The organism is Xanthomarina sp. F1114, from assembly GCF_026410255.1.
Taxonomy (GTDB): Bacteria; Bacteroidota; Bacteroidia; order Flavobacteriales; family Flavobacteriaceae; genus Xanthomarina.
On the sequence record NZ_JAPMLL010000012.1, the window covers coordinates 1 to 115,343 of the forward strand.

A 115,343-nucleotide genomic window follows, 5' to 3' on the forward strand; every position below is an offset into this window, starting at 1 on the left:
TTTTTTTTTGGTGTTATTAAAATACTCTGTAAGTGCTACTTCTAAAAAAGAAAATTCATATTCCTGACACTTTTATTCCAAATCTTTAAAAAAAATAAAAAATAGGGGTAACAAAAAAGAACCTGAATTTATATAAGGGTGAATAACAATTTAAAAACCTATTTAATTATGAAAACTACGAATCTATTTCATCCTAATTCAAACATTTTGAATACGGTGAGCAAAACCTTAAAAACACTTTTGGGAACTACTCTTATGGCTAGTTTAGTATTGACAAGTTGTAGTCCAAACGAAGAGATTGACTATGTACCAGCTCAAGCTCCAGAAAGACCTACAGCTCAAGATTTTTCAAATATTAGAAATCAGGCTCTAGATAATATTACCCAAAACTTCCAATTTAATGCAGACGATGGGTTTATAACCCTAACCTCTAATCATGGTGTTAGTATCTCTATTGATGGAAACTGCTTAACTAAAAATGGCAATGCTGTAACTGGAATGGTTGACTTAGAATATGTGGAGATTTTTGAAAAAGGTAATATGATTACCACTAATAAACCTACCATGGGGATTATGCCAAACGGCGATAAAGCTTTATTGCTAACCGGTGGAGAATTCTTTTTAGAAGCTACCCAAGACGGAGTTGCACTAGAAACAAATTGTAGCATGCAATTAGATGTTCCTACAGCATTAACCGGAGGTGCAGATAACGCAATGATTCTTTGGTATGGCAATTTAGACGAAGACGGAAATCTTGCCTGGGAAGAAGCTGAAAATGATACTGGTGCTGAAGGACAAAATGGTGTTTTTACACAAAACACTACTTATTATGTCATGTTTGATCAATTTGGCTGGACTAATATTGACAGATTTTACAACGACCCAAGACCAAAAACAACAATTAACGTTAGCGTTCCAACTGGATATAATAACCTTAATAGTGCAATTTACTTATCTTATGACGGTGAAGAATCTGGGCTAGCTCAACTTGACACATACGATCCACTTACAGGAAAATTTAGTGAACACTACGGACAAATTCCTATTGGATTAGAATGTCATCTAGTTTTTGCAACAGAAGAAGATGGAAATTGGAGATTTGCTGTAAAGCCAGTTACCATTGCTGAAGATGGATCTACAATATTTACCTTATCTGAGACTTCTATAGCTACAGAGAACGAGCTGATACTACAAATTAATAATCTGCCTTAATTTAACCTTGAAAAAAGCGATGGTTGTAGAGACCATCGCTTTTTGTATTTTAGCAAGGACCTAATTATTAAAAATCATGAGAAAATCATTTACTTTTATACTTTTTTGCTGTTGTTTTCAATGGCTTTTTGCACAAAATACACCTTCTCAAGATTCAATTTCTCGTGTTGCAACTATTAAAAATCAGGAAGAAGGAACAACTATCCAGTTTTTTCCAGAAACTCCAGCTTTAGAACAAATTGCTGGAGCACCTAAAGCCTTCTACTCCTATTATTGGGAATTTGATGATGGTAGCTTTAGTAAAGAAGAAAACCCAAAACACAGCTATAAAACCCCCGGTAATTACGAAGTAAAACTATGGGCTACCAATAATTATGATACTGGCAAACCTCCAAGTTCCAGGCCAAAAAAAATTACGGTTAGTAAAACAGATGCATCTTTAAAAGATGAAGCTTCAATGACCGAAGATTTCTCACTTCAACGGAATAGAGAACCTATGCCAGAAGAAGATATGGTATTAATTGTAAGCTATAAGAACTATTTAAACTACACCGCAAACGGAAAACTATATCTGTTTTATAATGAACAAAAATATAAAGCAGACAACTTTAATATTGAAGATATTAGAACCTATCACAATGAGAAACATTTGGCTAAAACCGATTTTGTTTATACTAACAATATCGACAACTCTGAATACACATTATTGGCTTCGGCAGAAAATGAGCTTTTAAATCTAAAAACCAAACCCCAAGATTCTACTATAAAAACCAACCTTCCTTTAACCTTAGAAGCTTCAAAAGCCTATTATAGAAATTATGAGCAGTTCGAGTTTAATAATATGGAACCTAATGAGGAACGGAATTTGTTTTTCACCTTAAAAACACCACCAGAAATGCTAAAAGATACTAGCGCCATAATTTCTGTTAGAGGAGTTTACGTGCCCGATGCTAATTTTGACAACCACAAAGTGAAAGACATGGAAATGGAGATTGTAACCTCTCACGATCCTAACAAAATGTCTAGTAACAGTACCTTTATGAATTATAGATTGGTACGCCATAAAACCTTGAAATATAAAATTAAATTTCAAAATAATGGTGAAGGACCTGCACGAACTATTAGGCTAGAAACTGACATTCCAGATATGCTGGACAAATCGACCATTGAGGTTACAGATATGTATCCAAAATGTGAAATATGTCCAAAAGAAGAAGTTCAATATAGCTGTTTGGATACTACCTTTACAGATACTCAAGCTATTTTTACTTTTAAAAACATCTATTTACCTGGCAGTGAACAGAAAAATGTAAAAGTCTACGATTCTACCAAAGGTTTCGTTACCTACAACATAAAATTTGCCAAAGATTTTCACAAGCAAAAAACCAAAAGCCGCACAGCCATCATTTTTGACAAAAACGAACCTATTATTACAAATTATTCAACCACTAGATTTGTTCCAGGAATTTCTATTGGGGCCAAAGTGGGATATAATATGTTTTCAGACTTAATAAATTCTGAAAGTTACTTTCTAGGTGCTACCATTTCACCATATAAATCCTATCGTTGGTATTGGCAAGTTGAATTATTAAACAGTTTTCATTCGTACAACGACAAAACAAAAATTACCGATGAATTTGTTCGAGGCACTCAAGACCTTGAGTTTTTACAACGGACTACCACAAATTCCAGTTATAAAAATGTAGATTGGGAAATTCCGGTGCTTATGCGTTATAACCTTAACAACTATATTGGATTAGGTGCTGGGGTACAAGGTATGTTTACGCTAAGCGAAAAGCAAACACAGGATATTTTAATAGAACAATTTGAAGGCAATACAGACGACTATTTAATAAATAGTGCAGAAGCTAAAAATGAATACAAGGAAGCTTTTAGCAATTTTAGAGCTGGCTTATTGTTTGAGGTAACAGCCGGATTCGCACGTATTGGCCCAAGTATTGGTGCTCGGTATGTGCTTAATTTTAAAGACGATTATAACTATTTGCAATTGTATGCCATTTGGAAGTTCTAATCTGGAAAAAAACTATTTTGTATGAGTCTCTTATGAAAAGAAAACTCCTTCTATTGCTTTTTTGTATTGGAAATTTTGCTTTTTCGCAGAGTTTAGAAGAAACTATTTATTCTACTACCGAAAAATTTATCGCAAATAAAAGTTTACAAACCCTTGACGTTTTAAGTGAAAAGGAAATTGCTTTTAAAAATCAGATTACAACAAAAGACGAACAACTAGCTTTTGTCTTCTTGCTCTGCAACAAAGCTTTTTATTTAAAAGATTTAAATAGGTTTAATCCAGCCATAAAATCTTATGAAACCGCCTGGACATATTATAATGAAAATGAGCTTGCCAAAATTTCTGATTATGATATTATTGAATTTTGCTTAAAACCTCTAGGAAACCTATACACGAAAACCAACAATTATACAGATGCCGAAAATACCATAAAGCAGTATCTATCTATAGCAAAAAAAAGAGAAGACCAGACTCAATATATTGCTGGTATAATCAATCTGGCTGTACTTTATCAAACCCGAGGGATGCATCAATCGGTGGTAGATTTAATAAATAAAAACCTTGATATTTCAAAAATTGACCCTAAGCAACAAGACAAGTTAAACACACTTAAAGCTTCTAGTTTAATTGCTTTAAATAAACCAAAAAATTCCGATTTAGAAAACAACATTGTCTTTCACGACTCCAAAAACCAATACAACAGATACCAATTGGAATACGAGTTGGCTTTAAAAAGTGGCGATTATATGTCGGCTTTAAAGCATTTTAATAAGTCTTTATTGTTTCAGAAAAGTGACTCTCTTTCCAAAAGAGAAATCGCTAAAAATCATCTACAAAAAGGACAATTAGCATATTTACTTCAGGATTTTGAAAAAGCCAATACAAACTTACAACTTGCTTTACAGATTTTACTTCCTAATTTAAAAGGAGAATCTATTCCTGAGAAAACAACATTATACGCAGAAAATACGTTTATAGATATTTTTGATTTACTAGCCAGACTTCAAGTAAACCCTGAAAAAGCACTTAAATATTACAATTTAAGCTTTTATGTATCAGACTTATTAACTGAAAATCTCACATCTCAAGAGTCGAAAATTGCCAATCAAACAAATAATAGAAACAGATCTGAATACTGCATAGAACTACTTTTTAAAAGCTATCAAAAAAACTCAGACACAGCAATATTTACTTCTGCTTTAACTTATGCAGAAACATATAAAGCATCTATTTTAAAAGACGTTTTCAAGAAGAAATCCTTGCTACAACAACATCCAAAAGATAGTTTATTAATTAAAGAACAGAAACTACTTAAGCAACAAGAGCAGATTACAGATATACTAATAAAAACACAACTAGGTTATAAAACTTCAACAAACGACAGTCTTAACAAACAACTTTTAAACCTTAGTATTGACTTAAAAAAGCTTCATTCTTACATTGATGCCAAATATCCTCAAACTAAAAACCATCTGGATATTATAAAAATTCAAAAACAGCTTCAAGCAGACAAAGCAAATCTGGCTGTATATTTTTATGGGAAACACGCTATCTATCTGTTTATCATTTCAGAAAAAAACACAGAGTTCTTAAAAATAGAATTGACAGACAGTTTTAAAAACGACATAACTAGCTTTATTCATTTATTTGATACTCCTTCAGCAATCAACAATAATATTAAAGAGTATACAAGTCAAGCTTATAACTTGTACCAACTGCTGAAAGTAGAAAAAGTATCAAATTCTAAAAACCTTATTATTATTCCTGACGGTTTATTAAATTTTATTCCCTTTGAAGCTTTATTAACTAAAAACATTGAAAGCAGTAATTTTTCGAAAATGCCATTTTTGGTAAAACAACAAACTTTGGCCTACAACTCCAGTATTGAGTTTTATTTACAAGCAAAGACCGCATCAAAAACCACGAACCTTTTAGGTGTTTTTCCTGTGTTTGAAAACAGTAATCAAATGCTTCGCTATTCTGTAGATGAAGCTCAAGCTATAAAGGCTGAAACTCACGGAAATGTTTTAATGCATGCCGAAGCTAGCAAACAGAATTTTATTGATTCTGTTTCAAAATACGATATTTTGCACCTTTCTACACATGCTACAGGAGGCGACTTCGTAAACCCAGCAAGTTTAGCTTTTTATGATGAACCTATGCTGTTAAATGAATTATACAGTTTAAACATAAATCCAGAGCTGGTTGTTTTAAGTGCTTGTGAAACCGGAATTGGCAAACTACAAAAAGGTGAAGGTGCAATGAGTATTGCCCGAGGTTTTCAATATGCTGGCGCAAAAAACCTTTTGTATTCTTTATGGCAAATAAACGATGCCTCTACTGCCCGACTAATGACATTGTTTTATAAAAACTACCTAAAAACTAATTCAGCTTTTATAGCCAACAGACAATCTAAACTTAACTATCTAAATGATAAATCTATAAGTAATATAAAGAAGTCGCCTTACTATTGGAGTGCTTTTGTTTATTATGGAGAAGTAGTTCATGAAACTAGTTCGAAGTTATTTTTATATTATTCCCTTGGAGCATTAGCAGCATTAATTATTGTATTTTTATACTTTAGAAAAAAAAACGCACAATGACTACAATTGAAGATTTAAGTCTAAAGGATTTTCTTTTAGAAAAAGGATACACAAAAATTAAATTGAAACTTACCAAAACGAATCACTTTGAAATAAAAGCCACAATTAACGGTATTAAAGGTCTTTTTATTTTAGATACTGGCGCATCTAGTTCTTGTGTAGGATTTGATGCTGTTGAAACTTTTAAATTAAAAGCAAAAGATTCTGAAATAAAAGCTGCTGGAGCTGGAGCTGTAGATATGCTTACTCAAATTTCTAAAAAAAATAAAATTAAAATAGGGAAATGGAAAAAAGACAAGATAGCTCTTATTTTATTTAACTTAAGTCACGTAAATACAGCTTTACTTACCCATAATGCGCAACCTGTTGACGGTATTATTGGTGCTGACATTTTAAAAAAAGGAAAAGGTATTATTGATTACGACAAGAAGTACTTGTACCTTAAACTATAAGTTTCATTTTTTATTTATTTTAATTTTGTTAAATTCAAGTTCTAATTAATTAATAACTCATGCAAGCTTCCATAATAATAGCAGACGATCATCCCTTAATATTAAAGGGTCTAAACGACTTTTTATTGGAGAAAGAATACAATGTATTGGCAAGTGCTGTTAATGGCAAAGAAGCTTTTGAGCTTATAAAAAATCACAAACCAGAAATTGCTATTTTAGATATACAAATGCCTTTTCTTACAGGCTTAGAGATTGCCGAACAGTGTAAAGAGCTTAACTACGCCACAAAAATTATACTTATTACTTTTGAAAAAGATGAAGCTATCTATAAACAGGCCAAATCTTTAAACATTTATGGCTATGTTTTAAAAGAATTTGCTTTAGCCGAAATTGAACATTGTATTGATGCAGTAACAAAAGACATCCCTTATTTTAGCGAAGAATTGCTTTCCTACTTGGAGGTTGAGGAAGCTCCAGAAGAAATTGACTCTCTTACGCCAACAGAAATAGATGTTTTAAAACATATTTCTGATAATAAGACGGCAAAAGAGATTGGGGAGTTAATGTTTATTTCTTTTAGAACAGTAGAAAAGCATAAAAGTAATATTAACAAAAAACTGAATCTAGCTCCTACAAAATACAGCTTATTGTTTTGGGCAAAAGAGAATAAGAACCATTTAAAGTGAAATATACGTAGTACTACGTATTGTTTGACGTGCTAATAATTGCGATATTTGTTTTGCTATTAATTAGTTCTTAGGGAGAATTATGAAAGCTCTAAATAGTTTTAAATTATTTAGGGCTTTCTTCATTTATACACTTTTCTTATAACTTGGCTATAACCGGAATTTAAATTTAATTATTGACAAGCTATTATTTTCAAACCAATAAATGGCTTAAAAATCTTTATAAACACAGCTAATTAGCACAAAATACATATTTAAAGCACGTAAATAGATTCCTTATAATTAGTAAATAATCTGTCCAAATAGAAAAATACGTATTAATACGTATAGGTTAACTAGCTAATAATTCCGATATTTGACTAGCTATTAATCAATTATCTTTTAAGGGAAAACCTATAATAACTCTGTGTAACATGAAACACAGGGTTATATTTCCTTTAAAAATTTAAAGTGCACCTAAATCTAAAATTTTTAAACCATGGACAACGAATCCGAAACTGTCAATAAAGTTTTTATCATTGGGCTGGTTATTATTGTTGTAACCGTAATTTCAATGAACGTACTTGTTAACTTCATTTAATTTTTTTAATAAAAAAAAGCGTAACTAAAATTATAATTACGCCTTTTCTATACACTAATATATTAAGAACTTATAGTTCTAAAGCCCTTTTAACATCGTTATTCATTAATAATTCTGTTGGATTTTCTAAAGCTTCTTTTACTGCAACTAAAAACCCTACTGATTCTTTACCGTCAATAATTCTATGGTCGTAAGATAAAGCCACAAACATAATTGGTCTAATCTCCACTTTTCCATCTACAGCTACTGGACGCTCTACAATATTATGCATTCCTAAAATACCACTTTGTGGAGGGTTAATAATTGGAGTAGATAACATACTTCCAAAAACTCCCCCATTAGAAATAGTAAAGGTTCCACCTGTCATTTCATCTACAGTAATCTGACCGTCTCTAGCGCGAATAGCTAAACGTTTTACTTCAGATTCAACTCCTCTAAAGCTTAAGTTTTCGGTGTTTCTCATTACTGGTACCATTAATCCTTTTGGTCCAGAAACCGCAATTGAAATATCTACAAAATCGTAAGAAATCATTTCGTTTCCATCTATCATTGAGTTTACTGCAGGATACATTTTTAAAGCTCGAACAACAGCTAAAGTAAAGAAAGACATAAATCCTAAACCTACACCGTGCTTGTTTTTAAAAGTTTCTTTATACTCGTTACGCAAAGCAAAGATTGGTGACATATCAACTTCGTTAAACGTAGTTAACATAGCAGATGTATTTTTAGCTTCTACTAAACGTTCTGCCACTTTACGACGTAACATAGACATTCTACTTCTGGAAGATCCTCTGTTCCCTCCTGTAGGCGTTCCCATAGAAGGTACGGCTTGCACAGCATCTTCTTTAGTAACACGGCCATCTTTTCCAGTTCCAGAGATACTTGAAGCTTCGATACCTTTTTCTGCTAAAATCTTTTTAGCAGCAGGACTTGCTGTTCCAGTTGCATAGGTTTTAGCTTCTGCAGCTGGTTTTTCTTCTTTTTTAGGAGCCTCTTCCTTTTTAGAAGCCTCCTCTTTTGCTTCTTTCTTAGCAGGAGCAGAATCTCCTTCTGGCTTAGAAGCACTTGTATCAATTAAACAAACAACAGCTCCAACCGCAACAGCATCACCTTCTTCAGCTTTAAGTGTAATAATTCCACTAGCTTCAGCTGGTAATTCTAATGTAGCTTTGTCGCTATCTACCTCAGCAATAGCTTGGTCTTTCTCTATATAATCTCCATCTTGCACTAACCAAGTTGCTATTTCTACTTCTGTAATTGACTCTCCTGGTGAAGGAACTTTCATTTCTAAAATCATAATTATAATTTTATTTGTAATCTATTTGCTTACGTTGTTTTTGTTCTATTTCTTTTGTCCTATGGTATCCAATAATTTAAAGCTTAGGACACGTCTTTAAATTGTGTATTGCACTAGTTTTTTTTGTTGAATTAACTGAACATAATATTCTGCTTTTAAATTACAAAAAAATTATTTTCAATTTTTTATAATTGCATCATACAATCAACTTCTATTTTTTACTAAATCTCCTTTAATAGGGAGATAATCTTGTTTTAATTCTTCGTTAACATAAATCCTGTTAAAAAACAGTTTCCCACCTGTAGCAATATTCATATTTCCGGTATTCTGTAAACTCAAATGTAAATGAGGTTCACTAGATTTTCCAGAATTCCCACTTTGAGCTAATAAGGTTCCTTCTCTTACAAACAGCCCTTCTCTAACTACAATAGATTGGTGTTTTAAATGGGCTAATACAATATATTCCTGATTTGCTGTTTCTAAAATAATTGTATTTCCAGTAACCTGTTCTGTATTTAATTCTCCCGGAATATTATCTTCTATTCCTGTTATAACTTCTACTACAGTAGCATCACAAGGCGCTAAAATATCTTTTCCAAAAGCGTAATAATCTTCATTTATTTTTCCGTCTTGAGTATGAGTTACACCTTCTTTCATTATTACGAAATCGTAGGCATACTTATGCTTTTCATTAGTATGATGAGAATTTTCTTTTTTTGAAACTCCTCCCCACAACACAAACCATTCCTCGTTAAAAGGTAATGTCATTTTTGTAATATTCCTTTCTAGAACAGTTAAACCATCTGGCTTATGATACGTTAGTTCAAAACTACTAAATCTATTATATTGATCTAATTGAATCTCTAAATCTCTAAGTTCCGAACCAAATGTTATTTTATAAAGTTCGGATTGATCAATTTGTTTTCTGAATTCAATTTTATCAATAGGTCCTAATTCTCTATGTAAATTATTAAAAAATGTTCTCGTTTTTCCTAAAGATGACGTTCTTTTCACCTTATAATTATACATATAATAAATGGCATCAAAATTAACGTCGTTATAATACGCTTCAAATTGAGCAACCACCTTTTTATACTTATCTTTTTCTTGCGAAAAAGACGTTATGGTAACAAATAGTAATAGAAAAACAAGCAATCTCTTATTCATTTAACGCTGATTGTTTTTAGATTTATCAAAAACATAGTCTATAACTTCCTTATGACGTTTCTTAGAACGTACAGAACTTCCTGCTGCTGGAGCACCATAAGGTCTTCTTGACGCTACTCTAAACGTTTTAACCTCGTCAACATGCATTAACATATGACTGTAAGCCCCCATATTTCTTGGTTCTTCTTGAGCCCAAACAATATCGTCCGCATTTTTATATTTCTTTAAAATAGCTTGAATATCGTCCATAGGTAATGGGAATAACTGCTCTATTCTTACTAAAGCAACATCGTCTCTTTCTAGTTTTCCTCGTTCTTCAAGTAAATCGTAATAGAATTTACCTGTTACAAACACTAGGGTTTTAACTTTATCTGCTTTAGCTTTCTCGTCGTCAATAAGCATTTTAAATTCACCGTTTGCAAATTCATCAACAGTAGAAACAACTAATGGGTGACGCAACAAACTCTTTGGAGTAAAGACAATTAAAGGTTTTCTAAATTTAGTTTTTACTTGTCTTCTTAATAAATGAAACATGTTAGCAGGCGTTGTACAGTCTGCCACAAACATATTGTCCTTAGCACAAAGTTGTAAATAACGCTCCATTCTACCCGATGAATGTTCTGCTCCCTGACCTTCGTAACCATGAGGTAATAATAAGACTAAACCATTTTGGATTTTCCATTTATCTTCGGCAGCCGAAATATATTGGTCAATCATTATTTGCGCTCCATTACTAAAGTCTCCAAATTGTGCTTCCCAGATAGTTAAGGTTTTTGGGCTTGCCATAGCATATCCATAATCAAAACCTACCACACCGTATTCAGAAAGTAAGGAGTTGTAGATATAGAATTTCCCTTGTTTATCGCTAATAGAGTTATGCAGTACAATCTCTTCTTCACTATCTTCAACTTTTACCACCGCATGTCTATGAGAGAATGTTCCTCTTTCTACATCTTGTCCAGACATTCTAACATCGAATCCTTCTTCTAAAATAGATCCATATGCCAAATGTTCTGCCATAGCCCAATCTAACTTATTGTCGTTAAACATTGTCTGTCTAGATTCGACTAAACGAGATATTTTACGAATAAACTTTTTATCTTCAGGTAAAGATGAAAGTGCTTTTGTAATTTTTTCTAAACCTGCTTTTGGATAAGTAGTATCTACAGGTTTTAACATTTTATCTTCGTCTACTGTAATATAGTTCTCCCATTCATTTTGCATAAACGGGGTAATTTCTGTTTTTTCAATTTTTCGAGAATCTTCTAAGTTCTCTTCTAGTTTATCTTTATAATCTTTTTCTAACTTTTCTACATATGCTTTATCAATAATACCTTCTGCTATTAATTTTTCAGCATAAATATCTCTTGGGTTACTATGTTTAGAAATAGCTTTATAAAGTTTTGGTTGTGTAAAACGAGGCTCATCTCCCTCATTATGTCCATATTTTCTATAACCTAATAAGTCTATAAATACATCACGCTTAAATTTCATTCTAAAATGAAGTGCAAATAACATGGCGTGTACTACAGCTTCGGCATCGTCTGCATTAACATGTAAAACAGGCGACAGAGTTACTTTTGCAATATCTGTACAGTAAGTACTTGATCTGGCATCTAGATAATTGGTTGTAAAACCTATTTGGTTGTTAACTACCACGTGAATGGTTCCATTGGTTTTATAGCCATCCAACTGCGCCATTTGAATAATCTCGTAAACCAAGCCTTGTCCAGCAATAGCTGCATCTCCATGCACAATTATTGGCAATACTTGCGACGGATTATCGGCGTATTTATCATCTTGTTTTGCTCTTGCTATTCCTTCCACCAGAGCACCAACAGTCTCTAAGTGCGACGGATTAGGAGCAATATTTAAGTTTATTTTTTTACCAGCATTTGTAATTCTATCGCTGGTCCAACCTAAATGGTATTTAACATCTCCATCAAAAACTTCTTGTTCGTAATCTTTTCCATCAAACTCACTAAAGATATCTTTAGCAGATTTTCCAAAAATATTTGTTAAAGTACTTAAACGCCCTCTATGAGCCATTCCCATAACAAACTCTTTGACATCGTTCTCGGCTGCATTTTCAATTAAAGCGTCTAAAGCTGGAATTAAAGATTCTCCTCCCTCTAAAGAGAAACGCTTCTGACCTACATATTTTGTATGTAAGAAGTTTTCAAAAGAAACGGCCTCGTTTAGTTTTTTAAGGATGTATTTTTTTTGATCAGCACTAAAGTTTGGCTGATTATCGTTGATATTAAGCTTATTCTGAATCCATTGTATTTCTTCAGGCTTTCTTATATACATATACTCCGTACCAATAGAACTGCAATAAATTTTTTCCAGGTGCGTAATAATGTCCTTTAGCGTATTGGAACCAATACCTATAACTTCTCCTGCGCTAAATACAGTGTTTAAATCGTCTTTAGACAAACCAAAATTTTCTATAGCCAATGTAGGCGAGTATTGCCTACGATCTCTTACAGGGTTTGTTCTGGTAAACAAATGTCCTCGAGTTCTATATCCATCTATAAGCTGTATAACTTGAAACTCTTTTGTTAGGCTTTCCGAAACATGTTCGCAAGAAATTGGCTCTACCGATTGATCGATATGGCCAGAAGACTCGCTTCCAAAATCGAAACCTTGGAAAAAAGCTCTCCAACTAGGCTCTATGGAATCTGGGTTTTGTAAATATTGGTCGTATAATTCAGCGAAGTAAGCTGTATGTGCGGCATTTAAAAAGGAATACTTGTCCATATAAAATGAAAAACTAAAACGTTTAAACTAAATTTATACAAAAGTACAACATTTAGTAAAATTAGGGATGCTTTTATTACTTTTATACGCTAGTAAGTATAACAAATTTCACAAAATGAAAAATCTAAAGTCTTTTTACAGAAATTATACCATTTTTATAATTGTGTTTTGCCTATTTTCTGCACAAATGATGGCCCAAGAAAACACGTATAATCAAAAAAGTGATTTTTGGAACCATGTGCGTTTTGGAGGAGGTATTGGTTTAAGTTTTGGAAATGAATTTTTTAGCGGAACTTTAGCTCCAAGTGCTATTTATCAATTTAATGACCAATTTGCATTAGGACTTGCTCTTAGCGGAACTTATAACTCGCAGAAATATTATTATAAATCCACTATTCTTGGAGGAAGTATTATAGTGCTTTTTAATCCCATTAACGAAATTCAAATCTCTGCCGAGTTTGAAGAAAACAACGTGAATATTAATTGGGATAACAGATTAGGATTTGCAAACGAAAACTATTGGTATCCTTCTCTCTTTCTAGGTGCTGGTTACCGTACAAGATATGTAACCATTGGAATTAGGTACGATGTTTTATACGACAATAAAAAAAGTACTTATGCTGATCCATGGATGCCTTTTATACGCATATACTTTTAACAGATATAATTGTTAGATAGAAAAGTTTAACTGTATTGGTTTTTAAACCATACTTTTTGCCATTCTCTTTGAAGTAATAAAAAAGTAACTTGTTCGGATAGCACAAGCATATCGCTACCATCTAACTGTTTTACCTTGTATTCTGGCACATCTATAATATATAGAAGGTTTAAGTAATCCATAAACTTTTCCTGAATTAACTTATAAATTGTTTCATGCAACATAAGTTTTAAACTAGACGGCAAAATATCTTCGTTAAAACTTAGATCTATATTAGCATACAAAAAATCCTTGTTTAGCTGCTGTACTAATTTCTTATACAAATCCTCCTTAATAGAATGATCTAATATTTCTTGAGTTGTTTGAAGTTGCTTCATGTATTAATCAACCTTACTTTAATAAAATTACACTTTTCTACTCATTAACTCTTTTCCAAAAGTTATCAACTCTAATTTCTTTTCGTTAGGAACATGTAATTTTTCTAAAACTAAAAAGGCTTTATTGGTGTAGTTTTCAATTTCTTTTTGTGTAGCTTCAGCCGAACCACTAGAAATAAAAATTTGTCTAGCTGTGTTTATTTTTTCAGCATGTTCTGTTGTATTTAAGCTAAATAAATGAATCAATTCTGTCTTTTTCTCTGGCTTAGCAAATTCCACCGCTTTTAAATACAAAAAGGTTTTTTTGTTTTCTATAATATCTCCCCCAACTTGTTTTCCAAAAGTTTTTGGATCGCCAAACACATCTAAATAGTCGTCTTGTAATTGAAAAGCTATTCCGAGGTTTCTACCAAACTGGTATATTATGTCTTGATCTTCTTCTGAAGCATTTGCTACAATTGCCCCCATTTTCATAGCAGCACCCACTAAAACTGCGGTTTTGTACTCAATCATTTTTAGATATTCCGGAATAGACACATCGTCTCTGGTTTCAAAATCCACATCAAATTGCTGACCTTCACAAACCTCTAGAGCTGTTTTACTAAACAGTTTTGCCAAACTTTGAAATGTATTCGCATCATAGGTTTCAAATAATTGATAAGCTAGAATTAGCATGGCATCACCTGAAAGAATTCCTGTATTTAAGTCCCATTTTTCATGAACCGTTTCCTTACCTCTTCGCAATGGTGCATCGTCCATTATATCGTCGTGTACTAAAGAAAAATTATGAAACATTTCAATACTAAGAGCTGCATTTAAAGCTGTTTTGTAAGAGCCATTAAAAATCTCGGCTGCCATTAAAGTTAAAACAGGTCGCAATCTTTTTCCGCCCAATTTTAGAATATAGTTTATAGGATTATATAAAGATTCTGGCTGTCTTTTTTTTGTAAAATCACCTAAATATGAAGTAAAGGCTTCCTGATAAAATGATACTTGTTGCATCACACAAAAATAGTGCAATTACAGCTACTAATCCAATAAGTTTATATGAATATTAACAAATATGAAAAACCCCGGAAACTATTTTGGTTTTTATAGTTTCCTATTGTACATTTGCCCATTAATTATGAGAGACAAAATACTTATTAATGCGGCAGATATGTTTTTAAACTATGGGTTTAAAAGTGTAACTATGGACGATATAGCCAATAATATTGGTATTTCTAAAAAAACTATCTATCAGCATTTCGACACAAAATCAAAGTTAATTGAAGCTACAACACTATATATGTTTGAGTTTATTGCTCATGGAATAGATTGTATTTGCGCTTTAAACAAAAACCCCATAGACGAGATTTTTGAAATAAAAAAGTTTACTATGGAGCATTTAAAAGACGAAAAATCATCGCCTCAGCATCAGCTTCAAAAGTATTATCCTAAAATTTTCGACAAGTTAAAAACCAATCAGTTTTGTATTATGCAAGACTGTGTTACAAACAATTTAACTCGTGGTGTAAAAGAAGGCTATTACAGAGATTCTATAAATATTAACTTTATTTCAAGGTTATATTTTAACACCATGATGTGTTTAAAAGATCCAGAGTTATTCCCATTAAATGATTTCTCGATGAGAACACTTATGGATAATTTTTTAGAATATCATATTCGTGGAATTAGCACAGAAAAAGGAATTTTAAAATTAAACAGCATAATCAACATCAATCAAAATACGATATAGACATCTTAACTTATATGAAAAACACATCATTCCTCCTCTTAAGTTTCCTTTTCTCCTCCATCCTGTTTTCGCAAGAAGTTCCTGAGAGTTTCACTTTACAGGAAGCTATAGACTATGCTTTAGAAAACAACCGTGCAGCAAAAAATGCTGTTCGTGATATTGAAGCAGCCGAAAAACAAAAATGGGAAACAACAGCCACAGGTTTGCCACAAATTAATGGCGCTGTAGATTATCAAAATTGGTTAAAACAACAAGTTTCCTTACTTCCGGGCGAATTAGCTGGAGGTGCTCCTGGCACATATATGCCTGTTACTTTTAGTCCAAAACAAAACTTGAATGCTACAGCTACATTAAATCAGCTAATTTTTGATGGCTCTTATATAGTAGGCTTGCAGTCTGCAAAAGTGTATTTGGAAATTTCAGAGAATGCTAAAACTAAAACAGATTTAGAGGTGCGCCAGGCTGTTATTAATGCCTATGGAAATGTACTATTGGCAGAAGAAAATTTAGCAATAGTGAACAAAAACATAGAAGTTCTTCAAAAAAACTTAGATGAAACCACCAAGATCTACGAAAACGGTTTGGCCGAAGAAGAAAGCGTAGAGCAATTGCAAATTACTTTAACTAGTTTAGAAAGCTATTTAAACAACGTAGTAAGACTAAAAGATTTAGCCTATAAAATGTTTAATATTACACTTGGGATAGATTTAAATCAAAACACAACATTAACAGAAAATCTAGAGACCCTAACACTTCAAAACATTTCTTTAGAATTACTTGAAACCGATGAAAACATCGAGAACAGTATCGATTACCAAATAGCCAAAAATCAGGAAGAATCTAAAGAGCTTTTATTAAAATTAGAAAAGAGCTCTTTTTTGCCAAGTATTAATGCTTTTATAAATGCAGGATATAGCGGGTATAATGAAACATTCGCTTTTACCCATAAAGACCAAGAATGGTATGGCTCCTCTCTTTTAGGGGTTAGTTTAAACATTCCTATTTTTAGTTCTGGAATGCGTAGTGCAGCTACTCAACGCGCACAGATTGATTTAGATATTGCTAAAGAAGATCTAACAGAAACCGAACAACAATTAAAATTCGAAATAGCTGCTGCTAAAAGCGATTATCAGTTTGCTATAGAAGAATACGAAAACAAGCGTCAAAATTTAAATTTATCCGAACGTATTGAGCAAAAAAACCAAACAAAGTTTTTTGAAGGAATTGCTTCTAGTTTCGATTTAAGACAAGCACAAACACAGCTTTACAGCGCACAGCAAGAATTTCTACAGTCCATGTTTAACGTTATTGCCAAAAAAGCAGAGCTAGAAACCATATTAAACACTATTAACTATTAAGCCAATTAACTATTATATCATACTCATGAAAAACATAAAAATCCTCCTCCTCTTAGCAGTCATTATCACCTCTTGTGGTGATAAAAAGACCAAGTCTTTTGATGATGTGCTGAGCTCTAATAATTTAACAGAACTAAAAGAAAAACGTAGCGAAATTGACACTGAGCAACAAAAACTCAATGATCAAATAGCATTACTTAATGAAAAAATTTCCAAATTAGATACCGTAAAAAGAATCCCTCTAATTACAACCTTTCATGCCAAAGCCGAAGTTTTTAAACACCAGCTTGAAATTCAAGGAAATGTTACTACCAAAAACCTTATAGTAATTACTCCAGAATACAATGGTATTTTAACAGATGTCTATGTCAAAGAAGGTCAAAAAGTAATAAAAGGACAGCTTTTGGCCAAAATTGACGATGGAGGTTTGAGTCAGCAATTAGCTCAATTAGAAATACAAGCCAATTTAGCTAAAACCACTTACGAGCGTCAAAAACGTTTATGGGATCAAAATATTGGAAGTGAGATCCAATTTTTACAAGCTAAATCTACTTTCGAATCTCAAACAGAAGCTGTAAACCAGTTAAAACAACAAATGGCTAAAACCAATATTACAGCACCGTTTTCTGGAACTATAGACGATGTAATTACAGAACAAGGTAGTGTTGTTGTTGCTGGACAATCACAAATTCTAAGAATAGTAAATCTGGAAAACATGTATATAGAGACTGATGTTCCAGAAAGATACATTTCAGATATTACCGTAGGAAAACATGTTATTGTTGAGTTTCCTATTTTAGGAAAAACATTAGAAACTGAAATCCGTCAGGCTGGAGATGTTATCAATCCAGCTAACCGAACTTTTAAAGTAGAGGTTAGTATTCCTAATAAAAATAAAACCATCAAACCTAACTTAACTGCTCGTCTTAAAATTAACGATTATACTAATGAGAGTGCCATATTAATCCCTTTAAGTATTATTTCTGAAAACGCTCAAGGCGAACAATACATTTACACCATAACCAATAAAAACGAGAAAGCAGAAGGGGAAGTTAAACGTGTTATCATAAAAACCGGTAAAACCCAAGGCGATGTTATAGAAGTGCTTGAAGGTGTAGAAGATGGTTCAGAAATTGTAAAAGAAGGCGCAAGAAGTGTTAAAGACGGACAAACCGTAAAAATCATTGAATTGCCAAATGACAATAAGAAGGAGATCAACCAAAATTCTAACGACTAAAAACTAGCCACTAATGACTAAGAAAAAGAAAAAACAAGTCGAAAAAGAATTTGGTTTAGCATCATGGGCTATCAACAACAAAACCACCATGTATGTTCTTATTCTGGTAATGTTTTACTTAGGTGTAGCTGCTTTTTTCCATATGCCTCGCGAAAGCTTCCCAGAAGTAAACGAAACCAAAATATACGTAAGTTCTATCTATCCTGGAAACACAGCCGAGGATGTTGAAAAATTAATTACGGATCCTTTAGAAGACGAGCTTAAAACAGTAAGTAACGTTGTAGAAATAACCTCAACTTCTCAAGAAGATTTCTCCATGATTATTGTGGAATTCGATGAGCACCTTACTGTAGAGCAAGCTAAACAGAAAGTAAAGGATGAAATAGACACCAAAACGGCTGGAGAAGACTGGCCAATGTCTAATGGTGCAAAAGTAAAACCCGATGTATTCGAGTTGAGTTTATCGGAAGAAATGCCCATTTTAAATATTAATATTTCTGGAGATTACCCAGTTGAAAAACTTAAGGAATACGGAGAATATCTTCAAGATGAAATTGAAGATCTATTAGAAATTAAAAAAGTAGATATTCGTGGAGCTCAAGATAAAGAGGTAGAAGTTGCTGTAGACATTTATAAAATGATGGCTGCAGAGGTAACTTTTAACGATATCTTAAACGCCATTAACAACGGAAACGTTACTATGTCTGCCGGAAACTTAATAGCCAGTGGACAACGTAGAAACATTCGTATTTTAGGCGAAATAGAATCGCCTGAAGAACTTAGAAACTTTGTTGTAAAAGCCGAAAAAGGTCATGCTATTTATTTAAAAGACGTGGCCACCGTTACTTTTCATGAAGAGGATAAAACCACTTTTGCTCGCGAATTTGGTGAACCAGTAGTCATGCTGGACGTTAAAAAACGTGCTGGAAAAAACATGGTTGCTGCAGCAGAACAAACACAAAAAATTGTACAAGAAGCCATTGACAATGTATTTCCTCAAGACTTAAAAGTTACAATTGCCAACGACCAATCTTCTGTAACCATTGCACAAGTAGACGATTTAGTAAACAATATTATTTTTGGAGTTATTCTTGTTGTAACTGTTTTAATGTTCTTTCTAGGCTTTAGAAACGCCATATTTGTTGGGTTTGCAATCCCAATGTCTATGTTTATGTCGCTAATGATATTAGATGCCTTAGGCCAAAGTTTAAATACCATGGTTCTTTTTGGTTTAATTATGGGACTTGGAATGCTGGTAGACAACGGAATTGTGGTTGTAGAAAACGTCTATCGTCTTATGGACGAGGAAGGCATGAGTCGTCTAGCAGCTGCCAAAATGGGAATTGGCGAAATTGCATTTCCTATTATAATTTCAACGGCTACAACGGTTGCCGCCTTTATTCCTTTAGGTCTATGGCCAGGTATTATGGGAGAGTTTATGATGGTTCTACCCATTACCCTTTCCATAGTTTTAGGCTCCTCCTTATTTGTTGCTGTTTTCTTTAATTCTGTATTGGTATCTCAATTTATGGAAACAGAAGACAAAGACATGCCTTTAAATAAAATTATTAGAAACTCTTCTATAATAGCCGTAATAGGTATTCTTATATTTATTTTTGGCGGCGATTACCGTGGACTTGGTTCCTTAATGGTTTTTACTGCTATCATGCTGTGGGTTTACAGATTGTTTTTACGTAAATGGGCCAATAGCTTTCAAACAAAAACACTTGTTAAATTAGAACGCTGGTACGAAGGTCAGTTACGCTGGGCTCTATCTTCTTGGCGACCTTATGTTTTAACTATTGGAACTTTTCTTTTACTAATAGCTGCATTTGTTGCTTTTGGAATTTCACTTAGTACACAACGTACTAAAGTGGAGTTTTTTCCAGATAACAAACCCAACCAGATTATTGTTTATATTGAATATCCGCAAGGTACTGCCATTGAGAAAACAAATGCCATTACAAAAGAAATTGAAAAAATTGTTTATAGTGTTATAAACGATAATCAGTATAAAGATGGCGATTATAATTTTATGGTAGAAAGCGCTGTATCGCAAGTTGGTGAAGGTGCAGGAAACCCACGAGCAGATAGTGGATCCTCGGCTGAGATGCCACATAAAGCAAAAATTACCGCCTCCATGCGCGAGTATAAATATCGTCGTGGGGAAGACAGTGAATTATTGCGTCAAAAAGTACAGCAATCTTTAGTAGGTGTTTTTCCCGGAATTCTAATTTCTGTTGAAAAAGATGAAAATGGCCCCCCAGCAGGTTCTCCTATTAATATTGAAATTGAAGGAGACGATTACGACGAGCTAATTAGAACAGCCGAAAATATGCGTGAATTCATTAATAACAAGAATATTCCTGGTATTGATGAACTTAAAATTGATGTTAACAAAGATAAACCATCCATGAGAGTGGTTGTTGACAGAGAAAAAGCTGGAGAATTAGGAATTAGCGCTGCGCAAGTAGGACAACAATTAAGAAATTCTATTTTCGGATCTAAAGCTGGAATTTATAAAGAAGATGGAGACGACTTTGATATTTATGTGCGTTTTAACGAAGAGAACCGTTATAATACCAGTGCCCTTTTTAATCAAAACATCACTTTTAGAGACAATACTGGACAGATAAAAAGCGTTCCAGTTTCGGCAGTAACCAGGCATGAAAACACCTCTGGTTTTAGTGCTATTAAACACAAAAACACGAGCCGTATTGTTACTGTTTATTCGGCATTATCTCCTGGATTTATTGATGCAGGTGCCATTATAGCGCAAATTCAAAATGAAATGAAAAGCTATAAAGGTATTTCTAAAAACATAAAAGTAGATTATACGGGACAAATTGAAGAACAACAAAAGCAACAAGACTTTTTAAACGGCGCTTTATTAACTGGTTTAGGGTTAATATTCTTCATCTTAATATTTCAATTTAACTCCATTTCAAAACCGGCCATTATTATGCTGGCTATCTTTTTAAGTTTTATTGGGGTTTTTGGTGGAATTGTAATCACCGGAAGTTCTTTTGTAATTATGATGACTATGGTTGGTATTATTTCGTTGGCAGGAATTGTAGTAAATAATGGGGTGGTTCTCCTCGATTATGGTGAATTACTTATCGGCCGAAAAAAGCAAGAATTAGGTGTAGATAGCGATACATATTTAGAAGAAAAAGATTTATATGAAACCATTGTACGCGCCGGAAAAGCGCGTTTACGACCGGTTTTATTAACAGCTATAACAACCATTCTTGGTTTAGTTCCGTTAGCTATTGGGTTAAACATTAATTTCTTTTCGTTTTTTAAAGAATTTGATGCCGATATTTATATGGGTGGAGATAACGTTGTTTTTTGGGGTCCATTAGCCTGGACAGTAATTTACGGGTTAATTGTAGCTACATTTTTAACTTTAATTATTGTACCCGTGTTATTTTTCTTAATAACTAAATTTAAAATGTGGTTGCGTAGCAAAACCAGAAAAGAACCACAACTTGAAACCCTAGAAGAACAAAACTAAAAATTGTTATCATTTAAATTATTGCTTTCCCTAAGCAGTAATTAATAGCGGGAAAAGCCTCGACAAATGTTGAGGCTTTTTTTTATTTAATAATCAGTTAACTTCCTTAAATTTGCAACCTATTTAATAAATTGAAATATGTATAGAAGTCATACTTGTGGTGAATTAAGAGCATCACACATCGATACGGAAGTCACTCTTTCTGGTTGGGTACAAAAATCTCGTGATAAAGGTTTTATTGTTTGGGTAGATTTACGCGATCGATACGGTATTACACAATTGGTTTTTGATGAAGAACGCACACCAAAAGCCATGATGGAGAAAGCGCAAAATCTTGGTCGTGAATTTGTAATTCAAGTGACCGGAACTGTTATTGAACGTGCTTCTAAAAACCCAAATATTCCTACTGGTGATGTAGAGATATTGGTTTCTAAAATGGATATTTTAAACGAATCTGTATTACCGCCTTTTACCATTGAAGATAAAACGGATGGTGGCGAAGATATTAGAATGAAATATCGCTATTTAGATATTCGAAGAAATCCGGTAAAAAACAGCTTAATTTTTAGACATAAAGTCACTCAAGAAGTTAGAAATTATTTATCTAATGATGGTTTTATTGAAGTTGAAACACCGTACTTAATTAAATCCACTCCAGAAGGTGCTAGAGATTTTGTAGTACCTTCTAGAATGAACGAAGGCGAGTTTTATGCCCTGCCTCAAAGTCCTCAAACCTTCAAACAACTATTGATGGTTGGTGGCATGGATAAATATTTTCAAATTGTAAAATGTTTTAGAGACGAAGATTTACGCGCAGACAGGCAGCCGGAATTTACACAAATTGACTGCGAAATGGCTTTTGTGGAGCAGGAAGATATCTTAAATGCTTTTGAGGGTTTAACCAGACATCTTTTAAAAGAAGTTAATGGGGTTGAAATAAACGAATTCCCAAGAATGCTTTACGACGATGCTATGCGTTTATATGGAAACGATAAACCAGACATCCGTTTTGGGATGGAATTTGGCGAATTAAACGATGTGGCACAACACAAAGATTTTGGTGTATTTAATTCTGCCGAATTAGTTGTTGGAATTGCTGTTCCAGGAGGAAATAGCTACACAAGAAAAGAAATCGACAAATTAATTGACTGGGTAAAACGCCCTCAAGTTGGTGCTTTAGGTATGGTTTATTCTCGTTGTAATGACGATGGAAGCTATAAATCTTCTGTAGATAAGTTTTACAATCAGGACGATTTAGCCAAATGGGCTGAAAAAACGGGTGCAAAACCTGGCGATTTAGTTTGTGTACTTTCAGGAGATAAAAATAAAGTACGTGCCCAATTAAGTGCCTTACGTATGGAATTAGCAGAACGTTTAGGCTTACGTAAACCTAACGAGTTTGCACCACTTTGGGTACTAGACTTCCCATTATTAGAATGGGATGAAGAAACCGAACGTTATCATGCCATGCACCACCCTTTTACTTCACCAAAGCCAGGGCAGTTAGAATTATTGGCTACAAATCCGGGAGAAGTAAAAGCCAATGCCTACGATTTAGTATTAAACGGAAATGAAATTGGTGGAGGTTCTATTAGAATTCACGATAAAAAAACACAAGCTTTAATGTTCGATTATCTAGGTTTTACGGAAGAGGAAGCTAAAGAACAATTTGGCTTCTTAATGAATGCCTTCGAATATGGTGCACCTCCACATGGTGGTTTAGCTTTTGGTCTGGATAGATTGGTTGCTATTCTAGGTGGTCAGGAAACTATTAGAGACTTTATTGCTTTTCCAAAAAACAATTCTGGACGCGATGTTATGATTGATGCACCAGCACCACTCGATAATAAACAGCTTGAGGAACTAAGTTTAAAGCTTAACTTAAAATCATAAAAATTAAAAATATGTCCCGATAGTCATCGGGACACATTTTTTAGTAGCTTTAGTTCATGAGAAAGAAGATTGTTAAAGTAATTTTATACATAGTGTTAATTCTAACAGCTATCTTGTTTGGATTATATACTTATGCTTATTTTGCTATGAACAATTAGTTTAAATTAAACTCACTCTGTAAATGAATTTAAAGTCTATAATAAAACCATTTATAATTTGGAGGTATAAACATATCTCTCAAAAGAACTTTGTTTTATTATTGAGCATTTTTGTTGGTTTATCTACTGGTATAGCTGCTTTAACACTAAAAAATATTACCTATTCCATTCAGGTATTCTTAAAAAAGGGAATTGTTTTTTCTGAAAATCAACTCTATTTTATTTTACCTTTTATAGGTTTACTTTTAGTGTTTATAATTAAAAAGTATTTGTTTAGCAAAGAAATGACCCCTTCGGTTCCTCCTTTTATTAAAAGAGCCGTTCCTTCACTTTTATACTCGCTTCTAAGACAAAAAGGATTACTTTCTTATAAACTTATTTATCATCCAATTATTTTAGCACCTTTAACCGTTGGTTTTGGTGGTTCTGTTGGATTATTAGGACCTGCTATTACTTCTGGTTCTGCTATAAGTTCCAATTTAAGTAGGTTATTACGAATTGATAAAAAAACAAGAACTTTACTTATTGCCTGCGCTACGGCTGGAGCTATTGCATCTATGTTTAAATCGCCCATTGCTGCTATTGTTTTTGCTGTAGAAGTATTCAGTTTAGACCTTACCTTTGCATCTTTATTGCCTTTATTAATAGCATCTATTTCATCTGTACTAACTTCTTACTTCTTTTTGGGAGACGAAGTGCTTTTCGATTTTACCCTTACAGATAAGTTCTCAATTAGTGATACTGCATTTTATATTATTTTAGGTTTAGGCACTGGAATAGCCTCCATATATTTCACTAAAATTTACTTTGCGGTTTATGCTTTTTTTGACCGGTTTAAAACCAAATTTATCAAACTATTAGTTGGTGGTATTACAATTGGTGTCATGCTGTATTTTATTCCTCCACTATATGGAGAGGGTTTAAGCTTTACAAAAGATCTGTTCGAAGGCAATTATCTACACGCTTTAGGCAGTTCGATATTCGATAAATACCTCGATAATATTTGGATAGTTATTGTTCTATTAATTGGATTTACCATTTTTAAAGCTATAGCAATGACCATCACCTTTGCAGCTGGCGGTGTAGGAGGAGTTATTGTACCAACCATGGTAATGGGTAGTGCTTTAGGAAATGTGGTTGCCAAAGTACTAAATAGTATAGGCTTTGGACATCAAGTTTCTGAGTCTAATTTCACTTTAGTGGGAATGGCAGGATTAATTGCAGGAGTTATCCATGCGCCTTTAACGGCCATCTTTTTAATTGCTGAAATTACCGGAGGTTACGAACTGTTTTTACCACTTATGATTACTGTTGCAATTTCATATTTAATTACTAAAAATTATATGGAACATACTATATATACAAAAGAATTAGCTGAAAGAGGAGATTTACTAACTCACGACAGAGACCAAAATGTTCTCACTACTATGAATTTGGAAAGTGTTATTGAAAAAAACTTTATTACATTACATCCAGAAATGTCTCTTGGCGATATGCTTTATAAAGGTGTTTCAAAGTCCAACAGAAATCTATTTCCTGTAGTTAATGAAGATCATGCTTTGGTAGGTATTATTCTTTTAGACGACATTAGAAGTATCATGTTCGATCAAGCTTTATACAATTCTACTTCTGTTGAAACTTTTATGCAAACTCCACCGGGTTATATTGATTATAACAAAGACAGTATGCGCCAAGTAATGAAAAAATTTCAAGATACAAATGCTTGGAATCTACCCGTAATTAAAGACGAAAAATACTATGGCTTTGTATCAAAATCTAAATTATTAACGGCATACAGACGTGAACTACTTAATTTTACTTAGATGAAAATTTCTTTAATTAAATATATAACCTTTTTCTTTTTTATCCTTTCTATTGGCAGCATTGCATCTGGATATTTTTTAGATGAGACTTACTCACAAAAACTTATTGGTTTTGGGGTTATTGGTCTATTTCTTATTGTGTTTCCGTTATTTTCTTATTATAGATGGAAAGACAGAAACCTAAAAGATTATATGATTACAAAAGAAAGTTTAGACAAAATGCGAGAGTATAAAGAGGGAAAAGATGTTTAGTTTAGGTTTCTTTTTTCAATAAAAAAACGCTTCATAAGCTCTGTTGCTTCTTCGGCTAAAACACCTCCAAGCATTGTAGTTTTTGGATGTAGTTGTGTATTTAATGTTAAGCAGCCACGTTTTTCGTCTCTAGCACCATAAACTATTTTAGATATTTGGCTCCAATACAACGCACCAGCACACATTTGACAAGGTTCTAGAGTTACATAAAGTGTACAGTTTTGAAGATATTTTCCTCCTAAAAAATTGGCAGCAGCAGTAATAGCTTGCATCTCGGCATGCGCTGTTACATCATTTAAAAGTTCGGTTAAATTATGCGCTCTAGCTATTATTCTATTATCTATAACTATTACAGCTCCAACAGGTATTTCGCCTTTGCGGAAAGCTTCTTCTGCTTCCTGTAAAGCTTTTTTCATAAAATAGGTGTCATCCAACAAATTTTCCATAGATGTAAAAATAAAAAAAGACAGCTATAAACCTATAGCTGTCTTTTATTTTCAATTTAAAAAAATCAATTACTTTTTAATAACCTTATGGTTTGCACTAAAAGTCTCTCCGTTTATATTTAATATATAAATACCAGACTGTAAGTTATTAATATCAATTTCTACTTGGTTAAACAGCTCTACCTCTTTAGATAGTACTTGTCTTCCATTAATATCAGTAATAGAAAGTGTTACTTGACCATAGTTTTTAGCAGTTTTAATAAACAAACGACCGTTAGTTGGGTTTGGATATACTTGGTAGCTACTAGTATTAAATTCTTCAACACCTATAGTTGTACAAGCTGCAAATTCAGGACCATCAAAATCTGGTCTAGTAAAATCTTCTACTTGATCTGTTCTACTAAAACCATAACCTTCATCTGCATCTAAACCAACTCCTCTGTTAGCAAAAACTTCCCAAATTAGACATTGATCTTCACCTCCAGTTAGCGCCATATCTGCTGATAAGATAGCATCTCTACCAGTTACAAATCCTGGCGTACACCCTTGAAGTTTTAACCCGTCCAATACTATTTGCATAACTTTATTGTTTCCACCTGTTCCTTCATATAAATCTGGATCAAAACCATATTTATCTACATAAGCCCAAGTTAAGTCCCACAAAACAGTAGCCCAAATAAAGCCTATTCCGTGTGGTACAGCAACGTTTAAATCGTTAGTATCAATATATGTATAATCGTTTATTGCAAAATCTGTGCTATAAGGAGCTTCTCTAATTCCTATTCCATCAATTGGTTGCGATGTTGCATATGTTCCTATCGGTCTTGCATCTTCAGGCTGATCACCTGCTTTCATAGTTAGCATTAATGCAAACCAGTCAGACCATCCTTCTCCCATTTGCTCTTTATTAGTCAAACAGTTAGTATCAGGACCACCTGTTAATCTAGTAGAAATACCATGCCCATACTCATGTGCAACAATACCATTATCGAAACTACCATCTTTCATATAATTCCCAGTTCCTTGTAAAGTAACATTAACGGTTTGCGTCTCCATAACATTAAGTATGGCCTGGATATCACCGTTACTCATAAATACAGAAGGGATTGTAAATAGTGGATCTGCTTCTCCCGCCATGTTTACATAAGGCACATATTCCGGGTCGTTACCTGGATCTGGATAGTTATATACAATAACTGCAATAGCTCCGGCATCTTCTGCATTTCTAATTTTGTCTACAAAAGGACAAGTACCTCTTTGTATAACTGCAATCTTTCCAGCTACATCACCAAATGTGTTACAACCTTCTGTTGGGGCATCCGAACCATCGTCCACTAACACTAATTCTCCCGTAACAGGGTCATCTCCAATTCCAGTAATATTGTTTGGAGGCGTAGTTGCAGGGTTTACAGCTGGATATGTTCCTGCAACAGATGTATTATTAACAGTTACTAAGTTTTGCACACCTCCTGGTGGAGACCATAAATACATTTGCATTCTAGGAGCATAACCATCTATAGGAGTTGCAAAATTGGCGTTATTTGTTGCTTCTCCATCTTGTCCTTGAGCTTGAACGGCATCGTTGCCTATGCCACCATTACCATAATTATTTTGTTGAAAGTTACCTGAAACTTCATCAAAACCATAACGGTACCATACATCATGCATAATATTACTTACGTAAAACATATTTGTTATGGACGCGTCTTGATATCCATTTGGTTCTTGTTCTAAATTTAATGGAAAATCAAAATTTAAAGAAGCTGTTCCGTCTGGAGAATATCCTGGAGTATTTGTAGCTGCAGTATCTTCGTATGCATATACATTATTTCCTCTGGTAATTGTATATTCTGCACCAGCCGCTCCGTTGGTATCATGCCATCCATAAGGAGAAGCTACATCGTCTGAAGGTGAACTCAACAAAGTTCTTCCTCCAAAGCTAGGAGCTTCTACTGGGAATGCGAAAACATTATATGAAGATCCATCTGCACCAAAAGAGTTTGTTTTAAATAAAGTAAAGTCTTCTTTTGAATTAGCATGGTAGGCATGGTTTGAATGATCACCATCACCAAAATCACAAGATAAAACCCAGTCATTTTTATCAATTATTTGACCGCTTACAGCATCTACACGTACACTCCACCAGTTTTTTCCGTTTAAAGCGTTAATGTTTAAGTCCCAAGCTAGTTTTAATTCACCTAACTCTTCTGAATACGAGTAAACTAATTTTACAGGAATATTAGTTTGAGATACATTTGCTCCATTATAAACAAACTCATTTCCTTTACCTGAAATTAGTTCTAAGCCTTGAACATTTCCTAAGTTTAATTGAGAAGCTGCATTTTCTAAAGCTGCTTGTGCATTAATTTGTGGAGTAATAGTATTTACCTTTTGCCCAATTTGACTTATTAAATTATTGGAATAGTAAAAAACAGCATGGTCTTTTATAGCAACACTAGAAACAGCATTAAAAATCCCTATCCCATGGTAACGTTGGTTTACGTACACATGGTTAATTTCTGTACTTTTTGAAAAGTACTCGTTAGTTACATATAAATCCTGAATATCATTATCAGTAAGATTATACGCTGCTTTGTTTCTAAGCAAATAAGTTTCGATAACATTGCCATACTTGGAATCAGCTAAGTTATGCTGTGCAAAACCTGCCAAACCAAAAAACAACATACCGACAACTAATAGTCTTTGGAGGTAATTCTTTTTCATTTCTATTTGATATTTTTAAATTTGAATTTGTCAAATATAAGCCCCATCTTCTTATTATTATAATATAATCATAATAAATCTTTAAAATACTTTATAAAGCAATTAAATTAACAGTTATTTTAATAATTTTACCACATAAATTACACCTATGGCCACAGGCTTTTTAAACTCTATTGAATCTTCAGAAGATTTACGCAAACTTTCAAAAGAACAACTTCCAAAATTGGCTGAAGAATTAAGACGTTTTATTATTGATATTATTGCAACCAAGGAAGGCCACTTAGGGGCTAGTTTAGGAGTTATTGAGCTTACCATTGCTTTGCATTATGTAATTAATACACCAGAAGATCTTTTGGTATGGGATGTTGGACATCAAGCCTATGGACATAAAATATTAACTGGCAGAAAGGATATCTTTCATACTAATAGACAACTACATGGAATAAGTGGGTTTCCAAAAAGAGATGAAAGTAAGTTTGACACTTTTGGAGTTGGACATTCTTCCACTTCTATTTCTGCTGCTTTAGGAATGGCGCTTGCCTCGAAACTTAAAGGTAATTTAACCAGGCAACATGTGGCTGTTATAGGAGATGCATCTATAGCTAGTGGTATGGCTTTTGAAGGTTTAAATCATTCCGGTGTTACAGATGCCAATTTACTAGTTATTTTAAACGATAATGCCATAGGAATTGATCCTTCTGTCGGTGCTTTAAAACAGTATTTAACCAACGTCAAGAAAGGAACTGAAAAGCAGGATAATATTTTTGAAGCTCTTAATTTCAATTACTCTGGTCCTATTGATGGACATGATATCTATAAACTTATTTCTGAATTAGAACGACTTAAAACTGTAAAAGGTCCTAAGTTTCTACATATAATTACCAAAAAAGGGAAAGGCCTAAAACAGGCTGAAGACAATCAAGTTACATACCATGCGCCAGGAAAATTTGATGCTATAACAGGAGACTTAATTACGAAACCAAATCTAAAACAGGCTCCAAAATATCAAGATGTCTTTGGTTTTACCTTAGTGGAATTAGCTAGAAATAATCCGAAAATTATTGGAATTACACCAGCTATGCCTACAGGAAGTTCTTTAAAATATATGATGGCAGAAATTCCTGAACGTGCTTTTGATGTAGGAATAGCAGAGCAGCATGCTGTGACGCTTTCGGCTGGAATGGCAACTCAAGGACTTATTCCCTTTTGTAATATTTACTCTACTTTTTTACAACGGGCCTACGACCAAATTATCCACGATGTAGCTTTACAGAGCTTGCCAGTTATTTTTTGCTTAGATCGTGCTGGCTTGGTTGGACAAGATGGTGCAACACATCATGGGGTTTTTGATTTGGCCTATTTACGCTGTATACCAAATCTGATTATTTTTGCGCCCAGAAACGAAGTGGAACTTCGAAATATACTTTATACAGCTCAATTAGGTAAATTAAAGCACCCTCTTGCTATTAGATATCCTAGAGGAAGAGGTAGTACTTTAGACTGGCAACAAGATTTTTTAGAGATTAAAACAGGAACAGGAGCTGTTTTAAAAGAAAACGGAACAATAGCCGTTTTGAGTATTGGTACTATTTCAAGAAACTGTACGGAAGCCATTAATTTATTACCAGATATACATACTGTTTCTCATTACGATATGCGTTTTGTTAAACCTTTGGATGAAAAATTACTTCACGACATTTGTAAAAAATATCAATCCATAATTACTGTTGAAGATGGTTGCATTACGGGAGGATTTGGAACAGCCATATTAGAGTTTGCTGCACAGAATAATTATAAAAACACCTTCAAAACCTTAGGTGTACCAGACCAGTTTATTGAACACGGCACAACAGAAGAGTTGCAACAATTATGTGGCATAGATAGCTTATCTATTTCTAAAGCCCTTATTGAACTTCTATAAGCTCTTTTCCTAAAAATAAAAAGGCGACTTTTTTCAAGTCGCCTTTATTTTTTTGATTTAAAGCATTATTTAATAATAAACTTTTTTGTTTCGGTGAATTGCCCTTGAGTAAATTTAGCCAAATATAAACCAGGTCTTAAATTTAATGACATTTGCTTCTTACCATTAGCACTTAAATTTAGTCGCTCTTTAGAAATTAGCTGGCCACTTAAATTATAAATTACTAAATCTAATTCTCCTAGATTAGACTTAGAAGAAATGGTAATTTCTCCATTAGAAACGGTAGGATATAAAGATAAATCTGAAGCTAATGTAACTTCCTCTACACTTAAAGCATCTGGAGTAAACATACCAGAAAACACACCTCTACCGTGTGTTGCCGCATACACCATATTATCATTTCTTAGATCTAAATCTAATACTTTTACATTACTCATTCCATTAAAAGCAGAGTGCCAGTTTGGAGATGCATCGGAAAAATTATTAGTATACCAAACTCCTAATTCTGTTCCAATTAACACTTCTTCAAGATTTAAAGGGTTCTGTAAAATTGTTTTCACTGGAAGATCTGGTAAATCACCATCTTTTGCTTCCCAGGTTGCACCACCATCACTAGTATACCATACATTATTTACTCCATAATTATGCATAGTTACAAAAATATCGTTTTCAGATTGTCCAAACTCAATATCAGACACACTTCCTACCAATAAATTTCCATCAATTCCTTCCCAAGAAGGACTTGCATTATTAGCGTTTGAAACTATTAAAATATCGCCAAGTCGGGTTCCAACAATTAATTTAGTCGTTCCTGTAGTATATGGAGATACCGTTAATGCTGTTACAGGAGCAGCTAATAATTCATCTGTTAGATTTGTACTAGATAAAGTACCTGAAGATTTTATTCCTGAATACCTCTTAACAACATAATTAGCGCCAGAAGAATAATTAGAATACAAAATATCCAAATTAGAATCTAAAGCTTGAGGGTTTATAAAAGACCCATTACTGGCATTTTCATTATTAATAGTAACGTTTGCCCCCAATGATCCATCTGCAGCTAAATAACGCAAATTAATTCCTGCATTGTACACATAGTTTCTAATAAAATATCTATCTGTACCATCTTGATCGAAGAAAGTGTAACCTCCATCTCCCCCATAAGGTTCAATAGCATCATCTACTCCATTAGGATTTGCATTTTGCATTAGCTGTGTTCCGTTATCCTGTAAACCTCCAGCAAAATAATCTCCAGAAAATGCAGTTGTTGGAGCTACACCTAATGAATAGAACTGAGATGTATTATAACCTGTATTTCTAGATTCTGTGGTTGTTCCTCCGTTTGGAGAATAATAAACTCCTCCATCATTTCCAATAACAATTTTGTTAGGATTAGAATGTCCAAAGGCCAAAATATGTTGATCTGCATGTACTAATGGCACATCTAGGTTGGCTAAGTTATTATTATTAGACCATTTAGATATTTGGTTCCACGCATTTGCACCGTTTGTTGACTTAAACATATCGATACCTCCGGCATAAACAATTTCATCGTCAGTAGGATCTACTTCTAATAACAAATCGTAGAAGGCTTGCCCTCTAGTAAAGTCTCCAGCTGGTATTGCATTGTCTGCATCGTTTGGTAGCGGTTTATTTTGTACCAAATACACAGGCTGAAAACCTGTTGTTGTTTTTTTAATATTTACCCCACCAGGTACTTCTGACAACACATAAACTTTATCTGGAACCGTAGCAGAAACAGCAATCTGTGTTCTTAAAGCTCCATTAACAGCATAAGCTTGTGTAAACGTATTTCCATCTGTCGACGAGAAAATAACACCACCACCGTCTCCGTATAATTTACTAGGAGTGGTTGACATCCATATTTTGCCATCAGCTCCAATTTCTAAATCGTTAGGGCAGTATCTATGTCCTCCTTCGGTTAATGGTAAGTTAATATCAACCCAATTAGCACCACCATCCACAGATTTATATAACCCATAAGACAAACCTCCGATAGTTGTTGCAGCGTTTGAAGAAGAATATAGAGCATCTGCAGCAGCCACATAAATCTCTGAAACTCCTCCATTATTTCTAACTTTCACATCGTTAATATGCTGAACTCCTGGAACAACCAAGGCTGTAAAATCTCCAGAGGAAGGATTTAAACTACCATTGACTACTCCTGAAGCCATAGCAGCTTCTAGAGTGTCACCATCTGCCATACTAATCATAACAGAAGGGATTGTTATTGTAGCATCTGTACCTCCCATTGGCACTGGTTCTCCTGGCACATTATTCATTACAATTGCGGCAATAGCTCCCGCATTTTGTGCGTTTTTAACTTTATCAACAAACGCACACTGTCCTCTTCTTATTAATGCAATTTTTCCAGCTGCACTAGGCCCAAAAGAATTACATCCTTCAGTAGGAACCCCAGATGAATCATTTGCTAAAATAAAATCGGCAGTAATAGTAGTTGTAATTTCGGATCCAAAATTTGTAGTTGGATAAGACTGATAGTTTCCAGCAATTCCAGCTGGTGAGTTTACAGTAATATTAGAGGCTGAAACAAAATAACTTACTCCCGTATTACCTCCAAAAACATTTACCCAGGTATCTCCACCATCAGTAGATTTCCATAATCCGTCTCCATTAATAGAGCCATCGGTATGACCTACATAAGATTCTCCCGTTCCTACATAGAATGTATTTGTATCATTAGGGTCGTAAGCTATACTTGAAACTGCAAAATTTTCAGGAAGATCTAATCTTGTCCACACACTATTTGGGCTAGAAATATTCGTGTTTTTCCACAAACCTCCACTTACTCCACCAGCAATAACTGTATTGTCTGTTGGATCGTTAGGATCGAACATTAATGCTCTTGTTCTACCTCCAACATTATTTGGTCCACGCTCCATCCATCCATTATCTAACGCATCTCCCGGGACTCTTCCTGCAGACATAGTCTCTTCTCTTTGCTCAAGAAGCTCTTTTTGTAATTCTGCTACTTTAATTGGTGTAGGTCTTCCTAAATCTGGATTCATAGTTAGAATCCATTGCTCTTCATTATACTTGTTTGGCGTTAATCTATGTTCCTTTCTTTCTTTTTTAGACAGTAGTAATTCTGCTTGAAATGGACTATTAGCCAAGTGTTCTTTGTGTTTTTGCTTCAGTTCTTCTACTGAGACTACAACATCATCATTCTTTTCAACATCTTTCTTAGGTGAATCACAATTAAAAACTGCTAAAAGGAGGGTCGCACTAAATAAAACATTAAAATTTTTTATGTAAAATTTTTTCATGAGTATATATATTTAGTTAAAAATAATTTAATTAATTCGATACCACAAAAAAAAGCAGGTATTTTTTTTTGAACTAATACACTGTGTACCATAGCTCTGTATATAAAAACGTTTCATTATTTTTTTAAAAAGCTGAAAAATAGATATTTCAAACCATAAAAAACGTTTAGAAAATACTAGATTTAAAATGCTACAAAATTAAAATTGCTTATAATGAAGTAAAAATTAATTATATTAAATAGTTAATAATCTTACTCAGAGTCGGCGTAGTATTGCTGCGTATTAACCTCAGAAGCTGTTGTTTGATTTATTTCTTTAAGTGCTAAAACAGAAGCAAATACAACAAATATAATAACAATAGCTCCTAGTATATTTTTTTTCATCTTGAGGTCAGATTTGGGATCTTAGATAAGTAAAAGTAATTTATTATACTTTTTTAAACAAGAAATATTGAAAAAAAAACGACTAACGTACGTAAGATTATACTTATAAAGCAATCGCTTTTATCTTCTTATATTTTAAAATAGCCTGACTATCGGACAATAAAGACACATAATGACATACACTTAAAAGCTTGGTGTAAGTTGAGCTTTCTTCTTCAAAATAAAGATCTGGAATACTCTTAAGAATCAACAAATCGTAATGAGAGGCTTTTTCTTGAGTCTTATTTATTAGAGCTTTTGTATAGACACCTAAAAGTGTTTGTATAACTTCAAAACCAACAATTTCTTTATCGATTACTTCTTCAGACTGATAGACCTTTTTTACACTTATTTTAATAATGTCGTTAATTTGAGCTTCATACTGACTTTTATCTAACAAACCAGTTGAAAAATTATCGTTTAAAATAGCTTCTTCGTTAATTAAAAACACATCAACCGCTTCATTAATTAAAGTATTAATAGCTAAGGCTCGCAAATAGCTTATGCGATCCTGGGTATTAGAAAGCTGGTGATACTTTTCTGAATTAATTGTATTCTTTACCAGATTAATAAGATATTCTAAGGCATACTCCTCTTGGATAAGCCCTAAGTTAATTCCATCTTCAAAATCTATAATAGTATAGCAAATATCGTCTGCAGCTTCTACCAAATAGGTTAAAGGATGTCTAGAAAAACTGAAATCTTCATCTGCACCTCTTTTTATCAAGCCTAACTCGTTTGCAACATCAACAAACAGTTCTTTTTCACTTTGAAAAAACCCGTATTTTTTATCAGCAATATGATTAGTCGGTTTTTTAGGCAATGATTCTTTGGGGTATTTTGTAAAAGCGCCAAGCGTAGCATAACTTAGACGCAGACCACCTTCTCTACCAATTCGATTTTGGGTAGCAATTTTAAAACCGTTGGCATTCCCTTCAAAATCGCATAAATCTTGATATTCTTTTAAGGTTAATTCCTTTTTATACTCTTTTCCTGCTCCAGATATAAAGAATTGGCCAATAGCTTTTTCTCCAGAATGTCCAAAAGGCGGATTTCCAATATCGTGAGCCAATGCTGCTGCTGCTACAATAGCCCCGAAATCGTTAGCTTGATATCCGTGAATAGTTTGTAAATGCGGGTATTTTTCTAGCAACTTAGCACCTACTTTTCTTCCTAAAGTCCTTCCAACAACACTTACTTCCAAGCTATGGGTTAGTCTGGTATGTACAAAATCTGTTTGAGACAAAGGAATTACTTGAGTTTTATCTTGAAGACTTCTAAACTCTGATGAGAATATAATTCTATCGTAATCTACTTCAAAGCCCAAACGTGTTTCGTCTTGTTCTTTTCTTAAACGCTTATTTGTATCTCCATAACGTTTTAAGGAGAGTAATTGTTCCCAATTCATAGTTCCTATTTATCTGCTGCAAGATACATTTTTTAACGTTTTAATACATCTTCATATATAAACAATTCAAATGAACTTGGTGTTAAGATATCATTTCTAAAATCAGCGTCTTATGTAAACTCAATAACATTAAGCTAACCGTTTTATTACAAAGGCATAATCTAGGATTAACAGCCACTTTACATTGTTGGGGTTTCTTTGCATCAACAAAAATACTAAAGAACTAAAATTAATAATGAAACATATTTTTCTCTTTTTTTTACTATTTATTTCATTAACTACTTATGCCCAAAACACGGGTTCCTTAACCGGAAAATTAATCGACTTAGATTATAACAACGAACCATTAGTTTTTGCCAACATATTACTAAAAGGAACCATAAAAGGAACCACATCAGATTTCGATGGTTTATATAAAATGAATGATCTTGAACCAGGAACTCACACTGTTATCTATAGTTTTATTGGTTATGAAACGCAAGAAATTGAAGTTGAGATTATAGCAAATAAAGAAACAGAAATGCATGTTTCTATGAAAGCCAGCGCGGCTTCTTTAGATGAAATTATCATTCAAACAACAACTAGTAGAGAAAGTGAAGCTGTTTTACTATTAGATCAAAAAAAAGCTATTGAAATAAAGCAACATATTGGGGCGGACGAATTATCTAGAAAAGGAATTAGTGATGCTGCAGGAGCTGTTACAAAAATCTCTGGCGTTTCCAAACAAGAGGGTTCCAGTAATGTTTATGTTCGTGGTTTAGGAGACAGATATTTAAATACAACTCTGAACGGGCTTTCAATCCCTTCTACAGATGTTAATAAAAAGAACATCGACCTGGACATCTTCTCTTCAGATATTATTCAAAACGTATCAATAAGCAAAGCTTATACCTCAAAATTTTATGGTGACTTTTCTGCAGGGAATATAGATATTTCTTCAAAAGATTATAATGGAAATGGTTTTTTAGATGTTTTTACTTCTACTGGCTTTAATACCAATGCCATTGACAAGAATTTTGTTAGAAGTGAAGGAACAGGTTATTTTGGATATTATGGAAGATACGACCAAAATCCATTTGCAGTTATTTTATCTCATGGAGTGGATCCAGTAAATGCAGGCTCTCCTATTAATGTGGGTTATGGCGCTTCGGCAGGAAAATCATTCGACTTTAAAAATGGATCTCGTATCAGTGTATTCGCTACAGCTTCGTTTAAAAATAATTACGAATACAGAAAAGGGTCTGCCGTAGATTATACGCTTACCGAAAAAAAGGCCTTTATAGATAATGCTGAAGAATATGAATACGATACCACAACAACTGCCATGGCGAATGTGAATTATCGTCTGGATGATAACAATGCTATTAAATACAATTTCTTATTTATAAATAATTCTTCAGATGTTGTAGGCTATTTTGGAATAGATGGAAAAGGAAGAAACAGAGATGCTCAAGCAAATTCTGACGAAGGTTTTTATCAAATGAATGTGCAATTCGACCAAACTCAAATGTTTGTCAATCAATTATTAGGAACTCATACTTCAGGGAAATTTGATATAGATTGGGCTTTTGGTTATAACTCTGTATTCTCTAAACAACCAGACAGAAAACGTATTAGCGTTGAAAACTACCAATATGCCTTAGATAACGACATCAATACAAATCCTATTTTTTATAGCAATGTGGTATTTGACAACCAACGTTACTTTCAAGATATTCAAGATGAAGAATTCAGTGGAAGAATAAATCTGGCCTATAATATTAACGAAAAACTAAAATTGAACTTTGGACTTAACGGAAGAAGTAAACAGAGAAATTTTGAAAACATCCGTTATGGCTATGACATTGTAGAAAATGGCTACCAGATATTTGATGTAAACAATTTTAATAGCGTTTTTACTTTAGAAAACTTAAATCTCATCCCTGAGGATAACGGTGTTTATGAAATAAAAGTCATCAATAATATTCCAAGCCTTTCAAATACCAATAGACCTGGATTACCAGAAAACACTTATATAGGTACATTAGATATTTATTCAAGTTATGTAGATGCTGAAATTACAGCTGGAGAAAAATGGCTATTTGTTCCTGGCATAAGAATGGAATCTATTAAACAAGATATTGCATTCGATGTTATTAACTTAGGAAATCAAGGTAAAAATAAAATCACTTCTAATGAGAACTTCTTCCTCCCAAGTTTAAATGTAAAATATGCCTTAACTAGTAATCAGAACCTTCGTTTTTCTGCAAGTCAGACGGTTTCTATCCCAGAATTCAAAGAAGTGGCACCTTTTGTTTACGAAGATATTTCTACAAAAATTGGTGGAAACCCAGATTTACTAGACAAAGGATATTCAAAAATTATTAACCTCGATTTAAAATACGAGTGGTTTTATACTAAAAGCGAAATTATATCACTAGGGGTATTTACCAAAGAAATTAACGATCCTGTAAACCTAGTTGTTGGTGCAGATGCTACAGGAACACAGCGTTATTTTAGAACAGGAGATAAGGCAAATGTATACGGAATTGAAGTAGAATTAAGAAAAAACTTAATAAGCGATGAAAATAAAAACCCAAAGTTATCTCTAGGTTTTAACGCTACCTATATGAAAACTAAACAGGATTTATATAGTACTATAGATGGAAATTATTACGATGTGAGTTTTAATAAATCTGAAGACCAACTTCAAGGTGCTTCTCCATTAATATTAAATGCTGATATCAACTACTCTCCAACTTTTGGAAACTACAAACCCATAGCCAATTTAGTTTTCTCTTATTTCTCTGACAGAATAGACGCCTTAGGCTCTGGCCAATTAGGAAATGTTGTAGAAAAAGGTGTTCCAACTCTAGATTTTATATGGAGAAATAACTTTAATAATAAGTTAGAAATAAACCTTAGCATTAAAAACCTGTTAAATCCAACCATAGAATATTTTAGAGAAACAACCTTAGGAGATATTGCCGTAAACTCGGCCAATGGTAAAGGAATTACAGATTATAAAAAAGGTATGGACTTAGGAGTACAACTTAAATATAAATTTTAAACACAATTAATAAACAATCAAAATCAAACTAGAAAAAAATGAAAAACAACTTAATTTTTGGATTAGCAATAGTAAGCATGCTTTTCTCTTGCTCCACAGACGACACATCAGACATTAACTTACCTGATAATAATTCAGGCAATGAAACCCCTGATTCAGAAACTATTTTTCTCTCGGGCACTTATAACGAAGATCTTATTCTAGACGCCAACAATACATATAAAGTAAATGGCTCTTTAATCATGGCTAGCGGAACTACACTAGAAATTCCAGCTGGAATGACTATTAAAGCTTTAGCTTCTGGTGCTAATGTTTATGTAGCTATTTCTCAAGGTGCAAAAATAATTGCTAACGGAACAGCAAGTAATCCAATTGTATTTACATCGGATGCTTCTTCGCCTTCTGCTGGAGATTGGGGAGGCTTAATTCTCTTAGGAAAAGCGCCAATTAACTCTGTTACAGGAACGGCTACCTCAACTTCAGAAATTGCCAGCTTACCATTTGGTGGAACTAATCCTACTGACAATTCCGGAAGTCTACGTTATGTACGTGTAGAATATTCTGGAGGTTCGGCAGATGGACAATCAGAAAACAACGGTTTCTCCTTCTATGGGGTTGGAAACGGAACTACCGTTGAATATATCCAGGCTTTTGAAGGAAAAGATGATGGTGTTGAATTTTTTGGAGGAACAGTAAATGCAAGCTACGTTTCGGTTATCAATGCGCAAGACGATTCTATTGACTGGACAGAAGGTTACACCGGAACCATTACTAATGCTTATGTAAAACATGGAGACATTCATGATAAAGGTATTGAAGCAGATGGTTATAACACCGATTTTAGCAATGCAGGAGGATACTATTCTAAACCAACAGTTACTAACTTAACTATTATAGGTCAGGGTTCTTCAACAGCAAACGAAGCCATAAGGTTAAGAGCTGGAACCCAAGGGATCTTTAATAATGTTTTAATTGAAGGTTTTGAAGAAGCTTTCGATATTGATGGAGATGCAGGAGATAATCCAACTGGCGCAGGAGTACTTAATGGTAACCTATCTGTTACCGATATCACATTTATAGATGTGACTTTAAAAATGAAAAATGATACTGCCGAAACTTTTACGGAAGCAGATTTTATTTCTGGAGAAGAAAATGGAACAGGAACAGATTATGCTTCTTGGGGAGCATCCTGGACTGTTGAATAAACAATAATGAATTAGTCTAAAAAGTAAAAAGCATCTCCAATTTGGTATGCTTTTACTTTTTAAGTATCATACAATTTAATTGAGATGCATGCTCGCGGACTTCTTAGTCCATTCGCTAACACTTGCGATTGCATTGTTATTATAATCTACTTCTTTTAAAGTTTTATCATTCCAATAAAACCATTTGCCGACTTTCTTCCCATTATCATAATTTGCAGAAATTGCTTTTTCACCTGCTGTGTTAAAACTCAACCACTCACCTTGAAGTTTCCCATCTAGAGAATAAGTCCCAGTTTGGCTTATTACTCCATTGTCGTGATAATAAATCACTTCAATTAAGTTGGTGTTCTTGTTGAATTTTAATTCTCTCCCTTGTGCAAAAGAGCCCACAGAAATTAAGAAGGTGAAAAGCATGATCATGTTCTTCATAATTATTGGGTTTATATGTTCTCTTCCAAATATAACTATTCGGAAACATTTTAGCAACATTAAATTAACATTAACTTTACATTAGAGGCTTAAATATTTGATTTTAAATGAAGTAAAAGCAACTGTAATGATTATTTTTTTAATAATTACTTAATGTTCCAGTTACAATAAGGTCATTAATAATGCTGATCTTTGGACTGTCTTAAGACAATTAAATAAGTAATTTCATATAATCTATTAGTTTTTGTCGACTATTTTATCATGAATTCTATGGCTGCTTTTGGCCAAGGCAGCCTTTTTAGCATACCTTAAATTTAATATTTAGGAAACATTAATTTAATATTAAAGTTAGTTCTTTGTAGCGACAAAAACTAAAGCCTAAAATGAAATTTAAAGTAACTCTAATTATTTTATTAGTTTCCTTCCAATTTGTAACCGGACAAGAAACATCTTCTTCAAAATTTGGGAAAGGCATCTTAAATATTGTTGGACAAGACAGCACTTGGTCTATGAAGGTTGGTGCTAGAATGCAATTTTTAGCTCTGGCTAGCTGGGAAAACAATGATGGGGAACTTATGAATGGTAAAACTGCTTTTTTAGTAAGAAGAGCTAGATTAAAATTTGATGGTTTTGCTTTAACTCCAAAATTAACATATAAATTACAATTGGGGTTTACCAATAGAGATATGGCTGGAACCTCAATTTACACCAGTAATACACCAAGATTTATTTTAGACGCAGTCATGATGTGGAATTTTTACAAAAATTTCGAATTGTGGTTTGGACAAGCAAAACTTCCTGGAAATAGAGATGGTATTATTTCTTCTGCAAATCTTCAGTTTGTAGATAGATCCATTTTAAGTGCAGAGTTTAATATAGATAGAGATTTAGGAATCCAACTTAGGCATTATTTCAACCTAACAGACACCTTTGTTGTTAGAGAGGCCTTAGCTATTTCACAAGGTGAAGGCAGAAATATAACCACCGGAAATGCTGGAGGTTTTCAGTATACTGGACGTATAGAATTGTTACCCTTAGGCTTGTTTCCTAATAAAGGAGACTATATTGGAGGCTCTATTTACAGACCCGAAACACCCAAAATAGCCATTGGTGCTACTTACGATTTTAACCATGATGCCGTTAAAACCAGAAGTAATCAAGGTGTATTTATGGAAACAGATTCAGGTTTTTATGAAACAAATATTTCTACATTCTTTATAGATGCTATGTTCAAATATAAAGGCTTTTCTTTTATGGGAGAATATGCAGACCGAAATGCCTCAGATCCAATTGCAAAAGATGAAGAAGGTGTTCCTACAGGACAAATTGTACAAGTTGGAAAAGCTATAAATCTTCAGGGGGGGTACTTATTTAAAAATAATTGGGAAATAGGAAGTAGATTCTCCACGGTAGATTTAAGCAATAGTACGGTTGGACCAACTCAGGTTGACGAATATACTTTAGGTATTTCTAAATATATTGTTGGACATAAATTAAAAGTCCAATCAGATGTTACTTATATAGATACAGAGATAATAAACAGCAGATTAGCTTATAGGCTTCAGTTTGAAGTTCATTTCTAAATCATAACGTTTTGGTAACATACTAACGAAAATCACATTAGATATTTGCAAATACTTTTAAGACACTAAAAATATATGGAAAATATATATCTCTTAATGATTGTTGCTTTAGCTGTTCTAGCTATTGCCGATTTAGTAATTGGAGTTAGCAATGACGCTGTAAACTTTTTAAACTCTGCCATTGGCTCTAAAGCTATCTCGTTTAAAACCATTATGATTGTTGCTAGTATAGGAGTAGCCATTGGTGCTGTTTTCTCAAGCGGAATGATGGAAGTTGCCAGAAAAGGGATTTTTAATCCACATGAATTTATGTTCAATGAAATCATGATTATTTTTATGGCTGTCATGATTACAGACATCTTATTACTAGATTTTTTCAACACTGTTGGAATGCCAACTTCAACTACGGTTTCCATTGTATTTGAGCTTCTAGGAGCATCTGTAGCTATGGCCTTAATAAAAGTTGCCCATGACGGAGGTGGTTTATCAGATGCTATTAATTATATAAACACGTCCAAAGCTACAGAAATCATCTTCGGAATCCTCCTCTCTGTCGTCGTCGCCTTTACTGTTGGAGCCATAGTCCAATGGGTTGCAAGACTTCTATTGTCTTATAATTTTGAAAAGAAAGCCAATTGGGTTGGAGCTCTATTTGGAGGAATTGCACTAACGTCTATTACTTATTTCATATTTATAAAAGGTTTAAACGGTACCTCTCTTGCATCTCAAAAATTTGGATTTTTAGGCAATACCTCTTTAGATTACTATATAGAGTCTCATGTTCTATTAATAGTTAGTCTTAGTTTAACTTTCTGGATTTTGTTATCTTACCTCCTAATAGCTATTTTTAAAACAAATATCTATAAACTCATTATTTTAGTTGGAACCTTTGCTCTAGCCTTAGCATTTGCTGGTAACGATTTAGTTAACTTTATTGGAGTACCTATTGCCGGTTGGATATCTTATTCTACTTGGGCGGCATCTGGAATTCCTGCAGATGCATTTAGCATGGGCTTTCTAGCAGATAAAGTACCAACTCCTACCTTCTTGTTAGTGGGAGCAGGACTTATAATGGTGGCAACTTTATGGTTTTCAAGTAAGGCTAAAGCTGTGGTTAAAACCTCTTTAGACCTATCTAGTCAAGAAGAAACAAAAGAACGTTTTCAACCTAATTTCTTATCTCGAGGTTTTGTACGTTTTGCCATTTTAGGATCGCAAATGTCTTCTTATATTCTACCGGAATCCTGGCAAGTAAAAATTGAAAAGCAATTTGAGAAACCGGTAATTCCATTAAAAAAAGATAAGACATACGAGCTACCTGCTTTCGATTTGGTACGTGCAGCCGTAAATTTAATGGTTGCAGCTGTTCTAATTTCTATTGCAACCTCTATGAAACTGCCTTTATCTACCACTTACGTAACATTTATGGTTGCCATGGGAACCTCTTTAGCAGATAGAGCCTGGGGTGCAGAAAGTGCTGTTTATAGAGTAGCCGGGGTGCTAAACGTTATAGGAGGCTGGTTCTTTACGGCTTTTATTGCCTTTATATCTGCTGCTATTATTGCTTATTTCCTTAATTGGAACGTTAAAGTTATGGTTCCTATATTTTTATTAATAGCTACTTTTCTTTTAGTTAGAAGCTATATAGCACATAAAAAGAAAACTCAAGAAACTAAAGAAGAAGATAGTTTAACCCGTGCTGAAAGCAGTTCTGTTCAAGGGGTTATTCACGAAAGTGCAGGTAATATTGCTAATGTTATTAAACGTGGAAATAGAATTTATACCAATGCCATTAATGGTTTAGCTAAGCAAGATTTAACTCTACTTAAAAAGAATAAAAAGCAAGTAGTAAAACTATCTAACGAAATAGATGAGCTTAGAGATCATATTTTCTATTTTATAAAGAATTTAGACGAGTCTAGTGTTGGAGCAAGTAGTTTTTACATTAATATATTAGGTTACTTGCAAGACATTGCACAATCTTTAGAATACATTTCAAAAGTGAGTCATAAACACGTAAATAACAATCATAAAAAACTTAAGTTCAGTCAGATAAAAGAGTTAAAAGAAGTGGATGAGCGTTTTGAAAGGTTGTTTGAAAACACAAGACACGCGTTTGAATCTGGTTCTTTTGAAGAAATAGGTCTTATATTAAACAGAAAGAAAGAGATTGTAACTTTAGTATCAACTAAAATACATAAGCAAGTAGAGCGTACTAGAACAGAAGAGTCTAGTCCGAAGAATACTACTTTGTACTTCAGTCTTCTATTAGAAACAAAAGATTTATTAGCAGCTATTATGAATTTATTAGAAGAGTACCACAGTGCTTTTGATAGTTCTATTACACCAGCAAAAATTCCAGATGAACCAATAGAATAAGCTCTAATAAACAATCTTTTTAAATTAAAAAAGCATCTCGTTCCAGACTATAGGAAGAGATGCTTTTTTTATAACACTTAATAATAAAGAGTTAAAGTTTATACAGCAAGCAACTGCTTTCACTAATTTAACTCAGACAATCCAAACTTTTGTATTTATTTAAAAGAATAAAATCATACACCTGAATAGTACATTTTAAAACGAATTTTATAACGCTCCTACTATAATATAATTTACTAAAGTAGACCTTAAAACAAGTCATAAAAAAAACCAGTTTTCACTGGTTTTTTTAAATCGATTAATAGCAACCATCTATAAAATGAAATGCTTATCCCTTAATTAATAGCATGTCAAATATCGCAAAAAAACTCACTTAAAACAGAGCCAATGTATAGTTGGTACTAAAAACTGTATAGTTGGTAGTTATTAAATAAAAACTTATACAAATTCGACAGGATATACAATAATTAGCACCAATTATACATCTCTAATTCTAAACCAAATATTATATTATTATATTTGAGAATATGATAAAAGCAGTAATTGTTGACGACGAGCCAAAAGCCATTAAAAGTTTGACTTGGGAATTAGGTAATTTTAACAATGAGATTCAAATTGTTGAAACTTTCACAAGTCCTGAAAAGGCTATCGCTTATTTAAAAATTCATACTCCAGATTGTCTTTTTTTAGATATTAATATGCCTACTATGGATGGGTTTCAGTTTTTAGATTGCATAAATCATAAAGACTATGCAGTTATTATTACAACTGCTTATAATGAATATGCTTTAAAAGCCCTAAAAAACGAAGCTATAGATTACCTCTTAAAACCAATAGATTCAGACGATTTAGAAGAAACCATAAAAAAAATAAAAAAATTCCATTCCAATAATTTCTCTATTTCAAAAGTTGAAGAAGTACTCTTAAACTTTAATGCCAATCTAAAACACCAAAAAATTATTTTAAACACAGATGGTAAACTAGTGTTTTTAAATATAGACGATATCCTATATGTAGAATCTGATGGTAATTACAGTACGTTTTTTATGACTTCAAATCAAAAAATGGTTGTGACCAAAAAAATTAAAGAGATTGATGCTATTCTGCCGGAAAGTTCTTTTTTTAGAATTCATAACTCCTATATTATTAACCTAAATAAAATAAAAGAGTTTGTAAAAAGTGAAGCTTATGTTCTTATGGAATCCAACAAAAAAATTCCAGTAGCAAGACAAAGAAAAACAGACTTCCTAAACAAACTCTAGTAAAATGAAATGGTTTCTAAACAGTAGTAATTTTGCTTTTACATCTAAATACATTCTTTATTTTTTTGTAATAAGCTTCTTTTTATCTCCTCTAATTAGTCGAGCACAAATTAATTTAGATGATAATTATAAAATTCTTGTAGATCGTGTTGTAGAAAGTAAAGCAACAAATTATCAATATTTAGATTCTGTTTTTAGTGAGTTTTCTGCAGACACGCTAAAAATGAATTATCTTTTAAGAGTATCTAAACAAGCTCATTTTATAAAAGGCGAAAGTTATGCACTTAATATGCTAGGAGAGTTTTACAGAAATACAACTAATTACGACAAAGCTATAAGCTTTCATGAAAAAGCCTTAGAAAAAGCAAAAAAAGCAGAAAGTATAGATTTAGAAGTTACAAGCTTAAACATGTTGGGGGTAGTTTACAGAAGATTAGATGTTATAAGAACAGCCTTGGACTACCATAAAGAAGCTTTGGATTTAGCCGAAACAGTCAAGCCAATAACGCCATCGCTTAAGCACAGTATTGCAATTTCTCAAAATAGTATGGGAAATATTTATTTAGCTTTAAAACAATATGATATGGCTTTAGGCCTGTTTAAAAAATCCTTAGTTATAGAACAAGCATTAAACAATAAATTAGGCTTGGCCATTAACTATCACAATATTGGTTATGCGCAAGAAGCAAAAGGCTTATTGGACGAGGCATTAAAAAACTATCAAACTTCTTTAAAATATAATAACGAAATAGACTCTGATATAGGTCGCGTTATTTGCTACAACAGTATTGCAAAATTAGATATTGCCAAAGGCAGATATGAAACGGCACTTCCCATAATTGAAACAGCCTTAGAGAAAGCTAAAGTAATTAACGATAAATATTATATTTCCACATCTTATTCTAATCTAGGATTAATTCAATTAAAAATGCAAAACTATAAGGCTTCTGAGAAAAACTTGAGGGAAGCTTTAAGAATTGCAAAAACATACCAATTAAAATCGCAAGAGGCAGAAACTTACAATCACTTGTCGCAATTAGAAGAGAACTTAGGTAATTATAAAACTTCACTACTTTTTTATAAGCAACATGTGGACTTAGATAAAGCTATTACTGGCGAAAAGAATTTCCAATATGTTACCGATTTAATTTTAAAATATGAAAGTGAGAAAAAAAACAATCAAATTAAGGCGCTTGCCAGCGAAAATGAAATTGTAAAACTTAAACTCTCACAAAATAGAAGAATCTTAATACTGAGTTTAATTGGAGCGATTTTACTAATTGGAATATTTATTATTCTTCAAAGACAAGGACAGTTAAAAAACGAAAAAAAGATTGTAACTCTGGAGCAAGAAATGTTAAGAAATCAGATGAATCCTCATTTCATCTTTAATTCTTTAAACTCCATCAAATTATTTATAATAAACAATGAAAAAGAAAATGCAGTTTATTATTTAAATAAATTCTCGAAACTTATTAGAAAAATACTTATTGCTTCCACAGAAAAAGAGATCAGCTTGCAAGATGAATTAGACACCATGGCTTTATATATGAATATTGAAAACATGCGTTTTTCTAATGAGATTAATTATCAAGTACATGTAGATACAAATGTAAATACTTCCGTAATTAGAGTTCCTTCTTTAATTCTTCAGCCTTTTTTAGAAAATGCACTGTGGCATGGGCTATCTTCAAAAGCTAGTGATAAGCAAATTGAATTAAATGTTAATCAAGACTCTTTAGACTATATTTCTATTGCCATAATTGATAACGGAGTAGGACGTATTGTTTCGCAAAAACTAAAAGAAAAGAGAAAACTAAATCGGAAATCAGTAGGAATTGATATTACAAAGGCTCGATTAGCCAATTTCTCAAAAAGTTTTATAAACGATTATAAAATAGAGATTGAAGACCTATATGAAAATGGCAAGGCCTGTGGAACCAAGGTTATGGTTCATATTCCTATAAAAAGAGCAGTCTTAAAAACAGCTTAAAACACTTTTTATAAAAAATAAAGAATGATGATTAAAACTTAAAAACCACCTGCTTTTTTTGTATTAAGTAAATTAATTTTTTACTCTGAGTCTCTAAACTACAATCTCTCAGATAAAAAAAATAGAACGCTCTGAGTTTTTTCAGAGCGCTCTATAAAACATTTAATAGACCGTTAAAGAGCTATTTAATTTACTTCATTTTTTTTATAAACTTTAAAATGCTCTAATGGCGCGTACGCCTCTTAGTTGAACCTTATTGGAATTGTAAGCCTGTCTGTCGCTAAAACTCCAAAGTATTGCATGAGAACTACTACTTTCTCTAGAGCTCCAATAACCATAGGTTGTGCTTAGTTCTGTACCACCATGGAGTAAAGATTTAGAATTGATAATAGCCATGTTATTATCCATTTCTTCCAATTGATCTTGACTAGGTAAAAACCAATCGTTATAACCGCTACCTGTGTAAGCTCTAGCCAAACCTGCTGCGTAATCTGTTTCTACTGGCCCTTGTACAGCTATTATAGCGTCTGTATTAGAACTTCCATCCCAAAAGCTAGTTGCCCCAGTTGTTACACTTGTACCGTTATACCATTGTATAGCAGAGCTTTGGTCTTCAACAGCACAAACTAAACCATGCTGGCCCGATGGATCTATCCAAAACACAATACCTCCTTCTCTATATTGACCTATAGCAGGAGGTTCAATAGCCGATATTCTGGCGTCTAATTCTGCCAATACGGATTCGATACCTGTTAATCTTGCATCAAAACTTGCTATATTTAAAGCAATTTCATCATCTACATAAATTTTAGTAGCTGCGTCTTGATTATCCGTTGGATTTACCACATCTTTTATTTGTTCATTGGCAGAGTTTCCAAAGGCCATAACATTTGCTAAATTTTGACTTTCGTCTGCTCTTTTTGCATACAAAGCATAAGGAACAGCTGTCATTTCTGTAGTACCTACCTCGGTTCCGTTTAAGGAAACAGTAAGATAATTGGCATCTTCACCCCAATTTAAAGTATTGTATGTTCCGGAAATGGCACTACCATTACCTATTTGCAAATTAAATAAACCATTATCGTCTGTTGCTATGCTGTGGTTTTCAATATAGCTTGCTGTAGCTGTAGGACTTCCAAATTTTAAAGCAATTTGTATGGCTATATTTGAATTTGTTATAGGATCGCCAGACGAATCGCTAGCAACACCTTGGTAATTAATAAAATCTTGTTGTGGGTTTTGTGCATAAGCTGTTAAGCTAACACACAAAAGGAATACGAAAGTTTGTAAAAATGTTCTCATTATGTTATTGTTTTATGATTTTAAATGATTTTGAATTTGTGGTATCCGTAAACTGTAGTTGTACCAAATACATACCGTCAGACAAGTGACTTAAATTTAAATTTTGTATAGCTTTATTAACAGTATAATTCCCAACCTGTTTTCCTATGGCATTATAAATTACAACACGAACATTCTCATTATTATCCGGTATGCTAATGTTTACCATATCTGTAACTGGATTGGGATAAATTTTAATAGTTTTACTTTCTATTAACTCTTCTACAGTAAGTGTGGCATTACTAGTGACTCCAGCCAAAAATCCTTGGTTAATATTAACTGTTGTCCCTTTTAAACCAATAATAGGTTCGCCAACCGTAGTGGTTAACTGATAATTGGAGTTACTATTAGTGCTACCTGCACTAGCCACCACTTGCTTGTCTATATTTTGAGCAAAAGTGCCAAGCACAAAGCCAAATAATAAAATAAATGTTGTTTGTGTTTTCATACTGATGATAGTTTATATGGTTAATATTTTATAAAATTGTCGTTATATTTTATAGACTTCAATTCATGACCCCTCATGTAGGAAGCTTAAAAATTGGACAGTAACACATTTTAATGTTATAATTAATAAAAGGTTAACAGAAAGTGGGGTGTTTTTTACATTTTAGTCACTTAAAATATTTTATAAAGAAAAAAGTATCATGGATGTTGAGAATCAATATATAAAGACAAAGAATTTAATTTTCTAAAAACACCCAAATACACAGAAAAATGAAACCATATAAACAGATATAGATATCAAAAGGAATAAAGAAAATGAAATAAAGTCTTTTTAATTATTTTTTATAGAAGTGCAGAAAGCTCCACACAAAATAGACAATACAAATACCAAGTTTAAAGAAACTACAGTCTTAGAATTAAGAAAAATTAAATGCAATTAGGACTAAAGAAAATAAAACGCCATTTAAATTAAAGATTAGGCTGCAAGTTTTTTGCGTTTTCTATATAAAACCACAAGTATTAAGAGTATGCCTATACTACTTACCACGTACCAAACCGTATGACCTTCCTGATCAACAATTGGCGAAATATCTCCAGAAACCACAAATCCTGCCCAATAATAAGGATGCTTTAAAGACATCACCTCTTTAGACGAATTTAAAAAATCTTGTTTTGCTTTTTTTAAGGCTTCTGCTTTGTCATTCCCATCCTTTAGGTGTTTATAGAATGACACCATAATTTGCTGAGTCGCATTATCTGGTACACTCCACAAACTAGATAAAACAGATGGCACACCGGCAGCCGTAAAAGCCGTGTTCATAGACACAATGCCTTTTCCTGTTTTTAACTCTCCTACACCGGTATTACAAGCACTTAAAACAACCATATTGGCGTTTAGGTTTAAGCCATACAATTCGGAAATATACAATTCGAAATCTTTATCTGTATCTGAAAACACTAAACTACTCAATTCAGAATCTTGGTCGTTTAAAAAAGAATGCATAGATAAATGTAAAATAGAGTAATTGTTGGATAGCTCCTGAAAAGCAGCTTTAGACGCCTCATTATGAGTATATACAACGCTATTTTCAAATAGTTTTGAAATAGATTGCACCTCTTTAATTGCGCCTGCTAAATAATAGGGTTCCCCTCTTACTGCTAATTGCGTCTCTGTTGGAGCATATAAATTGTACGAAGGAGCAAATAAGGCAATCTTATCGTTTTTATTCTTAACCTTTATAGGCGAATCTATAAAGCTCAATACCGAAGCATAACTTATTTTTGTCTGGTTTAACAAGTAGTCGTTGTTTGAGACTAAAAGCTCAAAAGGTAAATAATGCAAAATACCATCTGGTATTATGTAGATATTGTTTTTACTCCCAACCTCAACATCTTGAAGTAACATATTATATAAAGCTTCTGATTGTTTTTTTATATCTGCTACGGGGGCTTGAATATCTTTAACTTTTGAAAGTAAATTAGTTACTTGAGGTTTTAAACTGGCATAGTTACCTAGTTTTGTAATTTGTACAGTATTATTATCATAAATAATTCTGAATATATCCTCATCTACTATTCTATACTTAATAATATATCGATTAATAGTTAGTTCCTTTTGATTGCGAGAATGTGTTGCGTTTATAACCTTAGAGATGTAAAAATCTTGCTGTTTTATTTGGTTTTGTACAGCTTCTAATTTTAAATTTTCTTCGAAAACAAGTTTTTGAATACTATCTGACTTTTTTAGAATATTTTTCTTTTTCAAATAGGTAATATTAGATCTTATGCGTTGCTCGTCATGGATAAGCTTATCTGTTTCCGTTTTATTAGATTGAGATCTATTTGCGATAAATGTATTTAATAAGTATTTAGCTTCAATAGTTTCAGTGAAATTTAAAAACAAACTTTCTTCCGCTTGTGAAAGTTGGTTGTTTGAAGCTTTGTCGAAGAAGTAAACGCTTATTTTATCATATATTTTTTCTAGCTTTTCATTTAAAAACTCATGATTAAAGTTAGACTCAAATTGTTTTAAAGCAATTTGGTATATTGTGTGTTTTAACCCATCATCTTTGAATGACGATGCTTCCTGGTTTTCGATAATATCTAATAGGAATTTAACATCATTTAAAACCAGACTTGGCGTAAAATCCTGATAAGTCATCGTTTTTATATCGAAATCTTTATTGTCTTCAGAAAATGCTTCAAGCAGCTTATTAATATCCGTATAAACTTCCTTTTTATTGTTATTAAAACTTAATGCGATATGACTAACCAAAATTTCTTTTTCAAGAGATGGCCCTAAATTATCTTGAGTTTCAATTTTTGCTAAAAGTTTTTCGGCTTCTGCATCTTGTTTTTCATCAATATAGATTTTTATTTTTTCTATTATAAATTGATCTTCAAGATTCTTAAAACTTAATTTTTTATGAAATTCTAACCCTTTATTAAGGTAGGCTAAAGCTTTATCATTGTTTTTAGACCTATAAAATGAAGCTACATTTAAATAGGCTGTTGCAATAAAGTCTGTTTCTATGTCGTCTAAAGTATTTTCAGAATTAATTGTTTTCATCTCATCAAAAAGTGCTAACATGAGTTCTTCTTGATTTGTTTCCCGATATATTTTTATTAAAGAAGCTCGAAATTGCAAATCTCTTTTAAAACCAATTTTTCCTCTCCTCGATTGCTGCGCCAAATCTGCATTGTCTTTGTACAACTGCATGGCTTTTTTCAAATAATTCTCAGCTTTTTTATAATTTCCTTCTAGCTCTTCATAATCTGAAAGATTGGTATAAACTCCTATAAAGTAATCCATATTAGGATCTTCTATACTCTTAAACATCGCTTCAGACTTTTTAAGATATTCTAAGCGTTTAGATGGAATGTTTAAAAACTCATAACTATAAACTAAAGCTAAATCCAAGTAAATACTTGCCATATTATTGGCATTTCCAAATTCTATTTGAGGGTACAAAGCTTCAGCCTGTTTTAAAACACTTACAGATTTATTAAGTCTGCCAACCACACGAGATACAACCCCAGAGGTATGCAAGGTTTTCATTAAAACAATAGAGTCTATTTCTTGACATTTATAGTGTTGCTCTATAGATTTTGCGACATATTTGTCGGTATCGGTCATACTTCTCATGTAGTTATGTGCAAAAATATACATGCGTCTATATGCTTGATAAAGTCTTTCTGGTTTTGCACCAGAGGTTTCAAGTTCTAAAACTTGTTTTTTAAGATTCTTATAGGCATCAGATTTGAGTTCTGCATTTGAAGTTGCAAGTTCGTTTTTACTCATTTCTAATAATAAATTTAGAAATGCCAAGGTGTCTTTTTGTTGCGTTTGTGCAAATTCAATGGCTTTCTCTCTTGGTTCTATAGCCTCTTTAAATTTAAATTTAAGTTGAAGAGAATCTGCTTTTTCAGTATAGGATTGCCAGGTGGCTTGACTAAATACCGAATGAAAGCTACAAAAACAGATGAGTAGAATACTCAATTTTCGCATAAGTTATAGGACTAATTTGGGATTAGCAATAACTCCTAATATACAACTTTTACTGAAAAAACCGTTGTTTTTTCCTACTTTTTCTCATTTCTTTGAATGTTCTTTTCCAAACTACCCACCCTAAACACCTTTCCCATAGCCTCTTATATGATGTATGTTTAAACAAAAACAAGGAACAGCTCTAGAGAACCGAGCTATTCCGTCAATCAAATATAATTTGCTATTAATATGAGATTGTTTTTATTTTATATGTTTTATTAAAGTGTTCTGGTATGGGTTCTGTATCGAATGAAGACTTTCTTGATTTAACAAAGTCTGGATGCAGCTCTATATAGTATGTTCCAGGTGCTAAGGATTGACTCGATTTTATTCGAGAACGTCTACCATTGGAGTTTGGAGAGTCTGGATCTAACCATTCATGAATGATAGATACGGTAGAGCCATCTGATTTAAATAAACGCATTTGGATTCTCATATCACTCGGCATATCTAAAACCTCTGTTTCAATAAAACCTGGTTCAGTTAAATTAACTTTATACCAATCGTATGTTTGCTCATCAAAAGAACCAACACCATAACCTATATGTCCTGCTATGGCATAAGCTTCGATAGTTTCGTCAAAAAGTATTTTTTTAGCAGTTGCTTGTGTATCATTGCTTTCAAAACAATCTACACGACTAAAAAATTCCCACTCAATGGTATAAGATACAGGATAGTCGTCTACTGGTGCATTAAAAAACGGAAATACTTCTAATGAAAAAGTGGTTCCGGGATGAACCGAAAAGTAAGCTTCTCTATTTAACTCATTATTCGTGTTTGCAGAAGATCCTGAAACTATTGCGCCACCTGCATCAAGATCGTTAGATATGGTCAACCAAGGTCTCAAATCAGGATGGTCTTGAGTTAATAAAACGCGTACGTATCCACCTCCAGGATCGGATGGAATAGTAATTACACCATCGTATCTATCTTCTTCATTTGGTGCAGTCCATTCGCTATTTATAGTTCCAAAAGCTGGTGTAGCAGTATAGGGTTCGCAATCATTTACTTCAATTATTGGTGGAGGTGTTACAGTGCCATCATCGTCGCTACTACAAGAAATTATAGCGAAGCCTAAAAATAGCAAGCCTAAATACAAAAGGTTTTTTGTGTTCATAGATTTTTTAGCCATCATTTTTTTGTTTTTTAAATGTTAATATTACCCTTTTGTGTCAATTTTTTTAATAAGTAAACATAAGTGCCTAAAAACTTTATCTTTACTATATGTTTACATTAATTCAATTTTTGTACTAAATGATAGAAAAGAAATTGTTAATAGCTCTAAAGAACGACGATAAGTCTGCTTTAAAATCTATTTATATAGAATACAAACTTCCTTTTTTAAACTTTGCTAAAAAGTTTAACATCAGCGAAGACGATAGTTTAGACATATATCAAGATGCTATAGTTTCTTTAAGAGAAAACTGTATGAAGGGACATTTAGACGATATGAAAAGTGAACTTAAAACATACCTATTTAGCATAGGAAAATATATGATTTATAAACGTTTAAAGGAAAAGCACAAGCTACATTTAGTAGATAGAGTTGTTGAAACCAGCGATTTAAATGACGATCATTTTAATGAAATTGATTACAGTTTTAATTCCAAACAAAAACAAATTCAAGAGGCATTTAAAAAATTAGGAAAGCAATGTCAAACCATACTAAACCTGTTTTATGTTCGAGGGTTTACTTTGGAAGAAATTGTAGACGAACTAAACTACAACAATTACAACGTAGCGAAAAGTCAGAAATCAAGATGTTTACAAAAAATAAAAGACATAATTCTTAATAGCAAATAATGGAAAAAATAGACTTGATAAATAAATACTTTGAAGGAACACTTTTGGAAGACGAGATAAAAGATTTTAACAGATTACTACTAAACGACAGTGATTTTAAAAAAGAGTTTGAATTTCAAAAGGAAATACAAGAATCTTTAATTTTAAATGATCGGGAAAAAACAAAAAGACAGTTACAAGACTGGGATTTAGAATCCAGCAAAAAACCATTTAAGTATTGGGCAGTTGCAGCAGGATTAGTATTGCTGTTAAGTATATCTTTTACATGGTTTTTAACGCAAGAAAAACAAAGTAACGAAGAGTTATTCATTGCATATTTCGAACCGTATCGAAATATTGTTCATCCTATAGTTCGAGGAGAAAGTAGTACAGATACACAAACTAAAGCTTTTGAAGCTTATGAAGAAAAAGATTTCGATAAATCAATTACACTTTTTAATAATATTCTAAAAAAGGACAGTAGTAATACAGTGATAGCTTTTTATAAAGCGAATGCCTTATTACAAAAGAACCAAACAACAGAAGCCATATCTATTTTTAAAGAAAACATCAAGTCATCAGAATCTTTACAAGATAAAAACTTATGGTATTTGGCCTTAGCTTATGTAAAAGAAAACCATCTAGAGGAAGCTACAAAAACCTTAAATCAACTGATAGCATTATCTGACTACAAATCGGAAGAAGCGAAGATTTTACTTAAAAAACTGGAATAACTTTTTTCTAAACAACACCAAACCTACAACTGGAACTATTAACCAAAACCAATACCAATTGGTTTTAGTTTTGATAGGAGTTACATCTCCAGATATTACAAATCCTGCCCAATAGAATGGATGTTTTAATAAGACATCGTCTTCATTTTTTAAATAATCTAATTTTGCTAATTGCAGAGCCTTATTTTTTGGAAATCCTTTTTCTAAATAGGTGTAAAAGTACAGCATTATTTGAGCTGTTTCCTTATCGGGCACTTTCCATAAACTGGTTACCAAACTAGAAACTCCAGCATAAGTAAATGCTTGAGAAACATTAACAAGACCTTCTCCTTTTTTTAACTTTCCAGCTCCCGTTTCGCAAGCACTTAAAACAGCTAAATCGGCATTTAAGGAGATGTTATAAAGTTCTGATAAAAATAATTTACTGTCGTCGCCTGATGAAGAAAAGCTTAAATGAGAAAATTCAGGATTTGATTTATTGATTTCCGCATGCATAGCCAAATGTAAAGTACTGTAATTTTTTGCTGTTTTAAGAAAAACTTCTTTATTAGCGTCTTCACCTAAAAAAACATCTGCACCAAATAGCTCGCCAATTTGTATGGCTTCTAAAGATGCTCCTTTTAACTGGGCGGTTTTATCTTTATTTTCCTCCAACTGAAAACTACTATTATAAGTTGGTGCATAAATGCCTAAACTATTTTGTTTCGATTTAATTGAGTTAATCTGCTCGTTAAAAAGCAGTAAGGACGAAGCATAACTAATACATTTACTTTCTACTAAATATTTGTTATCTCCATCGATTATAGACTCAAAAGGAAGATAATGTAGCACATCGTCTAAAATAAAGATGAGATTTGTATGACTCGAAATATCCAATACACTGTTTGGTAGAAGCTTTCTATAAGCTTGTTTAGCCAATGTTTTATAGGCATCTATATTTGGTTCTTTTAAAGAATGTACAAATTCATTTAAAAACTCATTAAGCTCATTAGTATCTGCAAGTTGATGAAGTTGTGTGACATCTTTTGTAATAGTAAAAACAAAAATGTGATTTTCTGTAAAACAGTATTTTATAATTTTTTGATCAGATTGAAGCTTAGACTTTAAATCGCTTATTTGAAATTTATTCTGTGTTTGATTAAAGTATGAAAAGAAGTTTTCTTTATACCATCGATTTAAAGAATCAATTTCTTTCTCTGTATCAAAAATCTTGGATTTTAATGTTTTTTGATTTTCTAGACCCTCATTATCGCTGATAAACAATTGTTTTTTATAAAAATGAAGTGCATTTTTCAAATCACTTTCTTTGTTTAAAACAACCTCTGGAATATTAATGTTTTTCCTTTCGGAACTATTTAAAAACCGTTTCCAACTAATTTTAGAATTAGATTCTTCTATTTTCTCCAAAACACCATCTAAAATGCGCTCGTTGTCTATTAATAAAGCAGTTTGTAAAAGTTGTTCGTTTATTTGAATAGCTATTGCATAAACTTTATCATTGAAGGATGTGAATACATAATTTTTAGAAAAAATATCAGAGACCATTTTACTTAGATTATGAGCTATTTCCGAATACAATTTTTTATGAGTTTCTCTGTAAGCAAGTTCATAATTTCTGCTGGCATCTAACAATAAATTAATATAGTGTAAATGGCTATATGGCTTGGAATTTAAATAAGTTAAATCTTTAATTTCTATATCTTCTAAAGGATCTTTTGGCAAATATTTAAACGCCGTTTTATAGAATGCGTCCATGGACTCAAAACTTCCTAAATGTGCTTCTAAGTTGGCTTCCTGTGCGTATAATTGCATTAATAAATATGGGTCTTTTTTCTCTTTTGCGCTTTCTATCCAATGTTTTATTCTTGTCTTAACCTGAGCATAGTTTTCATTGTTTATATATAATTGTATCAGATTTAACTTATCACTTAATGTAAACACTGGAACCTCATCTTCACTCTCCAGGCTTAACACCTGTTCGTAGATTTTTATAGCACGATTAGCATCTTTATCTTTCAGGATACTTGCTTCAAACCTGAGAAGTCCCATTTTATTTAATAATAAAAAATGCTTGTAGTAAGGTACGTTATGAGGGTTGTTTTCCGGATCGTTTATCCTATAGTTGTCTATAAAATCCATTGCTTTTTTATTATAAGCAAAGGCATTGAGTGTATCTCCTTTTTTTAAGTTGAGCTTTGCGTAATATCGCCATAATTCTAATTGCGTTCTTCCTTTAAAGACTTCATTAGACCAGTTATCTATATTGGTTTCTTTATTGTTTATAAGGTTTTCAGACTTTATTAAATACTTTTCGGCTGTATCATAATCGCCGTGCTGTAAATACCATGTGTTTAACGAACCGTAAGCAATATTTAAAAAACTCTTATCATGATAAGATATATTTTCCCAGATATTAACCACCTCTAAATAGGTGTCTAATTCCTTTTTATAATAACCTACAAATCCATAAACAATAGCTAAATGATGTTTCTGAATAGCAACGTCTGCATTCATTTTCCCTTGATTTGAAACATTTAGTTCAATGGCGTTTTTATAACGTTCAATAACTTTAGAATAGTCCCCAAATTTTCCCAACGCAAACCCAATATTAAACTCGGCTTCAGCAAGTAATCTATGGTTAGGTGCCAATGTATCTCCAAAGACCTTTTTAGCTCTCTGTGCTTCTTTTAAAGATTTTTCCCAATTTTTATTATAAAAATACTGCTCGAACAAATATTTATGGATATGTCCTTTAAAATAAAGATCTTTAATGTGATGTTTTTCAAAAAGAGCTAGAGCCTGGTTTGATTGAGTTATGGCAAGAGGAAAGTCTGAATGAAACTGGCTAACTAAAGCATCTGCAGCTATTTCTTTTAGTTTTGCTACATGATATTTTGTTTGTGTTGTATCTAAATAACTAGAAGTAATCTGTTTTCTAATTTTTTGTAATCTCTTATAATCTTTTTCCGTATAGTATTCTGATTTATTGTAATAAATAGAATCGGCAAGAGCTTCTAAATTAGAAACCTCTGATGGGTTTTGAGAAAATATAGAATGAAAACTTATGAAGCAGATTGTATATAGTAAAACACTTAACTTCATAAGCTATTATTTACTTATTATAGGTGGCAGCTACTTTTTCCAGTTCCATATACCAATCCTCTCCAAACTTTCTAATAAGTGCTTCTTTCACAAATTTATAAATAGGCACTTGTAATTCTTTTCCTAATGTACAAGCATCATCACAAATTTCCCATTTATCGTAGTTTACAGCTGAAAATTCGGTATAATCTTTTACTCTAACTGGATAAAGGTGACAAGAAACCGGTTTTTTCCAATCGATAATTTTTTGATTATTGGCTTCTTCAATAGCACAAAGAGCGGTGCCTTTTTTATCGAAAATAACATAAGCACAATCAGCTCCATCAATTAAAGGTGTTTCAAACTCATCAAATTCAGTAACAATAAAAGTACCTTGTTGTTCAATGGCTTCAATACCTTCTGGTCTTAAAAGATGTTTTATTTTAGGATAGATATCTTTAAGAATCTCAGTTTCATTTTCTTCTAAAGGTGCGCCAGCATCTCCATCTATGCAACAAGCACCTTTGCAAGCCGATAAATTGCAGACAAAATCTTTTTCAATAATCTCTTCTGATACAATAGTTTTTCCTAGTTGGAACATAAATATAAATGCTTAATAATATTGGTACAAAGATAAGTTATAAAAGAAAAATTAAACGCTTAAAAGAGGGAATAATCATTCCAAATTACCGAAATTTGCAACAGTTTTAATTTTATACAAGATGAAGATTTTTAAACTATTATTATCATTAATCGCCATTGGATTAATAATTTACAACCTTACTCAAGTGGATTTTAACGCACCTTTTGAAGGAGATAGCGTTGTTGCCTTTATTACCATTCTTACTGCCATGTGCGCTTTAGCTCTATTGCAGATTTTACGAATTTCTCAAAAAATTGAAAAACAATCTAAAATAAAAAAATAATGTTCGATGTGCTTATAATTGGTGGAGGAGCCTCTGGGCTTTCTTGTGCTTTGGTTTTAGGCTCTGCAAAAACAAAAGAATATGCCATAAACAAAAAGATTGGCATAATTGTACATCAAAGATCTTCGCATCTGCAAACAGCCTTATTTAATAATGTTTTAGGCTTAACACCTGGTACTACAGGTGCTTCCATTCTAGAAAATGGCAAACAGCAATTAGCATCTTTATATCCTGAAGTGGAACAGATTTCGAATGAAAAAGTAAATCAAATTACTAAAACTAAATCTGGCTTTCTAGTAAAAACAAATAAAGCAGAATACAGTTCTAAACTAGTAGTTGTGACGGTTGGCTATACCGATTTGATGACCATTAAAGGCTTAGAAGAGTATATAGAACCTCATCCAAGAGCAAAAGCGAGCAAGAATAGAATTTGGTTAAAAAACACAGATCATGAAATTGAGAAAGGACTTTATGTGGCTGGTACTTTGGCAGGTTGGCGTAGTCAATTTGCTATTGCAAGTGGTAGCGGCGCTCATGTGGCTACAGATATTCTAACTCTTTGGAATGGGGGAGAACCTACAAAGGTACATGATAAAATATCGAATTAGTCCTCTTTATTACTTAATTCAATTACTTCTTCAATCATAATATCTGTTTGATTAAGAACCTCTTCAAAGGCTCCATTTCCGAATAATTGGTCGGCAAGAGTTGCCTTTATGTATTGCTTAACTTCTTCGTTATAAGCCACAAAAGTAATATTGGCTTTAGTTTTTACATTTAAATAATCCTGAAATTGTAAAACCATATCATCATCAAATTGAAAGTATTCAATAAATTCTTCTCTAGAAATATTATCGTAAGCATGACGGTCTTTTTCTAACTCTTCAAAAACAAAATTACCAATAAAACCTCGTCTGTCTAAAAAGGTCAAGGTTTCATTCTGCATACTCATATCTAGGGGAACAAAAACATCAGGGATAATACCTCCTCCTCCATACACCACTTTTCCTTTTGGAGTGGTAAATTTTAAAGAATCTGCTACTTCAATTTTTTCAGGATCTAAGAGTTCGCCACTTTCCAAGCGCTCAAAATACTCGTCGTAATAATCTCTATTTCCGTTTTTATAAGAGCGTTGTATAGAACGTCCAGTAGGAGTATAATATCTAGAAACCGTTAACCTTATAGCACTCCCATCGCCCAAATCCATTTCGCGTTGCACTAAGCCTTTACCATAAGACCTACGCCCAACAATAGTCCCTTTATCGTTGTCTTGTAATGCTCCTGCTATAATTTCGCTAGCTGAAGCCGAGTTTTCATCTATTAAAACATAAACTTTCCCGTTTTCAAAGTCTCCTTTTTTAGTTGCAAAACTTTCTTCTATATCTCCTCTTTTATTTTTGGTAAAGAGAATAAGTTTGTCTTTTTCAAGAAACTCATCTACTATTTGTTCGGCAACTCCTAAAAACCCTCCTGGATTTCCACGTAAATCGACAGCCAACTCCGTAATTCCTGCTTTTTGCAATTTGTTGAGTTCTTTTTTAAATTCCTTATAAGTGGATTCAGCAAAACGATTAATTTTTATATAGCCTAATTTATCGGTTAACTTATATGCAGCATCCACACTTTTTATAGGAATATGATTTCTTTTTACTTTAAAATCTAATAATTCAGGTTCTCCTCTTCTATAAACTTTTAAATCTACTAATGTATTTATAGGACCTTTAAGCTTTTTTATAATATCATTATTGCTCCAAGCTTTCCCAAATATGGAATCTCCATTAGCCATAATAATTCGGTCGCCACCAATAATCCCTGCTTTTTCACTTGGACCATCGTCAATAGTTCTAATTACAGTAATGGTGTCTTTATAAGTGTAAAAATTAATCCCAATGCCTACAAAGTCACCTTTCATATTATCCGTTACACGTTCCATATCTTCCTTTGGAATATAAGTAGAGTGTGGATCTAAAGTACCAAGAATTCCATTTACGGTTACATCCACAATACTATCTGTATTAACGTCTTCTATATACTCGTAATCTATATAATCTATAAGTCTATTAAGCTTATCTTTCTTGCTGTTTTTGGTAAATAATCTATCGGAAGTATCAGAAAAATTTAATTTCCCACCAATATAAATACCGGCTGCAATGGCAACACCAATAATAAGTGGTAAATATTTTTTCTTCAGATTCATGTATTGATATCAATTTTTATAATTGCCCCTTCTAATATTCTTCTTAATGATTTTCTATCCACAAAAGTTATTTGTCATGGAGCTATTTTATTGCTTTTCTATGACTAGGTATAATATACAAACAATTACTTTTTATTTAGATCTTTATAGAATTTAATAGCATATTTTACTAAGCTTTTAAATCTGCTATACAAACAAGATCAATCCCAGCTTTTCTTAAAAACTGTAAACCGGAGTCGTCTTTATATCCTTCTTTATAAACGACTCTAACAATTCCTGCTTGATGGATTAATTTACTACATTCCTTACATGGAGACAGAGTTATATATAAAGTAGCACCTTTACAAGATTGGGTTGAAGAAGCCACTTTTAAAATGGCATTAGCTTCGGCATGTAACACATACCATTTTGTATAACCTTCGTCATCTTCGCAATAATTCTCAAAACCTGTTGGTGTGCCGTTAAATCCATCGGAAATAATCATTCTATCTTTTACAATAATTGCGCCAACTTGTTTGCGTTCGCAATAAGATAGTTTCCCCCATTCTTTAGCAATTCTTAAATAGGCTTTATCATATTTAAGTTGTTTGTGTTCCTTCATTGAAATTTATTTTCATTTCCACCCAAATCTACTATCAGGTAGAAAAGTAAAAAACGCTCTATTAAATTAGTTATAGATTAGCAAGCATCTAAATTTAATAATATACAACGAAGATAGGAGGTTCGTATTTTAATTACAACCAGAGAATTAAAGTTTTATGAAAACTTTAGGCAAAAACGAAGCTTATGCTAAAAACTCGCTATTTATAATCATTGGAATAACTAATCCAACCACAACTGCCGAAACAACCATAATCCAATCGCGTTTTGAAAACCTAAAAACAGTTTGCATAATGTATCCTAAAAACAGAACAACAAAAACAATAATTATTTGGGCTATTTCTATCCCCAAAGCAAACTCTAAAAGTGTAATGAATTTATTATCAGATTGTCCTACCAACATTCTAAATTCTCTAGCAAAGCCTAAACCATGTATTAAACCAAAAAATAAGGTTGAGAGAAAAAGTACACCAATTTTTTCTTTTTGAGCTCCTTTTCCGGCAGTAAATACGTTAAAAAGTGCAACAACTAAAATAGTTACAGGTATTAAAAACTCAACTAATTTCCCATTAACGCTCACCACGTTATAAGCTGCTAACATTAAAGATAAGGTATGACCTAAAGTGAAAACGGTAACTAGTAATAATACACGTTTCCAATCTTTAAAAAGATAAGGAACCGTTAATACAATTAGAAAAAGTACGTGATCGTAGCCATTGATATCTAACACGTGATTCATGCCATACTCTACGTGAAACCAGAAATTATCGAACATTATTTATTGTAGTTTTTTGGGTGGTTTCAAAGATACAATTTAAATTGAAATCAGCATATAGGCTCAATAATAAGATAGAAATTTAGTGATCTTTTTTATCGTAATCTACAGATATTGGAATACTAGTTTGAGATCCATAAAGTTTTATTTCGGTAATATCTGCAGGCATATTTAGTCCGTTTTCCATAATTACTTGCTTCACATTTTTAACCACACCACTTTTTACTTCCATGGCTCGTTTTCTGTATTCCTTGGTTTTTGTCCAAAATAAAATTTTTAAATTTACAGTACTTACTCCTAAAGAATCTACCACCACAAAACATTCGTGATCGTGGTTTTCAATAACTCCTTCGGAATTTCTAACAGCTTCTAATATCACTTTTTTAGCAGTTTCTATATCGTCATCATAATCGATTCCAACTAAAAAATCTAATCTAAAATAACCGTCTTCTGTATAATTGTAAACAGCTTTTTTAATTATATCGCTATTAGGAATATAAACATCTCTTCCATCAAAAGTTTTCAATTTGGTATACCTAAACTCTAGAGCAGTAATTTTTCCAAAAATAGTGTCTACCATTACGGTATCGTTTACGTCAAAAGGTCTACTAAAAGACAAAATAATACCTGAGATAAAATTTTCTCCAACATCTTTAAACGCAAAACCAATAATTACCGCTCCTGCCCCTGCTGCAGTTAACATTCCAGCAGCGACACCGCCAAGTCCAGCAACATTTAAAGCCAACATTAAAATGGATATAATAACACCCAATTTAACAGTTTTGGATAAGAAATTAATCATTAATGGGTCTTGGGTTTTTAGCAGAATGGTTTTTTTAAAAAGTCTGGAAATAACATTTGCCAATAAAAATCCAGCAATAATTATTAAAATAGCTAAGATAATTTTTGGAATACTTGCTACAAATGCATTCCAATAGGTTTCTAAAGATTGCTCGAAAACTTGAATGGTATCTATCATGCTTTTTATATTAAAAATTAATAGAGGCTTAAAATACAAGTAAAAAAATAATTCTCTTATTCCATTTAAGATTATTATGAACTGATATGTGAAGATAGCAAAAGTTATCGCCCAAAATTAAATGTTTTACAGAAAGGATTTCGAGGTAGTAAGTGATATTAACTACGACTTGATATAAAGCCAGAATGTATATATGACATCAGATATGGGTTAATTTTTTATTCTTTTAAGCTTTAAACTAACCTGACAAAACAAATACCGTACATATTTTAAAACCAAAAAACCGCAACAAATTGAATATCAATTATGTTGCGGTTAATTTAAGTACTCAAGGTGGGAATCGAACCCACACTCCGAAGAATCGGATTTTGAATCCGACGTGTCTACCAATTCCACCACTTGAGCAAAGTAGACTGCAAAATTAAAAAATAAAATTTTACAAACAATCAAAAATACTTTCTTTTATGCTTTTGGAGTTGAAATAAATTCCTAAATTTGCACCTCGTTAAGAAAAATCGATTTAACCAATTATATTACAACTAATTAACAATGCCAAATACAAACACAGAAGCTAAGATTTTTTCGTGTACACAGAGTAAAGAGCTTGCAACGCAAATTGCAAAGCATTTTGGGGTTAATTTAGGAAATGTAATAACCTCTACATATAGCGATGGAGAGTTCCAACCATCATATGAAGAGTCTATTAGAGGAACTCGAATCTTTATTATAGGTTCCACACATCCTGGTCCAAAGCATTTAATGGAAATGTTGTTAATGATTGATGCTGCGAAGCGCGCATCGGCAAGACATATTACCGCTGTTTTACCTTATTTTGGTTGGGCTAGACAGGATAGAAAAGATAAACCAAGAGTACCAATTGCTGCTAAGTTAGTTGCTAAAATGTTAGAGGCTGCTGGAGCAACAAGAATTATTACCATGGATTTACACGCTGATCAAATTCAAGGTTTTTTCGAAAAACCGGTAGATCATCTTTTTGCATCCACTATATTTTTACCTTATTTACAAAGCCTAAAGCTAGACAACTTAACCATTGCTTCACCAGATATGGGTGGTTCTAAAAGAGCTTATGCATATTCTAAAGCTTTAGAAAGCGATGTCGTAATTTGTTATAAACAAAGAGCTAAAGCCAATGTCATTTCTTATATGGAACTCATTGGAGATGTTACTGGTAAAAATGTTGTTTTGGTAGACGATATGGTAGACACGGCTGGAACCTTAACAAAGGCTGCAGATTTAATGATGGAGCGTGGCGCTTTAAGTGTAAGAGCTATTTGTACACATCCTATTTTATCTGGAAGTGCTTACGAAAGAATAGAAAATTCAAAATTAGAAGAATTAATTGTAACAGATTCTATTCCTCTAAAACAAAAATCCAGCAAAATACGTGTATTAAGCTGTGCTGAGTTATTTGCTGGTGTTATGCATAACGTGCATTACAACCAATCTATTAGCTCAAAATTTATTATGTAGTTCCACCCCATTCTATTAAATGGCGGATAATTGGAAATATATAATAGCAATAGACAATAATATCAAGAGTACTAATAAATAAATAATTTTAAATGAAATCAATTACAATCAACGGATCTCAAAGAGAAAGCGTGGGCAAAAAAGCAACAAAAGCCTTACGTAATGCTGGTCAGGTTCCTTGCGTATTATACGGAGGAGATAAACCAGTTCATTTTAATGCAGAAGAAATTGCCTTCTCAAAACTGGTATATACGCCTAATGCGCATACAGTTGTGATTAGTCTAGACAATGGCGATACTTATAACGCTGTTATGCAAGACATTCAATTTCATCCTGTAACAGATAGAATCTTACATATCGATTTTTATCAGTTATTCGACGACAAAGCTATCATGATGGAAATTCCTGTACACTTCACAGGAAACTCTAAAGGTGTAAAAGCTGGTGGTGTATTACGTAAAAACTCACGTAGATTAAGAGTAAGAGCTTTACCTAATAATTTACCAGATTTTATTGAAGTAGATATTACTCCATTAAAAACAGGAGATAAATTATATGTTACTGCTTTAGAAAACGATGCATACACAATTATGCATACAGAGAATACAGTAGTTTGTCAAGTTAAACGTGCAAGAGCTGCCATTGTAGTAGCCGACGAAGACGAAGATGAAGTAGAAGGTGTAGAAGGTGTAGAAGGAGAAGATGCTCCAGAAACTGCTGCAGAAGCTCAAGAATAAACCTTAACCGGTTAAATTATAATAAAAGCATTCCCTCTCGATTCTATTGAGTTTGGAATGCTTTTTTTATTTTTGTCAAATGAGAATGCTATAAGTTGACAAATTTTATATTTTAATGTTTCCTTAAAAATGAATATGCACAAAAAATAACGATTAAATATGTATCACGAAAATTATAGATTACATGTTAAAATTTTTATCTCAATTATTTAATTCATCTCATCCTTCAAAAGCTGTTGAAACAAATACTATGAAGAAATTTTTAATTGTTGGTCTTGGTAATATTGGCGAAAAATATGAAAATACCAGACACAATATCGGATTTAAAATTCTAGATCATCTAGCTAAAAAGGAAGATTTAAATTTCGAAACCCAAAAGCTAGGAGACTTAACAAGCTATAAATTTAAAGGAAGAACTTTTATTTTATTAAAGCCAAGCACCTATATGAATTTAAGTGGAAAGGCCGTACTTTATTGGCTTAATAAAGAAAAAATAGCTCCGGAAAACCTTCTGATTATAACCGATGATTTAAATCTGCCCTTTGGAAGTATCCGACTAAAAACTAAAGGGAGCGATGGTGGACACAACGGTTTAAAAGACATACAAGAGAAGTTAAATACAACTAAATACAACCGATTTAGGTTTGGAATTAGTAGTAAATTCAATAAAGGATCACAAGTTGATTATGTACTGGGTGAATGGGACGAAGAGGAATGCGATAATCTTCCAGAACGTTTAGATAAATCTGTAGAGTTAATTAAATCTTTTGGAACAGCAGGCATTAATAATACCATGAATAGCTTTAACGGAAAATAATCTGTTTAAATCAAAAGCTAGCAGTTTTATCTTAAGATGGTTTAATATATTTATTCATCTATAAATATTTTTATTTTTAAATCCAACGTTCATTCAAGTTTCGACTAAAGTTCATCCAAAACTCATAAGTCTTCAACCAACATTTTTTCGTTTTTAAAAAATTCAACTTAACTACAATGTTTTATTAACACGTTTTATGTTAAAGTCTTAGCTTTAAAACAAATCCGACGTTAATATTAATTATTTGTTATTTTTTTGGCTATTTTTACCTAATTCAATTAATCAATTTATTTTTTAAAACTTAATTATGAAACAAAACAACTTAAAACTAGTATGGTTACTTTTGTTATTTGTAGGAGTTTTTAGTCTGCATGCGCAGCAAAAATCTTCATTTATGTCTGTTCCTAGCGGACCTCTGCAATTAACAGAAGTAAATCAAAGACATTTTGATGAGACAGGATTTGTTAGATGCGCTACAGTAGAAATGAGCGAGCAACGCAGACGAAATAATCCTAATATTCAATCGGAAGAAGATTTCGAGAATTGGCTAGCTCCTTTAATGGAAGCTCGCTTACAACGTATAGCTGAAGAAAAAGCTAATGGAACTTATAGAAGAACCGTAGTTAATATTCCTATTATATTCCACGTTCTTTCTGGTTCTCCAGGTGCTGCAAGCGACTTACCTGCTTCACAAATTCAAGCACAAATAGATCAGTTAAACTTAGACTTTAATAACTTATCGGGAAGTACACATGAAGCAGCAGAATCTGCAGAAATCAATTTTATTCCTGCAGTAGTTGATCCAGATGGAAATCCGTTAGCAGAACCAGGAATAGACCGTGTTTATGGATACAGTGGTAACATTTCTACATCAGCCTTAGACAACACAATTAAACCAGCAACTATTTGGGATCGTTCTTTATATGCAAATATATGGACAGCACAATTAAGTGGAGGATTATTAGGCTATGCACAATTTCCATCTAACTCAACCTTGCCGGGTATGCCTCAAGATGGAGGTTCAGAGCTTACGGATGGAGTAGTAATTCTAGCTGGAAGTGTAGGATCGGTAGCTAATCCAGGAACAAGTGCTCCTTATAACTTAGGACGTACTTTAACTCATGAAATAGGACACTGGATTGGACTAAGACATATATGGGGAGACTCATATTGTGGAAACGATTACTGTGATGATACACCTCAATCTGAAGACGCCAATTTCGGCTGTCCTACTAACAACCAAACAACTTGTGATGGCATTAGAGATATGGTTGAAAACTACATGGACTATTCCAATGATGGATGTATGAATATTTTTACATTCGACCAAGTAAACAGAATAGTAACTGTTCTTGAAAATGCCGATGGTATTTCAAATTTACCAAATTCTACAACAGGTAATTCGAATCCAGTAATTGCATTTGGAACTACTTCTTTAAGCGAACAAGAAGGAACGGGATGTATTTCTAGAGATGTAGATATTTCTGTAAATATAGGATTAGCTCCTTCTGCAGATGCTACCGTTACTTTTTCTTTAAGTGGTACAGCAACAAATATGATGGACTATGAGTTATTAACTCCAAGTGTAACTTTCCCAGCAGGTTCTAATGCAAACCAAACGTTAAGCTTAAGAATTTACGAAGATGGTTTTGTAGAAAATGACGAAACTATTATTGTTAATATGACTTTAGACACTTCTGGCGATGCCGAATTAGCAACAAACGGTTCTGAAACACTAACTTACACTATTCTTGATGATGATGAGGCTCCTATTTCTGGAACTTTAACAACTTTAGTAGACGAAGATTTTGAAGGTTATTCAGATTTTATAATTGATAATATTGGAGACTGGATTACATTAGATTTAGATGGGTTAGGTACCTACGCAAGTGTAGATAATGCCAACTATCCAAATGCTTTTGCACCAATGGCTTATCAAATTTATAATCCAGCTACAACAACTCCTGCCCCATCTACCAATAGTAGTGGAGGTGCAGAAACTAGAAATTTTGATCCACATAGTGGCGCCAAATATGCTGCTGCATGGGCTGCTAGTCCAGCTGGCGGTGTTAATGCGAACGACGATTGGTTAATATCTCCGGTGCTTTCTTTAGGAGCATCAGGTAGTTCTGTTTCATTTTGGGTAAAAGCATTGTCTGACACTTATGGTCCAGAAAATTATAATGTAGGTGTTTATGTAGGTTCTGGAGTTCCAACATCGGGGTCTGACTTTACATTAATTTCGGGTGCTTCAGAAACAGCTCCTTATGGAACTTGGCTTGAAGATACTTACGATCTTTCTGCTTACAACAACCAAGATATTAGAATTGGGATACACTATATTTCTTCGGATGCATATATGTTTATGGTAGACGACTTTACAGCAGTAACATTTTTACAAAACGATGTACAAACTTCTGTAAACTCTGGAACTTCTGCTAGCATGCATTTTTCTGGAAACGGAGAAGCTTATGCTTATGACAGTGATACACATAACATAATGGCCGGATTACAAAATAACGATGGTTTTCAATATGGTTGTGCAGATATTTCTGTAAGCCGTGAAGGAACAGGAACTCAACTTCTTGAAAATACGGATCCTACGGAATTTGTAATGCAAAAAACATTTAGTATTACTACAGATACTCCAAATGCTACTGGAGACGTTACAGCTAAATTCTATTTTACAGAAGACGAAATTGCTGGTTGGGAAACTGCTACTGGTAAAACTAGAGCCGAGCTATATATGATAAGAGAAGTAGACGGTACGGTTGTTAATATTGAAGCTGCCACTGTAGGTAGTTTCGATTCAAACGTAACTCTTGAAGCCAACGTTACTGGACTTAATGGAACTTTTTATTTTGGCCCATTAAATGCTTCTTTAAGTATAAAAAACAACATGCTTAACAACTTTAGCATGTATCCAAACCCTGTTAGCAATCAATTAACAATAAAAGCAGCTAACAATATGTTACCTGATAATTATGTAGTGTACAACATGTTAGGTCAAGTTATTCTAAGTAAAAAAGTTACTAACGAATCAGATTTAATAATAAACACTTCTAATTTAAACAATGGAATGTATTTCATTAAATTAACTCAGGAAGCTAACCAGATTTCTTTACCATTTATTAAGAAATAAGGTTTAAAAAACTTCAAAATGGAATTAAAGAGGGCTAATAATTATTAGCCCTCTTTTTTTTATAAGAAGATATTATTTTAAATAATAATACTATTACCCATGTTAATTCGTCTAAAATGGAACATTAACTGAAAAAATTAACACATTTTCTTATCAAATTTTTATAATTTTAGGGCATAATTTATCTAAAGATTAAAAAACACATGAAAAAAATTACACTTAGTCTTTTTCTTTTTTTGCTTACATGCCATATAAGCATCTTTGCTCAGCAAAAAGTAAAAGCACTCACCCCCCAATCCTCAGCAGTTAATTTTCAACCTACTGAACAAACATTAGATTGTATAGAGCAAACAGGATTTGCTAAATGTTTGACAGATGAAAATGAAATTGCGTTACAACAAGAAGACCCTACTAGATATACTAGAGAACAATTTGAAGAGTGGATAGCTCCAACAGTTGAGCAAATTAAAGCAGATAGATTAGCTGGACGCTCACCTCAAGTTGTTTACAATATCCCTGTAGTAATACATGTTATCCATGATGGTGACGCTATAAACACACCTGGAAATATTGTTGGAGAAAACATTTCTGATGCACAAGCACTTTCTCAAATTCAAGTATTAAATGAAGATTACAGACGCTTGTCTGGCACACCTGGAGGTGCAAATACTACAGGTCTTGCCGTAGATGTAGAGATTAACTTCTGTGCTGCAGAAGTTGGCCCTAATGGTGCAGCAACAACAGGAGTTGTAAGACATAATATCTCTCCTTACAACGACAATGTAGCGAATGGTTCAGGAGGTCCTGATTGGGAAACTAGAGCTGATGTTCAAGCTATGAAACAAGTTACCCAATGGGATCCAACACAATATTTAAACATGTGGACAATTAGACCAGGTGGACTACCTATTCAACAAGGTGGAATGACTGGGCTTTTAGGTTATGCTCAATTTCCAGATAACACTCCAAACCTTGGAGGTTTAAATGCTTCTGGAGGACCTGCTAGTACAGATGGTGTTGTGGCTGCTTTTGATGCTATGGGAACACTTGCAGCTAACGATGGTTCGTTTATATTAAACGGTCAATATAACTTAGGACGTACTATGACTCACGAAGTTGGTCACTGGTTAGGCTTAAGACATATTTGGGGCGATGGTGGTTGTAACGTTGACGATTTTTGTAACGATACACCTGTAGCTGGACAACCAAATTACACCTGTAATTTAAATGCTGATTCATGTCCTACACACCCTGGAAATGATCAAGTACAAAACTATATGGATTATACAAATGATGCATGTATGGACACTTTTACATCAGATCAGAAAGACCGTATTCAAGCTATTATGTCATTATCACCTAGACGTATGGAACTTAATTCTTCTGAAGCTTGTACTATTACTCCTTCTGTTTATATAGCTTCTACTATCCCTACAGAAGTTATGGAAGGTAGCGATTGTGGTTATCAAGATATTGAAATAACAATAGCTTTAAGTACTGAAGCTTCTGCTAGTGCAACAGCATCCTTAGTAACCTCAGGAACAGCTAGCTTAAACACGGATTACGAGTTACTTAATAACTCAGTTACTTTTACTGCTGGTTCTACAACAGGAAGCAATGCTATTACCTTAAGAGTTTATGAGGATGGAATTGTTGAAGCAGATGAAACTATTATACTTGAAGTAAGCGTAAGCACTTCTGGAGACGCTACTGCAAATGATACTGCCTATACAGTTACCATTAAAAACGACGATTATACCGTATCTAGCTCTGGACCTTCAACTGTTTTCAGTGATGGGTTTGAATCGTATGAAGATTTCGCCATTACTCCAATTGGAGATTGGACAATGCTAGATGTAGATCAAAGTACAACTTATGGAATTCAAGATGCTACATTTACAAACTCAGGTTATACTGGTTCATTCATAGTATTTAATCCAAGTCAAACAAGTCCTTCTTTAAGTGGAACTCCAATGGATCCGCATACAGGGTCTAAAGGTTATTATTGCTTTGCAGCAACTAGTGCACCTAATAATGATTACATCTTTACACCACAAATTAATCTAAATGGTACAGAAAGCGAGCTTAAATTTTGGGCTAGATCTTATACTGGGCAATATGGTTTAGAACGCTTTAAGGTTGGAGTATCGACAACAGACACTGCCCCAGGTAGTTTTACATTTATTTCAGCAGCACCTTATGTTCAAGCACCAGAGGCTTGGACAGAGTACACTTATGATTTATCGGCTTACGATGGTCAACAAGTTTACATCACTTTCCAGTGTGTTTCTAACGACGCGTTTATATTTATGTTAGACGATGTTTCAGTATCTACAAATGTTAGCGTGAATGTTCAAACAGATGTAAATACAGCTACAACTAAAGCAATTAATGATTCTGGAGAAGCTTACTTTTCAGATGAAGAATCTGGAAATATCATGTTAAGTATCGATAATACCGGTGCTTTCAACTTTGGATGTACGGATGTTTCTGTATCTAGAGATATTGCCACTGCTGGTGCTGCAGCTGTTATGTACGGCTCAAGTACAGATCCTGCAAATTTTGTAACTGCAAAAACATTCGATATTACTACGGCTGCTACAAATACTTCAGCGGGAACTACTATAGATTTTTACTTTACCGAAGCTGAACTTGCTGCTTGGGAAGCTATAACTGGAAATTCTAGGAATGAGCTATACGTAAGAAAAGAAAGCACCAACGAAATCGTTGCTACTAGCCTTTCAGCATTCGATACAGATGCTGTGTTATCGGCTGAATTTACATCAGGCTTAGATGGTACTTATGTTTTTGGAACTCAAATGGCATTATTGTCTTTAAGTTCTTTTGAAATGGATTCTGAAATTTCAATTTATCCAAACCCAACATCTCATGTACTTAATATAAAATCAACTAATAAGAATCTTCCAGATGCTTATGCAGTTTACAATATGTTAGGTCAAGTAATGATGAGTAAAAACATTTCAACCGAAGCAGATTTATCTATCGATACCTCGAGCTTAAGTAACGGCATGTACTTTATTAAAATAACTAAAGAGTCAAGTCAATTATCTTTACCATTTATAAAGAAATAACTCTTATAATTAAATAAACTTGAAAGGGGATTGATGTATATCAGTCCTCTTTTTTTATTTTTGAAGAAATATTACAAGATTGGAAATTTACAAGTCACTTCAACTAGATTTTAACTTTAATACCGTAGTTACCATTGGTACTTTTGACGGGGTTCATATTGGGCATCAAAAAATTATAGAACGTCTGGTTCAATCCGCTAAAAAAAGACACCTAAAATCGGTGGTATTGACATTTTTTCCACACCCAAGAATGGTGCTTCAAAATGATACTACTATTAAACTTATAAATACAATAGACGAAAGAAGTGCTATTTTAGAACAACTAGGTCTCGATGTTTTAGTGGTTAAAAAATTTACTAAGGAGTTTTCCCGGTTATCAGCAGAAGAATACGTAACAGAAGTTTTGGTAAAACAGCTGCGAGTTAAAAAAATTATTATTGGCTACGATCATCATTTTGGAAGAAATAGAGCAGCCAATATTGAAGATCTAAAATCCTATGGTAAAATTCACGGTTTTGAAGTGGAAGAAATTTCTGCCCAGGATATTAATGATGTTTCTGTAAGTTCTACAAAAATTAGAGCAGCACTTTTAGATGGAAACATAAAAAAAGCCAATAAGTATTTAGGTTCCAATTTTATACTTTCAGGAAAAGTTGTAAAAGGAAAGGGCTTAGGAAACACTATTGGTTTTCCAACGGCTAACATATTTATAAAAGAAAACTACAAACTTATTCCAAAACAAGGGGTTTATATAGTTAAAACAACCATAGACAAGCAACCTGTTTACGGAATGATGAACATTGGCTACAACCCTACTATAGACTCCAATAATGAACAATCTATAGAAGTTCATTTTTTTAATTTCAATCAATTAATTTATAACCAATCTTTGGTTATTCAACTATTAGACAGAATTAGAGACGAACAAAAATTTGAATCGGTAAACGAGCTAAAAGCACAACTTGAAAGAGACAAAGAAACCTCTTTAAAATACATAGCCGAACAACATGCTTAATAAGTTACTATTTAAACATATAGACAATAGTTCACTTATAGTTTTTAGAATTATTTTCGGACTTCTATGTTTTTTAGAAGCTGTTGGCGCCATTTTTACTGGGTGGATTAAAAGAACTCTTATCGAGCCAGAATTCACCTTTTCATTTATAGGTTTCGAATTTCTGCAACCACTTCCTGGCAACTGGATGTATATGTATTACTTGATTATGGGACTTTTTGGCCTATGTATCATGCTTGGCTATAAATATCGATTTAGCGCCATTATATTTACAATAATGTGGGCTGCTACCTATTTTATGCAGAAAGCATCGTATAACAATCACTATTATTTACTCATTCTTTTAAGTGGTATCATGGTTTTTTTACCAGCAAACAGATACTATTCTATAGACGCCAGAAACAACCCAAATATAAAACAGCTGTCCATGCCCAATTGGTGCCGGTTAGTTTTTATTTTACAAATGCTAATTGTATACACCTACGGCTCTCTTGCAAAACTTTATCCCGGCTGGTTGGACACGTCATTTATAGAGATTATAATGAAAACCAAAGAACATTATTTTCTTGTAGGAGAGCTTCTACAACAAAAATGGGTACACTATTTCCTAGTTTATGGCGGTATCTTATTCGATGGTTTAATTATTCCATTACTACTTTATAAACCAACTAGAAAATGGGCGTTTTTTGCATCTATATTCTTTCATTTATTTAATTCCTTTGTTTTTCAAGTAGGAATATTTCCTTATTTATCACTATCATTTGCACTTTTCTTTTTTGAACCTAAAACTATTCATAAATTATTCCTTAAGAGAAAGCCTTTTTATTCTCAAAACGAAGTGATTATTCCTTCATATAGAAACACATTAGTTATACTTGGATCTATCTATTTTATTATTCAAATTGCACTACCTATAAGACATCATTTTATAAAAGACGATGTGCTTTGGACGGAAGAAGGCCATCGCTTATCGTGGAGAATGATGCTAAGAGCCAAACAAGGTTTTGCAGTTTATAGAGTAGTTAACAAGAAAACACAAAAACATACTACTATAAATTTAAACGATTTTTTAAGTAGAAAACAACTGCATTTAGTAAATACCAAACCAGATGTTATTTGGCAATTCTCTCAATACTTAAAAGATTTTTATGCTAAGCAAGGTGAAGATATCTCCGTATTTGTAGATTGTAAAATTAGAATTAATGGCGGACCCTACAAACAACTAATAAAACCTGATATTGATTTGGCTGCCGTAAAATGGGATATATTTAAGCACTGCGAATGGATTTTACCATCAAAGGAGATGGAATTATTAGAACAAAACTCACCAAAATCTCCTCAATAAAAACAACCTATAATTAAACCTACTAAGTGCGATTAAATCTCTTAGCAATTCCTTAAATTTGTGACTTAAATTTAACTAAACATGTTACAAGTACCTTTTATACGAGAAAATAAAGACAACGTTATAAAGCAATTAGCCGTTAGAAATATAGATGCGACTAAAATGATTGAAGACGTAATTTCTTTAGATGAAGAGCGAAAACAAACGCAAACCCTTTTAGACAATGCTTTAGCCGAGTCCAATACGCTTTCTAAAGAAATTGGAAACTTGTACAAATCTGGAAAGGCAGATGAAGCCAATGCTTTAAAAGAGAAAACAACCGAACTTAAAGAGACTACAAAAACTTTAAACGATAAACTAAGTCAAACTGTTGATGCTTTAAACGAGTTGTTATATAAAATTCCTAATGTGCCACACAGTTCTGTTCCTAAAGGATCTACAGAAGACGATAATGAAGTGGTTTTTAGCGAAGGTACCATTCCAACTTTAGACAAGAACGCTCTTCCACATTGGGAATTAGCCAAAAAATACGACATCATAGATTTCGAGCTTGGTAATAAAATTACTGGAGCAGGATTTCCTGTTTATAAAGGAAAAGGAGCCAGATTACAACGCGCTCTAATTGCTTACTTTTTAGATAAAAATACAGAAGCTGGTTATACGGAATATCAATTACCACTTTTAGTAAACGAAGCTTCTGGATTTGGAACTGGGCAATTGCCGGACAAAGAAGGTCAGATGTACCACGTTACTGAAGACAATTTATATTTAATTCCAACATCTGAAGTTCCTGGAACTAATATTTTTAGAGATGTAATTCTTGAAGAGTCTCAACTACCAATTGGAATAACTGGCTATACGCCATGTTTCAGACGTGAAGCTGGAAGTTACGGGGCACATGTAAGAGGTTTAAATAGATTACACCAATTTGATAAAGTTGAAATATTACGCGTAGAACACCCTAATCGTTCTTACGAAGCTTTAGATGAAATGGTAGAACATGTAAAAACTATTCTAAAAGAATTAAAATTGCCTTATAGAATTCTAAGACTTTGTGGAGGAGATGTTGGTTTTACCTCAGCTTTAACCTTCGATTTTGAAGTTTTCTCAACAGCTCAAGAAAGATGGTTAGAAATTTCATCTGTCTCTAACTTTGAAACTTTCCAGGCTAACAGACTTAAGCTGCGTTTTAAAAATAGTGAAGGTAAAAATGAATTAGCCCATACCTTAAATGGAAGTTCTTTAGCCTTACCTAGAGTTTTAGCAGGAATTTTAGAAAACTATCAAACCAAAGATGGAATTGAAATTCCTGAGGTTTTAATACCATATACAGGGTTTAAAATAATCGACTAATCTTGTAAGATTATTCTTGTTTTATCGATTAAACGCTAAAAAAACACGTTGTTCAACGATTTTTTAGCGTTTTTCTTTGTTTATTAAATTATTTTTTACAAGTTAGTGGTTCCAAATTATAAAACCTGCTTACAATGAAAAATGTAGTACGTATTTTACTACTAATCGTTTTAGTTTTTATTGCTAGTAAAGTATTATTTTCAGATTTCCACTTGTCTAAATCTGAAAGTAAAACCATTACTATGACGATAGCCGAATAGATTTAAAAAAAGACAAATAACTAAATTTAGATTTAGTAATAATTGTCCCAATCGAATACATGAATCATGTTAAATGATTAATAGCACATTTATTTTGGTTGGTAAAATGCCTGATTTTTTTCAGGCATTTTTTTGTTAGTTATACCAGCTTTTAAAGCTCCTAATTTCCTTATTTAACATCATAGAAGACCAGGCTATTCTTTACGTTCTCCTAAATCAATCTTAAAAATCAGGATTCTTACAAAATCTAAAAACACATTTCTTATCTTTACGCAAAGTCAGGGTATGAGATTTTTACTAATATTATTTTTATGTTTTTGTAGCAATATGTTTTCGCAAGAAGATATAGTGGCTGCTGAGTACTTTAAAAATGGCGATTTTGAAAAAGCTTTACTCTCTTACCAAAGACTTTATAATAAATCGCCCAACAATAATACGTACCTCATACAGTTGGTGAAATCTCATCAACAATTAGAAAATTTCCAAGAAGCTGAATCTCTACTTTTAAATCAGATTCCTAAATTTAATTATCCACCTTTATTAATTGAATTGGGGTATAATTATCAATTACAAAATAAGCTGTACGACGCCGAAATTTATTATAATAAAGCCTTAGAAACTTTAGACGAAAACCCAAACTATGTCTTTGCAATAGGAAAAACTTTTGAAGATAAGTCTCTACTGGAACACGCAATAACAGCTTATGAAAAAGCGATGGCTTTAAGACCTGAATTAAATTTCAATGTGCAATTAGCAAGAATTTATGGCGAACAAGGGAATGTTTCAAAAATGTTTGAGAGTTATCTAAATTTTGTCGAGATAAACGACGGATACTTAAACACCATAAAAAGAGCGTTTAGCGAGTTTATAAGCGAAGATAGTGAGAACGAAAACAATATTATTTTAAGAAGACTTCTTCTAAAAAAAATTCAATCCGATCAAAACCTTCTTTGGAACGAATTATTAAGCTGGTTATTTGTTCAGCAAAAAGATTATAACAAAGCTTTCACTCAAGAAAAGGCTATTTTCTTTAGACAACCAGAGAGCTTAGATCGTATTGAGGAATTAGCGCTTATTGCTCAGGCAGACAATCATTTAGACATTGCGTTAAATATTTTTACCTATTTAACAGAAACTGCTCAAGATGCAGACACTCAGTTAAAAGCTCATTATTATCGTTTGCAAATTAAAACTCAAATGGCCACTCCCTCAGATTATCCGGAGGTTTTAAGCGCCTATCAAGATATTTTTACAGAATACGGAAAACACACACAAACTTTGCAAATGCAAATTTCTTACGCGCATTTCTTAGCTTTCTACAAGCACAACTCTCAAGAAGCTGTAAGCTCATTAAAACAAAGTTTAGAGTTGCCTATTAGCGGATTTCAAGAGGCTCAAATTAAAATGGAATTAGGCAATATTTTAGTTTTAGAAGAAAAATTTAATGAAGCCCTGATTTATTATACACAAATACAACGCAACTTAAAAAACAGTACTATTGCTCAAGAAGCACGTTTTAAAGTGGCTCAAACTAGCTACTATAAAGGAGACTTTAAATGGGCAGAGTCTCAACTTAAAATATTAAAATCTTCGACTTCTCAGTTAATTGCTAACGATGCTTTGGATCTTATGCTCCTAATTACGGACAATAAATATGAAGACTCTACGCAAACTGCCTTAAAACTATATGCTAAAGCAGATTTAATGGCTTATCAAAATAAAACTTCAGAAGCAATCTCACTTTTAGATGTAGTTTTAAATGAACATCGCGGCAAAACTATAGAAGATCAAGCTTTATTAAAACAAGCACAACTTTACGAAAAAATAAAAGAATATCACAAAGCCGAAAACAACTATTTAAGTATTATAACAAATTTTAGTGACGATATTCTAGCTGATGATGCGCATTTCTATTTGGCAGAATTATATAGAACAAAGTTAAATCAACCAGAAAAAGCTAAAGATCATTACGAGAAAATAATCTTTAATTATCAAGACAGTATCTTTTTTGTAGAAGCTAGAAAAAATTATAGATTTTTACGTGGCGACGCTATAGATTAACCATGTTCTAGGCATATAAATTTAGTAGGTATTTTAAGTGTTGTTTAGAAAAAACCGAGTATATTCTTAATATTTACAAGATGATTATAGCAGAAACCAATCGGCTACTTATTTCCAAGTTCACAGAAAAAGATGCCCCATTTTTTCTTGAATTGGTAAACACGCCAAATTGGATAAAATATATAGGAGACAGAGATGTTAAAACAATAGATGCCGCTAAATCTTATTTAAAAGAAGGTACAATTAAAAGTTATTCCGATTTTGGTTTTGGCTTTTATAAATTACTCTTAAAAGAAGATAAAGGGAAAGCTATTGGCACATGTGGACTTGTAAAAAGAGACCAGTTGGAGCATGTGGATATGGGATTTGCTATGCTTCCTGCCTATGAAGGCCAAGGCTATGGTTTTGAAGCATCGGAAGAAATTTTAAAACTAGCAAAAAACCAATTTCATTTAGAAAAAATTTTAGCCATAACTCTACCTTCAAATAATAAGTCGGTTAAATTATTAGAAAAACTAGGTTTATCTTTCGAAAAAAGAGTGAAACCTTTTGATGATGACGAAGAACTTCTGTTATTTGCAAAAGAATTATAACGCAAAACCTAGTCTGGTAATAGAAATAGAGAAAATAAAGTTCCAATATTACTAATTACCATTTGGAATTTAGTTTTTCTCATTTAGAATTAAAAAACATAATCATGATTATATATAACGTAACCGTAAACATAGAAGATAGTGTCCACGAAGACTGGCTAGTCTGGATAAAAGTACATATTCAAAAAGTATTAGCCACAGGAAAATTTTCAGAAGCAAAATTATCGCGCGTCCTGGTAGAAGAAGAAATGGGAGGTGTAACATACTCTATTCAATACAGAGCTAAATCCAGAGAAGATTTAGAAGCATATTACAATAATCATGCAGATAAATTAAGACAAGATGGCTTAATGCGTTTTGCAGACAAAATGCTAGCATTTAGAACCGAATTGGAAATTATTGATGAATACACGGCTACTTTTAACTAATCAAAACAAAATCACTGTGTCTAAAGACCATCAAGTAAAAGCAAAAAAACATTTAGGACAACATTTTTTAAATGACGAATCTATTGCAGAAAAAATAGCAAATACATTGTCTTTTGAAGGTTATAAGCATGTACTTGAAATAGGTCCTGGGATGGGAGTTTTAACAAAATATCTTCTCAAAAAAGAAACAAAAACTCATGTTATAGAAATAGACACAGAATCTGTAGAGTTTCTAAAAAACAACTATTTAAACTTAGCAGATAGAGTAATAGAGCAGGATTTTTTAAAATACGATTTAAATCTTATTTTCAATCATGAACCTTTTGCCATAATAGGAAACTTCCCTTATAATATCTCCACACAAATTGTTTTTAAGACTCTAGAAATGCGCAATCAGGTACCTGAGTTTTCAGGCATGTTTCAAAAAGAAGTTGCTCAACGTATTTGTTCCAAAGAAGGAAGTAAGGTTTACGGTATTCTCTCTGTTTTAGTTCAGGCTTTTTACCATGCAGAATATTTATTTACAGTACCTCCAAGCGTTTTTAATCCGCCACCAAAAGTAGAATCTGGTGTTCTATTATTAAAACGGAAAGCAAACTATACACTTTCGTGTAACGAGGCCATGCTTTTTAAAGTAGTAAAAACAGCTTTCCAACAACGACGAAAAACCCTTAGAAACAGCTTAAAAACATTCAATTTAAGCGATAATCTAAAAGCAAATAGTATCTTTGACAAACGTCCCGAACAATTAGCTGTACAAGAGTTTATAGAACTCACCAAATTAATTGAAACCGATGTAGAACAATAAATTCTTTACTATTCTAACAGAGAAAATAAAAGTCTAGAAACCTTATGTCTGAAGAAAACGAAAACTTACAATTCGAGCTAACCGACGAACTTATTGAACAAGTAGAACAACTTATCGAAACCAAAAACGATACAGATCTACACCTTTTGTTAACAGAGTTTCACTACGCCGATATTGCTGAAATTTTAGACGAGTTAAATCTAGAAGAAGCCATGTATGTTATCAAGCTTCTAGATTCTGAAACCACCTCCTATGTCTTGATGGAGTTAGACGAAGACAATAGGGAAAAGGTACTTCGAAATTTATCTGCCAAAGAAATTGCAGATGAAATTGAAGAACTTGATACAGATGATGCTGCAGATATAATTGCAGAACTTCCGGAAGACAGACAAAGAGAGGTAATTTCAAATATTGAAGATCAAGACCATAAGGCTGAAATTACAGAACTTTTAGCCTACCACGAAGACTCTGCTGGAGGTCTTATGGCCAAAGAGTTGGTAAAAGTTTTCGAAACATGGACTGTTGCCGGTTGTTTAAGACGAATTAGAGCTCAAGCCCAGGATGTTAAAAGAGTTCACTCCATTTACGTAGTTAATAAACAGAATAAACTAATAGGACGTCTTTCTTTAAAAGATTTAATTGTTGCTAAAAGCGATCAACAAATTTCAGATATCTACATTAAAAGTGTCGATTATGTAAAAGTTGATGAAGACTCAGAAGAAGTTGCAAGAATAATGCAAAAATACGATTTGGAAGCTATACCTGTTGTAGATGAAAACATGGTATTATTAGGCCGAATAACCATTGACGATATTGTAGATGTTATTCGAGAAGAAGCCGACAAAGATTATCAAATGGCGGCAGGTATTTCTAAAGGAGTAGAAGCCGATGCAAGTATTTTAAAATTAACTAAAGCCCGTTTGCCTTGGCTATTAATTGGTATGTTTGGAGGCCTTGGCGCGGCAAGTATAATAGAGCACTTTAATGAAGGCATGGGGAGTTTTATTGTACTCTTAAGCTTTGTTCCTTTAATACAGGCAACTGCAGGAAATGTAGGTGTACAATCGTCGGCCATAGTAGTTCAAGGTTTGGCTAACGATACAATAGATGGGAAAATTTTAAAGCGATTGTTTAAAGAGTTTCTCTTAGGTTTAGTTAACGGAATCGCTATCGCGTTTATAGCTTTAATTATTAGTCATTTTGTTTTTGGAACTCCTTATATGGTTTCTTTAACCATCTCTCTTTCTCTAATAACGGTTATTACAATGGCTGCTTTTATTGGAACACTAATCCCTATACTTCTAGACAAAAAAGGAATAGATCCAGCAGTTGCCACAGGTCCATTTATTACTACTAGTAATGATGTTTTTGGAGTATTGACCTACTTTTTAATAGCTAAACTAATTTTAGGTTTTTAATTATGAAAGTCCTTCATTTAGATACAAATCATCCCTTATTAATAAAGCAACTCGATGCTTTAGGTTTTCAAAACGATGAAGATTACAACTCCTCTAAGGCTGAGATTGAAGCTAAAATTGCCGATTACAATGGAATAATTATTAGAAGTCGTTTTTCCATTGATAAAACTTTTCTAGACGCTGCAAAAAACCTCCAATTTATAGGTCGTGTTGGTGCTGGTTTAGAAAATATAGATTGTTCTTATGCAGAAAGTAAAGGAATTTATTTAATCTCTGCGCCAGAAGGAAATAGAAATGCCGTAGGTGAACACAGCTTAGCCATGCTTCTTTCTTTATTCAATAAGCTTATTAAAGCCAATAAAGAAGTCTGTGAAGGAAAATGGCTGCGCGAAGAAAATAGAGGAATAGAATTAGATGGAAAAACCATTGGCTTAATTGGATATGGAAATATGGGAAAAGCCTTCGCAAAAAAACTCTTGGGTTTTGATGTGACTGTTTTATGTTACGATATTAAAGAGAATGTTGGAGATAAAAATGCCAAACAAGTTTCTTTAGCAGAGTTTCAAGAGCAAGTGGATGTTGTTAGTTTACACACTCCACAAACTACTTTGACTCTTAATATGGTGAATAAAGAATTTATCCAAGCCATTAAAAAACCGTTTTGGTTGATTAATACAGCTCGTGGAAAAAGTGTTGTAACAAAAGACTTGGTTAGCGCTTTAAAATCAGGTAAAATTTTAGGTGCAGGCTTAGATGTTTTAGAATACGAAAAAGCCTCATTTGAAAACTTATTTAAAAAAAATGATGAAGACATGCCACTAGCATTTAGGTATTTAATAAAAGCTGAAAATGTAATTTTAACTCCCCATGTAGCAGGCTGGACGGTGGAAAGCAAAGAAAAATTAGCACAAACAATAGTAAATAAAATAAAAGCTAAGTTTGGTTAACTTTAAATGTTTAAAATAAACTTAGCTCATGAAACATCAAGCAAATTCTCCAGAAGATTATATTAGCCAAGCACCAGAGGAACGTAAAGTAGTTTTAAACAAGTTAAGGAAAACCATTAAAAACAATCTCCCTTTAGGTTTTCAAGAAGGAATTCAATTTGGTATGATAGGATATTATGTGCCGCATAGCATTTATCCAGAGGGTTATCATTGCGATCCAAAAACACCACTGCCATTTATAAGTTTTGCTTCACAAAAAAAACTCCATTAATCTATATCATTCTGGAATTTATTCTAAACCAGAAATACATGATTGGTTTGTAAATGAATATCCAAAACACAGCAAATACAAATTAGACATGGGGAAAAGCTGTATTCGATTTAAAAAAATGGACGATATTCCTTTTGAACTTATTGAAAAACTTTCTAAAAAACTTTCTGTAGATGAATGGATAGAAATTTATGAAAAAACCATAAAGAAAAAGTAATTAGGCTTTTCACGCCAAAATTAGTTAAAAAGATGAATTCATGAGCTGTTATGTTTTTCATCATTTAACAGTAAAATTGCATCTAACTTCTATCTCCTAATCAAAATCGATATAACCTTCCTCCTTCACAAAAAAAAATTGGAATTTTGGAAAGTTACTCTCAAAAACACATGTCTTAGATTTTCTTTTAAATATTCTAATTTATTCAGAATTATCTTAAGCAAAAAACTTAGATAACTTCTTAATTTTCACTATCTTTAAGAGACACATTTTAAAATATAGAAATCATGTCTGTCGAGAATAATAATTTTGAAGATGACCTCTACAATGAGACAAGTAAGTTTTCTCATGATATTTTAAAGGATGGGAAAACAATAGCCATAATTGCACATATGACTATAATTGGTTGGATTATTGCCTATTTTATGAATCGTAAAAATAAAAATGCTTACGCTTCTTTTTATATTAGGCAAGCTTTAGGTATTATGCTAGGAATCTTAATTGTTAGTTTTATACCTGTTATTGGCTGGGTTCTTGGAATGGCTTTCTTTATATTATGGATACTAAGTTTAGTGGGCTCTTTAAGTGGCGAAATAAAACATATACCCTTTTTTGGCAATAGATTCCAAGAATGGTTTATTATCTTTTAAAATCTACCTAAGAATCACTCTGTTCGGATAGCTTCTGTTCTAATTCTGCTTGAAATTCTTCCATAACCGGACGCACGGTACTTTCCGGTAAATCTGCTATTTTAATATACATTAACCCATCTACAGCATTATTGAAAAGCGGATCTACATTAAATGCTACCAATTTTGCATTTTGCTTGATGTATTTTTTAAGTAAAACAGGCAAGCGTAAAGCTCCTGGCTCTAGCTCATCGATAATTTTATCGAATTTATTTAAGTCGGCTTCCGTTTCATCAAAAACAAAATCTTTATCAGCATCCTTTAACTTCACCTTAAATTCCTTTTTAGGGTGGACATATTGAGCAATATATGGATCGTAATAATGAGATTTCATAAACTCAATCATTAGCGACTTAGAGAAACTAGAAAACTGATTACTGATACTTACTCCTCCAATTAAATATTTATGTTCTGGATATCTCAAGGTAGTATGCACAATCCCTTTCCAAAGCAAAAATAAAGGCATAGGTTTTTGCTGATACGCTTTGATAATAAACGCACGACCCATTTCTATAGACTGACTCATCATTTTATGTAATTCCGGCTCGAATCTAAATAAATCCTGCAGGTAAAATCCATCAATTCCATAGTTGGAATAAATTTGAGAACCTAATCCCATTCTATAAGCACCAACAAGAAGTTCTTTCTCGCTATCCCAAAGAAACATATGATGATAATAGGTATCAAAAGTATCTAAGTCTACAGATTCATTGGTGCCCTCTCCTACTTCTCTAAAAGTTACTTCTCGAAGTCTTCCAATTTCTCTTAAAATATTTGGAATTTCGGTACTTGTAGCTAAAAACACTTCGTAATTTTTACTCTGCAACAATCTACAGTCTCCACTTCTTAGCCCTTCGACTTCTTGTTTCATAATCTCTCCAGAAATAGGAGTTGCAATTCGCTTAGGTGGTTTTGGTACTTTTAAAGTAGAAGAAATATGACTTAATAAATCCCCTTTTTCATCAAAAGAGTTTGAAAGCATATAGGTTTTCTTTCTTATAAATTCTGAAAAGTCCTTTAAAGAAGAATACTCCTTTTGATCTGCCACCGAAATAGGTCTACCAATTCTTACCTTAATAGTTCTTCGTTTTTGAGTCAATAATTCCGAAGGTAATTTAGCGGTTCTAAACGTATCACTAATTTTAGATAGTTTATAAAAAAGTCGGCTATTTTTAGCGTGAAAATAAATAGGTACTACAGGAACTTCTGCTTTTTGAATAAGTTTCATAGCTGAGTCTTCCCAAGGTCTGTCTACAACTAGTTTTCCATCTCTATACGTGGACACTTCTCCAGCTGGAAACACCCCCAAAGGCGAACCTTCTCTTAAATGCTTAATGGCATTTTTAAAACCAACAATACTAGATTTTATGTCTTTTTTATTTTCAAAAGGGTTGACTGGGATAATATATGGGTCTAAAGGCTCTATTCTTTGAAGTAAAAAGTTAGCCATTATTTTAAAGTCTTCCCGTTGTTCCAACATGAGTTTTAATAGAAGAATACCATCAATTCCTCCTAAAGGATGATTAGAAACCGTAATATAAGCGCCATCCTTTGGTAAGCGTTTTAAATCTTCTTCAGGAATCTCAAATTTAATTTGAAAATCATGTAAAATACCATTTAAAAAATCAGTTTTTTCCAAATGTTTGTTTCGGTTATAAATATCGTTTAATGTGGATATTTTTAACAGCTTCATAAGCAGCCATCCTACAAAAGTTCCTACAAATCCGTAGGAGCCTAAATTTATAGCTTTGGCCACTTCTTTGGCAGACACTAATCCTTTATCAAGTTGTTTAGTCATGAATACAAATGTAGTGAAAATGTTTATTTAGTAACCAACTGCATGGTTTCTTGTGTTAATTGCTTCAATAATATCTTTTTATCTCTTTCCATTTGCGTTTTGGCTGTTTCTGTATAATGTCTAATTGTATATAAAGACACGTCTTCCGTACAAGTTACTTTAAATTTTGCTTTTAAATGCTGTAATAAACTATCTAAATTTTGATACATATTATCTACGCAAACCGAAAAACTAATTGCCGAATTTTGAATAACATCCACCTTCATTTTATATAAGTGTAAGAGTTTAAAAATCTCACTGATATTCTCTTCTACGATGTACGAAAAATCTAAAGATGACAATGAAATAAGCACTTGGTTTTTCTTAACAATAAAACAAGGTATTTGCGGATCTAAACCTGCTTCTTTACAAACCTTGGTTCCTTTGCCTTCAGGGTTTAAAAACGACTTTACAAACAAAGTAATTTCCTTTCGTTGTAACGGCTGCAAGGTTTTTGGATGAATAACGGAAGCTCCATAGAAAGCCAATTCAATAGCCTCTCTATAAGATATTCTATGAAGTAATTGTGCATTCTCAAAGTAACGAGGATCTGCATTTAAAATCCCCGGAACATCTTTCCAAATAGTTACACTCTGTGCATTTAAACAATAAGCAAAAATAGCAGCAGTATAATCACTCCCTTCTCTTCCTAAGGTTGTTGTAAAATTATTAGAATCGCTCCCTAAAAAACCTTGGGTAATATTTAGCTGGGTTCTATTAAAATTAGTAGTTATTCGCTTTTGGGTTTCTTCCCAATCTACTTTTGCACTTCTGTAATAATCGTCTGTTTTTATAAATTCTCGAACATCTAAAAAATGGTTCTTAATATTCACTTCATTTAAATATTCACTTATAATAGTGGTAGAGACCAATTCTCCAAAACCAATAACTTGATCGTAAACAAAATTATAATCTGGGGATTTGTTTCTATCTAGAAACACTTTTAAATCGTTAAACAAAGTCGATACTTTCTTAAAAACCTCATGCTTTTCGTTGTCGAACAAGTCTAACAAAATGGCATTATGAAATTTAAAAACATCCTGAATAGAGCTTTGTAACTGATTAGACCTATCAAAATAATTTTTCACTACTAGCTCTAAAGCATTGGTAGTTTTCCCCATAGCAGAAACTACTACCAAAGTGTCTTTATAACCAGTTTTATTTAAAACGGCTACTAAATTTTTTACGCCTGTGACATCTTTAATAGATGCGCCTCCAAATTTAAATACTTGCATTATAGTTTAGATAAATACTCTTTTATTCCTTTTTCGTCTAATTGAACCAAATCCCAATCCCTCATAACATTCGCTCCTTTTTTCTCGTAAAATGTAATGGCGTCCTCATTCCAATCTATCACATCCCAACTTACTCGTTTTACACCTAATTGGTTTCCATATACAACTACTTGATCGAGTAATTTTGTTCCCAATTGTTTTCCTCTCATTTGCTGATTAACAACCAAATCTTCCAAATGTAAAACTGGTCCTTTCCATGTAGAATAGCGCATATAAACCAAAGCCATTCCTTCTATTTTATTATTTACTTCGGCAACAAAACATAAAAATTTCGCTTCCTTTCCAAAGCCATCGCGCTCTAAATCTGAAACTTCTATTTCTACGGCATCTGGTTCCTTTTCAAAGACAGCTAAAGCTTTTATTAAATTATATACGGCTAGCATATCTTCTTTTTTAGCCTTTCTAATTTCAATTTTCATATAAAAAATTTGAGGATAAAGATAGTTTAAAGTTGTTTATTATCTATTTGGAACGTGCTGTAGTTTGCTAAAAAGTACGATATTTGCACCACAAACAACACATTAGAACTTCATGTCTAGAAAAAACCAAACTTTAGGAGAGTTTATTATTGAAAATCAGTCGTCTTTTAAATACACCTCCGGTGAGCTATCCCGACTTATTAACTCCATACGCTTAGCTGCAAAAGTAGTTAATCACGAAGTAAATAAAGCAGGTTTAGTTGATATTATTGGTGCTGTTGGAGACACCAATATTCAAGGTGAAGATCAACAAAAACTAGATGTTTATGCCAACGAAAAATTTATCCAAACTTTAAAAAACAGAAATATTGTTTGCGGAATAGCAAGTGAGGAAGAGGATAGCTTTATTAGCATTAACAGTCAGGACGAAAACAATCAAAACAAATATGTGGTACTAATGGATCCATTAGATGGCTCGTCTAACATAGATGTTAATGTCTCTGTAGGAACTATTTTTTCGGTTTTTAGAAGAGTTTCTCCGGTTGGTGGTCCGGTAACCATAGACGATTTTCTTCAAAAAGGAAACAAACAAGTAGCAGCCGGCTATATTGTTTATGGCACCTCTACTATGTTGGTTTACACAACTGGAGATGGCGTTAACGGCTTTACCTTAAATCCTGCTATTGGAACCTTTTATTTATCGCACCCTAAAATGACCTTTCCAAAAGATGGACATATTTATTCTGTAAATGAAGGAAATTATATTCATTTTCCTCAAGGTGTAAAAAACTATATTAAATATTGCCAAATGGAAGAAGGAGACAGACCGTATACTAGTAGATATATAGGTTCTTTAGTTTCAGATTTTCATAGAAACATGATAAAAGGAGGTATTTACTTATATCCAAAAAGTTCAAAAAACTCTAATGGAAAACTGCGTTTACTATACGAATGTAACCCAATGGCATTTTTAGCAGAACAAGCCGATGGGAAAGCAAGTGATGGATTTACTAGAATTATGGATATTGAACCAACCGAATTGCATCAACGCGTTCCCTTTATTTGTGGAAGCAAAAACATGGTTGAAAAAGCAGAAGAATTTATGCGAAATGCCTAATAAACCTCATTAGAAGACATAAAAAAGCGAGTTATTATTTACAACTCGCTTTTTTCATCTTATAATATTGAATAATTATCTATTCATGTTTTTCATTTCCTCTGTAAAAGTATCAATATCAACACCATTGCTTACTAAAACTAAAGCTTTGTCTACAATGTATTTTACGTTGTCTGGGGAAAAACCTAAGCCAACAGCAATCTTTTTTAACACTATCATTTCGCTATCACCTTTAATATGATCTACATAAACCATACGAGCCAAATCGTATAAACGTTCCAAACGTCTATCGTATGAAGTTGGAGGGTTTATAGGGTGCGATTGGTAATCTTTTAATATAGTTCTGTATTCCGAATCATTAATATCTAAGTTATGAGCCAAACGGTCTAAAAACGCTTTTTCTTGCTCTGTAATAATTCCATCGTCCATTGCTACTCTAACTATAGATGCAAAATGGTCTGCGTTACGTTGTTTAAATCCGCTATCAAATAAATCTGAAAATGACATATATTTTTTATTTTAAATCTCTGATGATTGAGCTGCAAATATAGTTAAAGAATATCCTTAATAAAACTAAAAAAATCTTTTTTAATTACACTTTATTCATCCTAAAAATTTAACTTCTAAGTAGTAAATATATTTTTTATCAGCATTTTCACATAAAAAAATCACAAAAACACAATAGTTGTTCAACTAAAAAAAATGAAACATTATCTTTACCAAAAATAAATTGTCTTGGGTAAAAATAACCTCTCGCAAACATATGCACAGGCTCTGCAAACGCAAAATCTGCAAACTGCTATTTCCAAAAATCAAAGTAAAACACATTTAAAAGGTCTTGTAGGCTCTTCTCTATCTTTTGTTTTAACCGAAACATTTAAACAAACAGACAAACCTTTTTTACTTGTTTTTAACGATAAAGAAGAAGCTGCCTTTTACCTCAACGATTTAGAAAGTTTACTCAACGATAAAGATGTTCTTTTCTATCCAGGAAGCTACAGAAGACCTTATCAAATTGAAGAAACAGACAATGCCAATGTACTTTTAAGAGCTGAAGTTTTAAACCGGATAAACTCTCGAAAAAAACCAGCTGTAATAGTGACTTATCCAGATGCTTTATTTGAAAAAGTAGTCACAAGAAAAGAATTAGAACGCAATACTTTAAAGGTTTCTATAAGCGATAATTTGTCTATAGATTTTGTAAATGAAGTTTTATTTGAATACAAATTTAAGCGTGTAGATTTTGTCACAGAACCGGGAGAATTTTCGGTAAGAGGTGGAATTGTGGATGTATTTTCATTCAGTCATGACGAACCTTACAGAATTGAATTTTTTGGAGATGAAGTAGACAGCATTAGAACCTTTGATGTAGAAACGCAACTTTCTACAGATCAAATAAAAAAAATAAGTATCATTCCTAATGTTGCTAATAAACTAATTGAAGAAAAACGCCAGAGTTTCTTAGATTATATAGCTTCTAAAACAGTAGTTTTTACTAAAAATAGTGATTTGATGTTCTCGAGAATCGACGATTTTTTTGAGAAAGCTGAAGAGGCCTTTAAAAACTTAACTTCAGAGTTAAAACATGCAGAACCTGAGGAGTTATTCTGTAATTCAGCCCTATTAAAAAAGCAGTTATTGGATTTTACCATAGTAGAATTTGGGACTCAAAATATTTTTAATAACGATAGCACAATTGCTTTCAACACCTCACCCCAACCAGCTTTTAACAAACAGTTTAATCTTTTAATTGAGAATCTAAACAACAATCATGAGAAAGGTTTCACTAATTATATTGCTTGTGTAAGCGAGCAACAAGCCAAACGTTTTCATGATATTTTTGAAGATGCAGAAGAGGAAGTTCATTATAAAACCATAGTTCTATCTCTGTACCAAGGCTTTGTAGATAAAGACAATAAAATTTGCTGTTATACGGATCATCAGATTTTTGAGCGTTACCATAAGTTTCACTTAAAAAATGGCTATGCTAAAAAGCAAGCTATTACCTTAAAGGAACTTACAAATCTTGAAATTGGCGATTATGTAACTCATATAGACCATGGAATTGGAAGGTTTGGTGGTTTACAAAAAATTGATGTTGAAGGCAAAAAACAAGAAGCCATTAAATTAGTTTATGGCGAGCGCGATATTCTTTATTTAAGTATTCACTCTCTTCATAAAATCACCAAGTTTAATGGAAAAGATGGTAAACCTCCTAAAGTCTATAAATTAGGGTCTGCGGCCTGGAAAAACTTAAAACAAAAAACCAAAACAAGAGTTAAGGAAATAGCCTTTAACCTGATTCAGGTTTATGCCAAACGCAAACTGGAAAAAGGTTATCAATATCATCCAGATAGCACCATGCAATTGGAGTTGGAATCTTCTTTTATTTACGAAGATACCCCAGATCAAATTACTGCTACTACCGATATTAAAACAGATATGGAAAGCGAAAGACCTATGGACAGATTGGTTTGTGGTGATGTTGGCTTTGGTAAAACCGAGGTTGCTATTCGAGCTGCTTTTAAAGCTGTAGATAACGGCAAGCAAGTAGCTGTTTTAGTGCCAACAACTATATTAGCTTACCAACATTCTAGAACTTTTAAAGAGCGATTAAAAGATTTTCCAGTAACTGTAGAATACATTAATCGTTTTAGAACGGCTAAGGAAAAAAGAACCACTTTAGAAGGCTTAGAAAATGGTTCTGTAGATATTATTATTGGCACCCATCAATTGGTAAACAAAAATGTCAAGTTTAAAGATTTAGGTTTATTGATTGTGGACGAAGAGCAGAAGTTTGGAGTTGCTGTCAAAGAAAAACTAAGAACACTTAAAGAACATGTGGATGTGCTTACCTTAACGGCTACTCCAATACCTAGAACTCTTCAGTTTAGTTTAATGGCGGCTCGAGATTTGTCTGTTATAACCACACCTCCTCCAAATCGTTATCCTATAGAAAGTCATGTAATTCGCTTTAGCGAAGAAACGATTAGAGATGCTATTACTTATGAAATTCAACGTGGCGGACAAGTGTTTTTTATTCATAACCGGATCGAAAACATCAAGGAAGTAGCTGGTATGATTCAACGCTTAGTACCTGACGCGAAAATTGGAATTGGGCATGGACAAATGGATGGAAAGAAACTAGAACAACTTATGCTGGCCTTTATTAATGGGGAATTTGACGTACTAATAAGTACAACCATTGTAGAAAGTGGCTTAGATGTTCCAAATGCAAATACCATTTTTATTAATAATGCCAATAATTTTGGATTAAGCGATTTACACCAAATGCGTGGTCGTGTAGGACGAAGTAACAAGAAGGCATTTTGCTATTTTATAACTCCAGATTATTCTGCCATGACCGAAGATGCCAGAAAAAGAATTACAGCTTTAGAGCAATTTTCTGAACTTGGTAGTGGACTGAACATTGCCATGAAAGATCTAGAAATTCGTGGTGCCGGCGATTTATTAGGTGGGGAACAAAGTGGGTTTATTAACGATATAGGGTTTGACACCTATCAGAAAATACTAAGTGAAGCCATCGAGGAACTTAAAGAAAATGAATTCAAAGATTTATATGAAGACGATGGCAAAGAAAAAGAGTATGTAAAAGATGTGACCATAGATTCCGATTTAGAAATGCTTTTCCCAGACGATTATGTCAATAATATTTCTGAACGATTAAACCTATATACTCAACTAAATAATATTAAAACCGAAGAAGAGTTTCAAAAATTTGAATCGGAGATTGTAGATCGTTTTGGGGAGTTACCAACCCAGGTAGTAGATTTATTTAATAGTGTTCGAATTAAATGGGTTGCTACTAAAATAGGACTTGAAAAAGTGGTGATGAAACAAGGGAAATTAATTGGTTATTTTATAACAGACCAACAGAGTGCTTATTACCAAAGTGCAAATTTCACTAAGGTTTTACAGTATGTTCAAGCACATCCTACAGCTTGTAAAATGAAGGAAAAAGAAACCAGAAAAGGCTTGCGTTTATTGCTTACGTTTGATAAAATTAAAACCGTAGAACAGGCTTTAACTGTTTTAAAACCTATTGTGAATTAGAAGTAATAGAAAGCATCTTTATAGTGCGTAAGTTCTTCTTTAGACTTGTTCTTTATAATTGCAATAATATCAAAACGCACTTCTAAAGTAATGTTGTTTGTTACCATATAAGTATCCATGGCTTTTACAAGAAGCTTGATTTTTCCTTGTGTCACAAAACTCTGTGGGTCTCCAAAGACATCAGAATTTCTCGTTTTCACTTCCACGCAAACAATGCTGTCTCTTTCTTTGGGCGAGGCAATAATGTCAACTTCGGCACGATCGTAAAAATAGTTTCGCTCTAAAATTTCATATCCCTTTGTTAAAAGATAATTGGCTGCAAATTCTTCGCCCCATTCTCCAAGTTCGTTATGATATGCCATAATTCCTGCGAAAGCAGGAATCTTATCCTTACTTTCTAATTAATCTATTTACGAAAGCGAGAATCTCATCCTTACTTTCTAATTAACCTATTTATGAAATAAAAATTCATTTTAAATATTTCATTTTCAGGCTAAAGATAACCAACTCCCCTCCATTTTACAACAGCCAAATGATTATTTCAAATTGAAAAAGTAAATCCTACAATAAGTAGTACTTTTACATTTTAAATAAAGCAGGTATAAAATGGCTACTATTAAATGTCCCAATTGTGGTGTTTATAATACAGATAGAGATTATTGCGAAAAATGCAACACTGTTCTTTCCTATAAAATTAGACGTGAACTTGCTTTAAAGAAAGAGGAAGAACAACGTCAAAGAGAGATGGCCTCCAAAGAAAAAAAAGAATCTTTCTTTGAAAAATATAGTAATCACCGATTTCTTTTAGTACGTATTATAGTGAAAATAATCCGTTCTATTTGGCTTGTATTTATGGCTATAGGCATGTTTATTGCTTGGTTAATTTCAGCTGTAGTTGCATGAAAATCCTAAAAAGCACAATTCTTATAGCTTTCTGCTTAATCGCTTTATTTATTTATGTAGCAAATAGATTAGCCTTACCACTCCCTTCATGGATTTACTTTTATGTAAACGATTTTCTATGCATGCCCATAGTATTAAGTTTGAGTTTGGCTGCTCTTCGTTTTATAAAAAAATCTGATATTATTTACGTGCCTTTAAGTATCATTTTAATTATGACAACTTATTATGCCATTTATTTTGAATGGCTTATGCCTCAATTAAACTCTAGATATACTGGAGATTTAATAGACGTGTTTCTCTATTTTCTTGGGGCTTTCTTATTTTTTATATTTCAGAAAAAGTTATTTTAAAACTTGAAGAAAGTTTAGGTTTTATTGTTCAAAAACAACGGTCGATTCATCTTTCCCTACAGTCATTTTAATTGTTTCTCCAAGTACCATGGCACGATTATCTTTTTCGTGTCCTGCGGGCATATTAAAAGCTATTGGAAAATTATAATCAGCAAGTGCATCTAAAATAAGCTGCTCTATAGAACTACCCCAGGCAGTCGTGTTTTTTCTAATTTTGCTCATATCTCCAACTAAAAGTCCCGCACAATCATCGAAATATCCGGCACGTTTTAAACTTTGTAACATACGGTCTATATGATATTTATATTCACCTATTTCTTCTATAAATAAAATTTTCCCACTAGTATCTATACTTGTTTTAGAACCCAACATGGTATGAAGCATGGTTAAGTTTCCACCTACTAAAGGAGCTGAAACAGTTCCGGTTTTATTATAGGCAGACCCTTTTAATGTATAACTTAATGGCTCTCCAAAAATGGCCTTTTTAAAAGTATCAATAGTTTCTGTTATGTCATTCGGGTCGTCTGATAAACTGGTACACATAAGCGCATGAATAGTTTCAAATCCTTCATTGTGAAACTGATTATGCAAAGCTGTAATATCGCTATAACCTATTAGCCATTTAGGCCTTTCTTTTAATTTGGTAAAATCCAATTTATCTAAAATTCTTACAGCTCCATAACCTCCTCTTGCACACCAAATAGCGCTAATACTGGAATTATCCATGGCTTCCTGGAAATCTTCGCAACGCTCATCGTCCGTACCAGCAAAGTGATTATTCTGATTAAAAACATGCTTTCCAACTACCACGTTCAATCCCCAACTTTTAAGCAGGCTTTTAGCTTGCTGAATTTCACTAGCTCGCCCTTTTAAAATTCCTGAAGGTGCTACAATGGCAACTGTATCGCCAGCTTTTAAAAATGGAGGTTGTTTCAAGGTATGTGTTTTTTGTGTTTGAAGTTCTTGTGCTGAAAGCCTTTGTTTTCCGAAGAAAAAAACCAAGCAGAACAAGCTTAATATAAAAGTAAATTTTGTCATAATGTAAATGTACATTTTTTTTCTAAATCGCCTCTAAAATGCGTACTTTTGTACACTTTAAAAATATAAATAATGTCAAAAAACTCTTCCCCTTCGGCAGACAGATATACCATAACAGCTGCTTTACCTTATACTAATGGCCCCATTCATATTGGCCATTTGGCAGGTGTTTATGTACCAGCAGATATTTATGCCCGCTATTTACGGTTAATAGGAAAAGATGTTGCTTTTATTTGTGGAAGCGATGAGCATGGTGTTCCAATCACTATTAAAGCGAAAAAAGAAGGCGTTTCTCCTCAAGATATTGTAGATAAATATCATGCCATTATTAAAAAGTCTTTTGAGGATTTTGGCATTTCTTTAGATAATTATTCCAGAACTACAGCTAAAGTACATCATGATACGGCTTCAGAATTTTTTACAAGTTTATACGAAAAAGGTGAGTTTACAGAAGAAATTACCGAACAGTTATATGATGAAGAAGCCAATCAGTTTTTAGCAGACAGATTTGTAGTTGGAACCTGTCCTAAATGTGGCAACGAAGAAAGTTATGGCGACCAATGTGAAGCTTGTGGTACCAGTCATAATGCCACGGATTTAATCAATCCAAAGTCGGCCATTACCGGAAACATTCCAACCTTAAAACAAACAAAACATTGGTTTTTACCTTTAGATAAACACGAAGATTTCTTAAAAGAATGGATTTTAAAAGGTCATAAAAAAGATTGGAAACCTAATGTTTACGGACAAGTAAAATCTTGGATCGACGATGGTTTACGTCCAAGAGCCGTAACTAGAGATTTAGATTGGGGAATTCCCGTTCCTCTTCCAGATGCAGAAGGCAAAGTGCTTTATGTATGGTTCGATGCGCCAATTGGTTATATTTCTGCTACCAAAGAATGGGCAGAACGCGAAGGAAAAGATTGGGAACCTTACTGGAAGGATAAAAATACCAAACTAGTTCATTTTATTGGAAAAGATAATATTGTATTCCATTGTATTATTTTTCCAGCTATGTTAAAAGCTGAAGGCTCTTATATTTTACCAGATAACGTTCCTGCAAACGAGTTTTTAAACTTGGAAGGCAATAAACTTTCAACCTCTAAAAACTGGGCGGTTTGGTTACCAGAATATTTAGAAGATTTTCCGAATCAGCAAGATGTTTTGCGCTATGCCTTAACAGCAAATGCTCCAGAAACAAAAGACAACGACTTTACATGGAAAGATTTTCAGGCAAGAAACAACAACGAATTGGTTGCTATTTTTGGAAATTTCATTAACCGTGTGGTAGTCTTAACCAATAAATATTACAACGGAATAGTTCCGAAACCATCCAACTTTTCTCAAGTGGATAATGAAACCCTAGCTGCAGTTAAAGCTTATCCAGCTGTTATTTCTAGTTCTATTGAGCGTTATAGATTTAGAGAAGCTGGGCAAGAATTAATGAATTTAGCTAGATTGGGAAATAAATATTTAGCAGACGAAGAACCTTGGAAGGTAGTTAAAGAAGACGAAGCCAGAACCCAAACCATTATGTTTGTGGCACTTCAAATTGCGTCGGCTTTAGCCACTTTAAGCGAACCATTTTTACCCTTTACTTCAAATAAATTAAAAGCTATTCTAAAAACAACATCAAACACTATTGAAACTTCTTGGAACGATGTTTCTACAAAAGATATTTTACTTCCTACAGGACACCAAATTGGAAAAGCTGAATTATTATTCTCAAAAATTGAAGACGAAACCGTTCAAGCTCAAGTTGATAAATTATTAGCTACCAAGAAAGCAAACGAAGCTGCTAATAAAAAAGTTGATCCTGAAAAGGACACCATTAGTTTTGAGGATTTCACAAAATTAGATTTAAGAGTTGGAACTATTTTAGAAGCTGAAAAAATGCCAAAAACTAAAAAGCTTTTAGTCTTAAAAGTAGATACAGGAATCGATATAAGGACCATTGTTTCTGGAATTGCTGAAAGCTTTACTCCAGAAGAAGTAATTGGTAAAAAAGTGACTGTTTTAGTAAATTTAGCTCCAAGAAAGCTTCGCGGTGTAGAAAGCCAAGGCATGATTTTAATGACAGAAACTTCTGAAGGAAAATTAGTTTTTGTAAATCCTGATGATGAGAATATTACTAATGGATTGCAAATAAGCTAATAAATGGAAAACTCTCAAGACTTAAAATCTCATTGGAACAAAGCTTACGATAAAGAAGATAATCAGTTGGGGTGGTTTGAAGAAAACCCAGCGCCAACCATGCAACTTATAGAAGCTTGTAAGCTTGAAAAAGATGCTAAAATTTTAAATGTTGGAGTTGGAACTACCAACCTCATCGATACTCTTTTAGACGAAGGTTATACCAACCTTATTGCAAACGATTTGAGCGACTTTGCCTTACAAAAGCTAAAAAACCGCATTAAACAATCGCATAATTATCAGTTAACAACAATTACAGACGATTTAACAAACCCCACAGAATTACAAAATCTCGAAAACGTCAATCTATGGATTGATAGAGCCGTACTTCATTTCTTCTTAAAAGAAGAAGAACAAACGGCATATTTTAATTTAATTAAAAAAATAGTAAATAAAGGTGGTTTTGTCTTGATTGCTGTTTTTTCTCTAGATGGTGCAGAAAAATGTTGTGGCCTAGACTTAAAACGCTATAATCTTGATATGCTAAAAGACGCCTTAGGCACAGATTTCAAATTGATAGATTCTTTTAATCATACGTTTATAAATCCTTTTGGTGGCGAACGTCCTTATATTTATACTTTATTCCAAAAAATGTAATCTTAAAACATTCTAAATTACAATTCCACTAAGGGATAAGCCCCCTTTACCATCCAAATGTTAGGAAGATTTCTTAGCTTTGATTAAACATTAAAATTATGCTATCAAAAACAATAGAAAAAGTATTAAACGATCAAATAAGGATTGAATCAGAATCTTCTCAAATATATTTGGCCATGGCTTGTTGGGCAGAAGTAAAAGGTTTAGAAGGAATTGCTGGATTTATGTACGCACAGTCTGATGAAGAAAGAGATCACATGCTTAAATTTGTGAAATTTGTAAACGAACGTGGTGGTCATGCGCATATTTCGGATCTAAACGAGCCAAATGTCAAGTTTAAGTCTTTTAAAGAAATGTTTGAAAAACTACTTGAACATGAAATTTTCGTTTCAGAATCCATTAACAATTTAGTAGATATTAGTTTACAAGAAAAGGATTATGCCACTCATAATTTCTTACAGTGGTACGTGGCCGAGCAGATTGAAGAAGAAGCAATGGCAAGAACTATTCTAGATAAAATAAACCTAATTGGAGACGATAAAGGAGGTCTTTATTTATTTGACAGAGATATTCAACAACTTACTATAAGCTCTGCTTCAAACGATAACGTTTAAATTTTTAACATTTTAGTTTATTTAGATTCATTAAAAATAATTACTTTTGTCTCATTACTTAATACCTAGTATTTGTTTTGGGAAAAAAGAAACAAAAAAAAGAGAAGAAAAAAGCTCTAAAAAAACTGCAAGCATCTGGCATAATTATTGCCGATAAAGTAAAAAGTAGTTGCTGCGAAAAATACAAGAAAAAGGAAAGTAAGCGCTGTAAAAAATGTCCTTGCTTCGACCTTTTACAAGATGTAGCATAGTACTTTATAAACATATTTTTATTAAGGTGACCTTAAAAACGGTCGCCTTTTTATTTTGTGATACACCTAAAAATGAAATCAACCTACAACTTGTATTATTTAAATTTCATCAAAATTATTTTTTTAGAAAACAGCAATTTTTATCTTTTATCATCTATAAATATACGGGATCAAAATAAAGTTCTCTTTGCAAGAAATTTCAAACATCTATAATCCATTTGTTTCCGTACATAGAGTAATTATCCGTGTAAATAGATTAGTATTTTAATCTTTAGCATCAATCTTAAAGCGTTTCATTATTTAATTTTGATTATTCAACAAAAACAATAATTTATGAAAAATGTTATTCTTTTAGTATTTAGTATCTGCCTTTTATCATGCGGTGGATCTAAAACTGTTCGAGATTCTAAAAAAGTTATTAAAGGCGATTGGACCTTAAATTCAATTAACTATAGTGAAACAGGAACTTATAATATCACCCTATTTAACGATGAATCCAAAACCTGCTTTGAAGGCAGCCAATGGCAATTTATACCAAATAATAATACGGGTTTATATACCATTACTAATTTAGATTGTACTATGGGCGAGCGTTATTTTGTATTCACTATCAAAGAAATAGATGAAACAACTGGCTTGTATGACTTCCTTTTAAAACCAACAAATAAAAAGGGGAAATCGGAAACCAATCAGGGATTTAGACTAAGACTAAGTGCTTTATCAGACACTAATATGCAGTGGCAGCAAACCGTAATGGTAGACAATAAGCCTTTTACAATAAATATGAACTTTACAAAACAATAATATGAAGACTTTAAATATAAATACATACAAAATAATAGCACTTGCTAGTATCTTTTTAATAAGTTTTACTAGCTGTAAATCTGTAGATAACGCTAATAACAAACAAAAAGGTGCCGTTATTGGAGCTACTGGAGGTGCTGTTTTAGGAGCTATTTTAGGAAATAACATTGGGAAAGGTGGTAATGGCGAACTTGGAGCTGTTATTGGCGGTGTTGTTGGCGGTGGTGCTGGCGTTTTAATTGGAAATAAAATGGACAAACAAGCACAAGAGATTGAAGAAGAAATTCCAGGAGCTCAGGTAGAACGTGTAGACGATGGAATTGTAGTTACCTTCGATGAAAATAGTGGCGTATATTTTGCTACAGATAAATTCAATATTAATAGTGCTTCTCAAACAACTTTAAATAAATTAGCAAATGTATTTAAAGAATATCCAGATACGAATATTTTGGTCGTAGGACATACAGATAGTGTTGGAGCAGAAGCGTATAATATGACGCTTTCTAAAAGAAGGGCTTATTCTGTAACTAATTACCTAATTTCGTCAGGGGTAAGTAATGGTAGACTAACAACAAATTGGTTTGGAGAAACACAGCCTATGCATGATAACTCCACAGCTGAAGGCCGTGCAAAAAACAGACGTGTAAATGTAGCTATTTTACCAAGCGAAGAAATGATACAACAAGCACAAAATCAAGCTAACAATTAAAATAAATTAACATGAAAATCAGATTATTAGAACTCTCTGCAATTGCACTTTTATTGATTACTAGTTGTAATTCGAATGATAAAAAACAAAAAGAAGTCGAACCTGACGCAGGAGAACCAAATAAAGAAGTAGTAGATATGCATACCAGCGAAAATGCTTTAGACTGGAATGGCATCTACACCGGAACTTTACCTTGTGCCGATTGTGAAGGTATTGAGGTTACCATCACTCTTAATAAAGATCAAACTTTTAAATTAAAAGATATCTATTTAGGAAAAGAAGAAAAAAATATTATTAGTCGTGGGTATTTTAAATGGCTAGAAGATGGGCAAACAATTTTATTATCAGACGAGAATAAAACTAGTTTTGCTGTAGGTGAAAACACCCTAACCTTATTAGATAAATCTGGAAAGAAAGTTACCGGAGAACTAGCAGATCTATATATTTTGAAAAAACAACAAAGCGCGTCTACTAACTCTAATGAATTCACTGATACTAAATGGAAATTAGTAAAGCTTATGGGGAAAGATATTACAGCTTCTGAAGCTTTTATTTCTTTCTCAACAGACGAAAATAGAGTTTTTGGAGATGCCGGATGTAATACCTTTACTGGTTCTTTTAAAATAGAAAACGGAAGTCAGTTAGAGCTTTCTAATGTAGCTACAACCATGAAAGCTTGTCCAGATATGACAATTGAAAATCAATTTATGGAAGTGCTTAATACGGTAGATAACTTCTCTTTAAGCGGAAATACAATGACACTTAATAAAGCAAAAATGGCTCCTTTAGCTGTTTTTGAAATTATGGAATAAAACACAGGTAAAAATAACTTTTTACTAAAACCCAAGTATGTTGCTTGGGTTTTTTAATGCTATATTTTTAACTTCTCCAAGAAATAGATTTAACAGAATTTAGTTTTACTCAAGAAAACAAGTTGATTTTTCAAAGTAACTCAATCCTAAATTAGTATATATGCCTATCTTTGAGAATTGATAATTTTCTGCAATTAGAAAATATTTTAAACAAGTCTTTCATTTAAATTAAAATCCATGAGAACAATTGCATTTTTTCTGAGCCTTTTCTTAAGTGTCCACATTGCTCAAAGTCAACAACAAATGACTCCAGAACTACTTTGGCAAGTAAAACGCCTTAGTGCTTTAGGTCTAGACAGTCAAGGAAATCAACTTTTTTATCGCGTATCCACTCCAAATATGGAAACTAACGGATTTGACTCGAAATTCTACAAAATCCCTGTAAATGGAGGAGCTCCCGTAGAAATAACCAAAGAAGATGTTGCGGTTGTAGATAAAAACATCTCGCCTGATGGTCGTTTTAAAATGTTCGATAAAGCAGTTGCTATAGAAGCTATTCATAGTAAAGATGTGTATAAAGACTTAGAAAAATCTGACGCCTATATTTTTACAGATTTGGATAACAGACATTGGGACACTTGGTACGACGGAAAATTCAACCATGTTTTCTATAAGGCAATCAATGCTGAAGATACAGATGCTATAGATATTATGCCTAACGAGCCATATTATAGTCCGCAACGTCCTTTTGGTGGCGACGAAGATTATATCTGGGCTCCGGATAGTAAGAGTATTTACTACGTAAGTAAAAAACTAAAAGGAAAAGCCTACGCTACCAGCACCAATACAGATATTTATAAGTACAATTTAGCCACAAAAACAACTACCAATATTACAGAGAAAAATCGTGGTTACGATATGAGCCCAGAATTTTCAAGTTTAGGCGCTCTAGCATGGTTACAAATGAAAACCGAAGGTAACGAAAGTGATAAAAACGATCTGATTGTTCTAGAAAATGGTATCGAACAAAACCTAACTGCACGATGGGATGGCACCGTAAGAAGTTTTAAATGGAGTAAAGATGGAAAGAAAATTTACTTTACGGCTCCTGTAGATGGAACTATTCAATTGTTTGAGGTTAATTACCCTGGAAAAAAACGTATAGCGCCATTAGTGACTCAATTATCTGAAGGTCCTTTTGATGTGACTAGTATTGTTGCAGAATTAAACAACAGCCTACTTGTTACACGTACCGATATGAACCATGCTGCCGAAGTGTTTAGTTTCGATTTAAAGAAGAAAGATTTTGAGCAGATTACAAACGTTAATACCGATTTCTATAGTAAAATCGATATGCCAAAAATTGAAAAACGTTATGTAACTACTACAGATAACAAACAAATGTTAGTTTGGGTTATCCTTCCTCCAAACTTCGATGCTTCTAAAAAATATCCAACGTTATTATACGCTCAAGGTGGTCCACAATCGCCATTATCCCAATTTTATTCGTATCGATGGAACTTCCAAGTTATGGCTTCGCAAGGATATATTATAGTAGCTCCAAACCGAAGAGGTATGCCTGGACACGGCGTTAAATGGAATGCAGATATAAGTAAAGATTGGGGCGGACAAGTTATGGACGACTACCTGAGTGCCATTGACAATCTTGCCAAAGAATCTTATGTAGACAACGATAGACTTGGTGCTATTGGTGCCAGTTTTGGTGGTTATTCCGTGTTTTATTTAGCTGGAATCCATGAGAAACGCTTTAAAACTTTTATCTCTCACGATGGCGTTTTCGATACCCGAACAATGTATGGCACCACCGAAGAATTGTTTTTTGTAAACAACGATTGGGGTGGAAACTATTGGGATAAAGACAATAAAACAGCTCAAAAAGCTTATAATGAATTCAATCCAATAACTAGGGTGGCTAAATGGGATACTCCCATATTAATTATACAGGGAGGAAAAGATTATCGCGTGCCAATCGAGCAAGGCTTAAGTGCATTTCAAGCAGCACAACTCTTAGATATAAAAAGTAAATTACTTTATTTTCCAGATGAAAACCATTGGATTCTACAGCCTCAAAACGCCATTGTCTGGCAAACAGAATTCTTTAAATGGTTAAAAGAAACCTTATAAAAACATCAAACCCCTTTTAGCTAAAAAAGGGGTTTATTCTTTTACGCAATTCACAAGAAAAATCACAGGTCTTACCGCAAATATCTTCATATATTTGTAGCTCAACCTATAGATTATATTAAGCATGTCGATGATTTCCTACATCATTTCCCAAACACAACTTCCAGAAGTTTCTGTAAAAAACACGGTAGAATTATTAAAAGAAGCCTGTACGGTTCCGTTTATTTCGCGTTACCGAAAAGAACGAACAGGTAATCTGGATGAAGTTCAAATTGGAGACATCGTTAAATACAAAGAACAATTTGAAGCCCTAGAAAAACGAAAAGCGAGCATTTTAAAGGCTCTGGAGGAACAAGAAGTTTTAACAGACGACTTAAAAATAAAAATTGAAGCTACTCAAGATTTAACCACACTTGAGGACCTTTATTTACCCTTCAAAAAAAGTAGAAAAACCAAAGCTGAAACTGCTAGAAAAAATGGTTTGAAACCTTTGGCTAAAATCATTATGAGCCAAAATGCTTCAGATATAGAATCTATTGCTTATAAATACGTAAAAGGAGAAATTGCTTCTGTTAAAGCTGCTTTGGAAGGTGCGCGCCATATTATTTCCGAATGGGTAAATGAACGTACAGATGTTAGAAATAATATTCGTATGCAATTAGAACGTTTCGCCATGATTTCTACTAAAGTAGTTAAATCCAAAAAAGAGACTGAAGAGGCACAAAAATTTCGAGATTATTTTGAATGGGAAGAGTCTTTAAATAGAATTCCTTCTCATAGATTATTAGCCATTTTAAGAGCTGAAAAAGAAGGCTTTATAAAAGTGAAAATTGAGATAGACCAGGAGAAGGCTTTGACAAAAATTGAAGATCGGATTATTCGATCTAATAATGCCTGTTCCAAACAAATTGAAATAGCCATTCAAGATGCCTATAAGCGTTTGTTATTTCCATCCTTATCTAATGAGGCGTTGCAGAATGCCAAAGAAAAAGCCGATGCTTCTGCCATAAATGTCTTTGCTAAAAACCTTAAACAATTATTATTAGGATCCCCTTTAGGTGAAAAACGTGTTTTAGCCATTGATCCTGGATTTAGAACTGGCTGTAAAATTGTGTGTTTAGATGCCCAAGGAAATTTAAAACACAACGAAACCATCTATCCGCATCCGCCAAAAAGTGATTCCCTTGGTGCCATGAAAAAAATAAGTTCACTTTCTGAAGCTTATCAAATTGAAGCCATTGCAATTGGAAACGGAACGGCCTCGAGAGAAACCGAAGCGCTTATTAGAAAAATTCATTTTAAAAATGATATTCAGGTATTTGTAGTCAGCGAAGCAGGAGCTAGTATTTATTCGGCTTCAAAAATTGCTAGAGACGAATTCCCAAATTATGATGTAACTGTTCGTGGTGCTGTTTCTATTGGACGACGTTTACAAGATCCGTTAGCCGAATTAGTTAAAATAGAGGCTAAATCTATTGGCGTTGGACAATACCAGCACGATGTGGACCAAACAAAACTTAAAAGCGAATTAGATACCGTTGTAGAAAGTTGTGTAAATGCAGTAGGCGTAAACATTAACACAGCGAGCACAAGTTTATTGAGTTATGTTTCTGGAATTGGACCAAAACTAGCAGAAAATATTTTTAATTACAGAGCTGAAAACGGCGTGTTTAAATCTAGAAATGCTATTAAAAAAGTACCTCGTCTTGGAGAAAAAGCTTTTGAACAGGGTGCTGCATTTTTGAGAATTAAAGAGGCTAAAAATCCGTTAGATGATTCTGCTGTACATCCAGAAAGCTATGTTATTGTTGAAAAAATGGCAAAGGATTTAGACAAGCCTATTTCAGAATTAATTGGTAATTCTACACTACTTCAAAAATTAGACTTAAAAAAATACTGTACAGATTCTGTGGGTTTACCAACACTTCAGGATATTATCAAGGAATTAGAAAAACCTGGATTAGATATTCGTGAGCAGGCTAAAGTCTTCACATTTAATCAAAATATTAAATCTATAACCGATTTACAAGAAGGGCAACTTCTTCCTGGTATTGTAAACAATGTTACCAACTTTGGTGCTTTTGTAGATCTAGGAATTAAAGAAAGTGGCTTGATTCATATTTCTAATCTGGCAGATCGGTTTGTGAGCGATGTAAACGAGCATATAAGCCTACATCAACAAGTAATTGTTAAGGTATTAGAAGTAGATGTAGCACGAAAACGCATTCAATTAAAGCTTCATAAGTAAAAGGATTAAGATCGTTCCGAAAGCTTTCGGAACTTATAGAGCATAGACCTGTTTAATTACTTATTATTATATATCCTAAAAATTAAACCCAGTCTAAACTCTCAATTGTGACTAAAGCCTCATATAAAAAGAAAGATATTGTCGACTGAAACTATATCCATAATACTTTTTATTGATTGATGGCAACATATTTTAATAAAACTGGATAATATTTTATCATACTTGGTTAATTTAGTCTCATCAAAATCTGGAAATAGGGCGTACATTTGCAGCTTCAAATTAAGAAGCTAAATAGTTTTCAGATGAAAAAGGCAAGAATCGCGTTGTTTATTGGAATAGTTTGTATTTCTATATTCCCTATTTTGGTTAAATTAAACCTAACTCCAGGAGTGATATCAGCATTTTATAGAATGTTGTTTTCCTTGTTGTTGTTATTACCTTATGTTTTAATATCAAAACAATTTAAAGTACCCAGTCTTAAAATGGCAATTTTAGCCATTATTTGCGGGGTTGTTTTTGGTAGTGATGTCGCAGTTTGGAATATTGCTATTCAAGAATCTACCGCTACTCAGGCATCTTTATTAACGAACCTCTCTCCAGTTTGGGTGGGTGTTTTAGCTTTGTTCTTTTTAAAGGATAAACCAAAAACTAACTTTTGGATTGGTACCATGGTTGCTGTTTTTGGGATGATGATGCTTGTTGGTTTTACCGTATTTAAAACGCTTGATTTCGACTTAGCGTTTAGTTTTGGTATCCTATCAGGAGTTCTATACTCAGTCTATATGCTACTAAGTAAAGAGGTTTTAAAGAAAATGAATGTTATTACTTTTATGACCATAAGTTTGGCAGCTTCATCTATATACTTAGGAGGTTTAAGCTACGCTATAAACGAACCCTTTTCCGGTTTTTCAAATGCTGGTTGGTTGGTATTAGTTATTCAAGCTGCTGTTTGTCAGCTTGCAGCCTGGTTATTAATTAGCTATGCAACACAGCATATGCGCGCTACCAGAGTTTCAGTTAGTTTATTGGGACAAGGTATTTTAGCTTCTATTTTAGCATGGTTATTAATAGACGAAGCTATTTCTCTACAAATGGTTTTTGGTGGTTTTGTATTACTTTTTGGAATTCGGATTACTTTTTACGAAAAACAAATATTATCAGCTTTTCAGTCTACAACGAAATCAGTTAAAAAACGTGTTTTAAAACGTATCTAATTTCTAAATTTTGAAATAAAAAATTAAAGTCTAGAGTTGTTCTATACTAATTTTTCCAGAACAGCTCTAGATTCACTACCATAAATACCATCAACAGTTATTTCATACTTTTTTTGAAAAGCTCTAAGTGCTGCTTCTGTTTTAGGACCAAAAACGCCATCCGCACTTCCACTTAAAAAATCTAATTGTTTTAAAAGTTGTTGTAAGTGTTTTACGTGATTGTTACTATCGCCTTGTCTTAGATAACCTGTTGGAATTTGTAGGTTGCTATTATCATGATCTGTTAAGCTTATAAAGTCTAAAATTCGATCTAAAGGATAGGTTTGAATATTTACCTCATCGTCTTGATTACCACCGAGACAATAAATAGATTTTCCACTCTTGGTATAACCCATAAAGAACCCCACATGTCCTCTCCAATCATCTCTACTCCCTCTCCAAAAAACAACAATATCTCCTGGTTGAGGCCATTTGGTTTTTTCACCTACGTTTAACCAACTTCTGGCATTTGCCTTATTGGATCTTGGTAAATTAGCTTGCATTGCTACCCAATTTGCAAAAATACTACACCAGGCAACTTCATCGTTACCAAAATTCAAGCCTGTAGTTACTTGATATTCTAAAATGCGTTCGTTGTGCTTCTCTCCATGGATTTCTTTTTGGCCCAATTCACCCAAAGCAATTTTTAATGTATCTCCTAACATATCTCTTAAATTTTAAATTATAACGACTGCTAAAAACTAAAAGGGAGGTTCCTAAAATAAATAAAAAAAAGCGACCTAAGTCGCTTTTAATCAGATATTTTAATGTTCTATTTACTTAACATCAGTAATTCGTCACACAGAACTTCTGTTATGTATCGTTTATTACCATCTTTATCTTCCCAAGAACGGTTTGTTAATTTGCCTTCTACGGCAATTTCCTTTCCTTTGGAAACATACTCTTCTACAACTTTTACCAAGCCTCCTCTTACTACCACATTATGCCAGTATGCACGTTCTACTTTTTGACCATTTTTGTCTTTGTAGCTATCGTCTGTAGCCATTGAGAATTTAGCCATTTTGTTACCATCTTCAAAATTGATTATTTCAGGATCTTGTCCTAATCTTCCAATCAACTGTACTTTGTTTCTAAGCGTTTTCATAATTTTAAATTTTAATGCCTGTCCGAAAACAAGCGGGTTAAACAGTTAATACTATTGAATATCGTTCGGTCAATTCAACGGTACAAATATGCAATCACTTCCAAATATTAGTCGGTTATTAACTAATTAAACTCGTTTGTAAATGTTTGTAGTCGTTTGTAAACGATTTTTTATTCAACTTTAATTCATACCTTTAACAGTAATGGCAAGACTTATAAGTTATTTTTATCCCATTACTAAAAAAATTGAATCGGATATTAACGGAACCTTAGAAATTACCTGGTATAATGGAAAGAAGCATTTAAACACTAAAAATGCTAACTATTCTTATGGCTCTTTACAACGGATTTTAAAGTTTGGATTAGAAAAAATAGAACTTTCAAACGTAAATTCTGTTTTACTCCTTGGTCTTGGGGGTGGTAGTGTTATACAAACACTCAGAAAAGATTTCAATTATAAAAAACATATAACCGCCATTGAAATTGACCCTACAATTATCAACATTGCTGAAGACGAATTTCAACTTCAGAACAATCAACAATTAGAGATTATCTGTGCTGATGCGCTCCAATATATTGAAGAAAATAAATCTACTTTCAATCTGATAATTATCGATTTATTTATAGACACACAGGTTCCTAAACAATTCCTTGAAATTCCTTTTTGGAAACATCTTTTACAACGGAAATCTCCAAATGGTATCATTTTATTTAATGCCTCTTTAGAAAAGTCTTTAAGCCATAAATTAGAGTCTATTATTAGTTATTTAAAATCTCATATTTATATGGTAGAAGTGCACGAAAAAGTAAATAATACCAATACGCTAGTTATTGCAAAATCCCTATAGCCATTTGTATACGAATAATTTATATCTTTATAGTTAGGCCTTAATTCAAGAATTTATGAAATCTATTTTAGCCAGCATTATTTTTATGCTCATTAGTCAACTTAGTTATAATCAAAATCAAACTTTAAAGTTCTTAGATGGTATGAATTCTCCAGATGCTAATTTAAAAGAAGCCTCCTGGATTCAAGGCTATTGGAAAGGAGAAGCTTTTGGTGGAATTACAGAGGAATTTTGGGGTCCACCTTTGGGAGACTCTATGATGTTTAGCTTTAAACTTGTGGTAGATAATAAAGTGGTTTTTTATGAAATAGGTGGTATAAGACAAATAGATAATACGCTTCTTCTTCAATTAAAACACTTTGGAAATGATTTTAAAGGCTGGGAGGAAAAAGATGAAACAGTTGATTTTAAATTAGTTAAAATAGAAAAGGACCGGATTTATTTCGATCAATTTACTTTTGAAAAAATTTCTGAAAATGAAATGAATCTTTATGTTGTTATTTCAGACAATGGTCAACAGGAAGAAGTAAAATTTAATTACAAACGTCAGTAACATGCAAAAGCAATGCCCGGAATGTGGCGATAAAATAGTTGGAAGAATTGATAAGAAGTTCTGTAGTGATGCCTGTAGAAATTCTTATAACAATAGGGTGAATAAGGATTCTAAAAACCTGATTAGAAATACCAATAACCGATTAAGAAAAAACTACCGAATCTTAGAAGAGCTCAATCCAGAGCAAAAAACCAAAAGCTCTAGAGCCAAACTAATAGAAAAAGGTTTCGATTTTAATTATTTTACTAGTATTTACACCACCAAAGCTGGTACTGTGTATTACTTTGTTTACGACCAAGGTTATTTACCACTAGAAGGCGATTATTATGCATTAGTAAAACGCGAGAGTTAATTAGAAATCATGATACACCAATAACCTATTGTTAATCTCTTAGTGACATCCGGTTTCTGTCAAATTTTTTGTAACTTTAGGAGAAATCAAAAAAAACAATGACTTATTTCTTTTCCACAACTTTAGAACAAACAACTTTTGAAGAGGCTATAACTAAAACAAAAGCAGCATTAAAAGAAGAGGGATTTGGTGTATTGTCTGAAATAGACATAAAAAATACGCTCAAAACCAAATTAGATGTAGATATGGATTCCTATGTGATTTTAGGAGCTTGTAGTCCAAAACATGCTTATGAAGCCATACGTTCTGAACCAAACATTGGTGTATTTTTACCCTGCAACGTCATTGTTAAACAAGTCAAACCAAGAACGTTTGAAGTATCGGCTGTAGATCCCATTGCATCCATGGGAGCTGTTGAAAACAAAAACTTAAGTCAGGTAGCTAAAGATGTAGAGGAAAAGCTTAAGAATGCAATAGCTCGTTTAAAGTAGAAATACACTGTTAATTACACCCCAATTTTTTCAATAAAACTGCTTACTTTAAAAGATCTCTGCAGCATTTAAAATAAGCATTAGGAATATCTTCTAATAAAACAGTTACAAACTGTATTTATAGATTAGTACCTTCTATTTTCAATCCAAATTCATCTTAAATAAAATGATTTAAAGATTGCAGATAGAAGTATTCCCAATACATTCGCCGCAACTTAAAAAACAATACAATCATGATTAAAATTTACTCAACATTACTGTTATTTCTAACAGTAACTCTAACAATTAACTCACAAACATTCCCTACCACTTCGTGGTCTGATAATACAGACGTAAGTTGGTATAATGAAAGTGAAGACACATTTACCATTTCGACAGCCGAGGCTTTTGCTGGCCTTTCAGAATTGGTAGCAGCAGGAAATACTTTTGCTGATAAAGACATAACTATTGGTGCTGATATCGATTTAGATGCACATTTATGGTTGCCTATTGGACCAGATAATGACTTTTTATTTTCCGGAAATGTAGATGGTGGTAATTACACTATTAGTAATCTATGGATAAATTCGCCAAATGGGGATTGGATTGGATTATTTGGTCAGACTAGTGGGGCATCTTTTTCTAATATTAACCTAGACACTGCTAACATTCTCGCTTTAGATACTTCTGGAGTGTTAGTTGCCAATTTAGCAACTAATAGTTCAATGCAAGATTGCCATGTAACCAACGCTTCTATCACTGCTACTAGCTATAATATTGGTGGCCTAACAGGAGGTGTTCTAACAAATTCTACTATAACCCGTTGCTCTTTTAGTGGAGACGTTGTAGGTTACAACCAAGTAGGAGGTATTGCTGGTACTGGATGGAATGAAAGCTCTATTACCGAAAGCTATTCTGAAGGAACCGTATCTGGAGGCTTTTTAGTTGGTGGTATTGTAGGTTATTGTACATTTTCTTTTGGACCTCCAACCCAAAACGTAATTGACAATTCTTATTCAAGATCTACTGTTTCTGCTACTACAGGCCGAGCTGGTGGTATTTATGGAGGTGCAGATTCTAACCTAGTTTTATTAAATTCTTATTCTACTGGATCTGTAACTGCTCCAGAATTTGCCGGAGGAACTATTGGGTATTATGGAAATGCAAATGATATCCAAAACACCTATTTTGATATGGAAACCTCTGGACAAACAGAAGCTGTTGGTGGTTTTGGTGGAGAGCCAGTAACTGTCGATGCAGAAGGAAGAACAACTGCTAATATGAAAAATACAGAATTCTTAGGTTTATTAAACGCAGGATCTGCAGGAACTCCTTGGTCTCTTGATTCAACTTTAAATGATGGCTACCCTGTTTTAACCAGTTCTTTATCTATAGCAGACAACAACTTTGTAAACGCAACAGCTACAGTATATCCTACTGTTTTTACAGATAAGATTACAGTAAGCTCAACAGCTAATTTAGAGGCTTTTAAAATGTACAACATTTTAGGAACTTTAGTTCTTGAAGGAGATTTAAAAGCAACAAACACTATCCATGCAGGCAATATTTCAGCCGGTATTTATATTGTGAAAATTACCACTGAATACAGTACTATTACTAAAAAACTTATTAAAAAGTAAGTTTTTAAAAACAATTAAAAAAGCCATTATACATAAGTATGATGGCTTTTTTGCTTTGTATGTGCTTCTATTTAAAAATAATCTTCAAAACAAAATAATGCTTATCCCAATTCAACCTAACAAATTAATTTACAACCCTCGTATGTTTTATTGGTTTTTTTCTAAGTATATGACTAATATCATATTTTAATAAAAATCACCCATATATTTTTGCATAGAAGATTAAAAGGTCTTTTTACTATAAATTGGAGATGAAGTTACATTTGCTCATACCTGACAATTATCCCCACTTCAACTTCTTTAACAAAAAGGCCTTTTTTTAAATCTTTCAATTCAAATAGGCTTATAATATGTTTCCGATGTATAATCTATCACAACATAAAAGTTGCCAAAAGCCATTCAAAGCTTACGGCATGCCTAAAGAGAACCTCTAGACTTTGTAAAATTACTTAAAAAGCATATTAAAAAATGAACTCCTATTTACCAGAGATTGAAAAGTTGGAACAAGGACATCCATTACAGATATATTATCAAGAAAGTGTTTTGATTGAAAATTTAATTTCAGAATTATACGATGTGAAAGTCTCCGAAGATTTTCAGAAGTATTTTAATATTTTTAATCAGTTAACTACGATTGAGAAACGCTTTAAACGAAAAGAAAATCAACTTTTCCCTTATTTAGAGAAACATCATTGGAATGGACCTAGTCAAGGTATGTGGTCATTTCATGATGTTCTAAGAGAGCAAATCCGATTATTAAACACACACAATGAGACGAGGAATTTAGAAAAAATTACTGAGAATCTTCCTTATTTACTAGAAGGCATTAAGCGACTCATGCTAATTGAAGATCAGAAATTATTTCCCAACGCCATGCGTTTACTAACCAAAGAAGATTGGGAAGAATTTTATCAAGGTGACGAGGAAATTGGATGGATGCTCAAGGAAAAGCCAGCTCCTTTTCCTGCTAAAGAACCAGAGTATATTCATCCAAGTAAAGATCTTACAGAACGTACCCAAAGCTTTTCTTTAGAAAACACGTCTCATTATGATGAAGGTTATATGACTCCTGAACAGGTGAATCTACTATTGAAATTTTTACCCGTAGATATTACTTATGTAGACGAAAACGATAAGGTTATTTTTTACAACCGAGGTGAAGATCGTGTATTTGCTAGAAGTAAGGGAATTATTGGTCGGGAAGTACGTTTTTGTCATCCCCCTAAAAGTGTGGATATGGTTTTAAGAATTTTAGAAGAATTTAAAGCTGGCAATAAACATACCGCTGAATTTTGGTTCAATTTTAAAGGACAAATCATTTATATCAGATATTTTGCTATCAGAGACCAAAACAAAGTTTATAAAGGCGTTATTGAAATGTCGCAAGACATTACAGAAATTCAAAAATTAGAAGGACAAAAAAGACTTTTAGATTGGGATTAAATTTTAGAATATAAATCAAGTTACGATAGAATCCTCTCTTTACTATCCATATAGCGGTATTTTAATTTGGACAATTATTTATTGAGAACTGATACCTTTTAGGGCTGTTTTGGTTGCTATGGTTTGGTATAGCACAGACGAACCTCAGCTGTTTCACGAATCCAAGCAACAGTTTTAATAAACCATGGTTAAAAAACCAGAAAACCTCATTATAGAAGATGTAGAGGATAGAACTACTTTTTGGCATATGTTCAACCTTGTTTGGCTCTTATTATTTCTTGTAAATTATCTAATTTTTTAAAAATGAAGAAACTACCTTTCTTAATCGTCTTAATTATATTGGTAATTCTGACTGTGTTATCTCTACTTGTTTCCAATTCAGGTATTGTAAACGGGCCTCAATATATCATGCTACTTTCGGCCTTAAAGTTTTTAGCAATCGCTTTTTATTTTATGGAATTACGCCATGCTACCACTTTTTGGAAAGTACTTTTAATTGGCTGTTTAACTATTTTTATTGGTTTGACCTTAATTATTTAATCTGAAGCAGCTCCAAGAACATCAAACTTTTTTAAAGAAATATAACGTCCTTTCTCTTTTATTTCCTCAACAAACTGGGCGACAGTTTTATCTTTAAAATCTTTAAAAATCTTATTTTTGAAAGCAGAAACAGTAAAATGAACAGGGCAAGGATTATCATCACCACATTTAGAAAGTCCTAAAAAGCATTGACTAAATTTATCTGTACCGTCTATTACTAATATAATATCCCAAACGGTTTTCTCTTTGTTTTCATCGCTTAAATAAAAACCACCATAAGGTCCTTTAGTAGAAGTTACCAGATGACTTTTATTTAACTGCTGAAGTAATTTAGCTAAGAAAGGCTGAGGCACTTCTAATTCTTCAGAGATAGTTTTTACGCCAACCTTATGTTTTTCATCCGAGCACATTCCTAAATAAAGAATGGACCGAATGGCGTATTGACAGGCATTTGATAACATAATAATTTTTTTCAAAGATATAAAAAGATATTTTTATCCTAAATTAATTAACAAGACCTTAGTTTATAATTATTATTATAATTTATAAAAACTGTTCGCAATAAATTCGCTTCGTACTAAATCTGTAATTATATAATCACCTTTAATCTTAAAGAGGAGATTCTAAGGTGTAAAAAGAAAGAAACACTGTTGTTTTAGCACAATATCTTCAATATACTAAAAATTTAATTTCGAAAACTACCAGTAGTTTT

The 115,343-nt window shown here is 32.9% G+C and carries 90 protein-coding genes, 1 tRNA gene and 1 pseudogene; 61 read left to right on the forward strand and 31 right to left on the reverse strand.

From position 1 onward, the window contains the following. Nucleotides 1-168: 168 nt before the first annotated feature. The 5 genes from OS188_RS10755 to OS188_RS10775 all read left to right on the forward strand — a co-directional run bounded on the left by OS188_RS10755 (nucleotide 169) and on the right by OS188_RS10775 (nucleotide 6,985). Entirely contained in the window at nucleotides 169-1,212 is a 1,044-nt protein-coding gene (locus OS188_RS10755) for a hypothetical protein (RefSeq protein WP_267148846.1), read from the forward strand. 76 nt (nucleotides 1,213-1,288) lie between these two features. Next, nucleotides 1,289-3,244, forward strand: a complete 1,956-nt coding sequence (locus OS188_RS10760) for a PKD domain-containing protein (RefSeq protein ID WP_267148847.1) — start codon at nucleotides 1,289-1,291, stop codon at nucleotides 3,242-3,244. Between the two features lie 32 nt (nucleotides 3,245-3,276). Next, entirely contained in the window at nucleotides 3,277-5,847 is a 2,571-nt protein-coding gene (locus tag OS188_RS10765; RefSeq protein WP_267148848.1) for a CHAT domain-containing protein, read from the forward strand. Then, on the forward strand, nucleotides 5,844-6,299 hold the full coding sequence (locus tag OS188_RS10770) for a retropepsin-like aspartic protease (protein ID WP_267148849.1): 456 nt from the start codon (nucleotides 5,844-5,846) through the stop codon (nucleotides 6,297-6,299). Before OS188_RS10765 ends, OS188_RS10770 begins: the two co-directional genes overlap by 4 nt. A gap of 59 nt (nucleotides 6,300-6,358) precedes the next feature. After that, nucleotides 6,359-6,985 (forward strand): response regulator transcription factor, encoded by a 627-nt coding sequence (locus tag OS188_RS10775; protein ID WP_267148850.1) that lies wholly within the window; start codon nucleotides 6,359-6,361, stop codon nucleotides 6,983-6,985. Nucleotides 6,986-7,635: 650 nt separating this feature from the next. Here OS188_RS10775 and odhB read toward each other — a convergent pair. The 3 genes from odhB to OS188_RS10790 form a co-directional block, all read right to left on the reverse strand. Beyond that, nucleotides 7,636-8,862 carry a 2-oxoglutarate dehydrogenase complex dihydrolipoyllysine-residue succinyltransferase gene (gene odhB, locus OS188_RS10780; RefSeq protein ID WP_267148851.1) on the reverse strand — a complete coding sequence of 409 codons (1,227 nt, stop codon included), beginning with the start codon at nucleotides 8,860-8,862 and terminating at the stop codon, nucleotides 7,636-7,638. A gap of 204 nt (nucleotides 8,863-9,066) precedes the next feature. Next, on the reverse strand, nucleotides 9,067-10,029 hold the full coding sequence (locus OS188_RS10785; RefSeq protein WP_267148852.1) for a M23 family metallopeptidase: 963 nt from the start codon (nucleotides 10,027-10,029) through the stop codon (nucleotides 9,067-9,069). Next, the gene (locus OS188_RS10790; protein WP_267148853.1) at nucleotides 10,030-12,789 is read right to left on the reverse strand and encodes a 2-oxoglutarate dehydrogenase E1 component; all 2,760 of its coding nucleotides are present in this window, start codon (nucleotides 12,787-12,789) and stop codon (nucleotides 10,030-10,032) included. A gap of 115 nt (nucleotides 12,790-12,904) precedes the next feature. Between OS188_RS10790 and OS188_RS10795 the strand changes: the two genes are divergently transcribed. Further along, on the forward strand, nucleotides 12,905-13,447 hold the full coding sequence (locus OS188_RS10795) for an alpha-ketoglutarate decarboxylase (protein WP_267148854.1): 543 nt from the start codon (nucleotides 12,905-12,907) through the stop codon (nucleotides 13,445-13,447). A 26-nt stretch (nucleotides 13,448-13,473) separates the two neighbouring features. On the opposite strand, the gene OS188_RS10800 is transcribed toward OS188_RS10795, so the two are convergent. Next, nucleotides 13,474-13,824: a hypothetical protein gene (locus OS188_RS10800; RefSeq protein ID WP_267148855.1), complete on the reverse strand. Its 351-nt coding sequence runs from the start codon at nucleotides 13,822-13,824 to the stop codon at nucleotides 13,474-13,476. Nucleotides 13,825-13,851: 27 nt separating this feature from the next. Beyond that, entirely contained in the window at nucleotides 13,852-14,826 is a 975-nt protein-coding gene (locus OS188_RS10805; protein ID WP_267148959.1) for a polyprenyl synthetase family protein, read from the reverse strand. A gap of 124 nt (nucleotides 14,827-14,950) precedes the next feature. Between OS188_RS10805 and OS188_RS10810 the strand changes: the two genes are divergently transcribed. The 7 genes from OS188_RS10810 (at nucleotide 14,951) to OS188_RS10840 (ending at nucleotide 25,800) form a co-directional block, all read left to right on the forward strand. Next, complete coding sequence (locus OS188_RS10810) at nucleotides 14,951-15,562, forward strand: TetR/AcrR family transcriptional regulator (RefSeq protein WP_267148856.1); 612 nt, start codon at nucleotides 14,951-14,953, stop codon at nucleotides 15,560-15,562. Nucleotides 15,563-15,576: 14 nt separating this feature from the next. Continuing rightward, a complete protein-coding gene (locus tag OS188_RS10815) occupies nucleotides 15,577-16,920 on the forward strand; it encodes a TolC family protein (protein WP_267148857.1) in 1,344 nt (447 codons plus the stop codon). A 25-nt stretch (nucleotides 16,921-16,945) separates the two neighbouring features. Further along, nucleotides 16,946-18,157 (forward strand): efflux RND transporter periplasmic adaptor subunit, encoded by a 1,212-nt coding sequence (locus OS188_RS10820; protein ID WP_267148858.1) that lies wholly within the window; start codon nucleotides 16,946-16,948, stop codon nucleotides 18,155-18,157. Nucleotides 18,158-18,170: 13 nt separating this feature from the next. Continuing rightward, entirely contained in the window at nucleotides 18,171-21,674 is a 3,504-nt protein-coding gene (locus OS188_RS10825; RefSeq protein ID WP_267148859.1) for an efflux RND transporter permease subunit, read from the forward strand. A gap of 138 nt (nucleotides 21,675-21,812) precedes the next feature. Next, nucleotides 21,813-23,567, forward strand: coding sequence for an aspartate--tRNA ligase (gene aspS / locus OS188_RS10830; protein ID WP_267148860.1), 1,755 nt, complete (start codon nucleotides 21,813-21,815; stop codon nucleotides 23,565-23,567). Nucleotides 23,568-23,748: 181 nt separating this feature from the next. Further along, the gene (locus tag OS188_RS10835) at nucleotides 23,749-25,548 is read left to right on the forward strand and encodes a chloride channel protein (RefSeq protein ID WP_267148861.1); all 1,800 of its coding nucleotides are present in this window, start codon (nucleotides 23,749-23,751) and stop codon (nucleotides 25,546-25,548) included. Further along, the gene (locus tag OS188_RS10840) at nucleotides 25,549-25,800 is read left to right on the forward strand and encodes a hypothetical protein (protein WP_267148862.1); all 252 of its coding nucleotides are present in this window, start codon (nucleotides 25,549-25,551) and stop codon (nucleotides 25,798-25,800) included. Here OS188_RS10840 and OS188_RS10845 read toward each other — a convergent pair. Further along, on the reverse strand, nucleotides 25,797-26,246 hold the full coding sequence (locus OS188_RS10845; protein WP_267148863.1) for a nucleoside deaminase: 450 nt from the start codon (nucleotides 26,244-26,246) through the stop codon (nucleotides 25,797-25,799). The two genes, OS188_RS10840 and OS188_RS10845, sit on opposite strands and share 4 nt — an antisense overlap. Before the next feature lie 69 nt (nucleotides 26,247-26,315). Continuing rightward, complete coding sequence (locus OS188_RS10850; protein ID WP_267148864.1) at nucleotides 26,316-28,970, reverse strand: T9SS-dependent M36 family metallopeptidase; 2,655 nt, start codon at nucleotides 28,968-28,970, stop codon at nucleotides 26,316-26,318. 148 nt (nucleotides 28,971-29,118) lie between these two features. Here OS188_RS10850 and OS188_RS10855 point away from each other — a divergent pair, with 148 nt between their 5' ends. After that, complete coding sequence (locus OS188_RS10855; protein ID WP_267148865.1) at nucleotides 29,119-30,891, forward strand: 1-deoxy-D-xylulose-5-phosphate synthase; 1,773 nt, start codon at nucleotides 29,119-29,121, stop codon at nucleotides 30,889-30,891. 65 nt (nucleotides 30,892-30,956) lie between these two features. On the opposite strand, the gene OS188_RS10860 is transcribed toward OS188_RS10855, so the two are convergent. The 3 genes from OS188_RS10860 to dgt form a co-directional block, all read right to left on the reverse strand. After that, a complete protein-coding gene (locus OS188_RS10860) occupies nucleotides 30,957-34,199 on the reverse strand; it encodes a PA domain-containing protein (protein ID WP_267148866.1) in 3,243 nt (1,080 codons plus the stop codon). Nucleotides 34,200-34,450: 251 nt separating this feature from the next. Further along, nucleotides 34,451-34,582, reverse strand: a complete 132-nt coding sequence (locus OS188_RS10865) for a hypothetical protein (protein ID WP_267148867.1) — start codon at nucleotides 34,580-34,582, stop codon at nucleotides 34,451-34,453. A 103-nt stretch (nucleotides 34,583-34,685) separates the two neighbouring features. Next, nucleotides 34,686-36,029, reverse strand: a complete 1,344-nt coding sequence (dgt, locus tag OS188_RS10870) for a dGTP triphosphohydrolase (protein WP_267148868.1) — start codon at nucleotides 36,027-36,029, stop codon at nucleotides 34,686-34,688. A 235-nt stretch (nucleotides 36,030-36,264) separates the two neighbouring features. Between dgt and OS188_RS10875 the strand changes: the two genes are divergently transcribed. Beyond that, a complete protein-coding gene (locus OS188_RS10875) occupies nucleotides 36,265-39,078 on the forward strand; it encodes a TonB-dependent receptor (RefSeq protein ID WP_267148869.1) in 2,814 nt (937 codons plus the stop codon). A gap of 38 nt (nucleotides 39,079-39,116) precedes the next feature. Next, entirely contained in the window at nucleotides 39,117-40,283 is a 1,167-nt protein-coding gene (locus OS188_RS10880) for a beta-helix domain-containing protein (protein ID WP_267148870.1), read from the forward strand. Nucleotides 40,284-40,358: 75 nt separating this feature from the next. Here the strand turns inward: OS188_RS10880 and OS188_RS10885 are convergent, their stop codons facing one another. Beyond that, nucleotides 40,359-40,712 carry a toxin-antitoxin system YwqK family antitoxin gene (locus OS188_RS10885; protein ID WP_267148871.1) on the reverse strand — a complete coding sequence of 118 codons (354 nt, stop codon included), beginning with the start codon at nucleotides 40,710-40,712 and terminating at the stop codon, nucleotides 40,359-40,361. Between the two features lie 383 nt (nucleotides 40,713-41,095). On the opposite strand from OS188_RS10885, the gene OS188_RS10890 reads away from it, so the two are divergent. From OS188_RS10890 to OS188_RS10905, 4 genes are all read left to right on the forward strand, one after another. Beyond that, a complete protein-coding gene (locus tag OS188_RS10890; protein ID WP_267148872.1) occupies nucleotides 41,096-42,295 on the forward strand; it encodes a porin in 1,200 nt (399 codons plus the stop codon). Nucleotides 42,296-42,370: 75 nt separating this feature from the next. After that, nucleotides 42,371-44,674, forward strand: coding sequence for an inorganic phosphate transporter (locus OS188_RS10895; RefSeq protein WP_267148873.1), 2,304 nt, complete (start codon nucleotides 42,371-42,373; stop codon nucleotides 44,672-44,674). 527 nt (nucleotides 44,675-45,201) lie between these two features. Beyond that, on the forward strand, nucleotides 45,202-45,936 hold the full coding sequence (locus OS188_RS10900; protein ID WP_267148874.1) for a LytR/AlgR family response regulator transcription factor: 735 nt from the start codon (nucleotides 45,202-45,204) through the stop codon (nucleotides 45,934-45,936). Between the two features lie 4 nt (nucleotides 45,937-45,940). Further along, a complete protein-coding gene (locus tag OS188_RS10905; protein WP_267148875.1) occupies nucleotides 45,941-47,929 on the forward strand; it encodes a tetratricopeptide repeat-containing sensor histidine kinase in 1,989 nt (662 codons plus the stop codon). Between the two features lie 213 nt (nucleotides 47,930-48,142). On the opposite strand, the gene OS188_RS10910 is transcribed toward OS188_RS10905, so the two are convergent. The 4 genes from OS188_RS10910 to OS188_RS10925 form a co-directional block, all read right to left on the reverse strand. Then, complete coding sequence (locus tag OS188_RS10910) at nucleotides 48,143-49,231, reverse strand: DUF8740 domain-containing protein (RefSeq protein WP_267148876.1); 1,089 nt, start codon at nucleotides 49,229-49,231, stop codon at nucleotides 48,143-48,145. 4 nt (nucleotides 49,232-49,235) lie between these two features. Then, nucleotides 49,236-49,718, reverse strand: a complete 483-nt coding sequence (locus OS188_RS10915; RefSeq protein ID WP_267148877.1) for a T9SS type A sorting domain-containing protein — start codon at nucleotides 49,716-49,718, stop codon at nucleotides 49,236-49,238. 474 nt (nucleotides 49,719-50,192) lie between these two features. Next, a complete protein-coding gene (locus OS188_RS10920; protein WP_267148878.1) occupies nucleotides 50,193-53,216 on the reverse strand; it encodes a CHAT domain-containing protein in 3,024 nt (1,007 codons plus the stop codon). Between the two features lie 232 nt (nucleotides 53,217-53,448). Then, entirely contained in the window at nucleotides 53,449-54,399 is a 951-nt protein-coding gene (locus OS188_RS10925; protein ID WP_267148879.1) for a PPC domain-containing protein, read from the reverse strand. Nucleotides 54,400-54,518: 119 nt separating this feature from the next. Here OS188_RS10925 and OS188_RS10930 point away from each other — a divergent pair, with 119 nt between their 5' ends. Together OS188_RS10930 and OS188_RS10935 are read left to right on the forward strand one after the other, a co-directional pair. Beyond that, the gene (locus OS188_RS10930; protein WP_267148880.1) at nucleotides 54,519-55,067 is read left to right on the forward strand and encodes an RNA polymerase sigma factor; all 549 of its coding nucleotides are present in this window, start codon (nucleotides 54,519-54,521) and stop codon (nucleotides 55,065-55,067) included. Further along, nucleotides 55,067-55,780, forward strand: coding sequence for a tetratricopeptide repeat protein (locus tag OS188_RS10935; RefSeq protein WP_267148881.1), 714 nt, complete (start codon nucleotides 55,067-55,069; stop codon nucleotides 55,778-55,780). The genes OS188_RS10930 and OS188_RS10935 overlap by 1 nt, the downstream gene beginning before the upstream one ends. On the opposite strand, the gene OS188_RS10940 is transcribed toward OS188_RS10935, so the two are convergent. Both OS188_RS10940 and OS188_RS10945 read right to left on the reverse strand, forming a co-directional pair. Continuing rightward, nucleotides 55,760-58,882, reverse strand: coding sequence for a CHAT domain-containing protein (locus tag OS188_RS10940; protein WP_267148882.1), 3,123 nt, complete (start codon nucleotides 58,880-58,882; stop codon nucleotides 55,760-55,762). The two genes, OS188_RS10935 and OS188_RS10940, sit on opposite strands and share 21 nt — an antisense overlap. A 10-nt stretch (nucleotides 58,883-58,892) precedes the next feature. Further along, the gene (locus tag OS188_RS10945) at nucleotides 58,893-59,462 is read right to left on the reverse strand and encodes a DUF3109 family protein (protein ID WP_267148883.1); all 570 of its coding nucleotides are present in this window, start codon (nucleotides 59,460-59,462) and stop codon (nucleotides 58,893-58,895) included. A gap of 121 nt (nucleotides 59,463-59,583) precedes the next feature. Between OS188_RS10945 and OS188_RS10950 the strand changes: the two genes are divergently transcribed. Both OS188_RS10950 and OS188_RS10955 read left to right on the forward strand, forming a co-directional pair. After that, nucleotides 59,584-59,787 carry a hypothetical protein gene (locus tag OS188_RS10950; protein WP_267148884.1) on the forward strand — a complete coding sequence of 68 codons (204 nt, stop codon included), beginning with the start codon at nucleotides 59,584-59,586 and terminating at the stop codon, nucleotides 59,785-59,787. Continuing rightward, nucleotides 59,787-60,395, forward strand: coding sequence for an FAD-dependent oxidoreductase (locus tag OS188_RS10955; RefSeq protein ID WP_267148885.1), 609 nt, complete (start codon nucleotides 59,787-59,789; stop codon nucleotides 60,393-60,395). Before OS188_RS10950 ends, OS188_RS10955 begins: the two co-directional genes overlap by 1 nt. Here OS188_RS10955 and OS188_RS10960 read toward each other — a convergent pair. The 5 genes from OS188_RS10960 to OS188_RS10980 form a co-directional block, all read right to left on the reverse strand. Further along, entirely contained in the window at nucleotides 60,392-61,984 is a 1,593-nt protein-coding gene (locus OS188_RS10960) for a S41 family peptidase (RefSeq protein WP_267148886.1), read from the reverse strand. The two genes, OS188_RS10955 and OS188_RS10960, sit on opposite strands and share 4 nt — an antisense overlap. A gap of 169 nt (nucleotides 61,985-62,153) precedes the next feature. After that, entirely contained in the window at nucleotides 62,154-62,585 is a 432-nt protein-coding gene (locus OS188_RS10965; RefSeq protein ID WP_267148887.1) for a deoxycytidylate deaminase, read from the reverse strand. A gap of 183 nt (nucleotides 62,586-62,768) precedes the next feature. Beyond that, a complete protein-coding gene (locus OS188_RS10970; RefSeq protein ID WP_267148888.1) occupies nucleotides 62,769-63,359 on the reverse strand; it encodes a HupE/UreJ family protein in 591 nt (196 codons plus the stop codon). An 82-nt stretch (nucleotides 63,360-63,441) separates the two neighbouring features. Beyond that, nucleotides 63,442-64,338: a mechanosensitive ion channel family protein gene (locus tag OS188_RS10975; protein ID WP_267148889.1), complete on the reverse strand. Its 897-nt coding sequence runs from the start codon at nucleotides 64,336-64,338 to the stop codon at nucleotides 63,442-63,444. A gap of 325 nt (nucleotides 64,339-64,663) precedes the next feature. Beyond that, a tRNA-Leu gene (locus tag OS188_RS10980) sits at nucleotides 64,664-64,743 on the reverse strand. Between the two features lie 144 nt (nucleotides 64,744-64,887). On the opposite strand from OS188_RS10980, the gene OS188_RS10985 reads away from it, so the two are divergent. From OS188_RS10985 to OS188_RS11065, 17 genes and pseudogenes are all read left to right on the forward strand, one after another. Further along, nucleotides 64,888-65,829, forward strand: coding sequence for a ribose-phosphate pyrophosphokinase (locus OS188_RS10985; RefSeq protein WP_267148890.1), 942 nt, complete (start codon nucleotides 64,888-64,890; stop codon nucleotides 65,827-65,829). A 92-nt stretch (nucleotides 65,830-65,921) separates the two neighbouring features. Continuing rightward, entirely contained in the window at nucleotides 65,922-66,566 is a 645-nt protein-coding gene (locus OS188_RS10990; protein ID WP_267148891.1) for a 50S ribosomal protein L25/general stress protein Ctc, read from the forward strand. Between the two features lie 250 nt (nucleotides 66,567-66,816). Further along, nucleotides 66,817-67,383 carry an aminoacyl-tRNA hydrolase gene (gene pth / locus OS188_RS10995; RefSeq protein WP_416236537.1) on the forward strand — a complete coding sequence of 189 codons (567 nt, stop codon included), beginning with the start codon at nucleotides 66,817-66,819 and terminating at the stop codon, nucleotides 67,381-67,383. 307 nt (nucleotides 67,384-67,690) lie between these two features. Further along, nucleotides 67,691-70,525, forward strand: a complete 2,835-nt coding sequence (locus OS188_RS11000) for a T9SS-dependent choice-of-anchor J family protein (protein WP_267148893.1) — start codon at nucleotides 67,691-67,693, stop codon at nucleotides 70,523-70,525. A gap of 203 nt (nucleotides 70,526-70,728) precedes the next feature. Beyond that, a complete protein-coding gene (locus OS188_RS11005; protein WP_267148894.1) occupies nucleotides 70,729-73,617 on the forward strand; it encodes a T9SS-dependent choice-of-anchor J family protein in 2,889 nt (962 codons plus the stop codon). Between the two features lie 79 nt (nucleotides 73,618-73,696). Continuing rightward, entirely contained in the window at nucleotides 73,697-74,632 is a 936-nt protein-coding gene (locus tag OS188_RS11010) for a bifunctional riboflavin kinase/FAD synthetase (RefSeq protein WP_267148895.1), read from the forward strand. Next, a complete protein-coding gene (locus tag OS188_RS11015; protein WP_267148896.1) occupies nucleotides 74,625-75,977 on the forward strand; it encodes an HTTM domain-containing protein in 1,353 nt (450 codons plus the stop codon). Before OS188_RS11010 ends, OS188_RS11015 begins: the two co-directional genes overlap by 8 nt. A gap of 81 nt (nucleotides 75,978-76,058) precedes the next feature. After that, nucleotides 76,059-77,330, forward strand: a complete 1,272-nt coding sequence (gene serS / locus OS188_RS11020) for a serine--tRNA ligase (protein ID WP_267148897.1) — start codon at nucleotides 76,059-76,061, stop codon at nucleotides 77,328-77,330. A gap of 134 nt (nucleotides 77,331-77,464) precedes the next feature. Beyond that, entirely contained in the window at nucleotides 77,465-77,590 is a 126-nt protein-coding gene (locus OS188_RS11025) for a hypothetical protein (protein ID WP_267148898.1), read from the forward strand. Nucleotides 77,591-77,875: 285 nt separating this feature from the next. After that, on the forward strand, nucleotides 77,876-79,651 hold the full coding sequence (locus OS188_RS11030) for a tetratricopeptide repeat protein (RefSeq protein ID WP_267148899.1): 1,776 nt from the start codon (nucleotides 77,876-77,878) through the stop codon (nucleotides 79,649-79,651). A gap of 80 nt (nucleotides 79,652-79,731) precedes the next feature. Next, a complete protein-coding gene (locus OS188_RS11035; RefSeq protein WP_267148900.1) occupies nucleotides 79,732-80,244 on the forward strand; it encodes a GNAT family N-acetyltransferase in 513 nt (170 codons plus the stop codon). 104 nt (nucleotides 80,245-80,348) lie between these two features. After that, nucleotides 80,349-80,672, forward strand: coding sequence for a DUF4286 family protein (locus OS188_RS11040; protein WP_267148901.1), 324 nt, complete (start codon nucleotides 80,349-80,351; stop codon nucleotides 80,670-80,672). A gap of 16 nt (nucleotides 80,673-80,688) precedes the next feature. After that, a complete protein-coding gene (gene rsmA / locus OS188_RS11045) occupies nucleotides 80,689-81,480 on the forward strand; it encodes a 16S rRNA (adenine(1518)-N(6)/adenine(1519)-N(6))-dimethyltransferase RsmA (protein WP_267148902.1) in 792 nt (263 codons plus the stop codon). Between the two features lie 44 nt (nucleotides 81,481-81,524). After that, nucleotides 81,525-82,898 (forward strand): magnesium transporter, encoded by a 1,374-nt coding sequence (mgtE, locus tag OS188_RS11050; protein WP_267148903.1) that lies wholly within the window; start codon nucleotides 81,525-81,527, stop codon nucleotides 82,896-82,898. Between the two features lie 2 nt (nucleotides 82,899-82,900). Then, nucleotides 82,901-83,845 carry a 2-hydroxyacid dehydrogenase gene (locus OS188_RS11055; protein WP_267148904.1) on the forward strand — a complete coding sequence of 315 codons (945 nt, stop codon included), beginning with the start codon at nucleotides 82,901-82,903 and terminating at the stop codon, nucleotides 83,843-83,845. A 28-nt stretch (nucleotides 83,846-83,873) separates the two neighbouring features. Next, a pseudogene (locus OS188_RS11060) lies at nucleotides 83,874-84,333 on the forward strand (DUF1801 domain-containing protein). Between the two features lie 287 nt (nucleotides 84,334-84,620). Beyond that, entirely contained in the window at nucleotides 84,621-84,983 is a 363-nt protein-coding gene (locus tag OS188_RS11065) for a DUF4870 domain-containing protein (protein WP_267148905.1), read from the forward strand. 7 nt (nucleotides 84,984-84,990) lie between these two features. On the opposite strand, the gene OS188_RS11070 is transcribed toward OS188_RS11065, so the two are convergent. Genes OS188_RS11070 through OS188_RS11080 form a run of 3 tightly spaced genes read right to left on the reverse strand, consistent with a single transcriptional unit; the run spans nucleotide 84,991 to nucleotide 88,573 of the window. Continuing rightward, nucleotides 84,991-86,820, reverse strand: a complete 1,830-nt coding sequence (locus OS188_RS11070; protein ID WP_267148906.1) for a lysophospholipid acyltransferase family protein — start codon at nucleotides 86,818-86,820, stop codon at nucleotides 84,991-84,993. Between the two features lie 23 nt (nucleotides 86,821-86,843). Beyond that, a complete protein-coding gene (locus OS188_RS11075) occupies nucleotides 86,844-88,094 on the reverse strand; it encodes an aspartate kinase (protein ID WP_267148907.1) in 1,251 nt (416 codons plus the stop codon). Beyond that, a complete protein-coding gene (locus OS188_RS11080; protein ID WP_267148908.1) occupies nucleotides 88,094-88,573 on the reverse strand; it encodes a GNAT family N-acetyltransferase in 480 nt (159 codons plus the stop codon). Before OS188_RS11080 ends, OS188_RS11075 begins: the two co-directional genes overlap by 1 nt. A 112-nt stretch (nucleotides 88,574-88,685) precedes the next feature. Between OS188_RS11080 and fbp the strand changes: the two genes are divergently transcribed. Then, nucleotides 88,686-89,690: a class 1 fructose-bisphosphatase gene (fbp, locus tag OS188_RS11085; RefSeq protein WP_267148909.1), complete on the forward strand. Its 1,005-nt coding sequence runs from the start codon at nucleotides 88,686-88,688 to the stop codon at nucleotides 89,688-89,690. Nucleotides 89,691-89,765: 75 nt separating this feature from the next. On the opposite strand, the gene OS188_RS11090 is transcribed toward fbp, so the two are convergent. Next, nucleotides 89,766-90,197, reverse strand: a complete 432-nt coding sequence (locus OS188_RS11090) for a tellurite resistance TerB family protein (RefSeq protein WP_267148910.1) — start codon at nucleotides 90,195-90,197, stop codon at nucleotides 89,766-89,768. 228 nt (nucleotides 90,198-90,425) lie between these two features. On the opposite strand from OS188_RS11090, the gene mfd reads away from it, so the two are divergent. Continuing rightward, on the forward strand, nucleotides 90,426-93,764 hold the full coding sequence (gene mfd / locus OS188_RS11095) for a transcription-repair coupling factor (RefSeq protein ID WP_267148911.1): 3,339 nt from the start codon (nucleotides 90,426-90,428) through the stop codon (nucleotides 93,762-93,764). On the opposite strand, the gene OS188_RS11100 is transcribed toward mfd, so the two are convergent. Further along, nucleotides 93,761-94,126, reverse strand: coding sequence for a YraN family protein (locus tag OS188_RS11100; RefSeq protein WP_267148912.1), 366 nt, complete (start codon nucleotides 94,124-94,126; stop codon nucleotides 93,761-93,763). The two genes, mfd and OS188_RS11100, sit on opposite strands and share 4 nt — an antisense overlap. A 244-nt stretch (nucleotides 94,127-94,370) precedes the next feature. Here OS188_RS11100 and OS188_RS11105 point away from each other — a divergent pair, with 244 nt between their 5' ends. Then, a complete protein-coding gene (locus OS188_RS11105) occupies nucleotides 94,371-94,667 on the forward strand; it encodes a TFIIB-type zinc ribbon-containing protein (protein ID WP_267148913.1) in 297 nt (98 codons plus the stop codon). Further along, complete coding sequence (locus OS188_RS11110; protein WP_267148914.1) at nucleotides 94,664-95,017, forward strand: hypothetical protein; 354 nt, start codon at nucleotides 94,664-94,666, stop codon at nucleotides 95,015-95,017. Before OS188_RS11105 ends, OS188_RS11110 begins: the two co-directional genes overlap by 4 nt. 21 nt (nucleotides 95,018-95,038) lie before the next feature. On the opposite strand, the gene OS188_RS11115 is transcribed toward OS188_RS11110, so the two are convergent. Further along, nucleotides 95,039-96,055: a S66 peptidase family protein gene (locus OS188_RS11115; protein WP_267148915.1), complete on the reverse strand. Its 1,017-nt coding sequence runs from the start codon at nucleotides 96,053-96,055 to the stop codon at nucleotides 95,039-95,041. 72 nt (nucleotides 96,056-96,127) lie between these two features. Here OS188_RS11115 and metG point away from each other — a divergent pair, with 72 nt between their 5' ends. From metG to OS188_RS11160, 9 genes are all read left to right on the forward strand, one after another. Further along, nucleotides 96,128-98,209 carry a methionine--tRNA ligase gene (gene metG / locus OS188_RS11120; RefSeq protein WP_267148916.1) on the forward strand — a complete coding sequence of 694 codons (2,082 nt, stop codon included), beginning with the start codon at nucleotides 96,128-96,130 and terminating at the stop codon, nucleotides 98,207-98,209. A 3-nt stretch (nucleotides 98,210-98,212) separates the two neighbouring features. After that, complete coding sequence (locus OS188_RS11125; protein ID WP_267148917.1) at nucleotides 98,213-98,845, forward strand: methyltransferase domain-containing protein; 633 nt, start codon at nucleotides 98,213-98,215, stop codon at nucleotides 98,843-98,845. Between the two features lie 98 nt (nucleotides 98,846-98,943). Beyond that, nucleotides 98,944-99,459 carry a ferritin gene (locus OS188_RS11130; RefSeq protein WP_267148918.1) on the forward strand — a complete coding sequence of 172 codons (516 nt, stop codon included), beginning with the start codon at nucleotides 98,944-98,946 and terminating at the stop codon, nucleotides 99,457-99,459. A gap of 584 nt (nucleotides 99,460-100,043) precedes the next feature. Beyond that, entirely contained in the window at nucleotides 100,044-100,514 is a 471-nt protein-coding gene (locus OS188_RS11135) for a lipocalin family protein (RefSeq protein WP_267148919.1), read from the forward strand. A gap of 1 nt (nucleotide 100,515) precedes the next feature. Continuing rightward, the gene (locus OS188_RS11140) at nucleotides 100,516-101,223 is read left to right on the forward strand and encodes a YiaD family glycine zipper/OmpA-like lipoprotein (RefSeq protein WP_267148920.1); all 708 of its coding nucleotides are present in this window, start codon (nucleotides 100,516-100,518) and stop codon (nucleotides 101,221-101,223) included. Between the two features lie 11 nt (nucleotides 101,224-101,234). Further along, nucleotides 101,235-102,035, forward strand: a complete 801-nt coding sequence (locus OS188_RS11145; protein WP_267148921.1) for a copper resistance protein NlpE N-terminal domain-containing protein — start codon at nucleotides 101,235-101,237, stop codon at nucleotides 102,033-102,035. 237 nt (nucleotides 102,036-102,272) lie between these two features. Next, entirely contained in the window at nucleotides 102,273-104,180 is a 1,908-nt protein-coding gene (locus OS188_RS11150; protein WP_267148922.1) for a S9 family peptidase, read from the forward strand. A 124-nt stretch (nucleotides 104,181-104,304) separates the two neighbouring features. Further along, nucleotides 104,305-106,428: a Tex family protein gene (locus OS188_RS11155; protein WP_416236538.1), complete on the forward strand. Its 2,124-nt coding sequence runs from the start codon at nucleotides 104,305-104,307 to the stop codon at nucleotides 106,426-106,428. Nucleotides 106,429-106,730: 302 nt separating this feature from the next. Continuing rightward, the gene (locus OS188_RS11160) at nucleotides 106,731-107,642 is read left to right on the forward strand and encodes a DMT family transporter (RefSeq protein WP_267148924.1); all 912 of its coding nucleotides are present in this window, start codon (nucleotides 106,731-106,733) and stop codon (nucleotides 107,640-107,642) included. A gap of 41 nt (nucleotides 107,643-107,683) precedes the next feature. Here OS188_RS11160 and OS188_RS11165 read toward each other — a convergent pair whose 3' ends face one another. Continuing rightward, nucleotides 107,684-108,346, reverse strand: a complete 663-nt coding sequence (locus OS188_RS11165) for a C40 family peptidase (RefSeq protein ID WP_267148925.1) — start codon at nucleotides 108,344-108,346, stop codon at nucleotides 107,684-107,686. A 107-nt stretch (nucleotides 108,347-108,453) separates the two neighbouring features. Next, nucleotides 108,454-108,786, reverse strand: coding sequence for a single-stranded DNA-binding protein (locus OS188_RS11170; RefSeq protein ID WP_267148926.1), 333 nt, complete (start codon nucleotides 108,784-108,786; stop codon nucleotides 108,454-108,456). Nucleotides 108,787-108,988: 202 nt separating this feature from the next. Between OS188_RS11170 and OS188_RS11175 the strand changes: the two genes are divergently transcribed. The 7 genes from OS188_RS11175 to OS188_RS11205 all read left to right on the forward strand — a co-directional run bounded on the left by OS188_RS11175 (nucleotide 108,989) and on the right by OS188_RS11205 (nucleotide 114,631). Further along, nucleotides 108,989-109,633 (forward strand): spermidine synthase, encoded by a 645-nt coding sequence (locus tag OS188_RS11175; protein ID WP_267148927.1) that lies wholly within the window; start codon nucleotides 108,989-108,991, stop codon nucleotides 109,631-109,633. A gap of 55 nt (nucleotides 109,634-109,688) precedes the next feature. Then, complete coding sequence (locus OS188_RS11180) at nucleotides 109,689-110,186, forward strand: DUF6265 family protein (RefSeq protein ID WP_267148928.1); 498 nt, start codon at nucleotides 109,689-109,691, stop codon at nucleotides 110,184-110,186. Between the two features lies 1 nt (nucleotide 110,187). Next, nucleotides 110,188-110,538 (forward strand): hypothetical protein, encoded by a 351-nt coding sequence (locus tag OS188_RS11185; RefSeq protein ID WP_267148929.1) that lies wholly within the window; start codon nucleotides 110,188-110,190, stop codon nucleotides 110,536-110,538. 98 nt (nucleotides 110,539-110,636) lie between these two features. Beyond that, nucleotides 110,637-111,029, forward strand: coding sequence for a DUF302 domain-containing protein (locus tag OS188_RS11190; RefSeq protein WP_267148930.1), 393 nt, complete (start codon nucleotides 110,637-110,639; stop codon nucleotides 111,027-111,029). Nucleotides 111,030-111,262: 233 nt separating this feature from the next. Continuing rightward, nucleotides 111,263-112,648 carry a T9SS type A sorting domain-containing protein gene (locus OS188_RS11195; RefSeq protein WP_267148931.1) on the forward strand — a complete coding sequence of 462 codons (1,386 nt, stop codon included), beginning with the start codon at nucleotides 111,263-111,265 and terminating at the stop codon, nucleotides 112,646-112,648. A 468-nt stretch (nucleotides 112,649-113,116) separates the two neighbouring features. Beyond that, nucleotides 113,117-114,091 (forward strand): DUF438 domain-containing protein, encoded by a 975-nt coding sequence (locus tag OS188_RS11200; protein ID WP_267148932.1) that lies wholly within the window; start codon nucleotides 113,117-113,119, stop codon nucleotides 114,089-114,091. A gap of 303 nt (nucleotides 114,092-114,394) precedes the next feature. Beyond that, nucleotides 114,395-114,631 (forward strand): cytochrome C oxidase subunit IV family protein, encoded by a 237-nt coding sequence (locus OS188_RS11205; protein ID WP_267148933.1) that lies wholly within the window; start codon nucleotides 114,395-114,397, stop codon nucleotides 114,629-114,631. Here OS188_RS11205 and OS188_RS11210 read toward each other — a convergent pair. Continuing rightward, nucleotides 114,628-115,107: an RrF2 family transcriptional regulator gene (locus tag OS188_RS11210; protein ID WP_267148934.1), complete on the reverse strand. Its 480-nt coding sequence runs from the start codon at nucleotides 115,105-115,107 to the stop codon at nucleotides 114,628-114,630. The two genes, OS188_RS11205 and OS188_RS11210, sit on opposite strands and share 4 nt — an antisense overlap. Between the last annotated feature and the right edge of the window lie 236 nt (nucleotides 115,108-115,343).

Bases quoted from the DNA above. Each gene is read 5' to 3' on its own strand.
- OS188_RS10855 (WP_267148865.1), top strand. From the start codon at position 29,119: ATGGCCACAGGCTTTTTAAACTCTATTGAATCTTCAGAAGATTTACGC.
- OS188_RS11155 (WP_416236538.1), top strand. From the start codon at position 104,305: ATGTCGATGATTTCCTACATCATTTCCCAAACACAACTTCCAGAAGTT.
- OS188_RS11190 (WP_267148930.1), top strand. From the start codon at position 110,637: ATGACTTATTTCTTTTCCACAACTTTAGAACAAACAACTTTTGAAGAG.
- OS188_RS10885 (WP_267148871.1), bottom strand. From the start codon at position 40,712: ATGAAGAACATGATCATGCTTTTCACCTTCTTAATTTCTGTGGGCTCT.
- OS188_RS10965 (WP_267148887.1), bottom strand. From the start codon at position 62,585: ATGAAGGAACACAAACAACTTAAATATGATAAAGCCTATTTAAGAATT.
- OS188_RS11030 (WP_267148899.1), top strand. From the start codon at position 77,876: ATGAGATTTTTACTAATATTATTTTTATGTTTTTGTAGCAATATGTTT.
- OS188_RS10795 (WP_267148854.1), top strand. From the start codon at position 12,905: ATGAAAAATCTAAAGTCTTTTTACAGAAATTATACCATTTTTATAATT.
- OS188_RS10945 (WP_267148883.1), bottom strand. From the start codon at position 59,462: ATGTTCCAACTAGGAAAAACTATTGTATCAGAAGAGATTATTGAAAAA.
- OS188_RS10880 (WP_267148870.1), top strand. From the start codon at position 39,117: ATGAAAAACAACTTAATTTTTGGATTAGCAATAGTAAGCATGCTTTTC.
- OS188_RS10900 (WP_267148874.1), top strand. From the start codon at position 45,202: ATGATAAAAGCAGTAATTGTTGACGACGAGCCAAAAGCCATTAAAAGT.
- OS188_RS10785 (WP_267148852.1), bottom strand. From the start codon at position 10,029: ATGAATAAGAGATTGCTTGTTTTTCTATTACTATTTGTTACCATAACG.
- metG (WP_267148916.1), top strand. From the start codon at position 96,128: ATGTCAAAAAACTCTTCCCCTTCGGCAGACAGATATACCATAACAGCT.
- OS188_RS11090 (WP_267148910.1), bottom strand. From the start codon at position 90,197: ATGTCATTTTCAGATTTATTTGATAGCGGATTTAAACAACGTAACGCA.
- OS188_RS11025 (WP_267148898.1), top strand. From the start codon at position 77,465: ATGAAAAATGTAGTACGTATTTTACTACTAATCGTTTTAGTTTTTATT.
- OS188_RS10890 (WP_267148872.1), top strand. From the start codon at position 41,096: ATGAAATTTAAAGTAACTCTAATTATTTTATTAGTTTCCTTCCAATTT.
- OS188_RS10955 (WP_267148885.1), top strand. From the start codon at position 59,787: ATGTTCGATGTGCTTATAATTGGTGGAGGAGCCTCTGGGCTTTCTTGT.
- OS188_RS11105 (WP_267148913.1), top strand. From the start codon at position 94,371: ATGGCTACTATTAAATGTCCCAATTGTGGTGTTTATAATACAGATAGA.
- OS188_RS10850 (WP_267148864.1), bottom strand. From the start codon at position 28,970: ATGAAAAAGAATTACCTCCAAAGACTATTAGTTGTCGGTATGTTGTTT.
- OS188_RS10835 (WP_267148861.1), top strand. From the start codon at position 23,749: ATGAATTTAAAGTCTATAATAAAACCATTTATAATTTGGAGGTATAAA.
- dgt (WP_267148868.1), bottom strand. From the start codon at position 36,029: ATGAATTGGGAACAATTACTCTCCTTAAAACGTTATGGAGATACAAAT.
- OS188_RS11100 (WP_267148912.1), bottom strand. From the start codon at position 94,126: ATGGCATATCATAACGAACTTGGAGAATGGGGCGAAGAATTTGCAGCC.
- OS188_RS11205 (WP_267148933.1), top strand. From the start codon at position 114,395: ATGAAGAAACTACCTTTCTTAATCGTCTTAATTATATTGGTAATTCTG.
- OS188_RS10985 (WP_267148890.1), top strand. From the start codon at position 64,888: ATGCCAAATACAAACACAGAAGCTAAGATTTTTTCGTGTACACAGAGT.
- OS188_RS11130 (WP_267148918.1), top strand. From the start codon at position 98,944: ATGCTATCAAAAACAATAGAAAAAGTATTAAACGATCAAATAAGGATT.
- fbp (WP_267148909.1), top strand. From the start codon at position 88,686: ATGTCTAGAAAAAACCAAACTTTAGGAGAGTTTATTATTGAAAATCAG.
- OS188_RS11055 (WP_267148904.1), top strand. From the start codon at position 82,901: ATGAAAGTCCTTCATTTAGATACAAATCATCCCTTATTAATAAAGCAA.
- OS188_RS11080 (WP_267148908.1), bottom strand. From the start codon at position 88,573: ATGAAAATTGAAATTAGAAAGGCTAAAAAAGAAGATATGCTAGCCGTA.
- OS188_RS11140 (WP_267148920.1), top strand. From the start codon at position 100,516: ATGAAGACTTTAAATATAAATACATACAAAATAATAGCACTTGCTAGT.
- OS188_RS10770 (WP_267148849.1), top strand. From the start codon at position 5,844: ATGACTACAATTGAAGATTTAAGTCTAAAGGATTTTCTTTTAGAAAAA.
- OS188_RS11195 (WP_267148931.1), top strand. From the start codon at position 111,263: ATGATTAAAATTTACTCAACATTACTGTTATTTCTAACAGTAACTCTA.
- OS188_RS11160 (WP_267148924.1), top strand. From the start codon at position 106,731: ATGAAAAAGGCAAGAATCGCGTTGTTTATTGGAATAGTTTGTATTTCT.
- OS188_RS10765 (WP_267148848.1), top strand. From the start codon at position 3,277: ATGAAAAGAAAACTCCTTCTATTGCTTTTTTGTATTGGAAATTTTGCT.
- OS188_RS11145 (WP_267148921.1), top strand. From the start codon at position 101,235: ATGAAAATCAGATTATTAGAACTCTCTGCAATTGCACTTTTATTGATT.
- OS188_RS11005 (WP_267148894.1), top strand. From the start codon at position 70,729: ATGAAAAAAATTACACTTAGTCTTTTTCTTTTTTTGCTTACATGCCAT.
- OS188_RS11040 (WP_267148901.1), top strand. From the start codon at position 80,349: ATGATTATATATAACGTAACCGTAAACATAGAAGATAGTGTCCACGAA.
- OS188_RS10905 (WP_267148875.1), top strand. From the start codon at position 45,941: ATGAAATGGTTTCTAAACAGTAGTAATTTTGCTTTTACATCTAAATAC.
- serS (WP_267148897.1), top strand. From the start codon at position 76,059: ATGTTACAAGTACCTTTTATACGAGAAAATAAAGACAACGTTATAAAG.
- OS188_RS11115 (WP_267148915.1), bottom strand. From the start codon at position 96,055: ATGACAAAATTTACTTTTATATTAAGCTTGTTCTGCTTGGTTTTTTTC.
- OS188_RS11150 (WP_267148922.1), top strand. From the start codon at position 102,273: ATGAGAACAATTGCATTTTTTCTGAGCCTTTTCTTAAGTGTCCACATT.
- OS188_RS10915 (WP_267148877.1), bottom strand. From the start codon at position 49,718: ATGAAAACACAAACAACATTTATTTTATTATTTGGCTTTGTGCTTGGC.
- OS188_RS11035 (WP_267148900.1), top strand. From the start codon at position 79,732: ATGATTATAGCAGAAACCAATCGGCTACTTATTTCCAAGTTCACAGAA.
- OS188_RS11125 (WP_267148917.1), top strand. From the start codon at position 98,213: ATGGAAAACTCTCAAGACTTAAAATCTCATTGGAACAAAGCTTACGAT.
- OS188_RS10865 (WP_267148867.1), bottom strand. From the start codon at position 34,582: ATGAAAAAAAATATACTAGGAGCTATTGTTATTATATTTGTTGTATTT.
- OS188_RS10840 (WP_267148862.1), top strand. From the start codon at position 25,549: ATGAAAATTTCTTTAATTAAATATATAACCTTTTTCTTTTTTATCCTT.
- OS188_RS10820 (WP_267148858.1), top strand. From the start codon at position 16,946: ATGAAAAACATAAAAATCCTCCTCCTCTTAGCAGTCATTATCACCTCT.
- OS188_RS10935 (WP_267148881.1), top strand. From the start codon at position 55,067: ATGGAAAAAATAGACTTGATAAATAAATACTTTGAAGGAACACTTTTG.
- OS188_RS11165 (WP_267148925.1), bottom strand. From the start codon at position 108,346: ATGTTAGGAGATACATTAAAAATTGCTTTGGGTGAATTGGGCCAAAAA.
- OS188_RS10930 (WP_267148880.1), top strand. From the start codon at position 54,519: ATGATAGAAAAGAAATTGTTAATAGCTCTAAAGAACGACGATAAGTCT.
- OS188_RS10825 (WP_267148859.1), top strand. From the start codon at position 18,171: ATGACTAAGAAAAAGAAAAAACAAGTCGAAAAAGAATTTGGTTTAGCA.
- OS188_RS11175 (WP_267148927.1), top strand. From the start codon at position 108,989: ATGGCAAGACTTATAAGTTATTTTTATCCCATTACTAAAAAAATTGAA.
- OS188_RS10895 (WP_267148873.1), top strand. From the start codon at position 42,371: ATGGAAAATATATATCTCTTAATGATTGTTGCTTTAGCTGTTCTAGCT.
- OS188_RS10760 (WP_267148847.1), top strand. From the start codon at position 1,289: ATGAGAAAATCATTTACTTTTATACTTTTTTGCTGTTGTTTTCAATGG.
- OS188_RS10800 (WP_267148855.1), bottom strand. From the start codon at position 13,824: ATGAAGCAACTTCAAACAACTCAAGAAATATTAGATCATTCTATTAAG.
- OS188_RS10845 (WP_267148863.1), bottom strand. From the start codon at position 26,246: ATGGAAAATTTGTTGGATGACACCTATTTTATGAAAAAAGCTTTACAG.
- OS188_RS10910 (WP_267148876.1), bottom strand. From the start codon at position 49,231: ATGAGAACATTTTTACAAACTTTCGTATTCCTTTTGTGTGTTAGCTTA.
- OS188_RS10950 (WP_267148884.1), top strand. From the start codon at position 59,584: ATGAAGATTTTTAAACTATTATTATCATTAATCGCCATTGGATTAATA.
- OS188_RS11185 (WP_267148929.1), top strand. From the start codon at position 110,188: ATGCAAAAGCAATGCCCGGAATGTGGCGATAAAATAGTTGGAAGAATT.
- OS188_RS10775 (WP_267148850.1), top strand. From the start codon at position 6,359: ATGCAAGCTTCCATAATAATAGCAGACGATCATCCCTTAATATTAAAG.
- OS188_RS11200 (WP_267148932.1), top strand. From the start codon at position 113,117: ATGAACTCCTATTTACCAGAGATTGAAAAGTTGGAACAAGGACATCCA.
- OS188_RS10805 (WP_267148959.1), bottom strand. From the start codon at position 14,826: ATGCAACAAGTATCATTTTATCAGGAAGCCTTTACTTCATATTTAGGT.
- OS188_RS11110 (WP_267148914.1), top strand. From the start codon at position 94,664: ATGAAAATCCTAAAAAGCACAATTCTTATAGCTTTCTGCTTAATCGCT.
- OS188_RS11065 (WP_267148905.1), top strand. From the start codon at position 84,621: ATGTCTGTCGAGAATAATAATTTTGAAGATGACCTCTACAATGAGACA.
- mgtE (WP_267148903.1), top strand. From the start codon at position 81,525: ATGTCTGAAGAAAACGAAAACTTACAATTCGAGCTAACCGACGAACTT.
- OS188_RS11000 (WP_267148893.1), top strand. From the start codon at position 67,691: ATGAAACAAAACAACTTAAAACTAGTATGGTTACTTTTGTTATTTGTA.
- OS188_RS10755 (WP_267148846.1), top strand. From the start codon at position 169: ATGAAAACTACGAATCTATTTCATCCTAATTCAAACATTTTGAATACG.
- OS188_RS10860 (WP_267148866.1), bottom strand. From the start codon at position 34,199: ATGAAAAAATTTTACATAAAAAATTTTAATGTTTTATTTAGTGCGACC.
- odhB (WP_267148851.1), bottom strand. From the start codon at position 8,862: ATGATTTTAGAAATGAAAGTTCCTTCACCAGGAGAGTCAATTACAGAA.
- OS188_RS10790 (WP_267148853.1), bottom strand. From the start codon at position 12,789: ATGGACAAGTATTCCTTTTTAAATGCCGCACATACAGCTTACTTCGCT.
- OS188_RS10975 (WP_267148889.1), bottom strand. From the start codon at position 64,338: ATGATAGATACCATTCAAGTTTTCGAGCAATCTTTAGAAACCTATTGG.
- OS188_RS10960 (WP_267148886.1), bottom strand. From the start codon at position 61,984: ATGAATCTGAAGAAAAAATATTTACCACTTATTATTGGTGTTGCCATT.
- OS188_RS11075 (WP_267148907.1), bottom strand. From the start codon at position 88,094: ATGCAAGTATTTAAATTTGGAGGCGCATCTATTAAAGATGTCACAGGC.
- OS188_RS10990 (WP_267148891.1), top strand. From the start codon at position 65,922: ATGAAATCAATTACAATCAACGGATCTCAAAGAGAAAGCGTGGGCAAA.
- OS188_RS10815 (WP_267148857.1), top strand. From the start codon at position 15,577: ATGAAAAACACATCATTCCTCCTCTTAAGTTTCCTTTTCTCCTCCATC.
- OS188_RS11180 (WP_267148928.1), top strand. From the start codon at position 109,689: ATGAAATCTATTTTAGCCAGCATTATTTTTATGCTCATTAGTCAACTT.
- OS188_RS10925 (WP_267148879.1), bottom strand. From the start codon at position 54,399: ATGATGGCTAAAAAATCTATGAACACAAAAAACCTTTTGTATTTAGGC.
- OS188_RS11135 (WP_267148919.1), top strand. From the start codon at position 100,044: ATGAAAAATGTTATTCTTTTAGTATTTAGTATCTGCCTTTTATCATGC.
- OS188_RS10970 (WP_267148888.1), bottom strand. From the start codon at position 63,359: ATGTTCGATAATTTCTGGTTTCACGTAGAGTATGGCATGAATCACGTG.
- OS188_RS11070 (WP_267148906.1), bottom strand. From the start codon at position 86,820: ATGACTAAACAACTTGATAAAGGATTAGTGTCTGCCAAAGAAGTGGCC.
- OS188_RS10940 (WP_267148882.1), bottom strand. From the start codon at position 58,882: ATGAAGTTAAGTGTTTTACTATATACAATCTGCTTCATAAGTTTTCAT.
- pth (WP_416236537.1), top strand. From the start codon at position 66,817: ATGAAGAAATTTTTAATTGTTGGTCTTGGTAATATTGGCGAAAAATAT.
- OS188_RS11170 (WP_267148926.1), bottom strand. From the start codon at position 108,786: ATGAAAACGCTTAGAAACAAAGTACAGTTGATTGGAAGATTAGGACAA.
- OS188_RS11015 (WP_267148896.1), top strand. From the start codon at position 74,625: ATGCTTAATAAGTTACTATTTAAACATATAGACAATAGTTCACTTATA.
- OS188_RS10810 (WP_267148856.1), top strand. From the start codon at position 14,951: ATGAGAGACAAAATACTTATTAATGCGGCAGATATGTTTTTAAACTAT.
- aspS (WP_267148860.1), top strand. From the start codon at position 21,813: ATGTATAGAAGTCATACTTGTGGTGAATTAAGAGCATCACACATCGAT.
- OS188_RS10875 (WP_267148869.1), top strand. From the start codon at position 36,265: ATGAAACATATTTTTCTCTTTTTTTTACTATTTATTTCATTAACTACT.